We start from the raw sequence: 115,343 nt of genomic DNA, 5'->3' as shown, positions 1-115,343 counted from the left end.
CGCGGCCCGAAAATTGATATTGCCGTCGATCCGCTGGAAGGGACCGAGACGGTGGCAAACGGACTTAACAACGCGATTTCTGTAATCGCCGCCGCTCCGGAAGGAAATTTGCTCCATGCGCCGGATATGTACATGGCGAAGCTGGCAGTTGGGCCGGAGCTGGCCGGTAGACTCTCGCTGAACGATCACATCAGCGTTATACTGGCCAAAGCGTCAGAAATTTTACAGAAGCCGCTATCCGAAATGACCGTATCGATCCTGGATCGGCTGCGCCACCGGGAGATGATCTCCGCTTTGCGCGACGCGGGAGTACGGATCAAACTGCTCGGGCACGGCGACGTGATGGGAGCCATAGAAGCTGCGGTGGAGAGCGAAGTCGATATGTACGTTGGCTCCGGGGGCGCTCCGGAAGGCGTACTGGCCGCGGCAGCGCTGAAATGCCTTGGCGGAGAAATGCAAGGGCGATTGATTCCGGATACGACCGAGGAGTATGAACGGTGCATAGCGATGGGCATGAAGGATCCGCTGAAGCTGCTCACGATGGACGATATGGTGGGACACGGGAACGTGCTGTTCGTTGCAACCGGTGTAACGCAGGGCGATTTGCTGAACGGCGTGCGCTATTTGTCGAACCGAAGGGCCGAAACCCATTCGGTCATTATGCACTCCTTGAACGGAACAGTGAGCTATTTGCGTACGATTCATCATTTGAGCGGGGCGAAGATCGGGACCATAGCTGAGGCGGCGATGTGATCGAAATAACAGTCGTAGAGAAAACTCCCTTATTGCAGGCGGTTTGCTAATGCAGACCTTCTCCAGCGAGGGAGTTTTTTTATTTATAGCGAGCCCGATCACCATATATAATTTTTGCCTTATCCGGAGTATGCTTCAACCGCTATGAGACACATGAGGTAATACCGGTCATTTATTTGCTTGATGGCTCCTGTTAAATCTTATAACTTATATAAGTTGAACTATAAAACCACGTAGAAAGGGCATGAGTGTGAAGTGTGCTGAAGAAGCGTAAGCGTTCGCCTTTATGAGTGGATTTCTACTGTATAATAACTTAGTTCAATTAGAGAAATCCGCGAATAACAGCGATCGTAAGCACACTTCACACGTTGCCCCCAGAACGTAAAATTAAGTAAGTAGTTTATCTCATATAATATATATGTGATTTCAAGGGATGAGGACAGGAGATGAGGGCGATCATTAAAGCGAACGGGGAACTAAAGTATATGGCGTTATACGAAGCGCTGGCTAGTGAAGTCAGGTGGAGCATCATGGATCTCCTTGCCGGTACCGAGTTGAATGTAAAGGATATTGCAGACCGCTTAGGACTTAGCCCCTCCATCGTTACTATGCACGTTCGCAAGCTCGAACAAGCCGGGCTTATTGGAAGCCGCAGGGTTCGGCTCGATGGGGGGACACACAAAATGTGTTTTCTCAAAGAAACATCGATCGAGATCGAGCTTCCTTCTGTAAAAAGAGCTGCGAAGATCAGAGAGCAGTCTATTTCAGTGGGCCATTACACTGCGTTTGAAGTCCATCCTACCTGCGGGCTCGGCACGCTCGAGAAAGAGATCGGAGTGTGGGATGATCCCCGGTATTTTCTTGATCCCGAGCGGGTCCATGCGGCTATTCTATGGTTTGGCTGGGGGTATGTTGAATACAAAATACCGAACTATCTGCTTGCTGATCAAACGGCAGACGCCATTGAAATTTCCATGGAGATCGCCTCGGAAGCCCCTGGCTTAAGAGACTATTGGCCTTCGGATATCGAGTTCATATTTAACGGCATCTCCCTGGGGACATGGACCAGTCCTGCTGATTTCGGAAGAGCCGCGCGGGGCAGGCTTACGCCGGAGTGGTGGCATCGAAACGTGAATCAATACGGATTATTGAAGACGATCCGCATTGACGCATCAGGTACATTTATGGATGGCGAAGCGATGTCGGGGGTGACCCTTGGGGAGCTCAAGCTGCGGGAGCCGTTCTGGACGCTTCGATTCGCGGTGGATGAGCATGCGGTTAATGCCGGGGGATTGACGCTCTATGGGGCGGGATTCGGTAATCATGATCAAGATATTGTAGTTCGCGTGCATCTTAACGATTAGGATTAGCTCCGGGCTGTTAAAACAAAGCGATCTGTCTGCAATGAGACGGATCGCTTTGTTTGTTCTCTACTTAAAAGAATCGATAGAGGCGTACTCCGTGAGGCGGAATACGGGCCTGCAGCACACCAGATGCAAGCTCGGCAGGTGTGCTGCTCCACAGCTCGGTGCCTGTAATGGCACCGGTCAATCCAGCTCCAAGCTGATCCATGGGCAGATCCAGCTGCAACGGGCTCTCGCCGGTGTTGAATGTGGCAACGTAGCGGGAGCCATCGGCGTGCTCGGCCGTCCATACGATAAGATCCCCTTGGCGGAGCGCTTCCTTGGCGGAGCGACTCTCGCGGTGCATGCGAAGCACCTCGCGGTTGGTAAGCAGCGATAGTGTCCAGTCATCGCAGTCTCTTAGTTCGCCGCCAAAGATCAGCGGCGAGCGGAAGATGCTCCAGAGCGACATCATCGTCAACTGCTCATCGCGCGTGAACCGGGTCCAGCGATCGGCACCACCGCCATCCACAGAGCGGATGCCGATGTGACCGAGCGGCAGCATGTCGCAGTCCGGCCAGCAGCCTGGCTCAGGTATGCCCTGCCAGGCCCGGCAACGGTCGAACATATCGAGCAAGAGCGGCCATTGATCCCAGAAGTCGTCCGTAACCCGCCACATGTTGGCATGCTTGGCGAAGAACGTCGCGTATTCCACAGGGGCAGGTCCGGGGGAGAGGCTTAACACCATAGGGCGTCCGCAGTGCTTGATTGCTTGAGAGATCAGGGCGATCTCTGGCTGATGGGTGTCGTACAGCCTGGAAGCTGCGATATCGTCTACTTTTATCAGATCAACGCCCCACTCGGCATAAAGCTCAAACAGAGAATCGTAATAGGCCCCTGCCCCTTCCTTCGAGGCATCCACGCCATACATATCCGTATTCCATGGACAGATTGAATTCGTATGGGCGATATCGCGGGCTGTCGCGGTTGACCCCAGAATTGCTGTGCCGGCATGGGCGGCCTGCCGGGGGATGCCGCGCATGATATGAATGCCGAATTGTAGACCCAGGCTGTGCACATAATCGGCTAACGGCTTGAAGCCCTGACCTCCTGCTGCGGAGGGGAACCTGTTCTCAGCCGGCATGAGCCGGGAGTACTCATCCATGATAAGCGGAACAAACGGACGATATTGGGAGGAGCTGGCATCGGGCTCATACCACTGAATATCAACAGTAATGCAGCTCCAACCGAATGCCTTGAGATGCTCGGCCATGTATTCCGCGTTGCCCCGAATTTCGTCTTCCGTGACCGCAGCGCCGTAGCAGTCCCAGCTGTTCCACCCCAGCGGCGGAGTAGGCGCTGTAAGCTTATGATCCATAGTTAGTCTCCTTTATTCATTAATTATTGCTCTTGATACGTCCATCATAATAAAGGAGTTTATTACTATCTACAGTAATCTTGAAAGAGGAATAGCAAAATATTGCGGTCAATCGAAGAACAGCTTGCGATATACAAGGCTCTCATCTCCGCTGCGGAATTCTCCAGGCGTAAGCCCGGTCAAGCCGCGAAATGCTTTGATAAAATAACTTCCGCTGGAGTAACCGACCTGCTCGGCGATGGTCTCGATGCTAAGCCCGGTTCCCCGTAGCAGCTCCATGGCCTTCTCCGTACGGATCCGGGTCAAATAAGCACCGGGTGTCAGGCCCGTGCTGGCAGAAAACCGGCGGATCAGGTGGTACTTCGACAGGGAGACATGCTCGGCAAGCTGATCGATACTGACCATTCTGGAATAGTTAAGCTCAATAAATTCAGCGGCATGCCGTACATTTTCCGGCCAATTGGCTCTGTTCCGCAGCGTTGTGACCTGCATTCTGGCCAGCTCTGTCATGAACTGATAGACGCAGGACGACGCGATCAGGGGATCGCTGATTCTGCCTGCTCCGGCATCGACCACAATCATTCTTGACAGCCGAACCGGTGCGCTGTCCAACGGCAGATAAGGTACTTCCCCCGCTTCGCGCAGGAATTTGCGCCAATGGGGCAGAATCAGATTGGGCCGGAACAGCAGAAATAGGAACTCCCAAGGCGCTTGGGATTCCGGATGATAATAATAGCGGTGGGGTCCTGGAATTTCGGCGAGAATAGCTTGCCCGGCGCTGACGCGGTGAGTCCGGTTCCCCGACTCATATATTCCCTCACCGGAGATCGTGTACTGGAACAGCAAGAGGGGACCATCGGTCCGCTCCAGCCCGTCCCACCGGTAAGATGGGCTCGTGATCACATCATAGCCGGCCGCAAATAGAACGCACAGCTGGAGCTCCTTATCCTCTGCGAACCGAAACCCGTACGTGCCTTTAGGGATGTCCATCGATGCCCTCCTTGATTTTTATAACGAGTCCAGCCAATCCCCAATCGTCCCGACTATAATATCCTGCTGCTCTACCGCACTGATTGTAGCTTCCTGATCCCCCTTTTGCGGGCCGTACATGCCGAATTGGGCGTGGTTGCCTCCTGCAATCTCGTGCAGAACGGCATTCGGCGCGAGGAGGCGCTGGGTAGAGTCGATTTTCTCAACGGTGGTTAGTCCGTCTAGCTCGCCATAGATGCTGAGGATCGGCAGCTTCGTATTCGAAAAATTATTCGAATCCGCAGGATAGGCTCCCAAGAAGAACAAACCGCCTAATTGCTCCTCATGCTTATATGCATAGCTGGCAGCGGCTACACCTCCAAGCGAATGGCCTCCGATAACCCAGGATTTTACCTCGGGGTATGCTTCGCGGATCTCATCCGCCTTGTTCACGTCAAAAAAGGCAAAGTTCAGCAGTACGTTCGGGATGACGACAGTATACCCCCGCTGAGCTAGTCCCTGGCCGATATAGCTGTAAGCTTCCGGTTCTACTTTTGCACCCGGATATAGGATCAGGCCAGTCTTGGTCACCTCTTGATCCGGTGTAAAAATAACCCAATCCTCCTCCAGATGGATGTTCTCTTCTCCAACCAGTGCAACCATTTCTGCCGAGGCCGAATAGGTCTGCTGGGACCAGATATAGAAGCCTGCTCCCCCGATAATAAGCAGCCCGGCCAGGCTGAGCAGCAGGATTTTGACCAGCTTGGACTTGTTGCCTTTCATATACAGGTCATCCTCTCAACATGATCGATAAGTTCAATGTAAGTTTTCACATCATTTGTAGGGCGAAAATGACATCTGAGGTGCCTTATTGGCCGCTTTGCGGTTCCAGTACAGATTAAGCGCCACTCTGGCGCAAAGCACGGCAATCGCAAAGAACAGGAGCGCCCATACTATGGCCGGAACTCCGGTTAATGCCGCGAGATTGGCGGCGTCTCCGGCTGATCCGGGACGACTGACGGCAAGCAGAAGCAGCGTAAGCGGGGCCATTACCGATTCCTCAAGACATAGGAAGGCCAGCAGCAGGTAATAAAAGCTGCGAATCCGGCCACCGATCACGAGAAACAGCAGATTCAACGCGATAAAGATCAGGAGCCAAATCAAGCCGTACCCGTTTCGCACAAATAGCAGTCCAGAGACGAGCGCGAGCGCGGTAATAATCATCAGACCCTGCCCCTGCTTCTGTCTGGAATAGCTGTAGAACAGCGCAACGGCAAACAATGAAGCGGTGAAATAGCCCGCCAGTGATACGATAAGCTGACTCCACCCGGAGGTGATGACGGAATAAGTTACCCCGCTGTGATCCGGATAGAGCTCGATGCGAAGCACTCTGCCCGACACCAGCAAGGTTGCGATCGCATGACCGAATTCATGAATCATTGTGTCCAGCATCCGAAACCAGCTCGAGAATGGAATCAGTCTGGTCAGAAAAGCAGCGCCGAGAAGATAGAGTAACGCTTTAAGCCATTTATTCATCGAAAAAATCCCTCCCTGCAAGCATGCCTGCCAGCTTTCATTATAAGTGAGTTCAACGTCGTTGAAAAATGCTCGTAAAAAGCGAACAAACTTTCGATTTTTTACTTTAATCAATGCTATAATGGATGGGTAATGGAGGTTTACGGGATATGAAGGATAACCACGATAACCATGATGGGCAATCAATTCGCCAACTGAATAATATACGCAGCAATGGCTCTGAAGATTCAACGGTGCGAAGGGTTCGGGAGCAATCGCTGGTATTTGCCGAGTTTGCCGAGCAGGTGGTTACTTCAACCTCTAGCCCGGCCAGTCATGTCGTGGCACCTGCGGCAGAGACACGCGAGCTTGATTGGGAACGCAGCTTCCGTTACTTGTCCCGGGAGCAGCAATTTGTGGAGACCGCGCGCGAGCTGGTCTGGGAGACGGCGGAGACCGCGGTATTGGTGCCTTTTCAGAACTACTGGCCGACCTATGAGCAAATGAATCCGCAGCAAAAGCGGTGGTACCTGTATTGGCGCGGCGAGGTGAGAGCGGAGCGTTATCCCGATACGGATTTGTCTTATCTGTTCGTCTACCTGTATGAGCTGATTCACGGCTTTGGCTGGAGCGTGCCAACGCAGGGAGCCGAGCTGATGAGAAGGGTATGGCTGGGTTATCGTGAACGGTATCCGAAGCTGGACGGTTATATTCGGGAATGGATGTATGATTTTGCCGTAGTATTCAGGCTGGAGCAGCCCGATCTGGGCAGGATGAAGAAGATTGCGCGCACATTATCTCCCGAGGTGCAGGAGCTGGAGTGGAAGCGGAGACTGCTGGCGGATCCGATCGATCTGAACTGGGAGCTGCTGCGTCCCTTGATTGATTATGAGGTGGAGAAGAGCAAGTTTTACACCAAGGAAGGCCGCAAGGAGATCAGTCATTTTGCCCCGAAGGTTGTAGCGCTTGCGGATGGATTGGTACGGAAACGCACTGGAAAAAGGCTGCTTGAGCTCTATCTTCCTCCCGAGAAAAAGGTGCAGCGATTTCTGTTCCGCAGTGCGGTCTACGATCATGAGATGTATGGACGCACGACAGTGGTTGTTACGCAATCGATTAGCGGTCATATTCCGCTGCGCCGCTTCCTGACCCAATTGGTGCGGCTGACGGAGAACAAGCTGAGGGAACTGACCGGTGTTAAAGGGAAGCTGCGGGGCGTCGAGGTGGACGCGGACATCGAACTGCTGGTCACAAGATACCTGGAGCAGGAGTTTGAACACAGAAGGGCCGAGAAGCTGAGGGAGCAAGCGCCAAAGGTCAGGCTGAATACCGCCAAGCTGCGGAAGCTTCAGCAGGAATCGGACGAGGTGCGGGAACTGCTGCTCAGTGATGATCCGGTTCGGGCTCCGGCTCCGGCAGTTATGGGTGAGGCAGCCCGCCCGAGTACGGCAATTACAGCGGAGCGAACGCTGGATTCTTCTATTAAAGGTAACAGCAGAAAGCCGGGAGCAGGGAAGGTGGGTCTTGACGATTGGCTGCAGCCGGAATTCGACTTTGAGCAAGGCTGGGCCATGGAGGAAGAAGTAAGGAAAGAGAAGGAACTGCCTGCTGGGGAGCAGGGGGCTTTCTCTTCCGGTTTAGAACAAAGTGAGTCGGCTGCGGTGATTGGTGCTGGTGCTGTTGCACATTGTGTGCAAGGTGATCTGTTTGAGGAGACAAGCCGGGCGTCCAATGAGGTTGGGAGCAATCGTGAGGAGTTCGCGTCTTCTTCGGCACAAGGGCAGGAGCAGCCTTTCACGGAAGGAAGCGGCAACGGGTTGGATGAGACCGGAGCCTGGACAGCTGCAGATTTAGAAGAGCCGGAAGCTGCGTTGCAACCGCAGGAGCTCGAAAGCTTGATGGGAAGTCCGATTCCTGAGGAATGGAGCAGCTTATTGTCACAGCTCACACCGGCTCACCGGCAGATGCTGGCGGTGATGGTAGAGGGCGCGGATGCTGCGGCGCAGTTTGCGATTGCCGAGCAGGCAGGCTCGATGCCGGAGCTGCTGCATGATGAGATCAACGAGCTGGCGATGGAAGCGATCGGCGACCTGCTCATCGACGGAGGCAGCGTGCCGGAGGAATATGCCGGGGATTTGGGCGAATGGCTAAAGAGATAATCAGGTTGAGGTGATACGATGAAACAGATGTCAATTCCAAAGCGGCTGACAACCGCGCTGGTCAATTCCTTGACAGCAGGTGTTGTGCCGCGGGTCGGTCTGGAGCATATTGCGGTGGGCCGCAAGCCGGAGGTCGCTTCCATGCTTCAGGATCTGGAGAATATTGCCGAGGGCGGGGCCGCATTTCGGATTATTAGCGGAAGATACGGCAGCGGAAAAAGCTTCCTGCTCCAAATGCTCCGCAATTACGCGATGGATCGTGAATTCATCGTCTGCGATGCCGACCTCTCCCCGGAGCGGCGTCTTGTCGGCACGAAGGGTCAGGGACTGGCGACCTACCGGGAGCTGATCGGTCATTTGTCGACCCGGACGCGCCCGGACGGGGGAGCGCTTGAGCCGATGCTGCAGCGGTGGATTGCCGGGCTTCAGCAGGAACTGATGCAAGCCGGAGGTCTTCGCCCCGGCGACCCGCAGCTGCTGGAGTCTGTTGAGCTGCGCATTTATGAAGTGGCAGGGGAAATGCAGAGCCTGGTGCATGGGTTTGATTTTGCCAAGGTGCTGTCGGCTTACTGGACGGGCTACAAGCTCGGCGAGGAGGAGCGGAAAGCATCGGCCCTTCGCTGGCTGCGCGGGGAAATTCCGACCAAGACAGAGGCGCGCAAGGAATTGGGGGTCGGCGTCATCATTGATGATGACAACTGGTACGATTATATGAAGCTGTGGGCCGAGTTTGCGGTGCGGATCGGTTATAAGGGATTGCTATTGTTCATCGATGAGGGCGTCAATTTGTATAAAATTACGAACAGCGTCTCCCGTCAAAGCAATTACGAGAAGCTGCTGACCATGTTCAATGACACGATGCAGGGGAAGGCCGAGCATCTGGGCATCTATCTCGGCGGAACCCCGCAGTTCGTGGAGGACAGCCGACGCGGCTTGTTCAGCTATGATGCGCTGCGGACGCGGCTGATGGACGGAAGATACAGCAGCGGCGCCTATCGGACATATACATCCCCGATTCTTCGGCTTGATATGCTGTCGCACGAAGAGATTATGGTGCTCCTGCAGCGGCTGCGCGGCATCCATGCCATGCATTTCGGCTATGAGCCGCAGCTTCGGGATGAACAGCTTATTGCATTCATGCAGGCAGCTGTCAACCGGCTCGGAGCGGACGAGTTGTTGACGACCCGGGAGGTTGTGCGGGACTTTATGGATGTGCTGCATATGCTGCATCAGCACCAGGAGCTGACCTTCGAGGCATTGATGGGCGAGCGGGAGCTGGCGCAGGCTGCTGGAGGCGGACGAAAGAGCGCGGCTGGCGGCTCGCGGTTGAGTAGTGCGGGTGGAGTAGGAGATGAAGATGAATTAGGCAGCACAGGCGGAATGGGTAATGAAGGTGGATTAAGCAGTACAGGTGGCTTGAGCAGTGAGGAACGATTAAGCCATGCAGGCGGGCAGAGCCATGAAGCAAGGCGCCTGGCACGATCCGGAGAAGCCGGAAGAAGCGGAGAAGATCGGGCGGACCGGGTTCGAGACGACCTGGACGATCTGCTCGCGGAGTTCGAGCTATGAACGGGCGGGAGGCATTCGCAAGGCTGGCGCCGTTCATTCAGGAATATATGTACCGCAAGCAATGGTCCGAGCTGCGGGAAGCGCAGGTAGAGGCTTGCCGGGTGCTGCTGGATACGCCGCATCATCTGCTGATCGCCTCGGGCACGGCCTCCGGCAAGACGGAGGCAGCGTTCTTCCCGGCACTGACGGAGCTGTTCGAGCGCCCTTCGTCCTCGGTCGGTATTCTGTACATCGGTCCGTTGAAGGCCTTGATTAATGATCAGTTCGAGCGGATCAAGGAGCTGCTGCGGGAAGGCGAGGTGCCTGTCTGGCATTGGCACGGGGATGTGGCCCAGGCCGAGAAAACCAAGCTGATGCAGCGTCCATGCGGCGTGCTGCAGATTACGCCCGAATCGCTGGAGGGCCTGCTGATGAATCGGCCGAATGCGATTCCGGCGTTGTTCCATGATCTGCGCTACATTATGATCGACGAGGTTCATGCGTTCATGGGCGCAGATCGGGGTATTCAGGTACAAAGCCAGCTCAGCAGACTGGAGCGGATGGCTTCCTGTACGCCGCGGCGGATCGGCTTGTCCGCGACCCTCAGCGATTATGATACGGCTGCCCATTGGCTGAGCGGCGGAAGCCCTCAGGCAGTTGAGGTCGTATCCCCGCAGGGGGGGCGGAGGCTGAAGCTGTCGGTGGAGCATTTTTCGTTCCCCGATCCGCGCGATGAGCGGGAAGCCGAGCATCTGGAGCTAGCGAAGCAGAATTATTACAATTTCATCTATGACCATACAAATACGAAAAAAGCGCTCGTCTTCACCAACAGCCGTTCCGACGCGGAGCTGACGACGCTGGAGCTGCGGCGCATCGCGGCCAAACGGCAGGAGCGCGATGTATTTCATGTGCATCACGGGAGTATCTCCGCGATGCTGCGGGAGGAGACCGAGGCCGCGCTGCGCACGGGCCCCGGTCCGGCAGTGGCCGCTGCGACGGTGACGCTGGAGCTCGGCATCGATCTCGGCGAGCTGGAGCGCGTAGTGCAGCTCGGCGCGCCGTACAGCTGCTCGAGCTTCGTGCAGCGGCTGGGCCGTTCCGGACGCCGGGGCGATGCGGCGTCCGAAATGATGTTCCTCTGCGCGGAGGATGAGGACGAGACCGCGCAATTGCCAGCCCGCATGCCATGGATGCTGCTGCGGGCAATTGCCGTCATCGAGCTCTATATCCGCGAGAGATGGGTAGAGCCGCCTTCGCTGCGCAAGAAGCCGGTGGGCGTGCTCTATCACCAGACGATGAGCACACTCAAAAGCATCGGCGAAGCCGAGCCCGCCGAGCTGGCGCGGGCGGTGTTGACCCTGCCGGCTTTCCGCGGCGTCGAGCCGGAGGAATACCGGAAGCTGCTGCAATATTTGCTGGCGACCGATCATATCCAGCAGACGGAGGAAGGCACGCTGATCATCGGGCTCGGCGGTGAGAAGATCGTGAACAATTTCCGCTTCTATGCGGTGTTCAAGGATGATGAAGAGCATGTGGTGTACGACGGCTCCGAGGAGATCGGCAGTATCACGACAGTGCCGCCGCCGGGCTATTGCTTCACCTTGGCCGGTAAGCTGTGGAAGGTCGAGGAGGTCGACAACAAGCACAAGGCAGTGTACGTGAAATCCTCACGAGGCAAGGTCGACACGCTATGGGTTGGCGGCGGCGGGGATATTCATACCCGGGTGCTGCAGAAGATGCGGCAGGTGCTGGAGGAGCACACGCTGTATCCTTATCTGGCGCCAGGCGCAGTGAACCGGCTGGAGCGTGCACGGCGGCTGGCCCGGGAGAGCGGTCTGCTCACCAGCCCGGTTATTCCAGCGGGCGGGGATTCGCTGTTCATTTTGCCATGGGCGGGAAGCAAGCAATTCCGTACCCTGGAGCGGCTGCTGAAAAATAATCTCCACAGCTCCATGGGGCTGCGGCAGGTTGTGCCGATGGAGCCTTACTATATGGTGGTCTCCGGCAGAGCGGAAGCAGAGGAACTGTTGTTGGCGATTCATACGGAACTGGCTGAAATGGAGGATACCGAATCGATCCTCGCCGCTGGAGAGGCGCCTTATCTGGGCAAGTACGATGAATTCGTACCGCCGGAGCTGGTGCGGCGTGCTTTTGCCACGGACGGGCTGGATGCGGAGGGCTTGGCCAAGGCGTTGATGGAGCAGGGGCAGGAGAGAAGCTTGTAAAGGAAGTTGTAGAGAAGCTGGTTGGGGCAGGCCTCCGATGCTGCGCTGCTTAAACCTAGGATCGGAAGGGAAAGGCAGATCCCGTACCTTGTGGATTATAGATAGATGGGGAGGATAATCAATGGCTGGAAAAGTAAAGCTGCTCGCGCCGCAATTGCCTGCAGAGGAGGATCTGGCTGTCCGTGATTGGGAGGATTTGCTGGACGATCCGGATTATGAGCTGATAGAAGCTAAAATTAGCGGAGCAAAATATGAGCGCGAGAGCCTGGAACGCTGTATTTTGGCAAAAACAATGCTTGCAGGGTGCTCATTTGCCGGGACTGTATTTGAACGTCTGGATTTGACGGATGTAGTGCTGGAGCATTGTGACTTATCGAATGCCAAATTCAGCAGAGGTGTTATTCACCGGGCGCATTTCAAGGACTGCAAGCTGACAGGCATCGATCTGACCAAGGTCAATCTGGGGCATGTGACCTTCGAGAACTGTGTGATGAATCTGACGGATCTGGCGGAATCGTCGCTGAAGCAGGTGAGATTTACCGGATGTGTATTGGAAAATGCCAGCTTCTATGGCTGTAAGCTGAAGGATGTGGAGCTTGAGCATTGCGACTTGAATGATGCCGATTTCAATCAGACGATCTTGAAGGGAATTGACATAAGCACCTGTACATATGACCGGATCGACATGCCGATCCAGGCCTTGGCCGGATGCACGGTGTCCCCTGCCCAAGCGATCGGGTTCGCCAAGCTGTTGGGGTTGAAGGTGAAGGAGTAGCAAGTAGAATTAAGTGGATGATGAATATGGTTTGTTGAACAATAGCGAGACACATCGTGCTGGTAGCTGCGCGTGGTGCGAAGTTTTGAGTCCGAAAGCATCGGAAGACAGAACTCCAATGGGAATTGGGGTGCTGTCTTTTTTTGTTTTTTTAAATAGAAGGCTGATTGGTGAAAGGGGAGAGGATTGAAGATGAAGCTATTGCTAGATGCTATGGATAGTGGAAGAATATGGGTGAAAGTGGATTGGTTTAGCCATGAAGGATTGACGCCGATTCGCATAATTTTTGGCGGGAAATGGAACGAGTCGGCGAAGCATTGGGAATTATTGATATTACAAATAAGATCGGTGGGGCGGAAGAGAGGGGAGAGCATAATGAGCTTGAAGAGAGACTATTTTGAAATTTGCAAGTCAACTCTGGCAGAGCATGGAGCAAATATTGATACCACGATTGAAGGCCAAGGGCTACAGTACAAAGACCATCAAAGCCTATCGCGGACATACGCGGCGGTTTGTGGAGTATTTTTGCAAGAGATATATTGAAGAATTATGTGCTGGAGGTCCACTAGTTACGAAGAAGATATTTGTAGAAAAATTAAATCGTGAACAAGTGCAAAGATATGCTATCCAATTACTCGAAGAAGGGCATTCGCATGCTTATGTGAACCAGGCGATCAGCGCATTGCGGTATCTGGCTGCTGATATGTTGAAGATGCCCACTGAACAGGCCAAGTACATCCGACCAAAGAAGGAAAAGGAGCTTCCTTACGTGCTCTCGGAGCAAGAGGTCTTGAAGATTCTGCGTTCGCCGGACAACCTTAAACATCGGACAATGCTTTATTTGACCTATGCATCCGGCCTGCGGGTTAGTGAGGTCGTGAGACTGCGCCCAGAGGATCTGGATTGTTCACGCGGAATCATCACTGTTCGTCAGGGAAAAGGAAAAAAAGATCGACATACACTCTTATCACAAGCTGCTTGGAGTCTGGTACAGACCTATATCCGAAAGGAACGACCCGAGAAATGGCTGTTCCCGGGACAATATCCGGGCACTCACATGCACGAGCGTTCCCTGCAGAAGGTGTTCACGGACGCCCTTCATCGTTCCAGGGTCAACAAAAAAGCCGGTATCCATGTGCTGAGACACTCCTTTGCTACACACCTACTGGAGAACGGCACCGATCTGCGCTTCATTCAGGAACTGCTCGGTCACTCCAACCCAGCCACTACCGAACGCTACACCCATGTCAGCACTAAAAACATCAGACGTATTCAGGGCCCGCTGGATCGTATTATGGGGGAGGAGGAGAGAGGGATAGAATAACGAAGAGAGGATAGGTAGAGCGGAATAAAGAGATAGATAGAGGTGGATATGATGTAGCGAACTCATATTCCATAATCATGCAATTGAGGTATAATCAAGGTGTGTCGTGAAATGCGCAAATTCCTGCTTCATGGGGGGATTTACGGGGTGCAGAGATAAGGGAGTTATACGACAGAACGGAGAGGAATAAATGCAAGTAACAATAAATCTAACTGATGAAAGCACAAAATTTATAATAAACAATTTATACCCATTATACTTGCATGATCTATCCGAGATATGGGGATGGAAACCCAATAAATATGGGTGTTTGAAGATGATGAGACGTTGACATTGAATGAGCAAAACAAGGTTTTTGATATATGGTGGTCTAAACAATCAATCCTATTTCCATACCTTATTAGAGTAGATGAGATTCCAGTAGGATTCGCATTGGTGGCTTCACCACCATATACACCTCATGGTAGTGATTTTTACATAAATGAGTTTTTCATATTGCGGTCATACCGTGGCAGGGGCAAAGTAGAAACAGCAGCAGTAAAAGTGATTAATAATCATCATGGTGCTTGGGAATTGCAGACAAACCCGATGCACAAACATTTTGGAGAAGGATAATTAATGATTATACTGATGGAAATTACCAGGAGGAGATTGCTGAAACAAAAAATGATGGAAACAAGTTAATCTTTAGATTTAATAATTAACAAACAATGTGAGTATTTCAAAGTTCCGTCGTATAATACCACATCCCTACTGCGGGCATACGCCCTTGATCGCCAAGGGGGATTTCAGAGAAGTTGATTCAGGCGATACATTCAACCAGCTAAGTCTGACTACCCGTTCCCTTCGGTCGCTTAAGCTGCTTGAACGTCAGGAATGCCAAACGTTAGATGAAATAAATTTGAAAGGGACGGATAAAATGAGCAATAATGGCTTTAGCTTTCCGATAATAATGGGAATTGCGCTTGAACAAATAGAGTTTCAACTGCCCAAAGATATTTATATTCGATATATTAATGTCCATATGAGTGATAATGATAAGAATGTCTTGATAAAGTGGCAAGAAAGGGAAAGTATAACTGATCAAGAGTATGTTAGCTTAATCACAGGTTCTTTTTATACTCCAAATCCTGAAAATATGAACAATGATAGTGTAGTTTCAGAAGGATTAGAAGGTTTACTACAAACATTTGGAGGAGATATAATTCAAACCGAAGAAGGGAATAAACTGGCTCTAATCGAAGATAAGATTCCGAAAATAAAGGCAACCGTATATGAAAATATTCTATTGAATATCTTAAAATCAGAGTATTCCATAATTTTAGATGAATTATTTCCAGAATATAATGTGGATCTTAGTGAGTGGAAAAGTACGTATGAAGATGATCTACAATCTCTAAATACAGCATTACGTACAGCATACCTATTCACATTAATTGGATATATTTATGGGGGAGTAGCTGATATATATGAATCATTTATAGATTATTTTCATTGTGAATATAGAAAACGTTCGAAATTAGTGTCGAACATATGGAATACAAGAAAAGATAATAGATCTATTTCGTATTTACCAATATTCGATAACTTCAGAAATTATAATATTTCGGATTCTCATTTTATTATTCAAGTTATCAATAGTATTTTTACTTCCGAGGATATTGTTTTAAATGATAAGGAAGAAATAGAGAACAATCTGATTAAGCAAGCTGAAGAAGTGATAACTTATAATGATAACGATTCACAAGACTTGAGTAAAGATATCTTACAGCCTGTGATTACTAAAATTGTTAATCTACATAAGGCTGAGGCATTTTTAAATACAGCTAAAGTAAACTGTGAAAATGGACAATATGATTCTTCAATTAATAGATGTTATTATTCTATGATGAGAGCTCTTAGAAGTCTTTTAGCACAGTATGGATTATTAAGCGATTGGAAAATAAATAGTATGAAGCCAGATGAAACTCATCAAAAATTAGAACAAACACTTAAACATGAAATCATAAGGAAAAGAAAGCTACTGAAGAATCAATTTTATATTGATTTTAGAGACGTAAAGGAAAAAAGGTTATTAGCTGATTACAGTGACAAATATTTAGATAAAATTATATGTATTGAATGCATATCAAAAGCTGAAAAGTTTTTTTATGAAATAAAGAAATTAATTAAGTAGTCGCAAGAAGAATTTACTTCATCTAACATAATATTCACGCTGTGTCTCCTCTTGGAGCCTTGGTCTGCAGATGGATTTCGGTGAGGAATTTCAGCAGACAACCCCGTTAGGGTTCATGAATACAGGAACGTTAGGCGAAATTGCTGTAATAACTAAATAAAAAAGGATTGACACAAATGCTTAATGCAATCTCCAGTGATGAGATACGATCCATTTGCAGACAACAGTTAGAAATGTTTGAATTTTGGTCTAAAAGACTTATTCATGATAAGTTCAGTACTACATACGGTAGCGAATACATTACACATCGTTTCTCAGATGACAATTATTTATTTAACAAATCAATTCGTGAAGGCGTAATTAGAAGATTTGAAAGTAAGCCTGGAAGATATTCAAGATTCGTAGATGCACTCTTAATCGATGATATAGTAGCAATTTTGAGTAATCCCAAGTTCTATAAAGATTTATTTTATGAGCCTTTAAATGAAGCATATCCTGATGGAAATGTAGTAGTTCGAACATTCTTGGGTAGATTAATTCCAATTCGTAATAATCTTTCTCACGCCAATTCAATATCGATCAGAAGCGCTGAACAAGTAATTTGCTATACCAATGACTTTATTGATTCCTTGAAGAACTACTATGTAAGGGAGAATATTGCCATGCAATATAATGTGCCATTAATCACAAAAGTAGTTGATTCTAATGGGAATGAATTGTATAGAGACAATCATAATGATCCTAGAAGCGGTATGCAATGGGATCTTACCAAAGACACTAGAAACTATTTAAGACCGGGTGATTCTTTTCGAGTAGAAGTTGAGGTAGATCCATCATTTGATGTTAATGAATACTCTATTATATGGAGAATTAATCACATTGAAATGAAGAGATTTAAAAACAAAAATATTTTTAATCTAAGGATACTTGATGAGCATGTTAGTATTAATCTTCCAATCGAATGCGAAATAGTTTCAAATAAAAAATGGCATAAATATAACCATTATGATGATTGTTTAAACATTTATTTGAGGGTTTTACCACCTTTATAGGCTATTTAACATCCAAAGAACTTTTGATGGATTATCAGTGATGTCAGCAACATCGCCTAATACTGTATTCACACATCGGGCATACGCCCTCAGTCCGCCAGGAGATTATAGCAGGGAAGTTGTTGCAGCCGGACACATCCGATATTCGTCGGACGTCGTGAACACGAGAACGTTAGGCGAAATACACGTAAAGGACGAATGCAATTATGACCAAAGAAGTAAATGAACATTTTGTTGTTGATTATGGATATTATCAAAGAAATATTGAAAACTACTATAAGGAAATCGGTTTTTCTGCAAAAACCATGATTCATTTCCTTATCCGTTTACCTTTATACATACCAGTTGAGGAAAGAGCAATAATTACGATAAAAATCGATGATAACAATGCTTGCACTTTTTTATTTAGCTCTATCAAGGTAAAGGATCTTTTATTTTCAAGCAATAAAGTTGATAAAACCCTAACCTATCTTAAAACTTATTCGGTAGTAGAAATGATGTTTAGTACTAGCCAAGAAATTAATGTTGATGAATCATTCTTAAATGAGACATTTGACAAACTATTTTTTAAGCTAAATGAGTTATTAGTTTCGTTCCTTATGGAAACTAAAGATTACAAATTATTTAGACTGAATCTAAGCATGCTTGAATTTGCTTTAATTTATAAGGTTATGTCACTCTCAAATGGAGAAGAGCTGGATAGTGGTTTATTTATGATCAATTTTAAGGTTCCTGATGATGCAGAATTAATACCTTTTGATAAAGTTCAAAGAATTGTTTGGTTCACTGAGAATGTTGTTGCAAAACAATTAAATCCATTCCTAGTTTCTGAGGAGTTAATGTTATCGGCATTCAGACAAGAGTCAAATGGCGCATATAAAGAAGCAATCATGCTAGCACAATCAAGTGTTGAGAGTTTATTGAGGTCATTATTTAGATCGTTCTTGGTTACTGAAGGCAAGACTGATCAAGAGGCTGATGAGATTATCGAGAATACATCTTTTATGACAATGCTTAAGAGAGAGTTTGGTGTACGTATAGGAGGGAATTGGAATCCTGAATCCACAGGTGAGGTTAGTGAGTGGTATAGAGAAACATATAAACTAAGAAACCGTGTAGCTCATGGAGGCTTAGAGCCAGATGGTCAGCAGGTTTCTATAGCAATACAAAAAGCTAACAAATTAAGAAGATTTACAATTTCTCAGTTAAAGATTAATTCAAAGAAATATCCGGACATTGTAAAGTATTTTCAAAGATGACCTGTACTTCGCCTAACATTATATTCACGCATCGGGCATTCGCCCTCGGCCCGGCACGAAGTTAGATGTGGATTCGGTGATGCATTTCAGTTTCGGGGAAGGAGAATCAACCGGACACATCCCACCACCTAACCGCATCGCGGCCGCCCTTCGGGCTTAAGGTGGTGGGACGTCGTGAATACAAGAACGTTATCAGAAATCAATTGCAAATCATAAAACCACTAGGAGCTAAGAAGATGGAGAAATTTAAAGGCTATATTTTCAATTCAATTAGAACTGATTTTTCTAAATATCTTGATTTTAAGGATCGTGCTAATACCACCGATACAAAGAAGAGATACATTGATGATCTTGAAGTTTACATAGAAGAACACCTTGATTTAAGAACTCTAGTCGAGGATTATACCGATATTTTTAATAAATCAGATGTAAAAGCATTTTTAACTTCGAGAAAAAGTGCAACTGCTAAATTTGCTCTTTCAAATCTATTATCTTTTTATCACTATAATAGGAGAATTAGCGATAGTTTTTATCTTGAAATTAAAAACGAATTAAAAAAATATAAAGCTAAGAAATCAAAAGATATGGATTTTTTATCGGATAAGGATTTTATATTTCTGTTCAGTTCTGGATTAGAATCTAAAGAATATGACACAGAGAAAAATGAAACAGAATTATTGAAATTAGTTCTTCTTATCTCGTATAATTATATGTTTGAACAAACTCATTTATTTAATCTAACGTGGGGGGATATAGATCTAGAAAATAGAACTATAAGAAATCTTCGCTATAATAAAGCTGGTCTTAACCAAGATAAGTTTAATATGAGTCAAGAAATATATGAACTATTGGTATCTTTATTTGGATTATCGAAAAGGGAAGAACATGAATATGTATTTGAAAATTTGAAAGATAACAAGAACTCAATAAATAACTTATTAGGAATATTAAATGGCAGACAAAAGAATTATCTAAAACTATCTTCAAAAGTGAACTTACAAAAGATAATTCGCTCTAGAATATTATTAGACCTTATTGAATCTGATGGGAAGGCATTAATTAATTTTTATAAGATATTTGGATTAACTAAGAATACTCAATTAACAACTGCCATAAAAGAATATTTGGTTCTTGAAAAATCAAAGATGGCAAATGACTTCGGATAACACTGTATTCACGCAACGGGGTAATCGCCCCTCGGTTTTCTAGATGGATAATCATGGAGGTAGCTCAGACAACAAACGCCCCAGCCTAAGATAAGCTATCTAGGGCTGGGGCGTTTCGTGAATACAAGAACGTTATCAGAAATCACTAAACTGTAAAGGAGAGTATGCCTATGATATTTGTTGATATAGATCCATTTGAAAGAAAAAGTAATATTATTAAGGCTCATCCAGAATTTAATAATATAATAACGTTATTTGATTATTATATTAAACTTATAGATAGGATTACCGATCTTATCAATAATACTATAGTAATGTTTATACTTAAGGGAAAATCTTATCTCTATCAGCATGATCATTTAGAGTCAGCTATGTATACATTGAAAAGTATAAAAGAGTGTGTTAACATAGGTAATTTTTCTGATGCCAATATATTGATTAGAAAACTGAATGATGATTTGTTTTTTTATTTATTTGTGTTAGAGCTAGATAATAATCACCAAATAATATTGAGTGATCAAGCAGACAAAAAAGAACTCGAATTATTCACGAAGAATCTTAATTTTTTTATCAAATGGAATAATAACAATTTAAAAGATTTTTATATTAGTAGACATGCATTATCATACATCAAGAAGAATAAGATAGTTAATGATTTAATCAACAACTATAAACTTGAAGAAGAATGGAGAATAATAAATAAAAAGCTTAATAATTTTGTGCATAATAATGGTAGAAAATATTGTAGGCAAAATTATAAAATTCTTAGTTCAAATGAAATAGATCAAGTATTTATAGAGTTACGAAACAAGGTTAGTTTCATATTAAATATAGTAGTTGTTTTACTTGTACTAATCAAACCGCATTACATTATGTCTATTGATCATATTATGTTTTTAGATTCAAATATGACACCACCCGAAGGTAGTCAGTATTGGATAGCTAGTTTTATTCAAGATTTTTTTGATGAACATCTAAACCAATATAACCCTGAATTAAAGATATTTTTGAAAGAAAATACATACATGGAAATATTATAATATATGAAGTAGAATAGTGACTTCTGATAACAAGATATTCCTGCTTTGTCGCTATCACTCCTCGGTTGCCAAGAGGGGGTTCGGAGAAGTGAAATCAGGCAACAATCCAACCGGCTAAGTCTAAGGTCCCGTTCCCTTTGGTAACTTAAGCCGCTTGAACGTCAGGAATACAGAAACGTTATGTGAAATTATTGCAGTGATAAAACTCAAGGAGGAAAGAACTTGTGAGCAGAAGAGAGCTGCTAGCTGAAATTGCTGAAAGACTAGCCTCAAGACCATTGATAGGTAACGAAGATAAGTATGGTCCGGATTTGGAACCAATACTTAACTGTTTTCCAAGAGAGAACTCTAGCATAGGTTTCGATTGGTGTGCTGCGTTTGTATATCATTGCTGTGTTGAAGCTGGCGTCAAGTTGCCTATTCGATTTCCAGAGCCAGTAACAAGAAATTTTGCGTGGGTAGAAGCATGGTTAGAATGGGGGCAGTTATATAGCTTTTATCATCCGATTAGTGAACTTTTGTTTTTCCCAGAGAAAGGTGATCTTATCGTATTTGACAACATTTTGGGAAATGGACCGAATGATCATATCGGAATCGTATTAAGAACTGAACAAGATAAGATTATTACGGCAGAAGGAAATTTTCATAATAAATCAGGAATATTTGAAAGGACTGCAGATCAAATAAATGGATATATAAGAATCGATGACTCTTTTTAGTGAATGTTGAAAGCGCATTCTCAGAAGGCAATAACTTTACATAACACCGTATTTACGCTGCGGCCTACGGCCCTGGTCCGGACCGAAGAATTTGAAGCGGATTCGGTTGAAGTAATTTCAGTAGCAGTAAAGCATATTCAGCCGGAGAACCCTGCACTGCCTAACCAAGTCGCGGTCGTTCCCATTGGTCACTTAAGGCAGTGAGGGGTTGTGAATAAAGGACAATAAGATCATATATTTCACTACTCTTCCTCCCTTGAATAAGTAAGTCAATTAACTGTACTGAAATACAATCGTATTCATCTTTCGAAGCCCCGCTGTCAATTAAACTATTAGGATCCCACTGATTAACCAATAATTCGACTTTAGGATATAAGTCTTTATATTTCTTTTTTAGTTTTTAACCTTTGTATTTGAAGGATGCCCCCACATAAATACTCACCTGTATTTGGATAATTTCAGCTAACGTCCTTACAAGAACGATGAAGAATGAGAGTAACTCGGTGAAGGGATAGCTTCAGCTAACAAAGTGTTCACGCATCGGGCATCTGCCTTCGGTCTGCAGGGGGTGGTTCGGAGAAGGTGAGCAGCAGACACATTCACTAAGATAAAAGATATCTAAGGGAAATGAACGTCGTGAATACAAGAACGTTAGCTGAAATAACTGTAATAAAAGGAGCGAAATAGATGAACGAACAAGGATTATTAAATGAAGTTATTCAAAGTGGATCTTCAATAAATCCTTATTTTGGAGAGATTATAGAGAATGGAATTGATTATGTCCCCTATCTTGGTAGGGTTCTACAAACAATAAAAATAAATAGATTAATCCGAAGATTTAAAGAGCATGACAAGAAAATTAACAGGATAGCAAGTTTAGCTGCGGATTCAATCTTATCGGCTGATTATATTAATCAAAGGATTTTTCCTATTATTTTCTCTGATCTATATGAAGAGCATGAAGATGCTAAAGTAAATCTAATACTTACTGGCTTTGAGAATGTATTTATAGAGCAGAATGGTAATGAGTCAGTAATAATTAATTTCTATGATGTGCTTAGAAATTTACGCTACATAGACCTGAAGAGATTTTTTTACCTGACAGCCATAACAGATGAAAAAATGTTATTTTCCTTAGAAAGTGACGAGCATGCATTGATAAGAAATATAGATAGGAAATTGGAGAACAATGGACTAATCAGTATTAAAAAGACATGGAATGATCTTGGAGGTATAGAATCAGATAAAGATCGTGAAGATATCGAACTACCTTTGTACGGTAGGAAGTTTTTGAAGTTTATACTTGAGGGAGAAAGGATGCAGTAATATCACGAACAGTTACATCAGCTAACAATGCATTCACGCGGCGGATCGGCAAGCCGATCCTTGATCGCGAGAGGAATTTCGAGGAGCGGAGTCAGGCGACAACCATGTGAACCTAACCGCGTCGCGGCCGCCCCGGCTGGGCTTAAGGTTCTTGAGTTCGTAAATGCTGGAACGTTATATGAAATCAGCGGAAAAAAGATGATATAAAATACAATGAGAATGCTGAACTATAAGTATGATAAAATCAAGATAGGAAAAGAACTGGAAAGAATTTGTGGGAGGTAGAACGAATGAAATGGCAAGAAGTAAGAGAATTGTTTCCTGACCAATTTGTTCTGGTGTCCATACTTAATTATCATGAGGAAGGCAACAAAAAAATAGTAGATGAAGTTGCACCGATTCGCACTATATCAGAGCAAGAGGCTAATAAAGAGTTTTTTCAAGCAGAGCCTGGGAATTTGGTATACCATACTTCAAATCAAGAATTTGTGATCCATCTTCGCCGGGACCCATTAATAAGAGTGAGACGTAGTAGTAATGAAAATTAACTATGATGGACAGTTAATTACGACGTCGCTTACCGTTACATTTAGAGAAAGAACATTAAGAATAGATGATGTGATTATAGATACTGGATCCTCACATACTATATTTAGTCCTGATATCTTGGAGGAAATAGGTGTGACCTACGAAACGGGGGATTCTATTTATGAGGCATACGGGATTGGGGGAAGCGTTTCTTTCTACACAAAAATTATGGACAGGGTTGAAATAGGTACAAGAAGCATTGAAAATATAGAAATAGATGTTGGTATACTGCCAAAGGATCATAAGGGGTTACTCGGATTGGATATTCTTAAACAACACAGCTTTATTATTGACTTGAAAACACTAGAATTGCGTACTTAACAATATAGAATGAATGACATTAATAAGAGGAATCGGAGAAGTCGCCAACATCATAACAATACATCTACGCTGCGGGGCATTCGCTCCTTGTGAAAGCATAGAAGAATATTTTGACAACAAACGCCCCAGCCTAAGATAAGAGCTATCTATGGCTGGGGCGTTTCGTGAATACAAGAACGTTATGAGAAATTGGCGCAAGATCTTAAGAGCAGGAGTGAGTTTTATTAAGTTCATATTATTATTTGGACCCCAGGCCGTCGGTAAGATGACGGTTGGTCATGAATTAACGAAAATAACCGAATTGAAATTGTTTCATAATCACATGTCGATTGAGTTGTTCCACCCCTTCTTTGGTTTCAGTAGCGAAACATGGAGATTATCTAGTATCGTAAGAAGAGAGCTTTTTGAATCGTTCTCAAATAGCAACCAATATGGGCTTATTTTTACTTACGTATGGGGACTTGATCTAGAAGCAGACTGGGAATTTGTTAAACAAACATGTGATATTTTTGAATCGAAGGGTGCTGAAATCTATTTTGTTGAATTAGAGGCAAATATAGAAGTAAGAGTATTACGAAATACAACGGCTTTTAGACTTGATCAAAAACCAACAAAAAGAAATGTTGAACAATCTGAAAGGGACTTGATCAATACGGTGGAAAAACATAGACTCAACTCCTATAAAGGAGAAATTACAAGAGAAAACTATTTGAGAATTGATAATACAAATTTAAGTGCAGATGAAGTCGCAAGAATTATTAAGGATACATTTCATTTATAAAGTGCGTGTGTAAGTAATTCAAGAAGGCGCCAACATCTTATAACACTATATTATGCGAACCATTTTTCGACCCTTTAAAAATCCCGTGATCCCTTGTACAGCAAGGGATCATCTCATGTCCTCACTTCGTTTTTGGTGCTTTGCCTTCGCATAACTTTGATTTTTTCAGCCCAGATATACGAATCAGGCGTTCGTGGGTTATGCGCAGAATAGGAAATACGCACCTGATTTTTACGAGATATACGAAGCTGATGATCAGAGTGTAACTTGTTGTAATTCATCAGTCAAATGTATAGAGAAAATGTTGAGTAGTTATTGTAGAACAGCCTCGGACCATTACCGTCTAAATTAAGACAATTTAGGATGTCATCCATTAGACAATATACATTGGTAGTAACACTTGAAAAAGGTGGTTATTCAATGGCGAGTATTAACGAACTCATTAATGCCATAGTTCAGGTGCTACTTTCGAATATTTACGGAATTCTATGGAGAAGGCTTTCTTGGGTGGAAAGATCTAGTAGATAAAATTGTCGTCTCATAGTAAAATTGACCTAATACATGACGCAATGAAGGTCAATAATTTGTGGAGAGAGGAATAGTAATGTTAAGTAGCCAAACACCATCTCCTAGAGAACAACAAAGTATAATTCAATCATTATGCGAGATGAATCTTCAAAGTTATGATTGGCGCAGTTTAGCGCGTTCAATAAATCAAAATCCAGAGGACATTTTTGGGGAAGGACATAATAATCCGCAAAGGGCTGATGCCCTCGTTACATGCGCGGTGCGGTATGGGGTGAGTCTGGAGTTAGGTTTTGAAATAGAGAAGATGAGAAGCAAAAATGCTCAATTTGGTACTACGAATATAAGTAAACTGGATGCACATATTGCCATCCAACTTTCCAAATTATATTCAGTACTACTTGAAAAACTAGATGAAATAAATGCAATAGAAGAGCCAGCCGCGCCTAATTTATCGAAGGGAACGGTTGAAGATTTTACAGAATTTCATGATAAGTTGAAGAATAGAGCTAAATTTTCTCCAACAAATCAAGCTCTGGCAATCAGATCGAAGAATGATAATGGCGTTTTAAAAAGAAAGGCAAAGAAACTCGGTTTCGAAGATCATTTTGTTCTGTTAAGCGAAAAGGTTCAAAAATTCTATTCGAAACGTATTCTTGGAAGATTTCCTCCAGACGAATATAATGCAGACTACAGACTAAATGAATTAGTAAATGAGTTGTTTAATATTTTGCCTCAAGAATTTCAACAAAGGGAAGATATTGAAGATCAAATTTATGGTGTGATATTCGACACTACTTTTCAGTGCCTAATATTTAATGAGTGAGGGAAATTATGAGTGAACGTGATATTACGGCAGAAGGAGATTTACAAAACATCGAAGAAAACAGTGCCTTAAATGGAGTTTATTTATTGTCATTAATGAATTATTTGGGGAAATCAACTTTGGATCAGGTCGCAACAGCGATGTACTTGTTTAGATTCGTAAACGTTACAAGCGAATTGCTCACTTTTGAGGATAAGAAAGAGTTCCTGTCTTTAGTGCCCGAATGGGAGACCAACAATTTGGATACAATGCTTTCTGGTATTATATTTGAGAAGTATAATAGTCGATTCTTGAGTGGGCTTAAAGAATTATTATCGCGGGAATTGATTGTCTCAAATGAACATTACATAGCTCTTAAGGATGAAGTGAAGGAAGACGTTAAGAAACTGTTAATTGGTGAGCAATATAAAACGATTCTTCATAAATCGTACTTTATATCGAAGCTAATTAAAGAAGTGCCTTTGGATAGCTTAAATCGAAAAATTCATCAAATTATTGGGGGGGCATGAAATGATTAAATCATTATTTATTAATAGACTGCTTGTGCACCCTTCGGAAAAAGAAATAGATATAACTTTTAGAAAAGGTCTCAATATAATACTAGCTAAAGATATAGAAGATGTAAATATACAAACTAGGAATAGCGTGGGTAAAACTACATTTGTGGACTTAATTGATTATGGGTTGGGTAGAGAGTCTTTTCTTCCAGATGATAAGCAGAACGCCAAAATTCGTATGGAAAAGATGATGCTTTACCTAGAGTTTTCCATTGGTTCTCAAGAGTATACTGTTTTGAGAAGCGTAGTGAATAAGGAGAACATCACCTTATATAAAGACTGGATTACAGACGCCTTACTGGAAGGGGAAGAATTCCAGCATAAAGATTATGGCGTAAGAGAGTATTGTTCATTCCTTGAAGATGAGCTGTATCAGGGAAGAAATAAATATAATAAAAAGAAAATTATTTCATGGCGACAAATTGTACCTTTATTAATTAGAGATCAGGTTGGTGGGTTTCAGGAATTAACCAAGCCAGCAAACTATTATGAAAAAGCTCCAGTAAGGCGAAAAAGAATTGAGTTCTTAATAAATTTACTTACTCCAGAAAAAACAGACTTAGAGATTCGTCAAGTAGATGCATCAGAAACAGTAACTGAAAAGCAGAAAGCTTACAACGTAATTGCGAAATACGCTAAACATAAGCAAAAGCAATCTGATATCGAACTACACAGTCGAAAAATATCAATTGAAAATGAGATTTCTAAGAATAACAATGTTTTGATTCATTTTAAAGACCAATTAGTGAATATAAATAAAATAAAAGATGTGGAAAACGAGCGACGTGTAGGGTTGTTCAATGAACTTACACAAATCAAAAATAAGGTAATAACTTATCGTCATCGAATCAAAAATTATGAAGCAACGATCAATGAAATTCAAGGGGAGTTAGAGAAAATTGATATTGCTCAGTCTGCAATTCAATTTTTGAACCGCTATGATTATAAACAATGTCCAATGTGTCTACGTCCCTTTTCTAGCGATCAGGATGAGAAGTGTAAGCATTCTATTAATCAGGTGTCAGATAAGTCCGTTAATTTGATTAAAACCGTACTTAATAACGAGAAGAAGGAATTGCTTGAATCAACCTTGTCTCATCAAGAAGAAATAAAGTTACTTAATGAGCAGCGAAGAGAATTACAACAAATGATAGATGTCATTGACGCGAGCTTTAAAAAGGATGTAAACGAAATTCTTGAACAAATAGACGATAAAGAAGGGGTTATTGCTAACTATCGTAAAGAGCTTTTGGAGTTAAATAACTCATTAAATTTGAGTAGTGATGTAGAAATTTACTACGCTGATTGGCAGGAGGCAAAGCAAAAACTTACGGATATCAATAAATCTATTGCTACTATCCTGAAGGAAGTTGATCAAAGGTTATTATCCTTTCAAATAAAGGTAAATGAAGTGATAAAATTTTTGTTTTCTAATACCCGGGTTGGGTTGCTAAAAAGAAGCGAGAAAAAAGGTAATTTATCTTTGGAAATCAAGCATACAACTACAGATGGGATTGATGATGGCGCGGCATCTTTCCCACTTAGAGTAATTGCCTTTGATTTGGCATTACTTATGCTGGCGATTTCAGAGGATACAAATCATCCAAAATTTTTATTACATGATTCACCCAATGTGCATGATATTGACCCTAAAGTATACAGGCGGATATTTAGCTTCATTCTTCAATTAGAAAAGGATATTCTTGAGACAAACGATAGGGTAGATTTCCAATACTTAATAACAACCATTGACATTCCGGATGAGTTGAAAGACTCTGAGTATGTCCGTCTCACACTCGATAACTCAGGAGAGAGAGGGAAATTATTTGGGTTCACATATTAGTATTGAATTTAAAGATGAAAATAGACTAATAGAGTTTTTGAAAATTTCCTACACGGCTATAGAATTAATTAGTATTTGTCGTTCTTTGAATTTGGATAAAGATGATATAATAAATAAATTTTTATCGCATAAAGAAAATTGCAGCTATGTTGTGGATGCTATAAGGCAACATGGGTTATACAGCGATCTATTTACAATATTACAAACCAAGCAATTTCATAGAGATCGATTTTCAGAAGTATTTCCCGAATTTCAATCTATTGTAGTAAGTAACGAGAAAATTGATCAAATTCGATTGTTTACGTTTAAAAGTGGAGTGTCATCTTCAGATTATGCAGAATGGTTGAAAATTTCCAAAGAAAAGACGGTCTTGGTTTTAGGAAAAGACAGTCCAGAGGAATACATGCAACAGTTGAAAAATATATGTGAGATGTTACGACACCATGGGTATACACCTATTTTGATAAAGGAACAGCCCGAGATTCGAACTCTTTCAAATGAAGAAAAAATGTTAGCGTATGCTTCCATATCCAGATTTATTGTAATTGAGAAATCGTACCCTGCCGGTCAAATAGATGAAGCCAAAATATGTGCGTTCAATAGATTGCCATCAATCTGGCTTCAACAGGATGGTATGGGGGACACATGGATGCAAGGGGATTATGAAGTTGATTTTAAATTCATTCATGCTTTTTCATATAATCAAGCGAATCAACGTGAGGTTTTAGCAACTGCAATTAAATGGGTTGAGGATTTTTTAGAGTCTAAAAGTGAGTATCTTGATATGAAATACCCTTGGAGAAATTAACACATCGGAAGCAGTCCATTTAAGTAGCCCAACACATGTGGAGTCGGTCATATTGATGGTTTGAAAATGAGATGTGGCAGGTTCGCTTTAGTGTAATTTGTTCTATAGGAAAGAGGAGGGTGTGTATGACTCAATTAACTCATAAAAATGCGATGGAGCATAAATCCCGAGTTGCGTATGAATGGCTCTGCACTCCTTGGCAAGCAACAACTTTTGATCATGATACTGGTATTGACTTAATAGTTCAACCTTATGATGAAAAGCGAAAGGATAAAGACCAAAATATTCCTCCATTCGAAAGAAGATATTTGGTTCAATTAAAATCAACAGAGACCGAGGAGTTTAATCAAGTCTTAAACCAAGGATCATTAAAGATTGATGTCCAGCACCTAAAAAAATGGCGTGAACAGTTGGATCCAGTAATGATCGCTCGTTACTATATTAAGCATAATTGCTTCTACTTTACATGGATAGAAGAAGTGGAAATATATTATGAGCAAGTAACACAGACGATAACCCTTCCCTACCGCTTGGATGAAACAACTAAGGAACAAGTAAAAGAAAACATCCTTGAGTATCTGATTCCACCTGATATTAGCGAGTTGATTTATTACCCTATCGACAAATCTTCAGGATATTCATTCTTAAATATTGAAAAAGCCAGAAGTGGGCGACAAGTGGCACAGAAATTGAAAGAATTAATGCCGGAGGTTATAAGAAAAACGGAATTACATAGAGAGATCCAAGCAATAAAACACCAAATAGCAGAGGAGCCCAAAAACCTAATATTACGTATAGAACTTGTGAAATGTTATATTCGTTTGAGAAACATCAATGAAGCTTTAAGTGAATTGAATGTACTAGCCTATACTTTCTTATCATTAGAAGCTAGAATTATTTCCTCACTTCTAGATTCAGAAGAATATGGTATCTTGGACAGTTTGCATGAGTATTCTTTTGTTTATTACCTTCTTGCCGACGATGATGCGACCAGCAATAGTGTGAAAATTCAATTAGATAATACAGTTTATGATCTAGGACCATATCACCCTGCCGGAGTTATATTCCCGAAACAGGATTTTAAACATATTGATTTCATACTTTGGGAGCAGCCTGTTACCGATCGTAGACCCCTAGGCAATGGTATTGTAAGAACATATCCCCTTCGGTTGAGTTTTTCGTTTCAAGTTAAGTTGGGACTTGAAAGAAATGGATCTATTATTCCGCATTATAATCAAGTAGTAGCTAGAGATACTTATCGTCTAAACCAAATAACACATCCTAATGTCCATGAAGGGATTGTCCTAAATTTGAAAAAACAGAATGATACGTAATAATAAATTATCGCCGTATGAAATTAGGGAGACTTATCACAACAGGAACTATCAGAAGTAATCCAATTTATTGAACACATGTAGAGTGCGTAGTGGGGATATGTCGGGTCGATACATAGAAGTCTATAGTTTTATCAGTGGGAGAAATGCCTTTGGCATTTCTCCTTTGCACAGATCGAGGGACTAGAAAAATATGGTGTTGCGAGATACGATTAATGTATCGGTAGTTTTGGATTTAAAACGGTAGATATGACGAATGAATTGTAGCCTATATTTTCGATTGTCGAAAATACCTACTATAAAGACCACCCTTGAAATTGATGTGATCTATGTTATGTTATTTTATCAACGCTAGCAAAAGAGGTCTTTTGAAGTTTTGAAAAAAAGTAGTTAGTGGTAGAGATTGCAAGTCATTTGATGATCTGATACATCCATTTCAGAATATATGCTTGGGAATTAATTGAAGATACAAAGTAACCATATCAGATCAACTGAAAATAGGTGATGACAATGAACTTTTTGGTAATGGAGGATGAAGAGTACAGTTTTATTTGGGAGACGCTAAGCGAACTGCAAATGGTTTTTCATCCGAAGTATTCTCCCAAAGGGAATATTGATTATACATCATTATTGACGCTGAAAAATACTAAGAAAATTACTGTTATGCTGGATAGAAACTTACTGAGTAGCTTGTTAAGGCTCTCTCGTGATGGATGTCTCAAAGATGAAGAAGAAATGCGAACAGTTGCATTGTTAATGACTTGGATGATTATGAATAACTTCCCAGCAAGTGCGGGTCTCGCATTAAAAGAATATGCTACAAAAATCAATGACTCTGTAGAACCTAAAAGAGAATTACGTGAATTTAACAACATTTTTGATTATTATCCAAGCATGATATGGTTGCGTTTAGCTGAAGGGACTTTAAGTAGCATACCAGAGTGTTCTTTGCCTGTAGACCCTGTTATTACAAAACTTGAATACAATGAAGATGATGAGCATTTACTAATGCATATTGCAGAGATGCTTCATGTTGTATGGTTGTGTAGGAGACGAGATTTATCTCCAGTTGAAAAGATGTTGGATTTTTTGCACTGGAATTATAAATATCTGCTGATTTGCGAAAGTACTATTGCTTACGTCGCTATGCTTTTTACAAATCAATTGGGAGTTAGAGCACCCAAAAACTCAGGCAGCAATGACATTCAAAAGATTTTAGAAGGATGCAGAAATCAAGCATGGGATCTAAACTACCTCTCGAATTGGAGCAACTTTCATTATTACGAAGATAGCATGGAAGATATCTTTATGTTTGCAACAAATGATACTCAATTGAAAATGATTTTTATAAATACTTACGCTGCTGGTGGTGTTGGGGCATTAATTGAAACTGTATTCTCGAAGAAAGATTCTCAAAGAATTTTTGAGGTAATAAATAATAATCAAGGGAGCAAAAGATTAAGACCGGATTTTGGGACACACCCCAAAAAGTATTTTCACCAGTTAATTGAGCGAGAAAAGCAGCAAGTAACAGAAAAGTTGAAATAAAACTTGAATAATCAATAGGGGGATGATTCGAAGTCATGGACGAGTCTTTATGTATTATTTGTGGGACAGTTAAAAAGGGGACAGAGGAACATATTATTCCTAAGTCTCTTGGGAATGAGTCATTAAAAATTTATTGTGTTTGCAAAGAATGTAACAGTGGTCTGGGAGCAAATGTTGATAGCTATTTAGTTAATCATATGTTCACCCAAATCATTAGGCAGTCTCTTGGCTTAAAAGGGCAAAGTGGCGAAGTACCCAATCCATTTAAAAAGGGGTACGATAGAGAAGGAAACATTGTTCATGTGAACGGTGATTTTGTTCCAAGGACTCTACCAAGATTGGAACAAGTAGGTACAAAAGTAAGGATTACAGCACCATCACGTGAATTAGCGCTTACGATGCTAAGGAAGAAATTAAGTCGGCAGGGCTTTTCTGATGTTCAAATTGAGCAATATATAGAGCGTGAGAACATTATCAGAGAGGAAAATGTACATCATCCCGAGATAAGATACGATATGACAGTTGATTTGAATAAATTTTATTTGTCTGCCTTAAAGATTGCATATGAATATGGCTATCATAAACTTGGTAAATTATTTTACAACGATGAAACAGCACAATACATTAGAATGATTTTATTTAATGCAAGCAACGGTAACTTTGATTACACGTATGAAAAGGTCAGATTATTACCAAGTTTTATGACACATATCATAGAAAAGGCACAAGGAGTCAACTGTCACATGCTTTTTTTACATCAAGATACCGCGAATCAATTGATAGTTGATGTTATATTGTTTATGACACCAGTATTGTCATTCAGCGTTTGCATATCAAATAATGCTTTAAAATACAGAATCGGAAATGAGTTTATAACAGAGATAGTCCCCATACAGTAAAAATAAGCTAGTAAAAAGAATTGTATGATGAATGCCTCTGACTTGAAGAGGCATTTAGTTGGAATCATCTTAAACATTATTGAAATCATTGCAGATTATCAAAAATACCCAAAGGATACAACAAAAAATTCTCTTATTGTAAGCATCATCTTTGAATAAAAGAAATTCCTCAGTAAGGTTATGTGCCGTATGATTTCTGAATTGATATGCTACTACAAAACATGCAGCCTTTTTATTTAATAAATCCTGATCTGTATCTATTATAATGTTCAGCGTTCTTAATCTATCATTGGTATTTAAATTTTTAGTCTGATCTAAAAGGAGATTGTATCTTTGGTTAAATTCTGGATGTTTTTGAGTCAGTTCATTAAGGATACTCCTGAAATTTATAAGCTCTTTCCCTAATTTATATTTGGAATAGGTCTCCAAAGTCCATACCAGATTACCGAGAAACCGATTAACTTTTAAGCCTTTTATAATATTGTAGTTGTAAGAATATACTTTCCAGAAATCTTCCACAGATAGTACAAACTGCAACTTAAGTATGAGAGGCAGATCGTCTAGTAGTAATCTGACTTCTTTTACTTCAAATTTTTTGCCGAACAAAGTTTGATAACTAAAAGGTTTACCGAAGCTATCGTAACCTCCACAATTTAGGCATAGATGGTTACTAAAATTCCAAAACGGAGTTCCTTTTTTATCAATCATTTCGACCAAGAGTTGACCAATCTCCGCTTTATTCCGTTTGCTGTGCTCCTCATCTGCCTTAGCGAAATTATACATGCCTTGTTCAATGTCACCCAACTCATGATATAAAAAAGCAAGGTTGTAGAAGATTTCTGTGTAATCTAATGAGTCATGAAATTCTCTGAATTCGTTGTAATACATGCCTTTTTGATTTGATTCGTGCATGAACTGTTCATATGCTTTGATAGCCTGCAGTTGTTCTCCCTCTGTGCGTTGATAATTAGCATATTCATAAAGCACACACAGAACTTCTTTGTACTTCGTTCTATCTTTATGTAAATATATTTGTTTAATGTCATTTTCGATTGTTCTTAATAGATTGAAATGGATTGATTTTGGAAAACTTGTGGCTCCATTAAATTGCAAGCGTTGCTTTGCAAACTGATTATTAGTTGTATCTAATTCTCTTGTAAGAAAGGTATACATATCGACCCTCCATGAGACCATTTGATAATTTATTGTTTAGTGGCGCTAGCCAGTTGAAGTTCATATGATTATTTTATAATTCAAGTTAATGGATTACAAGGCACCTGTTAACGGTTTCTTTCGACCTCTACTACCGTAAAATTCTTAATAGTTCAGGAAAAAGAAAGGTAAGCGAAGTGAGCATATTTGTATCCACTTTGATTCTATAAGACATAAAGCAATTATATCAGAAGCCTCAATAGCTAAGGCCCATTTGGACAACACATAGTGTTACTTTAGCTTCAGTATTTAAATTGAATAACTTAATCTTATTTACTAAAAGATTGACAAACAACCTGTAGTTTCGATTACCTATGTAACTTTGGAGGGAGCCAATATGCAAGCTCAACATGTCTGTCTTGTTCTGTCTGCCATTTCAAAAAGGTGAAGTAGGGTGAGAAGGATTAAGTTATCCGCAAAAGAGTGACTCCATTTCAGGCGATGACTTGCATAAAGAAGTAGTAGTTTAGAAGTGTTAAACGAATAAGCCGAATAAAGATTATTCAAGAGAATGTCTTAAGTCAATGATCTTTTTTCTTATAGACACTATTCAAAAAGCCAGTTGCACTGAACTTTCAGTGCAACTGGCTTTTTGAATGTATGGACAATGTTGAGCCAGCAAAGTTATGCCTTTATAAATCAAAAAGGCGTTGTGGAAAAAGAAGCCAAAATCCTCGGTTCACAATCTTACAAATTATTTTTATCTATCCTACCCGATTTTACCCGAAAAATGAAACGGCTTATAGAGAGACAAAATCTCTCAAAACGGCTCTTTGAAAATAGAATACAAGTTTGTCCGGCACATTCCCCATGCAGCCTCGAAGGAAAGCCAATATGCTAGCGCGCCATGACCGTTTTGTTTCTGCCCGTTCGCTCAAGAAGCAGGGCAAGACGAGAGCGATTCCGTGATGCATAACGAAATGGTGGTTCCATTTACGGCGATGACCTGCATGGTGCGATTATGATACTTCCGTCCAGCCACAGCTTATCGCAATGGGGGCGGCCTGCAGCGATCCTGGAGGAAGCGCATGACTGCGCTTATGGAGACAGTCAACCGCTGTCCGCTGGATAAATTTTTTTATGTTTACAATTCATCCGACTATATGTGTTTTTGCATAAGTTACAGGTGGATTATTCTTTTATGAAAATTTCAGATCGCTCGCAGGTATGAAGCCTGCATGTGTACAGACGATTGTTGTTATTCTAAGTTTCTGGTGCAACGAAGAAAGCGGGTGCTTGATGGAAATTCAACACGCTATTACTTGTAGATGAAACTGCACTCTTTGAAATCGAATATCCAAGAGCTTATCCATTTCGGGTGCGCTCTTTTTATATAGATAACTATGAAAGGCCGGTGCTCGGATTCCTCGAAGCAACCGACCTTTTCTCTATTGAAAGGAGACTGAGCCACATGGCCAAGGTAATTGCTCTCGCCAATCAGAAAGGCGGCGTGGGCAAAACAACGACAGCGGTCAACCTCGGCATCGGGTTGGCGGCGGAAGGCAATCGGGTGCTGCTGCTGGATGCTGACGCGCAAGGAAATTTAACGGATTCGCTTGGTTTTCAAGAGCCGGACAACCTCCCGGTTTCGCTGGCGACAATGCTGCAAAAATGTATGGCAGAGGAAGCCTTTGACCCACAGGAGGGTATTTTGCAGCATCACGAAGGAATTGACCTGATGCCGGGCAACATCGAACTGTCTGCCGTTGAAGTGGCGCTCGTCAATACGATGAGCCGGGAAACGATACTACGCGGGTATGTTGATTCGGTAAAAGAGAACTATGATTACATCCTGATCGACTGTATGCCAAGCATGGGCATGATGACGATCAATGCTTTGGCAGCGGCAGATAGTGTCATCATTCCTGTTCAGGCGCATTATTTGCCAGCAAAAGGCATGACACAGTTATTGCAGACGGTTGCCCGCGTTCGCCGCCAGATCAATAAGAAGCTGGTAGTAGAGGGTGTGCTGCTTACGATGGTGGACAGCCGCACCAATTTTGCCAAAGATATCTCGTTCATCCTTCGCCGCGATTATGGGGACAAGCTGCGTGTGTTTCAAACAGAAATTCCTCTCTCTATCCGCGCGGCGGAAACCAGCGCACGCGGAAAAAGCATTTATGCGCACGATCCGAACGGACAAGTTGCCAAGGCATACGCTTCATTAACGAGGGAGGTGCAGGATATTGGCAGCGAAAGAAGACCGGCGCGCCAGCATAAAGCTGACCACAGTCGATGATTTGTTTACAACGGAAGAAACCCGGAATGCAGCGCAAAAGGAACAGATCAAGGAAATTCCTCTGGCAGAGATTAGTGATTTCCTCGATCATCCTTTTAAAGTTAGGGCGGACGATGCAATGCTGGAGATGACAGAAAGCGTAAAGCAATACGGGGTGCTGGTTCCTGTGCTGGTACGTCCCAAAACGGATGGCGGTTATGAAATGGTCGCCGGGCATCGGCGTAAAAAGGCAAGTGAAATGGCAGGAATGGAATCCATTCCGTGCCTTGTTCGAGAGTTGGACGACGATCAGGCGACCATTATTATGGTAGACAGTAATTTGCAACGGGAGCATGTGTCTCCGAGTGAAAAGGCGTTTGCTTATAGGATGAAGCTGGAAGCCATGAAAAGGCAAGGTCAACGGAGTGATCTGACTTCCGCCCAAGTTGGGCGGAAGTTAGGCGGCAAGGAGTCAAGAGAACTGCTGGCCGAACAAGTTGGAGAAAGTAAAAATCAAATCTCACGCTATATCCGCCTGACCGAGCTCATTCCTCCCATTCTTGAAATGGTCGATGACAAGGAAATGGCATTTGGCCCCGCAGTTGAAATCTCTTACTTGGCCGAGAAAGAGCAGCAAGCCCTGCTGGAAACGATGCAGGCCGAGGACTGTACGCCCTCACTGGCGCAAGCGCAGCGTATGAAAAAGCTTAATCAGGATGGCAAGCTGAATGTTGATGTTATCTTTGCTATTTTGACCGAGGAAAAGCCCAATCAGAAGGAGAAGCTGACGATCCGTAAGGAGCGTATTGAAAAGTTCTTTCCGCAAGAATTTACCGAGCAGCAAAAGGAAGACCTGCTCGTGCAATTATTGGAAAACTGGTACCGCAGGAAACAGCGGGAACGGGAACACGAGCGTTAATTCACCCTTTCTTCTCTCTCAGATGGAGAGATTTTTTTATGCCCATTTTTGCAGAAAGGAGCAGTCCGATGGATTTTACCGAAGGAAGACGGCGTCAGTATGAGCAACTTATGAAGGAAAAGCCGGGTTTCACGCAGAGTTGTCCGTCAGAGGAGGAGGAACGGCCGATTAGGAAGCAGGTAAAAGGGACGGTAACCAAGCCGAAGCAGACTAATCGCAAAAGGTGTCGGGAGGATTGACGATGGAGCAGGAGAAACGAATGGCTGGCGACTATGAGGTCTATCAGGCGTTGCCCATTGGCAGGGTCGAGGTTATTTTGGGCATCGACACGACGAACAGCGAGAAGCCCTATCTGGTCTGCTATTGTGATCAGAATAATTTGTTTGGCATTGATCAGTATTATGGCGCAGAAGGATTCGCGGACTATCTGGACGCGATGCAGGAGTTTGGCAAGTTATTGCAGTGGGAAATTGAGAAGCTTCAGACCGAGCGTTCTGCCATTCCAGAAACAATGCCCCAGATTCAAACTGACCATTGCCTGCCCATCAAAAGCGAGGATGATCTTAGTGGCAGGATTGTCGTAATTCGACCGGAAAGACTGCGTCCGGAATTTCGCACAGCAGATCATCAATTGGTTTGGGTAACGGGGGGCTTCGGCGCATCGGGAAATTCACGCGGAAGGGCCGTTTTCGCAATGAGGCTCTATTCAGGTGACGAATGCCGCTATAATCGGGAAGACCTGCTGGGCTTTCTAAAACCGGAGCATACACCAGCCTGGGCAGTAGATAAGCTAGCGCTTCATCAGGCGGAGAAGCAACAAAAGCCTAAGTCGCAGGACGCCCGCTAAACAAAACGGGAATCATTTCGATTGAAGGAAGGAGTCGTTCGCGATGTCTTGGAACTATCGCAATCGCAAGGCACTTGTTATCGGTGCCATTGCGGTAAGCCTGGTGTTGCTTGTGGCGGCGGCGGTCTTTTTGCTCATGCAGCATAACGAGCAACAGCAAATACAACAACAGATGCAAGAAAGCTACGAGCGTCAGCTCGCGCAATTGAAGCAAGAGAAAGAATTGAACAGCCGAGAAGTGTGGATAGTAAGCCGAAATGTTGGGGCAGGCAATGAATTGACGGCAAATGATCTACAGGCGATTCCGATGCCCATAACACTTGTTCCGGCGGGTATTCTTACGGATCGGGAAGCGATTATCGGAAAACATGCTAAGGTGGAACTGGAGGCGGGTACGCCGCTACTCGCTTCTTTGTTGTTCGAGGGACAGCCAGTTCCAAAGGATGTACGGCTCAAGGAATTTCAGGTGATTCAGCTTCCTTCCAATCTGAAGACTGATCAGTTTATCGATGTACGGATCGGTTTCCCGACTGGCGAGGATTTTGTTCTGCTGTCCAAAAAGCAGGTGCGGCAGTTGTCGGGCAATGTGATTTGGCTGGAATTAAACGAGATGGATTTGCTGCAAACGTCCAGTGCGATCATCGACGCCTATCTGCAAGGGGCACGGCTTTATGCGCTCCCCTATATCGAGCCTGGCTTGCAGGAGGCAGCCGTTGTAAACTATCCGGCCAATCCGAAGGTGCTGGATTTAATGGAAATCGACCCGAATCTACTTGAAAAGGCAAAAACGGAACTGGCCCGAAGCCTGCGTCAAACGCTGGATACTAATTTAAATGCGGTCAGTGAGTCGGACAAGTTGCGGGCCTCTAGTGGCAATGTTACGATTCAGCAGCAATTGCAAAATGAACGTGCAACTACCCGGCAGGGTAACGCCATGTTTGAAGCGCAGCCGCAGTCGGGCAGTGGGACTTTGGAGACGGAGGTATCCAATAACCGACCTTCAGGAGAGGAGCAACCCACGGTTTCTACGGTGCCTACGCAGGAACCACCGACTCCTTCTGCCACGGCAGAATCAATCGTTCCTCCTTCGATTTCCAACGAAACGGAAGCGGTGACCGAAACGGAAGCACCGTCGGGAGAAGAACGGTGGGAGGACATACTCAATCAGTAAGGGAGACGGCCATGAAAAAAATGATATTTCTCGGTTCAACGGACAAGAGCCATGTGCTACTGGCGCTGGGGCGCTTGTTCTCGGCAATGGGGCAGAAGGTGCTGCTAGTGGACTCCACAATGGGGCAAGCTGTTCAGGGCTATTTGCCGCCCGTATTCAACGGCAGCGCCGTGCAGGAGTTTGAGGACATGGATGTAGCCTACGGTTACATTACAGCCGCGCAACTGGATCACGCACTGGAACAGGCGGGAACACTGGGCGCGTACGATGTGCTGCTACTCGACACCGATCATACCCAAATGGTAATGGGACGCAATTTTCCCGACTTTGACAAGCGGGTATGGTGCTGGGACGGCAAGCGGCTATCGTTGCAAAAAAATGAAGAGCTGCTGCTGCGCTTGTGCTTGCACGAAGCGGAAGCGCCGCTCTCTTTTTATGATTGGCTGTCTCCGGCGTTACCGGGCAGCTTGCCTGCTTGGCGGGCGGAAACACGGTTGCGCCATGTGGAGTGGCTGGAGCCTTCCTTTCATTTTCCGCTGGATGAGCGCGATGCCATAGCGGATGTGCACAATCAGCATCAGCATCGTATTGACCTTCGCCGCGTCAGTGGAGCCTTCCGGCAGGTGCTGCTCACGATGCTGCAACAGCTTGGAGATTGCGATGCGAAGACTGCGCGGCGCGCTTGGGCGACTGCCCAAAAGCGATGGCGAGCCTGGTAGAAAGGAGTGAAACGATGGGAATGATGGTTGTGTTTTGGAGTCCCTTTCCCGGCCAGGCCGGAACGACGGCCAGCCTGCTTGCGGCAGCGACATGTATGGGGCTGGAATATTCATCGCGAATGCTGCTCCTCGGCCTTTTGCGAGAGGAGGATGAGGCGGTGCAGCGCGCCTTTTACACGCCGGAAAAAAATCCATCCCCCTTGCCGGATATCGGCATTGATGCGCTATTGCGGCTGCTGCAAAACCGCAAGCTGGAGGCGAGTATGCTGCGAGATTATGCGCAGCCGCTACTCCGGGAACGGCTGGATGTGCTTCCCGGCTCGGCGAAGCCAAGCGCAGGGTTTGCCGACATGGCAGAACGCTGGCTGGAGCCGCTTTTGGACACCGCCAGGCGCGCCTACGATGTAGTGCTACTAGACGGCGGTAGTGGGACCGCTCCGGGCTGGCGGGAGGAACTGCGGGATTGGGCGGATATCCTCGTCGTTTGCCTGCCGCAAAATCGCTTGCTGCTGGAGCGCTTTTTTCAATCTCCGGAAAGTGAGCTACTCAGCGCTCGGAAAACAATGTTTGTGTTTGGACAGTTCGATCCGGCCTCGTCCCTGACCATCAATAACCTCCAGCGCCGATTTCGTTGGCAGCAATCGGCCTTTCCGGTCATGCACAATACGGGCTGGTTTGATGCAGTGCAGCATGGGGAGGCGATTCCGTACTGGTTTCGCAATCGCAAGACTATGCACCAGCATGAGAATCATCGATTTGTCCGTCAGGTACGGGCGCTGGCGCATGCGCTGATCGAAGGGGTGGGCATGAATAAGCCTGTGTTCGGCGGCAAGGAGGACAAGCTATGATGACACTGCTGAACTCCATGATTGTTATTTCCTTGCTGATCCTGGTCGTTTTCTTTCTCTATTTACGCATGAGCCGCCGTCTTCCGGAGGGAACAACGGAAGAAACGGCATATACGCTGGAGGCGATGACGGCGTTCGTCAAAGACACGTTGCACGAAATGACAACGAGCCATCTCAGCGATTTTGGCTTGTCCGAGGAGGAGTATCGCCGCCGTAAGAACAAGCGGGCAGAGCTGAAGAAGGCGCTTCGCGGCTGTACCTCCGGCGACTTGCGGGACAAGGAATACGTGAAGCAAGTGATCGCCGATTTGCTGATGCAGCAATACGTATTGGACGATGCGCACCTGAATCTGATGCTGCCCTTTCATCAACCCGACGCGCTCACCGCCCAGGATCAGTTTGACATCTTGCTGGATCGTTACAAGCAGCAATTCGGGCTGCGGGCGCTGGAGCAGATGCTTCAGGCATATGAGTTGGATCGGCAGCGCTTCGATGAGGACGGGCAGCTTGAGGCTTACCGGATAACGAGTGCAGAGATCAGGGACATCTACGCTAAGGAATCGCCTACCTTGCAAACCGAAGACAAGCTTCGCATTGTCGTGCAGCGAATCTATCAGCATTACAAGGGCTTTAGCGTCATCGACGAACTGCGCGATATGCGGATGGACGGTGTGTCCGGGGGCGTATCCGGGCTGCCGCCACTGATGTGGGAGGGCGAATGGGCTCTGGAGGACGAGGTGCAGTGGCAGGCGCTTCCTCGTTCGTATGATAGCGTCTGGCTGTTTTACAAGGGCAAGTCCATTCATTTGAGCTTCCTGTCGTTTGGCTCGGAGCAGGAGCTGCGCCGTGTCTGCCAAATCATCTACAAGCACAATTTTCCCGGCCAACTATCCGAAGCAAATGGCTATAAGGTCAATGAAATGGGCGATGGGTCCCGCGTCGTCGTATTGCGCCCCCGGTTTTCAGAATCGTGGGCTTTTTTTGTGCGCAAATTTGATGTGCAAAGCGCCACGCTGGAGCAACTGATTCAGGACGAAAACGCGGAATTGCCGATCAGACTCATCCGCTATCTGGTGGCAGGCGCACGTATTACGGCGATCACCGGCGCACAAGGCAGTGGCAAGACAACCCTGCTGATGGCGATGGTGCGCCATATTCCAGCGGTGCTGCCGATTCGGGTACAAGAAATGAGCTTTGAGCTGCAACTGCGCAAGATTTACCCGAACCGCAACATTGTCAGCCTGCGTGAGACGGAAACGATTACTGGCCAGCAAGGGCTGGACATACAGAAGAAGACGGACGGCTCGGTGAACATTTTGGGTGAGGTAGCGACCGACCCGGTTGCAGCCTGGATGGTGCAGATGGCGCAAGTAGCTTCCCTTTTTACACTGTTCACCCATCACGCCAAAACGTTCCGCGATTTGGTGCTGTCGCTGCGTAATTCGCTGCTTAAAACCGGCGTGTTCAGCAGTGAGCGTGTTGCGGAGCAGCAGGTCGTCAGCGTGGTCAATTTCGATATTCACCTGCGCCGTGACTTGGATGGTAGGCGTTATATCGAAAGGATTACGGAATGTGTGCCGGAGCCACAGGAGGCAGATTATCCGGCTGATTTTTCCGGCAAAATGACCAAGGATGTGCGGCTGGCCGCTTTTATGGAAACGGTACTGGAGTTTTTTCGGCGCTCGACGGATCGCCCGCTGTATACCGCGCGGAATCTGATCGAGTACCGGGACGGACGGTATGTTGCCGTTCATCCGTTGTCCGAGCAAAGCCGTCAGGAAATGGCGACCTACTTGAGCGGGCCGGATCAAGCTGTTTTTGATGCCTTTCTGGACAGCAATTGGGGGGAAGCACCATGATTCGAGAATGGCTTTCTCCACTGCTCGGCATTTTGATGGTTCTTTTCTTGCTGGCAGTTGCGGCGTTCCTATGGCTATCCCGCCGCGATTCAGACATTGCTGCCATTCGGCGTTACGAATCGCTGCGTAAGCCGGGACAAGCATCGCGCAGGCAAGTGATGTACAGTTTTCTGCAACAGTTGTACAGCGTGTGCGAGCAGGTGCCGATCCTGCGCGCCTATTTGCATCACCTGCGCAAACGTCTCCTGATCGTTCGGCTTGGCGACGAGTGGAAGCTGCGGCTGGAGACGATGAAATCAGCCTTGTGGGTATGGAGTCTTCTGCTATTAATCGTCATTCCGCTTGCTGTCATGGTACGCGATCTGTTTACCTGGGGCATGCTACTGCTCGGTCTATGGGTAGGGCATGGCGTGTTGGCGGACATGGGCGTGCAACGACTGGAGCTACGCCTGCTCCGGCAGCTTCGCACTTTCTTCGGCGATATCCGCCATCACTACCATCGGCATGGCATGGTGGAGGAAGCGATTTACGAAGCGGCGGACGGTGCGCCCTATGAAATGGCGCTTCATGGGCAGGAGCTGTACGAGATGCTGACGGACAGCGACGCGGAGGACAAGCTGGCACAATACGTGGAGCTGGCTCCCAACCGCTATTTGCAGGGAATGGCCGGATTGTCTTATCTCATTAAAGAGCATGGCGACCGAAAAACGGAAAGCGGCTCGATTTACCTGAAAGGGCTGGAAAAGCTGTTAGGCGAGCTGAATCTGGAGCTGCTGCGGCGAGAGAAGCTTAGCTATTTGCTGCAAGGGCTGACGGTGATCGCACTTGTGCCGCTTCTCTTTACCCGTCCAATTGAGGCATGGGCAAGCCACTTCTTTCCCTCGATGGACGCCTTCTACGCCGGGGCGCTCGGCTGGTTGGCGAAATTGATCCTGCTCGTCGTCGTATGGCTGTCTTATGTGCTGCTCCGCGCGTTGGCGGAGTTGGATGGTGGCGCTCGGCATACGAGCCGTACTCGTTGGGAAAAGCGCGTGTACGGCTGGCCATGGGTGCGTTGGATCGTCCAGCGGCTTGGGCCGGCTCCCGATTCGCGGGAAGCGGAGCGGGTGACTCGGCTGCTCAAGGATACGGCTTCACCGCTGCGGCTGGAATGGTTTTATGTGCAGCGCCTGGCCGCGGGCGCGTTGGCTTTTGCTGCCGTGCTAGGGCTGTTCGTGTCCATGCATGCAGCGGAGCGGCATCAACTGCTCTATGCGCCAGTCAAGCCGGGGATGCTGTTCGGGCAGTTGTCGGTAGAGGATGAAGCCAAGGCACAGGAAGCTGCGGCACTGGATCGTCAGATTCTGGAACAAGTAAAGGAGGTGAGGCCGCGCAACGAACGCATCATTATGAATCTGCTCCGACAGCAGGTGGCTGGCGGGGAACAGGAGGAGCAACTTCGCCTAACCGCGCGGCGGGTAATGGAGAAGCTTGTGCAACTGGAGCAGCCATGGCTGCTGTGGTGGGAGGTGTTTCTGGCTCTCGCAGCTGGTTGGGGCGGGTATGCGCTGCCCGTCGGTATTAGGTTGTTTGAGCGGCGGATGCGGCGGATGGAAATGAAGCACGAGGTCGATCAACTGCAAGCAGTGATCGCCATGCTGGCTGGGATGGAGCGCATGTCAGTAGAACAACTGCTGATCTGGATGGAACAGTTTGCCCGTGTTTTCAAGGAGCCGTTGCAGGTGTGCTTGCTCCACTTTGAGCAAGGCGAGGAGCAGGCGTTGGCGCAGCTCAAGGAGGATGCGCCGTTTCTGCCGTTTGTACGGACGGTGGAGAAGCTGGAACTGGCGTCGCAGCATTTGACGATTCGCCAGGCGTTTGACGATCTCGAAGCAGAGCAGGCGTTTGCGCGGGAGCAGCGCAAGCAGGAGTATGAGCAGTTGATTGAGCAAAAGGCAGGCTGGGGGCGCTGGATTGGCTTTACCCCCTTGATGACGCTGATCTTCGGGTATTTAGTGATCCCGCTTATCGTCGTCAGTCTGCAGCAAATGACCGCCTACTATGAGCAGCTTCAACGTATTCAGTAAACAGCCAGATGATCCTTCCTTTCTTCACGGGGAAGGCTTTTTGTCGATCCCAATTATAAGGAGCGAATTCAATGTCCAATGCACAAAAAGCACTGGTGATGGCAGCAGGGATCTTCCTCGCCATTGCCCTCATTACCCTGGCTGTGGTCTTGTTTGTTTCAGCCCAGGATTCCACCAAGGCAGCGCAAAGCAATTTCAGCAATATTCAAACCGAGCTGTCGCAAACGGCCTTTACTGTGTATGACAATACAACCCTTTCGGGTAGCCAGGTTGTCAATGCGCTGCGCAAATTCCGCGATGCCGATCAATTCGGCATTCAGATTTACACCGGTAAAAATCCGGCTGGACAATGGTATGGCAAAACGATTAATACAAGCGTGCCGATGGACAACGTGACCTACGGTACGGTCGTGGGTGTAGCTCCGGGCTTGATCGCGCAAACCGTAGATGAGGCGGACATCAACTACGTGAATCCGAGCGGCAAGTTCCGCGCGAATCTGGTGCTGGACAGCAGCAATGTGATTCGGGGCATTGTGTTTCGGCAGCAGTAATATCGAAAGAAGAGGCGGAAGCGTCCGGGGAGCCCGGCGCTTTCGTCTGAAGGGAGGAACCGCGGGTGGATTACGCCCCGAGAACGATGATGGAGATGAGTGTCGCATTTTTGGTGTTTTTGATGGCGGTGGGAACGGGGCTGCTGCTGTTTCAAAACGGGGCTTCGCTGAACGCGTTGGCTTATGTCTCGGGCCATGCTCAGGATCGTAGCCTGCATCAGAGCGCAAGCCTTGTAGCTGGCGAAGGCACAATGAGCGGCACGGAGGTGCTTCATGCACTGGCACGGTTGGAGGAGGGCGATGCGGAAATGATTGTAGACGGTGTGAGGTACGCAGCACCGTTAGAACGGGAGCAGCTTCGCGCAATGAGCATTCCTTTGCAGGCGAAATATGTGCCTGATAATGAACGTGACGCGGATGGGCATTTGCTACGGCTGTTGTTGAGGCGTGTGCCATGAATACGCTGGTCAAGCTGTTCGCGGTGCTGATTGCGCTTCTGCTGCTTTACCTGTATCCCCTCTCCGCCGCCTTTGACCAGCAGGACGATATTTCCGAGCTGATTGCGCTGCGGGCGACGACCTCTTTTGTGGATGCGGTGCGCAACAAAGGCGGCATTACGCCTGTGATGTACAACGACTTTATGGCCGCGCTGGAGGCAACCGGTAACAGCTTTGTCGTTGAAATGGAGCATGGCAGCAAGACCTATGTACCGGTTTACGAAGACCCGACTCGGCCGGAAACATTCCATGGCACTTATGAAATTCATTTTGATGCCTACTACAACGCACAAATTTTGCCGGTGCTGTTCCCCGATAATACGCTGGAAAAGGACGATTCCAGCCGCCGCTACCGCATGCGGGAGGGCGACAGCTTTTCGGTTACGGTGCGCAATACGAACCGGACGGCAGGGACGCTGATCTTTGACATGCTGAACAACACGATTAGCCCGAATGAAAAGATCGTTATTCCTTACGGGAGGATGGTACGCCATGCGATGGATTGAGTGGGCCATAGTCGGCGCGCTGTTGTTCCTCCCGTTTGCGACAATCAACCGCATCGAGACGGATGCGCTGCGCCGGACGCTGCTAACCGAGCTGCGTTACGATGCGGCGCTGGATGCGGCAGTGGACGATGCGGCGAGCCAGTTGATCGGTAATGCCAGCCAGCAACGGGAAGCACAGTATGGCTCGGACAAACGAATTGCGCTTAACAAGGAAGACGCTGTTGTGGCGTTCTACCGAACGCTTGATGCGGGCTTCGGTGTTACAGGTGATCCCGTGGCTCAAGGCACACTGCAACGTTACATTCCGGCAATTGTTATCGTCGGTTATGACGGCTTCTACGTCTACAGCGAGCAGGAATGGACGGGCACGGACGGAAAAGTGATCATGAAGCCGGTTTGGGGAGCGAAGAAGCCGTATGCTTATTCGGACGTGGCGGGAAACAGCCTGTCGTTTACGCTGGATCAGGAGGTGCTGGCCTACGATGCGGCGAGTGGGAGCTGGCAAGAGGGGCTACGGCAGGACATTAGGCAGAAAACGTCGATTCCGCTTCTGCAGGATGCCGAACAATTTGAGCGGACAAGGCGCAGCACGATTGTCGGGGCGATTCAGGACGAGCTGGCTTATCGGATCAACCAATACAACGAAACGGTCTCTCGGGATGGGTTTTCTTACGTGTTCACCTTGCCGTTGATTCCGGAGGAGGACTGGAGCAACAGCATCGACGACGTAGGCGTCCTAGCATTTCTACAAGGCATTCCGATTGGCGCTAGGCAGTACAACAGCTACGCGCTTGGCGGGAGCCGGGTGCTAAAGCAGGAGGCTATTATCGGCGCTCGCAAGGGAGAAATAAAGGTGTACTACCGCAGCTCCTGCGGCTATGGCTACCCGCGTGAAGAAGTGTTTGTCAGCGAACAGGCAGCAGCACGCAAGGGATACATGCCGCTGCCCTGCTCACCCTAGCTCGTGTTCAAGAGAGGAGGCAGTCGGATGTGTATATCCGTGTATTAATCGGAATCATGCTGTGGCTTGCCGTCTATAATCCTGCCATACAGGCAGCCGGGCCAGTCTATGTTCAGGCATGCGGTGGCAGCGAGTTCGCCATGGCGTTGAAATCGGATGGGACGGTGTGGTCATGGGGAAGCAACCAACAAAGACAGTTGGGATACGATTCCAGCGGCGCTGCCGTTTCGTTCCCTACCCGGATTCAATCCCTGCATCAGATCAAGGACATCGCTTGTGGCTTGACTTCGGGCTACGCGCTTCAAGTAGATGGCTCCGTTTGGGCGTGGGGACGAGGCGCGGAGGGGCAGCTTGGCCTTGGTGACTCCCAACAAAGAAATGAGCCAACACTGCTTTCGCTGTCTGATGTGACACAGGTGGAGGCTGGTGTCCATTTTGCGTTCTTTGTACGTGAGGACGGGACTTTATGGGCGGTTGGTGACAATCAGCAGGGACAGCTTGGCGATGGGACAAGCGTGGGCAAAAGCTCCCCGGTGCAAGTATTGGGACTGCCTGCAGTTCGAAGCGTAGCGGCTGGTGGCGCGCATAGTGTGGCTGTTACGACGAACGGACATGTGTATGCTTGGGGAAGCAACAGCTACGGTGGCATTGGCAATGGCGGCGCTGGGCCGCCAGTGACGACACCTTACTGGCACAGCACCTTGGCGAATATCGTCAGCGTATCGGCAGGAAGCGATTCCTCCTTTGCGATGGACGACAACGGTCAGGTCTGGTGCTGGGGTGTAAATACGTATGGGCAGTTGGGCTTTGGCGATACCATCAGGCGATACGAGCCTACGCTGTTCTCTGCGTTGACGAATGTAGCCTCTATTCATGCCAGCGGAGATTACACACATGCGCGGCTGTCGAATGGAGAGTTATGGGGCTGGGGGTCGAATTGGGGCGGCAAGCTGGGAGACGGGACCGGCGCGGATCGCCATTCACCAGTACAAACGCAGATTGAAGGAGTACAGTTTGTTGGCAGTACGAAGTCCAACTTTGTATTGGCGGGAATAACGAACGAATTGCTGTATAGCTGGGGCAATGGAACGGGGGCTGTGCTTGGCTATGGTGGAGGCTCACGTGCTGTGCCCGGCCTGGTGACGGGTACAATGACAGCCGCCAAGGGAACGGCTACGTTTTCGCCGGTAGTTCTGCCATCCACGCTTCACAGCTTGGCAACGTTACCCATCATGGTTTCCGACTTGCGCGGCTATAACGCGGGATGGATGTTGGGCGTATCTGCTTCCCCCTTCTACTGGTCTGGACTTGATCCGACAACGGGAAGCAGCAGTATGATCGCAAGCTTCCCGGCTTCAACCTTGGCGTTGAGCGGCGCATCGCCGATTACCGTGCTACAAGGAATGGAGATTGACGCCGTTCACGGCCCCAAGTACCTGCCGGGACAAATATTGGGGCCCACCTCCGTTCCGATTATCCAGGCCGATGCCGGATACGGCACAGGGAAGTATGAGACGACCTTGTCTTTGGCGCTGACAGTGCCGATAACTGTGCAGGTATTGCAGGCTTCGCCTGCCTCAGCCTATACGCCGGGTGACACCATTGGGTTGTTGGCCGGCACGTATACATGTACGCTCACCTTCACACTCACGAGCGGAATTTGAACCAAAGGAGTGAATAAACGATGTGGATTCGACTGTTGCTGCTGGCAACGGTTTTTTGGGTTGGAACGGGGTTTTCCGCCCCGACAGAGGGACAGCAATTAATCGTGAGCGGCGATCCCAAGCGCATCCATCCGCAACTCGGCGCTTACGTCGAGGAAATTGTCCCCGGCGAGGAACGCGAGTATGCGGTAGAGATCAGCAATCCGACGGAGCAGGACATCACCGCCTTGCTCTACATGGCGGAGGCTACTCCGGCACTTGGCGGCGGCAAGGATTTTACATTGCCGGATGATCCGGATCTCGGGGCGGCTGCCTGGTTTACAACTCCTGATCGCACCATTACGTTGCGTGCGGGGGAAACACAACGCTTTAGCGTAAAGCTACGCTTCCCTGCTGCCGTACAGCCGGGGCAGTATATTGCGGTTATCGGCGTGTATGACAATCAGGATCAGGCCGTTGAGGTGACGGACGACGCGCGGGCGAGGTTTGTGACGCATATCATCCGCAAAACCGGCCTTCAGGTCGTTCTCAACTATAAGCTGGACGAAGCGAAGCCGCCTCAGGCGATTCCGCATTCGATCACGTATGGACAGGAGAATGAAAAAGCGTTCCTCTCCATTTTGCTAATGAATGAGGGCGGCAGCTTGTCCAAGCCGGAGATGAAGGTGCTGGTCAAAAAGCTAGAGGAGGACAAGCCGGTGCTGCAATTGGAAACCCACTTTGACTCCATCTACGCGGGGACAGTGGCGCAGCACCGAGCCGAGCTGAGTCGAGCATTGGTTCCGGGAGCGTACGTTGCGGAGGTTTCCACAACCGTCAACGGGCATTCGGTGCAAAGGGTGCTGACCTTCGAGGTAGAAGGGGAGGAAGAACGGACACGTTGGGGGACGGCGTCTTCGGGTAAGGTGGTGCAGGTGGCGGAGGACGGTTCCTCGTTACCCGCGTCGTGGCTTGGGGAGTATCGCCTCTACCTGTATGCCGGACTGTTGCTGCTACTTGCCATTGTCACATGGCTTCGAAAGCGTAATGACAAGCGACGTAAGAAGGAGCCGCATTAAAGCCCCATGCTGCGCCCAGGCACAGCGTGTTCATATAGATTAAATCATTTGTAAAGGAGAAATAATCCATGTTCAACTTCATTCGCAAGCTACTTCCCCTTGCCCTGGCAACCGCACTTCTGCTTCCTGCCGCCGTCCATGCCGAAACGGTGTCCATCATTGCAGGGACAAATCAATCGTCGCAGACTACCATTTCCTTCAGCGCGGTAACGCTGGACATAACCGCGAATCAGATTTCGACGGCCTCCAATGGAATTACCGTTCGCGACAGCCGCGGCAGCGGTGCAGGCTGGTCGGTATCCGTTTCGTCCACCGATTTTGTGAGCGGCTCCTTGCCTGATCCTACGACCTCGGGCACGTATACCGTCAAAATTCCGGCCAGCGCTGTTTCTGTCATTGTCGGTACACCGGTTATTTCCTTGAGCGGCCAATCCGTCGATCCGACCCATGGGCCGCTGGCCTATAACGGCACGCTGTCTGCCACGCCGCTCAAGCTGATCCAGGCAGCGCCGGGCTACGGCATGGGCGAGTATACGGCAGGCGTTTCTTATTCGCTCGCAGTGCCGAAAACCGTTACGGTGGCTTCGGTAAGCAGCGGCTCCAGCAAGTATGAGGTGAATGATGTGGTCGGCACGGTTGCGACTACCTATACGGCGACGTTGACCTTCACCCTCGGCTCGGGCGTGTAAGCAAGGCGCGGCTCCCATTTCTTCATTAAGAATGGGAGCCGCTTTCCCATTTGTAAGGTAGACAGGCGCCAGCGGTATCCCCTATCATAAAGGGACAAGAAAGTTTTTCCATACGGACCATTCTGATTTAAGGAGTGAAGCGGTTGAAAAAACGAATGTTACTGGTGCTGATCATGACCGTGCTGGTGAATGGGTTTGTTCTTACTGCGAGTGCGGCGTCCAAGCCGCCAACGTTTGTCACGGTCGTGATGGACGGCATGAAGCTGTGGTTTCCCGATGCGCAGGCGTTCATCGACGAGAACCAGCGGACGTTGGTGCCGGTGCGGTTTGTCGCGGAGGCGCTCGGTGCAAAGGTTGGCTGGGAAGCGGAGAGCAGGTCGGTTCCGATTCAGAAGGATAAACAAAGCATCCGCTTAACCATTGGCAGCAATATCGCAACGGTCAATGACGAAGAAGTGGCCTTTGATACCCAAGCAGTAATGCAAGGCGGCCGCACCTTTGTTCCGTTGCGATTTGTCAGCGAAATCCTTGGCGTGGCGGTGGAGTGGGACAGTAAAACGAATACGGTTTTTTTGACCTCAACGGAACAACTGAATGGCAAGACCGATCCGTGGGGGAGGCTAATTCGCACGACCAATCTCCCGAAAAATGCAGCGGACTATCCTTATATTCTGGCGGATGTTTCGAACGCGATGTATGAAATGGTGTATCCTTATCATCATGAGGAAAGATATAAGGTGGCCGCTACTGTTGCAGGCCAAGCAGAATATAGTAAGCAAAACAAGGATATTTGGATGACCCGTATTAAGACGTTTGGGAGTCTCTGGCTGAATGTGGATTATCGGACAATTGACGATTCGTGGGCACAAGCACTTTTCGCGACCAAGATGCAGAACTCGGATGGAGAGCTGCGGCGCATTCGTGAATATGTGAGTTGGGTGAAAGAAAATCATATTCGTATTGAGGGCTACCTTGATCCCGAACCAAGCATGAGCTTCTATGATGGTTTTGGCTCCGATCATATTCGCGCACATTTCAGGGTACGCTTTGTTGATTATGATAAATCGGAACGTCTGCTATATGATCAATGGTTCCCGAACGATCTCCGATTTGAAAAAGGAGCATGGTATGAAGGGTATACTGACATTCAGATGAGTACCAATGTTGGTGGGGATTGGGGTAGCACATTAAAAGTCTCTCCAACAGCCAGTCTTTTCTCCAACTATATGTTTGTGAAGGCGGCTGAAAAAGATGAATAGGACGAGAAAATTCACACGATTGGTATGCACGCTTATGGCGTGCATTTTTTTATTCTCTTTTTTCGAGATTTCGCCATCGCATGCAGCACCCGACATTACGATACGAGATGGGATCGTACAATTTAAGATTACCAGCACGGCAGCCAGCACTTCTATTCGCTATCGGACCGTTGGCTGGGTTGTGAGTAGAGAACAGTTCTGTTCACAAACGGCATCAGGGAAACTGTGCGCTGATCCGAGAACCAAACAGCATGCCATTTTTTCCAACGATGAAATCGTGCAGACAGGACAAAACCCAAACCCGCCAATCCCAGGCCAACCTTTAACGGGGTTTTATGAGGTAACGGAATCGGTAGTCACACAGCGATTATGGGCGGCAGGCATGGACGGTATTCAGGACAATGACAATTTATATTTCTATGCGGTCATGGTTTCCATCAACGGGGACGGTTCGGTTCGCAAGGGCCCGTTCTACACGCTGGCGGGTATCAAGCAAGCCGAGGGCTGGCGGGTTCCTGATGATTTAGATGACTATTTCGGCCTTCACATTCCTTATCGCAGCGCAGACTTTCCGGTGGATGTCGTTGCTAAAACCGTCAATGGCCGGATCATTCAAAAGTCAGACGTTACGTTTTTGAAGGGCAAATACAAAATCGGGGAAACGATTGACCATGAGTTTCCGGCAACCTTGACCGATGGCGGAAAAACATATCGGATTGTCCGCTCCTACTTGTCTCCCAAGCAGGATACAACGCAGAAGAAGTGGTTGCAGGAAGATCCCGAAACTAACGATAAAGTTCGTATTCGCAGCTTCACAGTCGCACTGGGCGGATCGGATGCGATTGCCGAGTATGAGGAAGCCGCGAGTCCAGTGAAGGCCATCTACCAGAAGGAAGATGGTACAGTGCTGCAGGAGGTGGATAAGGGAGAGTTCGCGGCAGGAGCAGAGGCGAAGCATAACTTTGAGGCGACGATCACCAAGGGCGGGCAAACATATGAAATCATCCGCTCCTATATTACGAGCAACAGCAATCCGTCAGAGAAGCTGTTCATTCAGGAAAAAAGCGACAGTAAGCTGCGAGAGAGATCCATTCTGGTCGGTCCGAGCGGCTCCAACTTTGTCGGCATCTACAAGGTGCCTTCGCCCGTTACGGTGACCTCCCGCATCGACGCGCCAGGGCAGGCAGCTTCCACGGAAACGGCAGTGACGGGCGATTTTACGTTTGAAGCCAAGTCGCCAAGCCAACTTGCATCGTACCGGATTACGAGTATCGAAAACGCACAATTGGTCAATGCCAACCACCAAACCGGCACACTGAGCGGCACAACAGCTAGCAAGTCTCTGCCGATTCGCATTCCGCTTGGCAGCAGCGATCAAGTCACCGTTAAAATTACAGTCGTGGTAACGGATAAGGACAACCAGACGGGCGACTCGACCGCCGATCATACTGTACTGATCAATCGCGGCGGCGAGCCTCCGCAAACCGGCTCCGAGCAGCAGCGCGAGGACATGGACGCATCGGCATCGGCGGTGATCAAGGCGGATGCGCGCGGCGCGGAACGCTTTGATGTGAGCAAGGGTATCCCTACCTCGGAAAGCCTGTACGTGAACGCGAGTGCGAAAGCCTATTTGTACCGGAATCAGTTTACGGAGATAAAAGGAACGAAAACGTATCCGATTACGGTCAGTCGCACGTATTCGCTGTCCTGGACGGAGTATGTCCCCGGCCCGCCGGACAGCGAGGGCAACCCGACAACCGTACCGGTATCGCGTTCAGATACGCAAACCGTTACCCAGAACTACACGGTGGAGCGCAAGTATAGCTACTGGCTCATCGACCGGCTGGAGGTATACGGCTTGCAGCGGGCCGAGGTAGCCAACTATGCGTTGCCGGGTGGCAAGGTAACGCTGCAACCAAGCGGCTACACAGCACCCACAGTCTCAGCTAGCCATGAGGCATCCGTCTCGTCGCATGTGACCGATCCGGTGTACCGCAATGTGACCTTACCCGGCCAATCACTGAACGGCGGCTCCAGCCGCCCGTCAGTGCCAACCGAGAACTGGAAATCGGAGGCGGAGCAGGCGGTCGGGAAGATCAAGGTGAGAAACGATTCGCTTGTCTTTAACGGACAGACCATCATGGACAACCGCATAACTGAAGAAGCGGCTCCCGCCCCGAGCATTATTCCCGCTGCGCCGATGATTGGGCAAAACGTGCTGTACGGCAGCGGGTTTGTCATTGATTCGGGCAAAAGTAACAAGGCTGCGCAACCAAGCAGCGGAACGCTCTCCTATGCGCTGATTAAGGGTATTGGCGGCGGCAGCAATCAAGCCTTCCCGATTTCCGGCATCAATCCGGTAACTGTGCATACGCCGGTTGTGAATCGGGCCACCGTCTCCGACGATCATGCGCATAACCAGAAGACGGTGCCGACCTCCGGTCGGTCGGTACTCATTTTGAATCGACCCTTTACAGTAACTATCCCGACCAGCGGACAGCACCGAGAAATAACGGGCTATGGCAACCGGGATTATGCAAAGTACATTCGGGACAAGCAAGTGCGTTTCCCCTTCGATGTGTACAAGGCCGACCGAACCACGCTGATTCCGAAGGATACCTGGACGTCGATCTCGGTCGGCCAGCTACAGACAACGTTATATTTGCCCGTTTGGGTAGACGAGGGAAATTATGATGTGCTGTTCCGCTCCTTTGCCGAAAACAGCCCAGCTTCGTTTACCTCGCAGACGAATGCCAATCTCGATGTCAACCATCATGTGGCGACGCAGGTAGTACCGGTCGAGGTGATCGGCCGTTTATTTGATTTCCGCATCACCGATATTGCGGACTACCAGTGGGAGACCGTGTTCCGCACGACAAAGGGTAGCGCCACGTCAACCGGCAACAGCTATTGGGTGGGCTCGAAGGGGATTGACGGTGCAGCGCGGGGCAACACAGCTCCGTACTTGCTGCCCATTCGTCCGGGCAGCCACCCGGAGATTGGTAAGAAGAACGTCGCGATAAAGACAGGCTATCATTTCAAATATGAGGTCAAGACGCTTGGCAATATGTTTGCTGCAGGAGACGGCATCCTAATTACGCCAACCTTCTATTTCGTGGACAAAAAAGGGCAGAACCGCCAGCCGGTGGACTTGTATTATCACTCAGGCAACAAACGGTTTATTCGCATTGGCTCTGCGGAGGACACGGAGCAGCGGCTGGTGACGCTGGATACCCGGCTACGTAATGTCCCGCAGCAAGAACTAACGAATACCGCCAATTCCCTCTGGAGGCTAAGTGGTGCTACGGGTAATCAGACCACGTATGTGCAGCAGTTTTTAAAAGATGTGGCGCAAAAGAAGATTTACGTTGGCGGTTATGACGGCGTGTTGCTGCCGCAGCAGCTTCGTACCTTCATTGGCAGCATGCAGGTGCCAAACGGCGTTGATACGGCGCGAGCGAATGCGGCCGTTCAGCTTTGGCGCGGGGAATATAGCTTACCTGCTGCACCGTATGCGGTGCCTGCGGGTTTTAATGTGGCCGAATACGGACGTAAGCACAAGTTGGATAACCAGTCTCCAATTTTCCTGCGCGATGGCTATCTGATCGTCAATTTTAACATCGAGACGATTCGAAACCGGAACACCAGCCAGCCTCACTTGCAATACAAAAATGCGCCATTGAACAATCAGTGGCAAATGGAGGGCTTTGGCCGCAGCTTTGTCGATCCGTATGGCGCAAGGTTTTCCTTGCTGGATGGCGACGTAGCGTTTTATCATGCCGATCTGTCAAGCTATGACGATTTCGGAGCGGGCGGCACCCACTGATTTCACCAATCGGGAGGAATGAACATGTTTGAGAAGCTGCAAAGCGCCGCTCCCGAGGAGGCGGATTACTTTTACTCGGGTCCGGCTGAAAATGGGTTGGGGAGCTCCTGTATCGGCCATCTGCGCGGGGATTTCGGGCGCTCTGGCGAGGAGTTTTGGGTGACCTGGTTTCCGCGGAACTCCCCCTTTGAAACGCCAGCATTCAAGGACGAATTAGGCAAGGTTTTTCAGGCAATAGGCGATCAGGACGTGCTGAAAAGCCGTCAGCATATGCTTCGCTTTTGCAGCAAACACCCGGAGGCGCGCATTGCCGGGGCGCGGAGCACGGACGTATACGGCTTTCGCATGGAGACGCAGGAGCATCGCTACTATTTGCGCTGTTTTCCCTTTGCCGGAGATTACAACTTTTACTTGTATTGCTACGCCCGGCCGGAGCGTGTGGCCGAGCAGCAGCGGCAAGCTCCTTCCGCGCCTGCTGCGCAGAAGAAAAAGACGGAGCCGCAGCGATAGGAGGACGCCATGAATGATCTAACTCGTTACCGGCTGCTGGCGGAGGCTACGCTTCCCCCGGCAGCTAAGCTGCTGTACAGTTATCTGCTGGATTTCGCGGGCGGGAGAGGCGGCACGATATGGCTGTCTTCCCGGCGTCTCGCGGCAGAGGTCGGACTTTCGACCTCTGCTGTCCGCCGCAATTTGCATCGACTGGAGCAAAACGGATTGATTCAGCTCACCTCGCGCTATTCCGAGGAAGGTATTCGATTGACCAACAAAATTACGATCCGGTAAGGAGGTGTACCCATGACCGCCAAGCTGCAGCGCATGGTCGAGGTGTCTGCACGTACCTCGCAGGCGTTGGTGAACGATACTGGACAATGGGCCGAGTTTTTGCGCACCGCCGCATGGAACTACAAGTATCCGTTTCAGGATCAATTGCTGATCTACGCGCAGCGTCCCGATGCCACCGCCTGTGCCCCGATTGAGGTCTGGAACCAAAAGCTGAACCGCTGGGTCAGGCGCGGCGCGAAGGGCATTGCGCTGATTGAGGATCGGGGCAGCAGCCTGGGGCTACGCCATGTGTTTGACGTGTCGGACACGCAAAGCCGCCAGTCTCAAGCCGTGCCGCTTTGGCGAATGGATGATTCGGATACGGAGGCTGTCCTTGAAACGCTGGAGAACGCCTTTGGATACGAACAGGAGCCGGGTATGGAGCTTCCTGGCTCCCTGCTCACAGCGGCGCGGAACGCTATGGAGGATCATAGCACTGATTACGTGCGGATGCTCCTGGCCGAACGAGATAACAGCCTGCTCGAAGAACTGTATGTATCACATGTGGAGCTGCTGTTCCGGGAAGCCGCGCAGCATGCCGTGGCTTACATGGCGATGGTTCGCTGCGGACAGGAGCCGTCTTCTTACATCAGTATGGAGGACTTGTCTGGTGTCGGGTATTTTAATACCCTGCCGGTCCTTTCGCATTTGGGCGCGGCGATCAGCGATGTGGCAGAAACGATTCTGCGGGAGATAGAGTCCACCGTTCGGGCACAGCGCCGAGACAACCTGCGTAGTCAGTCTCAGGATACCATCCGCACCGTTGCAAGGTCAGAGCCGTTGCTGCACAATGAAGCTAATTCACGCGAAGGGATGATGGAGCATGGAGCTGACCTACACACAGAATGGGGATTATCTGCTGCCGGATCTGGCACAGCCGGAGTCCATGAGCATCGGGAAATACGGGATGCTACGCAAGAAATTTCTGAAAACCGAGCGCAAGGGCACCTACGCCCACCTGATGCTCTCGGAGAAACTGCACATACATCTGGCGGAGATCGACCGGACGGCGAAGGAGCAGATCAAGCAAACGATGAAAGGTTTGCTGGAACAGCACCCGACACCGGACAAGGCGACCGATCCGCTGGGCTGGACGGGCCACTTGAACAATCTGAAGCAACAGGCGGAGGAACTGATCCTGACGGATCTGGTGTACCGCTAAAATGGCATGACCGAAGAACGGAGGACAATCGTCTTCCGTTTTTTCATGACAGTGATCAGATCAACGATATGCTGCGAACTACGCCGCTCATGGAGAGCATGGCGGAGGTCGCAGCTTTTTTTGAAAGCAGCGATGATGCTCGTGAACATGCACTTTATGTGAGAAGCCTGTTTCCGCAAGGGATAACGGAGCTGGAACTGGAGCCGGATACCTGGCTTGGTGTGGAGCCGTATCAAAATGTACTGCATATCTGGACGGGCAGATCAGACAGCCGGATGGCGCAAGGCTTCTACGATTGGGGCGTCATTGCCGATCATATTCACAGTATGCTGCTGCTGAAGGAATGGGATCAGTCGCTGCAGTTGCCTGCTGCGCAACAGACGATGTGGCTGGAGGACGCGGCGGAGGCTCAAGCGTCCACTTTTATCTGGCCACAGGCGGTCATCGATGCCGTGCTGCAAAACGGTAGCGGCTTTGAAAATGGCAAGCTGCGGATTACCCTTCATTTTCAGCAATCGCTGTCGGCGCAGGACAATGCCGAGTTTCTGAAAAGGGAATATGGGACGGGTGGTCGCGTCCCGGTCTTGATCGGTACGAATATTCATGAACATCACGATAGTAAGGGCATTGCGTTAGAGCGTGGGTTCCGAGTAGCTCAGGAAGACAAACTGGTGCTGCCCTGGATAAAGGTGCAAAAGCGAATCGGTGAGCTGCTGGCGGCTGGTCGCTATTTGAACCGCCGTGAGGCGGAGCAACTGCCTGCCTACGCCGAGCAACAAGAGGAACAGCGAAGGCAGCGCGAGGCCGAGATGCGAGAACAGCGCTCCATGATTATGGGGCCAACCTTGCCTCCACCGCCAGATGCCCCGCCGCGCGACCGGAAGAACCTACGCTTTGCGTATGCCGAAGGCAACTCGGTCTTTATCGGAGCGGATGAATATGAAATCGCTCAGTTGGAACCACAAAAGGTATGGTTGCAGGATAAGCAGTTTCCATTGTTTTCAAAGGAAATGAGCCGCAGCGAGTTGGAGCACATGCTGCGCGACAACCCGCTGAACGATCATTTGATGACTGATGAACCGGTCTCCGAGGCTGAAGCTGTGTTGTGGGAGAGCGAGGATACGGATGAGCAGGCGGAGGAGCCGGAGCTTGCAAGAGAGCTGCCAGCACAAGCTGTACCATCAAAGAGTGAATTGAACGAAAGTCTAATTACGCCTGCTTCCGAGGCCATCTCTCGCCCAAGCCAACCTGCAAGCAATTACCGTATTGTGGATGTTGCGTTGGGACATGGCGGCGCAAAAACAAAGTTCCGCCGCAACGTGGAAGCGATCCGGTTGCTCCTGCAGTTGGAGGAGGAGCAGCGCCAAGCGAATGCGGAGGAGCAAGCGGTGCTGGCGCACTATGTCGGCTGGGGCGGCATTCCGCAGGCCTTCGATGATGCCAACAGCCAATGGGCTGCGGAATATGCCGAGCTGCAAGCATTGCTAACCCCGGAAGAGTTTACGTCTGCCCGCGCTTCAACGTTGAACGCCCACTATACATCTCCTATCGTGATTCAGGCAATGTACGAGTGCCTGGAGCAAATGGGATTTCGGCGTGGCAATATATTGGAGCCTTCCTGCGGGATTGGTCATTTTTTTGGTCTGGTGCCGGAATCGTTTCAGGATTCGCGGCTGTTTGGCGTGGAATTGGACAGCTTGACCGGACGTATCGCAAAGCAGTTGTATCCGCAGGCATCGATTGCGATCAGCGGATATGAGCGGACGAATCTACCGGACAGCTTCTTTGACCTGGCGGTAGGCAATGTGCCGTTTGGCGGCTACGGTGTGGCAGATAAAAAATACGACAAGCACAAGCTGCTGATCCACGATTACTTTTTTGCCAAGACGCTCGACAAGGTGCGGCCGGGTGGGATCATCGCCTTCATTACCTCCAAGGGTACGATGGACAAGCAAAATCCGGCGGTGCGCCGGTATATTGCGGAACGGGCGGCTTTGCTTGGGGCGGTGCGCCTGCCGAGCAACGCTTTTCTGGCGAATGCCGGAACGGAAGTGACTGCAGACATTCTCTTTTTGCAAAAACGAAATCGCATGGTGACGGTTAATGAGCAAAGCGAGCCGTGGCTTGCGCTGGATGAGACGCCGGAGGGTGTGCCGATAAACGCCTACTTTGCCGCCCTGCCAGATATGGTGCTAGGCATAATGGCGTTTGATGACAAAATGTATGGCAATCGCGAGGAAACGACGTGCCGGCCATACCCGGATGCGCCGCTTGATGAGCTACTGCGGGAGGCGCTGGCCAACATTCACGCCGAATGGGTAGAGGGGGAACGCGAGGAGCAGCCGGAGGAAGCGGAGGCCTCCTTGCCTGCCGATCCGAATGTGCGCAATTTCAGCTTTGCACTGGTGGAAGGAAAGGTCTATTTCCGACAAAACAGCCAAATGCATCCGGTCGAAGCCTCTGCTACAGCAACGGGACGCATCAAGGGGCTAATTCAACTGCGCGACACGGTGCGCGACCTGATTGAATATCAGACCGAGGATTACAGTGAGGAAGCCATTCGCGAGCAGCAGCGCAAGCTGACGGTGCAGTATGATCGCTTTGCGGCACAGTATGGGCTGATCAATAGCCGCGCCAACAGTCTCGCCTTTTCAGACGACAGCGCCTACTTCCTGCTCTGCTCGCTGGAAATCCTTGACGATGAAGGGCGCATGCTGCGCAAGGCAGACATGTTTACGAAACGTACCATTCGGCAGCGGTCGCTGGTAGAGCGAGTGGATACCCCCTCCGAAGCATTGGCGGTATCCATCGGTGTCAAGGCTCGGGTAGATTTGGTCTATATGAGCGAGTTGAGCGGAATTCCTGTGAATAAGCTGGTGCAGGACTTGCGCGGTGTCATCTTTCCCAATCCCGAGCAAATGGATGAGTGGGGGGAGCCGATCTATGAGACGGCGGACGCTTATTTATCCGGACATGTCCGTGACAAGCTGCGTGTCGCCATGTCATTCGCAGCCCATGACCCTGAACGATATGCCGAAAACGTAATCGCGCTGGCAGCGGTTCAGCCGCCTGATTTGACCGCATCCGAGATCGATGTCCGGCTGGGGGCGACCTGGCTGCCTTCCGAGGTCATTCGCGATTTTATGTTCGAGCTTCTGGATACGCCTCCGATGTTCCGGCCTACCATTCAGGTGTTCTATTCCGATTATACAGCGGCATGGAACGTACGGGGCAAAAACGACGATCGTAGCAACAACATCAAGGCTAACGTCACCTATGGAACCGAACGAATCAACGGCTACAAAATTCTGGAGGATACGCTCAACCTGCGGGATGTACGCATTTTTGATACGGTAATAGAAAACGGCGTGGAAAAACGGGTGCTGAACCGAAAGGACACAGCGATTGCCCAGCAAAAGCAGGAGCTAATGAAGGAGGCGTTTGGCGAATGGCTGTGGCGAGATCCGCAGCGTCGCGAACGGCTGACACGCCTCTACAATGACCGGTTCAATTCGATTCGTCCGCGAGAGTACGACGGTAGCCATATTCGCTTTACCGGGATGAATCCGGAAATTCGGCTTCGGCAGCATCAGGTGAATGCGGTTGCCCGTGGACTCTATGGCGGCAATACACTATTTGCCCATTGCGTCGGCGCGGGCAAAACGTTCGCGATGACCGCCGCTGCAATGGAGAGTAAGCATTTGGGCTTGTGCAACAAGAGCATGTTCGTTGTCCCGAACCATTTGATTGAGCAGTGGGCGGCGGAGTTTTTGCAGCTTTACCCTTCCGCCAATGTGTTGGTGACAACAAAAAAGGATTTTGAGACGAAAAACCGCAAAACGTTTTGTGCCCGCATTGCCACTGGAGACTACGATGCAATCGTTATCGGTCATTCGCAATTTGAGAAGATTCCAATTTCCATGGAGCGACAACGGCAGCAACTGGAGGAGCAGATCTACGAGATCACCAGCGGCATTCGGGAATTAAAGGAAGCCAAGGGCGAGCGATATGCGATCAAGCAAATGGAGAAGACGAAGAAGACGTTGCAGGTCAAGCTGGAGAAGTTGAACGACACAAGCCGTAAGGACGATGTGGTGACGTTTGAGGAATTAGGCGTGGATCGGCTGTTCGTGGACGAGGCGGATTCGTACAAGAACCTGTTCCTATACACGAAAATGCGCAATGTTGCCGGGCTGTCGCAAACCGAAGCACAGAAGTCATCGGACATGTTCATGAAGTGTCGCTATCTGGACGAGCTGACCGGTGGGCGTGGCATCATCTTTGCAACGGGAACGCCGATCTCTAACTCCAATACGGAATTGTATACGATGCAGCGTTATTTGCAATACGAGAGCCTGAAAAAGCATGGGTTGCAGCATTTTGATTCCTGGGCATCCACGTTTGGCGAAACCGTCACGGCAATTGAACTGGCTCCGGCAGGAACAGGCTATCAGGCGAAAACGCGCTTTGCACGCTTTTATAACTTGCCTGAGCTGATGAGCATGTTCAAGGAAGTGGCCGACATCCAGACTGCAGATATGCTCCAGCTCCCGGTCCCGAAGGCGCATTTTCATAATGTGGCTGTCCCACCGAGTGAGTTTCAGCGCGATATGGTTGCCGATCTTGCCCGCCGTGCGGAGCAGGTACGGGCCAAGGCGGTTGAGCCGCACGAGGACAATATGCTGCTCATTACGAATGACGGGCGCAAGCTGGCGCTCGATCAGCGGCTGGCTAATCCACTACTGCCGGATGACGAGGGCAGTAAGATTAGCGCCTGCGCAAATAACATTTACCGGCATTGGCAGGAGGGGCAGCAGCAGCGGCTCACGCAACTGGTCTTTTGCGATTTGTCCACCCCGAAGACGGATGGAACGTTTAATGTCTATGATGAGATCAAGCGCAAATTGCTGGAGAAAGATGTCCCGGCGACGGAGATCGCCTACATTCACGACGCTAATACGGATACGCAGAAGAAGGAGCTCTTTGGCAAGGTACGGACGGGTCAGGTTCGCGTTTTGCTGGGATCGACGTTCAAAATGGGAGCCGGTACGAATGTGCAAACGAAGCTGGTGGCCATTCATGACCTTGACTGCCCGTGGCGCCCGCGAGATTTGGAGCAGCGTTTGGGTCGGGTGATTCGTCAAGGCAACCAAAATAGTGAAGCCTATATCTACCGATATGTGACGGAAAACACCTTCGATGCATACCTGTATCAGACGCTTGAAAACAAACAGCGCTTTATCTCGCAAATTATGACGAGCAAGTCGCCGGTTCGCTCTGCGGAAGACATCGATGAAGCGGCGCTCTCCTATGCCGAAGTCAAGGCGCTGGCGACAGGTAATCCGTATATCAAAGAGAAGATGGATTTGGACATTCAGGTGTCCAAGCTCAAGCTGCTCAAGGGTAATCATCTGAGTCAGCGTTATGCGTTGGAGGATCGGCTGCTCAAGCTGCTGCCGCAGCAAATCAAGTCCACGGAGGAACGAATTGTGGGGTATATGCAGGATGTGGCTATGTATGAGCATCAGGATGCAGGAAAAATAGACGGCGATGAAGTGCCCTTTGCCGGAATGACGATCAAGGACTTTGCGTATAATGAACGCGCATCGGCAGGTGCTGCGCTGCTGGAAGCCTGCAAGGGAATGACTTCACCCGATCCGCAGGAGGTCGGCCATTACCAAGGCTTTTCGCTGTGGCTTTCATTTGACAGCTTCAACAAGGAATATAAAGCAACTCTGCGCGGCGCATTGGGGCATAGCGTTTCACTTGGAGCCGACGCCAGCGGCAATTTGACTCGTCTGAACAATGTGCTTATTGCGCTGCCGGAGAAGCTTGCTTACTGCCACGATCAAATGGCCACGCTTCTTAAACAGATGGAAACGGCGAAGGCTGAGATTGCAGCGCCCTTTAAGCAGGAGCAGGAGTTGCAGGAGAAGACGGCACGGTTGGCGGAGCTGAATGTACTGCTGAATATGGATAAGCCAGAGAACGAGCCCATAGAGACAATCGTGGCTGACGAGGAACCGGAGCAGAGTGGGAGGAGGAAAATGAACCGACAGGAGCGCTAACAGAGCAGACATAGCAAGATTACACGAGGCGCGAAGCTTTCTTAATGGATTAATCCATTGCCCGCTTAAATGGCACGTTCGCGCGCTCCGCCCGAATCAGGTATGTTGGGTTAGGGGAGGGAGTGCGCATGGAAAAGGAATGCTGGCAGCGGCTGGGGCAGAGCTTTGATGATTTGGAAGATGAAATCACCCGGCGTTTGCGCCATGAAGAAGCTTATATGATGTGGGTTCGGCGGAGAGTGGCGATTCAAGTGCAGCATCCATTTATTAAGGGTGTATTAGATGGAGATGCCGGTGTTTTTCCAAGCGATCAGGACTATCAAGCATGGTTGGAGGTTCAAAAGACGCTGGATGAAACGGTACGTATGGAACGCATGGCGTTATATTGGCAAGGGCATGCGGATTGCTATGCTTACCTGAAAAGAATGGGGGCGCTGTAACCGCAGAAGTAACTATATACAGAGCTGACAAGTCTGGAGCCGACCGGTTGCAGGCTTATTTGCGCTTATATCAGCTTGTGGGTGAATTGTGGATAATATTGGGGGTAATTGTTTTTGAACGGTGTACAGGTTAAAAAGGTGGAAAGGAGCGAATCAATGGGTTATGTAAGCAAAGAACAAATTGAGTACGCCAAGCAATGGGACTTGCTATCGTATTTGCAGCATGTCGAGCCTTACGAACTGGTGAAATGTTCTCGTAATGCATACGCGACCCGTAGCCATGGTAGCTTGAAAATATCTAACGGCAAGTGGTTTTGGTGGTCGCGCGGCTTTGGCGGACGATCGGCGCTGGATTATCTCATTAAGGTGCGAGGAATCTCCTTGCCGGAGGCGGTGATGCATCTCAACGAGCAGTCCGTCATATCGCCCATTCCAGCAACACCTCATGCTATCTCGGAGGAGATCACTGTTCCCTTCACACTTCCTGAAGGCTATGATAATGCAAATAGAGTGGTCGCTTATTTGCGCGGGCGGGGCATTGCACGTGAGGTGCTGGAGATGTGCCTTGAATCAGGTTGTCTGTATGAAAGCCGGAAATATCACAATGCCGTATTTGTTGGCTTTGACGAGCAGGGAGAGCCACGCTATGCGGCAATTCGCGGAACGACAAGTACTCGATACATGGGCGAAGTGCCGGGCAGCGATAAGCGTTATGCCTTTTGTCTTCCAGCAGTAGAGAACAGCTCTGAACTGCATCTGTTTGAAAGCGCCATTGATCTACTGTCATATAGCACATTAATGTTGCTGCGGGGAAGGGACTGGCGGCAAGTCCATCACCTGTCGCTTGCGGGGATACACCGACCCGCAGAAAATAAGGAAGAGTCGGCGCTTCCGGCTGCCCTTCTCTCTTATCTGGATCGTCACTCGGAAGTTAAGCGACTAGTGCTACATTTGGACAATGATAAACCAGGTCGCTTGGCATCTGAGATGATGGAGAAGCAACTGGCTCAAAGCTATAAGTTACTGAATGAACCGCCTGTACAAAAGGATATAAATGAGGACTTGATGGCGTACAAAAAAAAGCGTGAATGGCCATCACGGTAGTGTTGCAGCACAATGGTAAGCTGACTCGTCATACGCAATAATAAGAAGTATCCATTTCAGGGGAGGACTGAGTATGCAGTCGAGAAACGACAAAGAACCAGGCGAAACAAGTTGGGACGTGGAGAAAATTGAAGCGGCACTGGTGGAGGCAGAGGAGCAAGCTGACAGCGACAAGACACGCTATGACCATCATCAGGTCATTCGTGAGGTACGTCGACAGATTAATCGAAAGGAACGGTAAGCCAGTGTTTGGGATGATGTTTTCGGAAGACGCTGTTCGCACGGCGTCTTTTTGTTTGTCCGCAGTTCCCCTCTTTTTCCCGGAGGGTGCTCTGAAGGCAACTTTGGACGTTGTCCTAAGTTGCAGCAAGCACTGAATTTGGTCTCCCAAATTCGCTTGTTAGGGGCTTTGCCCCTAATACCCCCGCCTGTCGGAACGCAATGTTTGCTTGTCGATTAAATGGGTCTATTAGGAACGGGAGTTCTGAGGATGCCTTTTTCTCAGAATTACCTCCATCTCAGAAAGGAGCCGACAAATGCGGAAAAGAAGCCTTCGCATTCAAGTCTGGGTCAATCAGGAAGAAGATCGAAAGCTTCAAAAGCATACGCAGCAGTCGGGACTGTCTCGGGAAGCTTACCTCCGCTCGCTGATTAACGGCTATGTCCCCAAAACGTTGCCGCCTTTGGATTACTACACGATGCTGCGCCAGCTTCACGCAATCGGAAATAATCTAAACCAGCTCGCAGCAAAGGCGCATGTGACCGGTCATCTGGAACACGCTTCCTTCCAACGTGAAGCCGATGCTTTGCGCTGCGCAGTCCAACGGATACAAGAAGCGGTGACTTCGCCGGAACCGCAGACGCCCCCTTCTTAAACCACGTGGAGAGGAAAGAAAATGGCTACGACGGCGATATGGGATGTGACTGACCGTTTGAAGCGTGTATTAAACTACGCTGTCAATCCGGACAAAACGGATCAGGGACGCAGGGAAGCGGATGGTTTGCAGGAGACGCTTGCCTACATGGGCTCGAATGCAAAGACAGAGCGACAGCTTTATGTGAGAGGCATTAATTGTGATCCGGGCAGCGCATATGAGCAAATGCAGCGAACCAAGAAGCAGTTCCAGAAAACGGGTGGCATCGTCGCTTTTCATGGATACCAATCTTTTGCGCCCGGAGAAACCACACCGGATCTGGCGCATGCCATTGGCGTGAAGCTGGCGCAAGCGCTTTGGGGGGAATGCTTTGAAGTGGTCGTCGCTACCCACCTAGACAAAGATCATTTGCATAATCATTTTGTTCTTAATTCTGTTTCCTTTATGGATGGCAAACGCTATTACGATAATAAGGCGTCCTATTCGTTGATGCGGCAAACCTCCGATCAGCTTTGTCGGGAGCATGCCTTATCCGTCATTGAACAGCCGGAGCGCGGGAAGGCCAAGCATTACGGGGAATGGCGAGCCGATCAGGAAAGCAAGCCGACATGGCGTGGCGTCATTCGTGAGGATGTGGATTCCGCTATGGCGGCGGCCAGAACGATGAGCCAATTTTATGCTGCGTTACAGGAAAAGGGCTACGACATCAAGGCGCATGTCAAGCATTTAGCTGTCCGCCCGCCTGGTAAAACGAGATTTGTCCGCCTGCGTAGCTTGGGTGAAGCCTACACAGAGACAGCAATCAAACAACGTATTCTGGATAGGACAACGGCGAAGCGCCTGCTACTTCCGCAACGCAAGCGCGCCGTCCTGGTTCGTAGGAATCGTTCTGATAAGGCTCGTAAGCTTTCCGGCCTTCAAGCGTTGTATGTTCGTTATTTATATGTTTTGGGCATTTTGCCCCACTATCGTTCGTCCCCAAGGCGGACGTTTTTTTTGTTACGGGAAGACCTGCACCACTTGTCTCGTATCATCGAACAAACCAAGCTGCTTTGCCGGCAGCACATTTCAAGCCGGGAGCAATTGACGGTCTATCGGCAGCAGTTGTTAGCTGATGTGCACCAAATCTCCAGCGTCCGCAAGGCCAGCTACAATCGGCTTCGCCGCTGCCGACAACCCGAGCAGATCGCGGCATACCGGGAGCAGATTGCCGCGTATTCCCGGCAACTGAGGCAGCTTCGAAAGGAGGTGGGGCTTTGCGCGGGCATTTTGTCACGTTCCGATTCAATCAAGGACAAGTTGCAACAGCAAGAAGAGTATGAAGAAAAATCCAGACGCAAGGAGGTAGGAGACCATGAGCGGAAACGAGGCGGCCGATCAGGTCGTCAGCATGAGTCTGCGCGGGATTGAAGTGATGGCGAAAATATCCGGTGAAGGCGCTAAGCATCTCGCGGTCTATTTGTTCGCGGTGCTGCAAGGGCAAAAACAGACGCGGGGCCGCACGCGGCTTGAAAATCTGCTCCGCAGCGGGAAAGAGCTAAAGGTATTCGCCGTGCGGAATGAGGACTTGCCCACCTTTTGCAAGGAAGCAAAGCGCTATGGTGTCCTGTACTGTGCATTGCGGGACAAAAAGAGTGTGGATGGCATGTGCGATGTGATGGTGCGTGCCGAGGACGCCTCCAAGATTAACAGGATCGTTGAGCGCTTCCAGTTGGCTACCGTGGATACGGCCAGCATCAAGAATGAAATTGAACAAGCTCGTCAGGAGAAGCAGGCAGGCAGCATGGAATCGGAACGAGCGATGGAGGCTGTGGAGCATAAAGAGCCTCAATCTGAGGAGCCTGAGGTTCCTGCAACGGCAATCAGCGAGGAATTTTTGGACGAACTGCTGGGAAAGCAGGAACCGCCAGAGGGGGTGGAGCCGGGAAACGAAGTGCTGGAAGGAGAGCTGCCGGTACACGAGGAGCCACTGGACGAAGTGGAGGAGCTGGAGTATCTCCCCCTGCCCAGCCAATCCGAGAGCCAGAACCAACCGGAACCCCTCTCTCCGTCCGCGCCTACCTCCGCGCACAGCGTGGCATCCGAAACAATCCTTGAACAGCCGAAGCAGAAGGTGTCTGTGCGGCAATTGCTACGGGAGATCCGGGAAGAAAACCGCGCCGCTGAGAAGCAGCGTCAGCAACAGCAGCAAGAACGGGAACCGGGCTTGCCGAAGCGAAAAGGGAGGGGCAAGGCGCCTGTTGCCGTGAACGCTCCGGTCGAGACACCAAACCGCAGCAATCGGAAGAGGGGGAAAGCCAAATGAGCGAATGGGATGACTTGTTCCGTCAGGAAGCACCACCGATGACGGCAGCTTCACAACCCTTCGACAAGGAGGCGTGGGTGCAGAAGAAACAGGAGCTGCGCCAATGGACATATGACACCATTGATTCTACTACGGTTGAGGTTATGCAAACCGGCGAACGGCTTCAACAATATTTGGATGTGCAAAGCCGTTTTGGCAGGTACAGCGTTTCCAATGCGCTGCTCATTATGGCACAACGACCGGAGGCAACGCGGATTGCCGATTTCGAGGGCTGGAAGGTAATGGGCTTCCACATTCGTCGGAAAGAAACGGGCTTCTATATTTTGGAGCCGGGCGAAACATACAAACGAGAGGACGGCAGCACAGCGGTGAGCTACAATCCGAAAAAAATGTTTGACGTTTCCCAAGTTATCGGAGAGAAACCGGAGCTGCCGCCTCCACCGGATGAACGCACCCGGATCAAGGCGCTTATGCATCGCTCTCCCGTTCCGATTCAGATGGGCGACGCCTTGCCAGAGGGCATGCATGCTCTTTATCAGCCGGATGTCCGCCAGATTGTGATTCGGCGCGGGCTGTCGGCCAGTGATATTTTTCGTGTGCTTGCGCAGGAACTGGCACATGCGGAAATGGATCAGGGCAAGGCCGACTACAGCCGCTCGGATCACCAGGCCCAAGCGTACAGCGTTGCCTATATGCTGAGCAAGCAGTTTGGCGTGGAGACATCGGGCTTTCGCTTTAACCGTGCTGTAGAAAGGCTGAAAGGGCTGGAGCCTCAACAGATTCGTACGGAGCTTTCTGTCATTCGGGACACAGCCCACACGATGAATAGCCGGATGTACCACCTGTTAGGCCAATTGCGGCAGCAGCAGCCGAGTCGCAGTGACACGGCTCGTTAACGATGACCATTTCGATGACATGGGAGGTAGGACGATGAAAGAGGACGAGCGTATTCTTAGCTTGGATCATTACGAGCATGGTATTGTCATCAACGCCCTGAACACCCTGCGCAATGGATTGATCGGGGAGCAGCGGCCGACAGATGCCGTGGATGACCTGCTGTTAAAAACGATTGATGCCCCCTATCGAAAAGCGAAGCATCGGAGCCAGCATGCGGCGCGCTAATTCCGCAACGAGTCAGCTTATACTCGTTGCGGTTTTTTTATTGCCGGTCATCTGGCTGGCGCTGCATGCTGCCCCTGCCCTATCGGAAGGCTTGCCTGCCTTGCTGTTGCAGCTCAACGCAGCAATGGAGCATCCCTTGCGTATCCGCTGGGTAGCTGATACACATCGCAGCCTGCTGCTCTTTACGTTGGCTTATGCCGTCTGTATAGGTGTGTATATGTCCTCGCTGCGCAATTATCGCAGGCGCGAGGAGCATGGCAGTGCCCGCTGGGGAAAGGCGAAGCAACTCAATGCCACATATCGAAATAAGCAGCCTATGCAGAACAAAATCCTGACACAGCGCGTTCGGATCGGTCTTGACGGACGCAAGCATCGGCGGAATTTGAATGTGCTGGTGGTCGGTGGATCGGGAGCCGGGAAAACTCGCTTCTATGCGAAGCCGAATGTGATGCAGGCTACGACGTCGTTTGTGGTGCTCGATCCCAAGGGCGAAATATTACGGGATACCGGCGGCTTGCTCCGCGCAGAAGGCTACGACATCAAGGTACTGGATCTCATTAATCCGCATTTGTCGCATGGATACAATTCCTTTGCTTACCTGCAGGACGACAAGGACGTACTCAAGCTGGTAACGAACCTTATTCGCAATACGACACCGAAGGGTAGCAATACGAATGATCCGTTCTGGGAGCGGTCCGAAACTGCGCTGCTGGAGGCACTTGTGCTGTACCTGCTCTACGAAGCACCGCCGGAGGAGCAAAATTTCCCCATGGTGATGGAGATGATCGCCGCAGCGGAGGTTCGTGAAGAGGATGAAACGTATCAAAGCCCGCTAGATGAACTTTTCGAGCGGCTGGCCATGCGGGAGCCAGAGCATTTGGCGGTTAAGCAATACAACATTTTTAAGCTGGCAGCAGGCAAGACGGCCAAGTCCATCCTTATCGGTCTCGGAGTACGGCTGGAAAAGTTCAATTTGCCCACCATTGCAGGCATGAGCGTGGTGGATGAACTGGACTTGTCTGCTATGGGCACGAAAAAGACGGCGCTTTTCGCAGTCATTCCCGACAATGACAGTAGCTTCAACTTTATCGTTGGCATGCTGTACACGCAGTTGTTCCAGAGCTTAATGTATGAAGCCGATTACCGGCATGGGGGGCGCTTGCCCGTTCATGTCCATTTTGTGATGGACGAGTTTGCAAACGTCGCGTTGCCAACAGAGTTCGACAAGCTGCTCTCGACCATGCGCAGCCGGGAAATTTCGGTGTCCATCATCCTGCAAAATTTGGCCCAGCTCAAGGCATTGTACAAAGATGAATGGGAATCAATTGTCGGCAACTGCGACCTGTTCCTGTATCTCGGCGGCAATGAGCAATCCACGCATAAGTATGTGTCGGAGCTTCTGGGCAAGGAGACGCTCGACACGAATACGTATGGACTCAGCAGAGGACGCAATGGCAGTTATTCGATCAATTATCAGCAAACAGGTAGGGAGCTGCTGACACCGGACGAGGTTCGGCTGTTGGACAACCGTTATGCCATTTTGTTTATCCGTGGCGAACGGCCGGTGCTGGATGAAAAGTTTAACGTGCTTCGGCATCCCAACGTTTCATTGACGCTGGACGGCAATGGAGAAGCCTATCGGCACGGAGACGCGGAGCACGCTGTGGACTGGACGAAGGTGGTGCTGCATGAGCACGGTGACTATGAATTGCTGTCAGAGAGCGAGCTGGAAGAGTTACTTTTACAAGGAGATGATCGGCATTGAAGCGTAAAACGCAAGGGTTGCTGTCGTTCGGCATGATGCTTGCACTCGGAATGGTTTGGGCTTCGACGGCTTATGCTGCAGGCGATCCGATGGAGACAGTTAATAACTTCTCTGATTTCATTTTTGGCCTGATCCGGGCGGTGGGGATGATTATTTTGGGCTTCGGCATCGTTCAGATCGGCTTGTCTCTCAAGTCGCATGACCCGTCCCAACGAGCCAACGGATTTTTAACCTTGGCGGGCGGTGTCATTATTACGTTTACGAAGGAAATTCTAGCTTTAATCGCGGGATAACCGATCACGCTGGGGGGGAGCGCTAGCTACTCCCTTCTGGACTAAAGGGTGAGAGCATGTCGAAAAACAGTTGGATCGAAGAAAATCTAGAGAACGCGCTGAACACCTGGAACGACAAGATGAACGAGATTTGGCAGCTTGTCACACAGTCGCCAGCCGAGTTTAAGGGTGGTGCGATCTGGCAGGTTGTCAAGGATATTCATGGTGCGCTGCAGGCGACCGGGCTTGCGCTGCTGGTGTTGTTTTTCGTGGTCGGTGTGATGAAAACGGCGGGGAACTTTGCGGAAATCAAGCGGCCCGAACTGGCCGTCAAGCTGTTTATTCGCTTTATTCTTGCCAAGGCGGTTGTGACCTATGGGCTGGAGCTGATGATGGGGCTTTTCACCATCGTACAAGGCGTCATTACGACGATTATGGGACATTCAGGCTTCGGATCTATGGAAGGGATCAGCCTGCCAGGAACCATATCACAGGCAATTGAGGATGTCGGGTTCTGGGAGAGCATCCCTTTATGGATTGTCTCCTTGCTTGGCAGCCTATTTATTACCGTACTGTCGTTCATTATGATTCTGTCCGTTTATGGCCGGTTTTTTCGCATCTATTTGTATACTGCGATTGCGCCGGTTCCATTATCGGCTTACGCGGGGGAGCCGAGCCAAAGCATCGGAACCTCCTTCCTCAAGGGATATGCGGCGGCGTGCCTGGAGGGAGCAATCATTGTACTGGCCTGTATCATTTATGCAGCCTTTGCCGAAGCGCCCCCTGCCGTTGCGGATGGTACTGGAGCCGTGACAATGATTTGGACCTACATTGGCGAGTTGATCTTTAACATGCTCGTACTGGTTGGCGTTGTCAAAATGGCAGATCGAGTTGTGCGAGAGATGATGGGGTTATAGAAGCGTTTTGCCGGAATGATCAAGAGGTGCGCTTCCCTCTCTACCCAAGTGATTATATGCTAAATGTATAATTGTGAAATTATATTTGTATGTTTGACAGATATGCGGTTCATAAGTACCATTTTATGTATCTGATAAGGCGGTAATGGTGCTGGATTGGATCGGCTCTCAGACAGGAGGTAATCGCGATGAAGGACTTGGAGCGGGAGCTGGAAGCAGAGCGTCAGCGAATGAATGAACTAGGAAAGCGCCTGATGGAGCAGTCCCATTCGTTAGCCGAGCATCGGGAAATGCAGGAACTCAGTCAGAAGGTCGATCAGCTCGTGATTCGTTACCAGCGGATAAAGCATATACAGAAGCAGCAGGAGAGGTAGTGGAGCAAGGTGAGGGGGAGCGCAAATATGGAGTTTCCGGCATGGTTTAGGCAAATCATTCAAAAGAGATTGGACAAGGTATCATCGAAGGTAACCTATCATCCCGATTTGGAGCAAATACGGAAGGAGGAAGAGCAAGCCTTTCAGGCGTTGTTTGCTGGGGTTGATCTGAAGCAATCACCGGGTTTTTCGGAATGGGAGGATCGGCATAACTTGATGCTTGCCATGATGAATGAGAAGCTGTATTTGAGAGGCATGCAGGATGGCATTCAACTCGCTGTTGCGCTGCTGTCCCCCTCGATCTGGCAGGATGAGGAGGAACCTTTGGATAGGTAACTCTGTTCTATAGTAGCAGAAGATTTGGAGGGTACAAATGGAGATTAAAATTAACCGGGAGATCCGGGCCTATACGGAAAGCTTGTTCTTTGGACTGTCCTTGCGGCAGTTCTTTTTTTCTGTTCTTGCAATAGGCGTGGCGATTGGCCTATACTTTGGCTTGCGCAGTCACGTGGGCATCGAAACGGTGAGTTGGATGTGCATCCTGGGGGCTGCTCCCTGCGCTGCGCTGGGCTTCATTCAGTATCACGGCATGACCGCAGAGCAGTTGTTATGGGCGTTTATCAAATCGGAGTTTCTGATGCCGAAGCGGCTCGTCTTCCATTCAACCAACCATTATGTTGAAGCGTTGCGGGTGAAGCTGCGACAGCGTGGTCTGGAGGAGACGCGATGATTAAAACGCTCAAGCGAATCCTAAGCCAAGACAAGGAGCGGTTTGTCGTTCCCAGGGGTGTTCAGCAAGCGATCCCGATTCGAGCCATATGGCCGGACGGGATTTTTTTGGTTGGCAATAAGTTTTCCAAGTCGTTTCGCTTTGAGGATATTAATTATGCCGTGGCCTCACGAGAGGACAAGGAAGCCATGTTCCTCGCTTATGGAGAACTACTTAATTCGTTGGATAGCGGAGCAACGACGAAAATTACGATCAACAATCGGCGACTGAACCGGACGGACTTGGCCGATTCAATTTTGATTCCGTTGCGGGATGATGGTTTAGACACGTATCGGGAGGAATATAACCGCATGCTGCTTGACAAAGCGACCGGTGCCAATGAAACGTATCAGGAGAAGTATATCACCGTCTCCGTTGTAAAAAAGAATATAGAGGAAGCAAGGCAATATTTTGCGCGAATCGGCGCCGAGTTGTCCGGGCATTTTACACGGCTCGGCTCCAAATGCACGGAGCTGCAAGCGACGGATCGCTTGCGCAGGTTACATGATTTTTACCGAATAGGCGAAGAGGCCGGCTTTCGGTTCGATTTATCGGAAACGATGCGCAAGGGGCATGATTTCAAGGATTACATCTGTCCGGATACGTTGGAGTTTGAGCGGGATCATTTTCGGATGGGACGCTTCTACGGCCGCGTGATCTTCCTGCGGGAATATGCCAGCTATATCAAGGACAGCATGGTTGCCGAGTTGTGCGACCTGAATCGAAACTTGCTACTGTCGCTCGATGTTATCCCGATCCCGACCGATGAGGCTGTGCGAGAGGTGGAAAACCGGCTGCTTGGCGTGGAAACCAACATTACAAACTGGCAGCGGCGGCAAAATAAGAACAACAATTTTTCGGCAGTCATCCCTTATAACATGGAGCAGCAACGCAAGGAGAGCAAAGAATTTTTGGACGACCTGACAACTCGGGATCAGCGAATGATGTTCGGATTGCTCACAATGGTGCATATCGCGGAGAGCAAGGAACAGCTTGACCAGGATACCGAAGCCTTGCTAACGACAGCCCGCAAGCATCTGTGCCAGTTATCCCCGCTGACCTTTCAGCAGATGGATGGCCTGAATACGGTGTTGCCGTATGGGCTGCGCAAGGTTCAGGCGTTGCGGACGCTCACGACCGAAAGCACGGCAGTCTTCATTCCGTTTCGGGCCCAAGAGGTCATGCATCCTGGCGGCATTTACCAAGGGCAGAACGTCATCAGCAAAAACATGATCTTTGCCAGCCGCAAGCAACTATTGAACGGAAACAGCTTTATTTTGGGCGTACCCGGCTCAGGCAAAAGCTTCACAGCGAAGCGGGAAATCGTGAATCAGGTGCTGGCAAGCGACGATGATGTGATCCTGATTGACCCGGAAAGGGAATATTCCGCCTTGGTGAAGGCGCTAGGTGGGGAGACGATTCATATATCGGCCACATCGCCGAACCACATTAATGCCATGGATTTGAACCGGCAGTATGGCGACGGAGCCAATCCAATCATTCTGAAGTCCGAGTTTGTGTTGTCGCTGTGCGAGCAATTAATGGGCGGGTATCCGTTGGGGGCGAAGGAAAAATCGCTGATCGACCGTTGCACCGCCAGCGTCTATCGAAACTTCTTGCAGAACCAGTATAAGGGGGAGCCGCCGACACTGCGAGACTTCCACGCGGAGCTGCTCAGGCAAGTAGAGCCGGAGGCACAGGACATCGCGCTGGCGATTGAATTGTTCACGTCAGGCAGCCTGAACACCTTCGCCCAACCGACCAACGTGAATGTTCATAATCGGCTGATCAGCTACGACATTTTGGATTTGGGCAAGCAATTGTTGCCAATAGGGATGCTAGTCGTACTGGATAGCATTCTCAACCGCATTACACAAAATCGGGTAAAGGGCAAAAATACGTATATCTTCATTGATGAAATCTATTTGCTTTTTCAGCACGAATACAGCGCCAACTTTCTGTACGCCTTGTGGAAGCGCGTCCGAAAGTATGGCGCTTTTTGTACGGGTATTACGCAAAACGTGGACGATTTGCTGCAAAGCCATACCGCCCGAACGATGTTGGCTAATAGTGAATTTATCGTGATGCTTAACCAGTCCAGCACAGATCGGAAGGAGCTCGCAGAACTGCTGAACATTTCGGACTTGCAACTTTCCTACATCACCAATGTGGAAGCTGGAAACGGGCTGATGAAGATCGGTAACTCGCTGGTTCCCTTCGCTGATCTGTTCCCGCGGGACACAATGCTGTATAAACTGATGACGACAAAGCCAGGGGAATAGACAAGCCAAAGGAGCGGCAGATTCCGCCGCTCCTTTGTGCTTAATGGCTGTCCTCCTCTGTCAGCAACGCCTTCAAAATACGGTGGGCCTGCCGCTGACGGGCTTCGTCCTGCTGCAAAAGCAGCAGGACGCTCTCCCATATCAAGGGATTTTCTTGCAGGCTACCTGCTTGATCACCAAACAGGTCATGGACAGACATATGTAAACCGGAAGCAATTTTTTCAATCGTAAGCAATTTGACATTAATTTCGCCGCGTTCTACTTGAGCCAGATAGCTGCCTGCCATGCCAATGCGTTCGCCAAGCTGCTCCTGTGTCAAATGGTGAGCCATCCGGTGCAGGCGAATTTTGGCTCCTACGATTTGCGTAAATGTAGCCATATTCAACCACAACCTCTCTCACTTAAGAGTTTAGACTACAGATCGAGAGGGCGGGAGAGTCTTATAACTATAGATGATACAAACAATTATAGTTTAAATGGATAGAGGTTAGTGGCTGGTGACAGTCTGTTCGAAGCATGGTGAAATCTCAAAGGGGAGGAACGGTGGGGCTGGATCCAAGCTCCTCCCCTTTTATATTAGAATCAAGTATTCAAGCGCTTAACCAAAGAGAGCTTGGCGAGCCGCTTGCTTGATTTTCTTTCGCAAGCGATAGATGCGTGTCGTAACAGCCGTTTTCGAAAGGTTGTATTTTTTACTGAGCACTTGTATGGAAAGTCGATTTTTAAAGTAATCGACATAAAATGCCGTTTCTGAGTGGCTGAGTTGATTCAAGACATGACGAACCATTTTGTCCATGTCCAATGTGGCGATCAAAACCTCGTACAATTCATAACTGTTAGCCGTCAATTGATTGGCTATGCTGTCGCAGATCGCAATTTCGTGCTTTCGTCGTCGATAGAATTTCCGGTAAAAGGCGTTCACTTGATTCCGCGCGGTCGTAAACAACCATCCTGCAAGATTGGGGTGAGCCTTCAAGGCCGTGATATTCTCTTGCACCTGTACAAAGGTGTTCTGTGCACATTCCTCGGCCATCTCGACAGCCGGTCCCCTCATTAGCCTCTTGCAGTAGTTCAAAACACGGGTGAAATACCTGCGAAACACATCCACGAAAAACATTTCATTACTCCTTAGTTTCATCAAACGCGTCCTCCTTTTAAATTCAGGTACACAGACAACGATGAATGGACCGGAGCGACTGGCAACGTCAACGAATTCTTCCTTTTATCAAATCCCCCCTTTTATAAACAGCTATTTATACAAACAGCAAGCAGACCCATGAAGTCTTCCCGCCGCTGTTCTTTTAGTAATCCCCTCCGTTTTTCGAACAGGTTCCAAAGGCTTTGTTCATCCCGAGAAGATAGACCTCTGCTAGTGAAAACTTCTGGAAAAACGGTGTCGAATTTCTGATTCCTTCGTCATGAATCAACATTTTTTTGGCGTTTTATGTGATTTTGCGCCTACAGAGCAATATCGTATATAAGGGAATTTTAACCTAATTTTGATGCTTAGCCCAATGGTTCTTTAGGACTAAAACGTTTACCTGGGGCAACAGGCTTGAGGTTTCGATCATTCATCATTTGCATCTCGGTTAGCGCCATGACAACTCGAGACAAGCAATCACGGCGGTGCTGCCTTGCGGGCAGGAGCTGATAGATATGCGAAGTCCTCGAACGCATGATTTTATAATTTCTTGTCAATATCTAGCTGCTGGTAGTGGGCAGTCTGCTTTCTTGAGACAGTCGGCCATGCGCTGGCTGAAATATGTTGTAGCCGGAACCTCTCAAGCTGGAGGTTCTTTTTGTTTGCTTGGATGTCGAAGGAAGCGATGGGCAGGCAGCAGGGGCTGCCGTTCCCCGCCGCCGGTTTGGTTTTTCAAAAAAACCAAACTGGAGGCGAACATAATGAAGATCAAAATCAATCTGCGCGAAATCTATCCCTACTACCAAACTGATATTTGGGTGGAGGTAGAAGAAGAGATGGCTCGTGAGCTAAGACAGTTTGAATTAAATGAAAACGCATACATTTTAAAGCGATATCGAAACCGCGCCTATTTCTCCCTGAATCGGGAGGACGGCATTGAGCAAGAAGCTTTGCACAATGCGGCTTCTCCAGAGGAACTACTGCTGCATAAGGCTTCCCGTGACGAATTGTACAAAGCCTTGTGTCAATTGCCGGACAAGTGGGTGCAACGCATTTATGCACACTATATGTTGGGGATGAGCAAGGTTGCGATAGCGCGGTCGGAACAAATTGATGAGAGTACCGTTCGTAAGTCGATTGAACGGGGACTTAATCGGCTAGCACGGTTGTTAAAATCGGAGTAGATGATATAGATAGAATGATTCAAAATCTAAACATGAAATACGAGCGTAGCGTGCCCGATTTGGCCTCCAAAATGAAACGGATAGTAGAAGCTCTTTTTGGTCTCATGCTTCTATCCATTATGTTGAGAGGAGAATGCACATGAAGCCCATTCTATTCCGAGACTCCGAACACGAAGCTTTCTACTATCGGATGCTGGATGAATGTCGGAACGCTGACGGCTACCATCGCGCATTGTTTTACACTTTGGGTATATCCAAGGATACCCGCGGGCACATTCACGACATATTCGACTTTTCTAACGGGGGGATTAAGCCGGAGGGCTTGTCCGCCCCGTGGCAAACGGGTAGTTCTGTCCGTACTTGCCGTTTGGCATTTAATCTCTGGAATGGCTGGAGCCAGGCTGGAGCGGAACGTTATTCCACTCCACACGAGCTTTTCGATTGTGGTTTTGCTCCATACTTTGTAGAAGCAATCCGTCTTCGGTATCCCGAATACTGCAAGGTTCAACTCCCTCCCGTTAAGTTCAAAGCAGAACGTAGCCGGTAGGTAGGGGAGGGCATCAGTAGTGAATAGGCTAAAAACCAAACGTATCGTCAAGTCGATCAAGCAGTTCAACAAGCAGGCTCGCGTACTCCAGAGAGGAGTACTACGAAGAGATAATACTGCCCGTTACAAGGAGCAGGAGCGCCCGCCTTCTTCCTCAGAGCAGATACAGGAGCGCAATGAAGCGAATTTGCAGCGAGCAATAGGAAGCAGCATGCGCGTAACGATGGTAGCTGCAACCACCGTCCGAAAGCGATGGCTCCATTCCGATCAGGTATATCATTCTTATCGAGAAGCCGACCGAGATTCGCGGGCGAGCATGCCTATCAGATTGATGCGGGGGCCAGTTAACGGGGAGCAACCAAGAATCGCCAGACGTAAATCGCCGTTCTTTTCGGGAATAGCGGTGGTTCAACACCTGCCCGAAAGGCAACCAGCCGAAAAAAAGAAGGTTGGATATACACCAGCTAGTATCAAAGCTGACCACAACATAAAAGGGAGAGGATGTGCTCCGCGGCGGAAGATGGCCGCGGCAGCGGCTTCTCCGTTTGCGGGGAAGATGAAGCAGAAAGGTACGATTCGCCAAAGGAAAGCACTGAACATGGTGGCTCGCACGATCAAGTCCGCTCATCACACCGCAGTAGAGGCAGGTCATGCTCGTAAAGAAGATAAGCAAGTAGCTCAGCAGAAGCGAATGCTCCAGACCGCAATCCAGGCACGGTATTCCATAAAAGCGGCACGAGCGGTCACCCAAATGAATATTCGAATGATGAAAATACTCGTCCGAGCCACTGTGCTGCTGGTGAAGGGGGTGGCTGCATTACTTGGTGTCAGTAGCAGCGTTATTATTCTGCTGTGCATCATCATGATCATCGCAGCGCTTCTCTCCTCACCGTTTGCCATCTTCGTGGCAGATGAAAATACAGAGCCCGGTACACAGAAGCTAACGTTAATCGTGGAGGAGCTGGATGAACATTTTAAGGCTCGATTGTTACAGGAACGTCAGGCGGCTGGAGATGTAGATCGCGTAGAAATACATTACGCGGGCAGCGCGGACAACAGTCGCATCGACAACTGGCCGGAGGTATTGGCCGTTTTTGCGGTCAAAACGTCCATGTCCACGGCGGGCTTTGATGTGGCAACGATGGATAGCAGGCGGGTCGAAATGCTGCAAACGGTCTATTGGGATATGAATCAGCTCGATTCGTATGTGGAGACGCTGGAGCATACGGAAATGGTCGGCATTGAGCAGGAGGATGGAAGTATAGATGAACAACAGGTAACCGAATTTGAACGCGTCTTATATCTGTCTATTACAGCCCGAACGGCAGAGCAGCAAGCGGCTCTCTATGATTTCAATACTGAACAGACCGATATCATGAACGAATTGTTGTCAGCCGCATTTCGCCCCATGATGCTTGCGCTACTCGGCATAGACAAGCATACAGGTGTGTCATCGGGGGAACTTGAAGCGATCCGAACAGACTTACCAGCCGGGGTGATTGGAAGCCAGGCCGTTGAACTGGCGTTGACCCGGCTGGGCGATCCCTATAGCCAACTAAAGGCGGGACAGGGCAACTACACAGATTGCAGCTATCTCATTCAGTGGGTGTATAAGCAGTTAGAGGTCGGCTTGCCAAGAACGGCGGCAGAGCAGGCGCGCTTTATCGTAGACAACGGATTGACACTAACTGCTGATGAATTAAGGGCCGGCGACTTGATCTTCTGGAGCTACGAGCAAAACGGACGCTTTATGGATATTACACATGTCGGCATTTATGCCGGTAACGGCAAGGTCGTTGACGCTTCCTCCAGTCGCTTGCAGGTTGTTTACCGGAATTTATTTGACGTTGAGCTTCAAGTGATGTATGGCAGGCCATATTTTCAGGGGTGAAGAACCTGGCTTTATTATGCAAGATTATTGTGAAGGGAGATTTACAGCGAAGTACTGTGGAGTTTTCGTTTAACAAATCTGGTACCCGATTTGAGTCTCGAAATGAAAGGATTAATAGGAGGACATTTTGGGGCAGAGGAAGCTATATACAGATTATACCCAAGCTTTCTGTTTGGTGAGACAAGTCCGTGTGAGTAAAAGACGCATTGTTGCAATGGGATTACGGACTAATTATTTTAACTGGATCGGAGGCATAAAGACATGAAAGGCAATGTGGTTAATTTGTTCGAGAAAACAGATAGTACGTTTAAACGGAGAAGTAATGAACTCTACGATACAGCATCCTTTTCGCATTCAGGATATCGTTTAACTTGGGAAGAGGCGATAAATCTGTTCCTGCAAGCCCGTCGCGCGGAAACTTCAAGCGAGCACACGGTGAAATTTGAACGGAGCAGCTTGACCTGCTACCGGCGCATTTTGCAAGAGCAGGAGATAGAAGCCGAGGTATATGAGGTTTCAACGGATTTCTTGCGAAATCAATTTATTATGGTGATGGTCGAAAAAAAGGGATACAAACTCAATACGATCAATAACCGAATCAAAGCCATAAAACGATTTTTTCAGTTCTTATCAGATGAAGGTTGGATTGCGCATAATCCCGCTGAGCATTTGAAGTTGCGCAAAGGACATCGGCCAACGATCGCTTCATTTTCAGAGGAGCAGGTTATTGGACTACTGCAACAACCTGACCAGCAGACCTTCACCGGTTTCCGTGATTTTGTCATGCTGTCCCTGATTTTAGATTGTGGACTGCGGGTGGGAGAACTGACCAAGCTTAAAATGAACCAGGTCGATGTGAAGGAGAGTCAATTGCTTGGAGTCATCGGGAAGAGTAGGAAGCTGCGGGATATTCCATTTTGTGACGATGTCCGTAAGCTGCTAATTCGTTATATCAAAGCAAGGGGAGAAGTTCCGTCATCGCACTTTTTCATCACCTTGGATGGTCGTTCGCTCGGGGTACGATCTGTACAAGCCGCTATTCGCAAGTATGGGGAAGCGGCTGGAATCAAGGACGTGCGCTCCAGTCCACATACCCTACGGCATACCTTTGCCAAGCTGTATATTATGAATGATGGCGATCCATACAGCTTGCAGGATATTTTGGGCCATTCCTCACAGGACATGGTCAAGAAATACGTGAATTTATGGCGGCCGGAGATGCGATCCAAGCATACGAAATCGTCGCCTATGAGGCGATTATATAAGGAAAAATTATTGGATTGAAAAGGGATGTTGACTCAGGGAGGTGAAGCTGTATTCTCCCTTTGGAAAAGCAAGCGGACCTATAGAACATATGGCCTGCTTGCTTTTCCTGCTAGTTACAGTTGTTACGATCCATCTTCTTTTGTGTGAGCGTTATTTTCTGTAATCACGTTTCCGAAAAATCCTTCTTCCCGGATGATCGTTTGGTCATACCAGTCTGATTTGGCTTTTTTCCATTCAATCAATTCCATTGTCTTTTTCCAGATGTGTCGTAACGTCCAAAATCGGTTTGGGCCTACGATGGTTCTCCATATAGATAAGGTACAGAATAGTGATGTACAAATTAAGGCGAAGAGGCATTTGAAAGATGAAAGTAATTTTGCTTAAAAGTTTGCTTAGTACACAGTGAGTACAAAATTAGATTTTATAATTTATTTCAGCGGTGATAAGCGGTGTTTGGAAAAGAGGGATGGGTTTGTCATTGTTTTATTCTGGACGACGGTATATGGATTAAGTTTAAAAAAGATTGAAAGCAGGAGGAAGATTTAATGGCAACAAAATTACAACTGGACTATTTAACAATAAAGGGACAGGAGGATAACACATGACGATGTCACAATCTCTGCGTAAGCTTGTACTCACTCTACACGTGATTACGGCCATGATCTGGCTTGGCTCGGCAGCTGCTTATATCCCCATAGCTGCCTATGTCCTTAACAATCAAGATACCGATATGATCAGATCTGCGATCCAGATTATGTCATTAGTTGCTAATTATATCGTTGTCCCCGTAGCATTTGCAACACTACTCACAGGAGCTGCATTATCGCTAGGAACGAAGTGGGGGTTGATCCGGCATTATTGGATACTGATTAAGCTCTTGCTAACTTTATTTGCAGTATTTATGTTGATAGCCTATACACAGGAACTAAGCCATGCGGCATCCATAGCGTCCCAAGGAATATTGTCAAGTGCAGACATTGCTGTTTTGAAGGCTCCAATTCACCTTACGCACCCAAGCGGAAGTGTGTTTATTGTTATCATGGCTACGGTCTTGTCAGTGTACAAACCGAAAGGTATGACTAAATACGGTTGGCGCAAGCAGATGGAAGGGAAAAGAAACATGGATTCCACGCCTTATTCAACACCGCGTTGGATCAAAATCATTGGGTTAACACTCGCTGCTATGTTACTGTTACTCGTCGCTATAATGGCATTCATCTAAGACAGGGAATAAAAAGAAGTTGATTGAGGAGAGATCTTATGAGTATGAACTCCATCACCGACATGGTCATCATTGGCGGCGGACCAGCGGGTATGTTCGCTAGCTTCTATGCGGGTATGCGCAAGGCTTCGGTTAAATTAATCGAGAGCTTACCCCAACTTGGCGGGCAGCTGGCTGCCCTTTATCCGGACAAACACATTTATGATATTGCAGGTTTTTCTAAAATAACCGCGCAAGAGCTTGTTAACAATCTGAAGGTTCAAATGGAACAATTTCCGATTGACGTCCATCTAGGCATCCAAGTTCTGAATATAGTCAAACATGAAGAGCGGTGTTTTGAGGTCATTACCAACAATGGCACTCACTTTGCCCGAACGGTTATCATTGCCGGCGGAATAGGAGCGTTCCAGCCGAGGCGGATTGATCTGCCTGATGCTCGCAAATACGAGGAAACCAATCTGCACTACTCGATTCATGATCTTAATTTTTTTAAAAACAAAAGGGTATTAATCAACGGTGGCGGAGATTCAGCGGTGGATTGGGCACTTATGTTGGAGGAGATTGCCGCAACGGTAACGGTCGTGCATCGCCGGGACAAGTTCCGGGCACACGAGCACAGTGTAGACCAGCTCATGCAAGCTTGGGTTGAGGTGAAAACGCCATGGGAAATCACGGGCTTAACTGGTTCTACTTCCATTAAGAAGGTCGTACTTACCCACTGCAAGACAAAAGCGACTGAAGAAATTGAAGTGGATGAAGTTATTGTAAGCTTCGGTTACCTTTCCGCACTGGGGCCAATCACAGAGTGGGGTATAGAACTTGACAATGGTTCAATCATCGTGAATTCTCGCATGCAAACAAATGTTCCTGGTATATATGCGGTAGGAGACATTACGACTTACCCAGGCAAGCTGAAGCTAATAACGGTTGGTTTCGGAGAAGCGCCAACCGCTGTGAACAATGCTATGGTCTATATTAATCCTGATGCCAAGCTGTCTCCCGGCCACAGCAGCCATATGAAGATCGGGGCGAATTGAAATTTAATCCTAATGAGGTGGGAATATGAAATTATATACTTGGGTTAACAAAGACACTTGCATCGCCTGTGGGGCCTGTGGATCAACGGCGCCAGAGCTGTACGACTATGATGATGAAGGACTTGCGGAAGTTATCTTTGAAGATGATGGCAATCAAGGACTAACTCCAATCCCTAAAGATCTACATGAAGATATGTATGATGCTCGGGACGGCTGTCCAACAGATTCGATTTGTGTACAAGAATCTCCGTTCGCATGAGGACACCGCCCTTAAAAACCAGATCTACTATTAGTAAAATGCCGATCGGTGTCCGCCTCTGTCGCATGACGATGGCCATTGCTAGCCCAGACACGCGATGGTGATTTTCCTGTGCTACACTGGATTGAATTTACCGAAATAAAGGAGCGACTTATGCTATTGCTTGTTGGTATCGGATTTTTGATTGTCTACGCACTGCTCGTGTTTTACATCGGCTGGTCCGGCTGGAGTTGGATGAAACCAGCCGTTTCGGCACGCTTCCGCCTTGCTTACATCACTATAGTCATTGTATTGGCCGTATCGTTTATCATCGGCCAACTATTCGGTGGCATTTCCGTCATGAGCATTATCGGCTCTTATTGGATTGCCGTCTTTTCACTGCTCTTGCTGATGCTGCCGATTGTTCACCTTTCGCTGTGGCTGCTGCGCCTAACCCGTCTGCCTAGACACCGAACGCAGAAGTGGGCCGGCTCGCTCACGCTGGTGGCGCTTATGCTGCTTATGGCGTTCGGTTCCTTCAATGCCTACAGCCCGACAGTCAGGCACTACGACATTCATATCGACAAGCACGTACCTGGTCTCGATAGGCTTCATGTTGTCATGGCGGCGGACATGCACTTCGGCCATCTGTCTGGCGCGGCCCACGCCAAACGTCTGGTCGAACAGATCAATGCACTTGAGCCCGATATCGTGCTGTATCCTGGCGATATTATCGACAACCACCTCGATGTTTATACGAACAAAGGGATCGGTTCCATTATTCGCGGCGTCAACGCTACCTACGGGGTGTATGCTTCGCTCGGCAATCATGACAAATACAAAGGCGGCGCCCCCGCCTTAATTAAAACGCTCGAAGAAAGCGGCATGAGGGTGCTGTATGACGAAGTGTTGTCGGTGAACGGCGTTACGATTATCGGCCGAATGGATCATACTGATCACGATCGCGCCGAGTTTGCGGTGCTAATGAACGGAGTGGATCATTCCTCGCCTGTTTTTTTGCTGGAGCATCAACCATACGATCTTGATGTTGCCGCTGAGGCCGGCGTCGACCTGATGGTCTCCGGTCACACGCACCGCGGTCAAATAGCCCCGGCCAATCTGATTACAAGCGCCATCTATGAAAACGATTGGGGACATTTGCAGAAGGGAACGTTCCATTCCATCGTAACGTCCGGCTTTGGCTTTTGGGGACCGCCGATTCGCATCGGAAGCCGTTCGGAGGTTGTGTCCATTACCATCACCTTTGCACCTTCCCCTCCCGGGGTGTAAATTGCACCCGGCTCTTGCCTTAGTGGGACGGAAATGTTCATCCATACATTTTCCGTCCCTTCTTAAATGACGCTTCAGTACTTGATACGCGCCTCGAAACATTAATTTGGAAACATGTCCCCTTCCCTGAACGATTCCACAGTCTCCCCGTTTTTCAAAAGCTCTTTAGGAGTTCTGGTTCTTACCTTAAATATTAGTATACAAAGCAATTTTTAAAATATATAATTAATTTAGTGAACTAACATTTCGAGAAAGGTGAGATAATTAAAGTGGAATTACCCACATTACTTCAGATGCTTATTAAGCAAATGGTTCAGTTAAAGCATGAAGAAATGAAAAAACATGATTTTTCAGATGTAAACTATGCGCTTCTCCAATATATAATTAATATTGGAGAATTTGATAATTTAACATACGGAGATTTGGCGGAAAAGATGAATATATCTAAGCCTGCCGTTACAGCATCTGCAAATAAACTGATTGAGAAAGGGTTAGTGATAAAGAAACAATCCATTGATGATAGGCGCCTGTATTATTTAAGCTTAACGGAAAAGGGGCAAGAGGTATTTAAGATATCTAAAATTGCAAATCAAAAATTAGAAGAAAGGATTAAGAAAAAACTTTCAGAAGATGAGGTGGAACAGCTGATACGTCTCCTCACTGAAATTTTAAAATAAGGTCATGGGTCTTAACAGCTTGTTTTATTAAGTACAAAAATATTGTTAATTCAATGAATTAATTTAATTTTATTCACACGGGGATTAGGAAAAGAGGGAGTTCATGAGTAGAGTAAGCATCATTATTGGCATAAGCATTATGTTATCCTTTTATGGGGGATCGAGTTTCTATGTGGGGAGGAAATTGTTCCATTTTCTCAAGTTCTTGTTTCCACACATAAACGGCGCGCTCTATGCAGTTATTTACGGTTTTTTCGCCTTGTCGCTGATATTGGCTTTTGTGCCGCTCCCGACTATGGTGAGGGAAATAATGAGTTGGGTAGGCGCTTATTGGATGGGGATTCTAATTTATCTATTACTATTCTATCTTTTGGCCGATCTGGCTGTCTTTCTCGGAAATATTTTGAAGATCATTCCGACGCCTACTTTACCTAACATCCGCTTTTATGCTAGCTTAGCCGCGATTTTGTTAACAGTCGGTTTTGTTAGTTATGGAATATATAACGCCAATCAAATTAAACATGTTTCCTACGACATTCCGACAAAAGAATCAACTTTGCCGGTTAGTATGAAAATCGTCTTAATTAGCGATTTGCATTTAGGAGCCGTGAATTCCGAAAAGCGTCTTGAACAAATAGTGAACGACATCAATAATCTTGAACCTGATCTGGTTTGTATAGCTGGAGATCTTTTTAATGACGATTACCAGGCTATTCGAAAGCCAGAGGAAGCCATCGATTTGTTTAAAAGCATTAAAGCGACATACGGTGTTTATGGCAGTCTTGGAAATCACGATGGTGGGAAAACGTTCGACCAAATGATTGATTTCATGGAGCGAAGCCAAATCAAGCTTCTTAATGATGATTATGTCATTATTGATGAGAGACTAGTTCTATTCGGACGCTTAGACCCTTCACCAATTGGCGGTTATGGTGAATTGAAACGAAATGATGTTACAGAAACTATAGCATCGTTAGATACGAATATGCCCATTGTCGTAATGGATCATACGCCTAGCAATCTCAATCAATATGGCGAAGAAGTTGATTTGGTGCTTGCCGGACATACACATAGGGGACAAATATTCCCGGGAAATTTAATAACAAACGCTGTGTTTGAGGTAGACTACGGACATTATCAAAAGAATGTGGCCAGTCCACATGTTATCGTTACATCTGGTGCAGGGACTTGGGGAATGCCAATGCGGGTTGGATCCAATAATGAAATTGTAAGTATTAACATTCGATAAATTGAATTTGGGTTTCGTTGGTTAGCTTCTACGAGGGGGACAAGAAATTGACGACAGTTATGGTGGTTGATGACGATGCTCACATTCGAGAGCTAATTCGCATGTATTTGGAGGATGAAGGGCTTGAGGTCGTGGAGAAGACAAACGGGGACGAAGCCTGGAGATACTATCAAAGTCATCCAGTTGACCTCATCGTCTTGGATATCATGATGCCGAGGATGGATGGATGGGAGCTCTGCCGACGCCTACGTAATGCAGGAGACAAGCCTTTGCTCATGATTACGGCTAAGGGTGAGCCGGTAGACCGGATTAAAGGATTTCAGCTCGGTAGCGACGACTATCTAGTGAAACCATTTGAACCATTGGAGCTTGTGATGAGGGTAAAGGCTCTGCTTAAGCGATATCGAATCTCGATATCGCAGGCCATCAGGCTCGGCAGTGTAACACTGGATAAGACAAGTTATCAGGTACGATACCGTGACTCAGGATTCAGCGAATCGATCCCGCTTAAGGAATTCGAGCTGCTCTTTACGTTGGCAAGCCATCCTGGCAAACTCTATACACGCGATACGTTAATTCAACATATATGGGGGTTCGATTACGAAGGTGATGAACGAAACGTCGATACCCATATCAAGCGACTGAGGGAACGCTTCACCGATTACGAACAGGATTTTCGAATCGTGACGTTGCGCGGACTCGGATACCGGCTGGAGGTCTACCGTGATTAAATCGCTTTATGTCCGATTAGTTCTAACCTTTTTTGCCGCGGTTCTGGTCAGTTTGATCGTAGGGTTCCTCATTACAATCCAACTGTACAACGACCAAGTGACAAAAATTTTTGAGGAGACTCTGATTTCAAGCGGCAAGACAATCATCGATTCCTACAGAAAATCCTCCCCTGACAATCGGGACGTTCTCATTCAAGGGATGCGCGCTCTTCCAAACTATTCTATTCGCTTGTTCGACCCAGAAGGCAAGCCGTTGCACGAGACAGTGCACACATTATACGATAAACTCCATGTTAGCTCAGAGCAACTTAAAACGGTGCTGGGTGGCGGTGTCTATCGCAGTGAGCAGGAAGAAGAATTTAAAAATGCAAAGGTTGGGCTACCCTTTATGATTGAAGGGAAGCCATATGCCTTATTTCTCACTCCGAATGCGGATGAATTTATTTACGTGATAGCCATTTTATTACGAACAGAGGTGCTTATTGTTTTGTGCCTCGGCAGCCTACTTATCATGGTTTCTGCGATCTTCATCGTCAAGCCAATAAAGCGATTGACCCATGCGACTAGGCGGATGGGGAGAGGTGACTTCAGCATCCGGCTGCAAACCAAAAGCGTTGACGAGATAGGCCAATTGACACAAAGCTTTAATCGGATGGCACAGGAATTGGGTGCACTCGATCAGCTGCGTCGGCAATTCGTGTCCGACGTTTCCCACGAAATGCAGACACCGCTCCAATCAATCATAGGCTTTACACACGCTCTCAAACAGAAGAAGCTGGACGATGCCGGCAGATTACGATTGCTTACGATAATTGAAGAGGAGAGCAACCGGCTGTCACGCCTAACTGCTGATCTTCTCCAGCTTTCTTCGCTGGAGAGCGAGCATTCTAAGCTGGAAATCTCCGCTTACCGCCTCGATGAACAGCTTCGCAATGTCTTGATTGTCTTGGAACCGCAATGGTCCGCAAAGAAAATTGAAATCGAGCTGCTCTCGGATGAATTGTTCATATCGGCGGATGAAGATAAGCTGAATCAGCTGTGGACAAATTTGATTGGCAATGCCATTAAATTCACGGGTGAAAGGGGAAGTGTACAGGTATACACGGCTGTCCGTCAACATCATATCGAGATTTCAATCGCGGACAGCGGGCAAGGCATTCCTAGTGAGGAAATCAGTTATATTTTCAAACCCTTCTACAAAGTGGATAAGTCCAGAAACCGTTCGATACCAGGCAACGGAATAGGATTATCTGTGGTGAAACGGATTGTCGACTTGCATAGTGGCGATATCCAAGTGACGAGCGAAGAGGGCGTCGGGACGACAGTGAAAATTATTTTGCCCCAAGATCGTTCGAGTACACAGTGAGTACAAAATTCAGTTCTATACTACATCTCAGACGGTGAGAGGAGAGATGTAGTGTGAACGGATTGATAAAATTAAGTTTGAAAAACGGGGTTGCAGTCGTCGTCCTTTGCCTTCTGGTGCTGGGTTACGGCTTTTACTCCGCAACTCAAATTAAGCAAGAAAATTTCCCAGATGTGGATTTCCCGGCCGTGTTTGTTCAAGTAGTACAACCAGGCGCTTCGACGGAAGAAATCGAGAGCGACATTGTGAATCCGGTAGAAGATGTCCTAATGAGTATCAAGGGTTATGACTCGCTTACTAGTACGTCCGCGGATAATGCCGGCAATATCTTTATGCTGTTCCCGTTCGGAACGGATATGGATCAAATGTTTAGCGATGTCGAAGCGGTTATTTCCAAAACGGATCTGCCCGACAGTGCGAATGTAACCGTACAACGATTGTCGGCGAACAGCGGGCCGATCTACCAAGCTGCAGTCGTATCGGACAAGCACGATTCGCTAGCGCTCGCAGCCAAGCTGCAAGAGGAGATCGTTCCGGCCTTGACGAAGCTGGACGGCATCCATTCAGTCGAGATCAAAGGGATGAGTACAGAGAAGCTGAATATCGTGGTGGATAAGGAAAAAGCAACTCAGAGAGGTATATCCTTAAACACGATACGAACTGCATTGCAATCGCTCCATTATGCCCTGCCTCTCGGCAATGTTGCGCAGGATGAGACGACAATTCCAATTACCTTAAGCGGCAAGGTTGACTCCCTGCAGCAAATCGAAGAACTGAGACTAGGTACGGCAGTAGGAGCAGTTAATACTGACGTTACCCTGCTGAAGGAAATCGCCGAGATCAAGATGGTGTCAGAGCAGAATGAGATCTCACGCTATAACGGCGAGCCAAGCTACATCTTGCATGTGGTCAAGACCCAGGAGGCAAACACGGCGGAGGTCGCGAATGAAATCAAGGCAGCGCTTGCTCCATATGAGGAACAAGGTGAAATTAACCTACATGTCGTTATGGATCAAGGGCAAGAGGTCGAAGAGTCGGTATCCAAGCTTATTCAAGAAGGTTTGTATGGGATCCTATTTTGCGTCATCGTCATCTTCTTATTCCTAAGGAATATTAGGGCGACGCTCATCTCGATCATTTCCTTGCCGATCTCGATCTTTGCAACCATCGCCTTACTTGATCAAATGGGTTATACACTCAATATGATGACGCTCGGCGGGATTGCAGTATCGATCGGACGCATTGTTGATGACAGTATCGTAGTAATTGAGAATATCTACCGTTGGCGACAAGAGAAAAGCAATGAGGCTAAGGGAAAGGAATTGGCCTATAAAGCCACAAAAGAAGTAATCGGGGCGGTCACCTCGTCCACAATCGCAACGGTGGTTGTATTTGCGCCGATCGCTTTCGTCAGTGGAATCCTCGGCGAGTTTTTCCGGCCGTTTTCGGTTGCTGTCGTCGTATCGATCCTCGCTTCGCTGCTTGTGTCGATGATGCTCATTCCGGTGCTCGGAAGCAGGTTCTTTAAGAACGTCAAGCCGCACAAGGAAGGCGGTAAGATGGCAGACAGATTTGAGAAGATCATTCGAGGAGCGCTGAAACGAAAAGGTCTGGTCATCGGGACAGCGGTTCTGTTACTGGTCGGGTCGTTAAGCCTCATTCCATTGCTTGGTTTTACATTCCTCCCGCCGGGTTCTACGCCGTCGGCTACCATCGAAATTTCATTGCCATCGAAAAGCAGTATTGGCCAGACTAATGAAGTCGGCGGCAAGGTGGAACAATATTTAAAGAGCATGCCTGGCGTGAATAACTACGAGATAACGGTAGGAGGATCCGGCAATAACCCGTTCAACTCTTCAGGAGGCCATAACAAAGCGACTCTAACGGTTCAGTTCAGTGACACTGCGGATCTCAACCAGACGCTTGATAAATTAAACGCCGAATTGCCGGCTATCGTAACCGCTGAGGTCGCTGGGACGACGGTTAACGTGAAAGAGGGGCAGCAGGAAGGGCCACCATCCGGCGATAGCATTGACGTGAGCATCTATGCCGAAGATGCAGACAAGCTGGCCGAAGCGGCCAAGCAAGTCGAGGATTTGATGAAGCAAAACGGCGATCTAAAGAATGTGACCAACAATATGAGCAATGTTACGCCGAAGTGGGTGCTTACGCTTAATCAAAGAGGTATTGAAGCCAACGTAAGCCCGTTTCTCATCATGCAACTTGTTGGCGAACAATTGCGACCAGTGAATACTGGCAACTATTCAATCGATAATAAGGATCAAGAGATTACGTTGTCTTACTTGCAACCGATCACTTCAAGAGAGGAATTGGAGAATCTTCAGATTCCGACCGCGGCAGGCTTAATGAAGCTGGGGGATATTGCGGATCTCGCCGAGCGAGAAGCTTGGGTCAATATCAACCACGAGGACGGGAACATGTATGCCATGGTAAGCGGCACCGCTAAAAACGCTGAATCAATATCTTCTTTGACCCAACAGGTCAAAAAGGATATCGAGAGCTTGTCACTGCCGGGTGGTGTAGAATTGTCCGTCGGCGGCGGGCAGGATATGTTAAATGAAGGCTTCGCGAGCATCGGCATCGCGATGGCATCTGCTATCGCGCTCGTCTTCCTTGTCATGAATATGACGTTCAGCGGGCTCCGAACGCCGCTTATCATCTTGAGTTCCCTAATCTTCATTCCTGTCGGCTCGCTAAGCGCTTTGCTCATCATGGGAGAGGCGCTATCCATGAGCGGAATGATTGGCATGCTGATGCTCGTCGGCATTGTTGTCACGAATGCGATCGTGCTGCTCGATAGGGTCGAGAAGAACCGCAAGTCGGGAATGTCGGTTACCGAAGCGATCGTCGAAGCGTCCAAAACACGTCTTCGTCCGATTCTCATGACTGCATTCGCGACGATGCTTGCGCTCTTGCCGCTGGCGTTGTCCGGCTCATCGACAAGCCTGATCTCTTCCGGTCTCGCGATCACGGTCATCGGTGGATTATTCTCCTCGACGATACTGACTCTAATCGTCGTACCGGTCATCTATGAGATGGCTTGGAAGAAGCGAACAGTCAAGGCAGAAGAGTTCATAGCAGCTTAGGGATAAATAAGGCGGTACACTTTGAGTAGTGAAGTGTACCGCCGCCTATGATCCATGGACAATCATTGAATTACAAATTATTTTATGGTTAAGAATGCACAACACTACATATAGTATCTGGGCAGGGTAAGTGGACTCATGACCATATCACAACGATTCGTAAGCTATTATTCACTTTGTACGTGATAACGACCTGGGGGGGCCATTGACAACTCCATCTTACACGACTATACTATTAACTATACAGTTAGTTAATTAATCTTTCTTCGTTAAGGAGGTGAACCAATGCCGAAACCCAAAGCTCAAGAGCGGGACGCTCAAGCCAGCCAGCAGAAAATTCTCGACGCCGCGGAGGCCGTATTCGCCGAAAAAGGTTTCGACGGAGCAAGAGTCGACGAAATCGCCAAGAGGGCGGGTCTCAATAAAGGTATGCTGTATTATTACTTCCAGAGTAAAGAACAGCTACTTCGGGCTTTAACGGATAAGCATTTCGAAGAAATGGCCCAGGAGAAGCAGGCATTTATGGAATCATTGTCACAAGGTGAGCCCGTTCTTGCTGAAAGGATCGGAGAACATATGATGGGGATGTTCGAGAGACGAAAGTCGTTCCTGCGAATTATTGCCATCGAAGCGTTCAAAAACGATGAGTTTACCCGCGAATTCTTCCGTATTATCGACTCGACCATTCCCCATTTGAACATGCTGGCGGAGAAGGCAGGCATGGATTCGGAGACGCTGAACCGATTAAAGATGAATATCTTTTTCTTCGGATTTGCGCCCGTCCTGTTGTATCATACTGTTGGAGAGAAATGGACAGAATATTCAGGAATGGACGATCAGACCTTCCGACAATCCTTTATGGAGGATTTTCGCAATAATTATGTCAGCACGATAAAGAAACAGTTCAAAGTGGAGCATCCAGGCCGGCTTTAAATCAGTCTGGAGCAAATGCTCCTCTTTACCGTCAATTAACTAACCAGTTAGTTATAAAACAAGAAAGGAACCATCCAAATGAGCAATAAGAAATCAACTTCCGCTTCTGCCGGAGTGGAACAAGGCGTATCAATTAAATCACTCATCGGCCCGCTGATGGCAGTCGTGCTGGGAATGTTTATGGTTATCCTCGATACAACGGCGGTCAATGTCGCTTTACCAGGGCTGGTAGAATATTTCAACACGGATGTCTCCACCATGCAGTGGGCAATTACCGGATATACCCTTGCTTTGTCGGCTGTCATACCTTTAGCGGGCTGGATGACGGACAGGTTTGGGGCCAAACGTATTTTCCTGATCACCATCGCCTTTTTTACTCTAGGCTCTGCACTTTGTTCAATGGCTGCTTCCCCGGAGCAATTGGTTATTTTCCGAGTCATTCAAGGTCTTGGCGGCGGTATGGTCGCTCCAATCGGATTTGCTACTATATTCAGACTTGCACCGGAGGGAAATAGGGGCGCAGTAATGGGAATGCTCGGCGTTCCAATGCTGCTGGCTCCCGCCATCGGCCCGATCTTGTCCGGTTGGCTTGTGGAATATGCGACCTGGCAATGGATATTTCTAATTAATTTGCCTATAGGGATCATAGCTATACTTGTAGGCATCCGTTATTTGCCGAACACTGAACGCAAAGCCGTTCCAAAGCTGGATTTCCTGGGAATAATTCTTGCGCCTGTCGCATTTGCCATGCTGGCATTTGGTGTCGGCGAAGGATCGCACGATTGGAGCTCTATGCAAACGATAACTGGATTGTCTATCGGTGGTGTTGCGCTGCTATTGTTCATCATCGTTGAGCTGAGGCAGAAGGAACCACTTCTGGAGCTTCGGGTATTCCGCTCTTCCGATTTCACCCGAGGGATTCTGATCGCATGGTTGTCACAAATCGCATTATTCGGCGTCATGGTGCTCATTCCGTTGTTCTATCAGACTGTCCAAGGCTTCGGACCGTTGAAAACGGGCTTGGTCATGCTGCCGCAGGCTCTTGCCACGGCCATCATGATGCCGATCGGCGGCAGGTTGTACGACAAAGTCGGGGCACGGCCGCTAGCTGTGACGGGGCTAGGACTTATAACAATAGCCCTTGTGATGCTATCGCAAATTACTCCGGATACCGGCTTGGTATACATCATGACTTGCTTGGGCATGGTCGGAGCAGGTATGGGCTTATCGATGATGTCCGTCAACACCCATGTCCTTCAATCCGCACCTAAAAAACTTGTCAGCCGCGTGACTCCGTTGACAACAGCAGCTCAGCAAGTCATGGTCTCCTTCGCTGTAGCAGGCTTGACTGGCTATCTGACTTCACAGGTGAGAGATCATATGAAGGAGTCCGGGGGAACCGATCCGATTGGTTCCGCTGTGGCCGCATATGGTGACACCTTCCTGCTCGCCGCGGGTATTGCTTGCGCAGGTGCTTTGCTCGGACTTATTCTCCGTAAGCCAAAGCCGCAACTAGATGATCAAGACAGTGGTGAAGGTTCCGAATCGGATAATGCAAATGCTAATGCGATGATGGGCCACTAATTTGGTGGAGAACATTCTAAGGACAACTCCTTACACAGGAGTTGTTCTTAGGAGTAAGGTTTGTTAACAAAAACATTATCGGAATTAGGTGATAAAGTTGAAGCTACTCATTATTGGTGCGACCGGACCTTCCGGTCAGCATGTCGTGGACCGCGCTCTAAAGTCAGGTGACACGATTACAATTCTCGCCCGTCGGCCAGAAGCATTAAGAGACTTGCAAGGGAAGGTTACAATTATTACTGGTGATGCAACTTCGCATGGTGTCTTGGTGAGGGCCATGAAGGGGCAGGATGCAGTTATTGTAACGCTTGGCAGAGGGAAATCCATTCGAGCCAAGGACTTATTTACACGCGCAGCCAAGGGCGTAATCGGTGCAGCTAAGCTAACTGGCGTAACTCGTTTAGTGTGGTTATCATCGTTTGGGGTTGGTGACACATTCCTCGACGCAACGATTGTTCAAAAATTTATGTATAGAACTCTATTGCGTGATCTCTACATTAACAAAGAAGCATCGGAAAAAATAATTCGTGAAAGTGGTTTGAAATGGACAATCGTCTATCCTACTGCGTTAATGAACGGACCAGCTAAGGGTATTTACCGTGTAAGTGATCGGATCAAGATGAAGGGGGCTCCCAGGATAAACCGTGCTGATGTTGCGGACTTCATCCATAAAGCAGCGCATGATGACAAGTGGATTCGCCGTAATGCCGTTATTACCGACTGAGAAAAAAGAACAGGAGGGATTGAAATGGAAAAAAGAACTGTAATCATAACTGGTGGTAATTCTGGTCTTGGATATCAGTGCGCAAAGAATGTTGCTTTGAATAACCAAAACTACACTGTAGTGATTGCAAGCAGAAATCCAAATAAAGCAAATCATGCCGTTGTTAATCTACGAATTGAAACTGGAAATCCTAATATTTATACGCTTAAGTTGGATTTAGCCTCGATAGAATCCATACGCAATTTTACTAATATTTTTCTCGAAGGAAAATTTCCCCCTCTTTTTGGTCTCGTATGTAATGCAGGAATACATCATGATCCTGAAAAGCCTACAAAAGACGGTTTCGAATCCGCATTCGGCGTTAATCATCTAGGTCATTATTTACTGGCGAACTTAATGCTGAAGCAAATGGTTGATAACGGGCGCGTTGTATTTGTTAGCAGTGATACTCATGATCCCGAAAGATTTTTTCCGTACGATACTCCTACCTTCACAGATGCAAGCTCCTTGGCGTATCCTAATAATAGTAAGAATGGATCAATGGAACAATATGCTACCTCCAAACTTTGTAACATATTGTGTACTTATGAGATGGCAAAACGACTTGCAGTTGAAACAGATAAGCAGATTACGGTGAACGCTTTTAATCCTGGTTTGATGACGGATACGAACTTTTTTTCTCCCAACGTAAATCCAATTATAAAAATAGTGATGGGCAGCTTGATGACCACAATAGCATGGATATTAAGAAGAGGCAGCAACTCGATAAAATCCGGAAAAGCATTAGCTGATATGATTACAGAAAGTAAATATGAGCAGACTACTGGGAAGTATTATGACCGCGGTAAAGAAACCAAATCATCTATACCTTCATATGATAGGCTGGCAGCGAGTAAACTTTGGAGTGAAAGTGCAGAACTTGTGCACTTAAGCCCAAGTGAGACGATTTTATCCATTGAAAGCTAATAGTTTTTTTCAAGCAATAAGGGAAGGTTGAATTTTAGAAGAATGGGAGATTCAGTATGGAATCCTGGAGGGTCACTTTTAGACGGAGAAGTCTGAGGGCAAAGATGATTTTCGTCATCGTTTTAAGTATGTTAATTTGTTTACCTATTTCAGCAGTGATAAGTTATTTAATTGGTGAATTCAGTATTGGTATCATTATAAACACATCAGTAAACCTGTTGGTTTCAACAGTGGTGATATTTTTAGTTACAGAATTCGTTATCATCAATCGACTTAAAAAAGTGTTAAATGCAACTAATATTGCAGCTAGCGGAGATTTAACTGTCGTAACTGAGGTTGGTGCCAAAGACGAAATTGGAAATTTATCCAGTTCCTTTAATATCATGATTAACAATTTTAATGATGTTGTTACGAAGACCAATAACGTAGCAATAGATGTTTCGACATATGCAGAAGAATTTAAAATAAGTGCTGAACAAAGTAGTTCTTCAGTTACAAAAATCTCAACAGCGATGCAAGAAATTGTAGCGGGATCAGAATTACAATCTCTAAAATCAATAGAATTATTAGATTTCTCAAAACTAGTAGAGGCTGAAATGGATAATGTAGATGGATCTATTCAAGCTGTTACAAAATTATCAAATGAAACAAGTGTTAAAGCGGATACGGGGTTACAGCTTATTGATGAAACAATACGGAAAATGAATCTAATTCAAGAATCTGTTGAGGATTCATCCAGGCTTGTAAATTCACTTGGCAATAAATCAAACGAAATTAGCAATATTGTCACATTAATAACCAGTATAGCCGAGCAAACAAATTTACTTGCATTAAATGCAACAATTGAAGCGGCTAGAGCAGGAGAACATGGAAGAGGTTTTGCTGTAGTTGCTGAAGAAGTAAGAAAACTTGCTGAGGAATCTGCTAGGGCAGGTGGGGAAATAAGAAAATTAGTTGATGAAATTTTAAGTCAAACCTATAAAACAGTTCAATCTATTAACATAGGAACAGAAATAGTTGAAGTGGGAAGAAAAACGGTTAATAAAACAGGAGAGGCATTTAATGACATAGTTAATTACGTGCATAACATTACCCATCAATCAGAAGATGTTAAAAAAGCAATGCTAGTTGTCAGCAGGAAGACAAATCAAACCATAGGTATCATTGAGGAGATTGCTACAATAGCCGAACAAACGTCATCTACTATACAGATAGTGTCTGCATCAATGGAAAAACAGTCTTCCTCAAATGAGGAAGTTGCATCATCCGCCATAATTCTTAGTAAAACGGCAAGTAATTTAAGGAATGAGATTAGTAGATTTAAGTTTTCTCATCAGTAGAAAATAAGTCCCATCGAGTTTGCAGATCAAGAAAAGTTCTATCCGGTAATTACTTTCAATGTATTAGACTAAATTAATGCGGTGTCGCAATAAATACATAAAAAAATGCTGTCGCGACATTTCAGGAGAGCTTGAAAGGGGCACATTCGGTGCCCCTTTTAATATTCATAGAATTCGTTTCATATTCTCAACAGGGCTAAACTTCTTATGTTGCTGCTTGATATCGCTACTAAATAACTCCACATAATAATCCACCATTTTAAGTGAAGCGTGCCCCAAGATTCGTCTAAGCGTAAAAGGATCTCCACCGTTCAAGATATAAAATTTCGCCATCGTATGTCGGAACGTATGCGGGGAGACTCTGACGCCTGAAATGTCCGCCGCGGAACCATAAGCTTGCATTTTGTCCTGCAAGGCTCTTGTACTGATTTGTTCGTTATCCATGTTGACGAACAAGGCATCGCACTCTAGGTCGCCTCGTACGTCCAAGTATTTGCGAATTATTTTCCCGCAGGTTTGTTGGAACGGCACTCTGCGTGCTCGTCCGCCTTTTCCCTTTATAATTCGAATCTCCAACTCTTTGAAGAAGATGTCACCTGTCTTCAAATTACATAGCTCACTGATTCGCATCCCCGTTTCAAGTAGCACCATCATCATGGTAAAATCCCGATATCCAGTAAATGTTTTTTTATCCGGTTGCTCGAAGATGGAGACCACTTGTTCTTTCGTAAACGTTTGAATCATCAGCTTCTTGGCCTTGACCACATGGAGATCATTTGCGATGTTCTCTGTCAGCCAACCTTCTTCAAATAAGTACTTGAAGAACTGCTTTATGGCCTTGATTCGTCCGTTAACCGTATTGTCCGACCTACCTTGGTCAAATAGATAGGCAATAAAATGATTCTTGATTTCGCGGATCGATACCGTATAGATATCAAACGTTACCTGCTGCGCCAGAAAGGCTGCTTTCATCTGCTTGGCGCTATCTTGATAGAAACGAAGTGTTAGCGGTGAAAGGTTTTTGGCCTTGCAATCGAGAATAAAAGAATGAAGCAGATCCTCAAAACTGAGTTGTTGTTTGGTTTGGCTTGGATTTTCTGTGTGTTCTAGTTTGTTTTGTCGGCGACGAACATTCATTTGCCATTCACCTCACTTTCTGACAGCAGGTTAAGAGCTTCGGCTAAATGTTCGATAGGACTGAACTTCTCATGTTGGGCTTGCAAGTCGCTGGCAAACAATTCGACATACATTTCGGTTGTCTCGATATGCGCGTGCCCCATTATGCTCTTAAGCGTGAAAACGTCGCCGCCATTTAATAAGTATTTCTTGGCAAACGTATGTCGAAAGGTATGGCAGGAGCATTGAATGCCCTTAATTTTGGCAGATTGGCAGTAGCGGGCAATCATCGTGCGAATACCGCCAGGCAAAAAGGGCTTATTATCCAAGGTGACCCAAAGAAAATTATGATTTAGTGTGCCGCGTTCCAGCAAATAACGTTTTAATTCATCCGCAGCAATTCGTTCAATCGGAACTAAACGTGACTTCCTTCCTTTTCCATGGTTAACCCGCAGGGAACCCTCATCCAGTAAAACATCTGTGACTTGCAGATTGGCCAATTCTTTCAATCGAATGCCGGTATCGAGAAGTGTTAGCATCATCACGTAGTTGCGCAATCCAGTAAACGTTGTACGATCAGGCAGTGTAAGCAACGAGTATAAATGCTCGTTGGTAAACGTATGAGCAACTGATGGTTGTAGTTTAAACAGCCTGACTTCTGCTGCGAAAGGCTCGGTCATCCGACCTTCCTCATACAAAAGTTGAGCAAAGGACTTGTAGATGTGCAGGTTACAATTAATAGTACGTAAGGCGAGACCCTCGTCTAGCAGGCTGGGCAGCACTTGTTTTTTGAAGACCGTGGGAGAGAGATCACATAATTGCAGTTGTAATGTGATGAGATGCTGGCTGAGTTTTTCTAAGCCTTTCCGATAGCGGGTGATGCTTTCCTTGCTGAAGTTTCTAACTTTGCAATCTTGAAGAAACAACTGTATTGTAGCGTTCCAATCTGAGTTTAATTTGAAGCTTTCATTGTTCGGCACTTCGCATTTCCTCCTTATGGAGTTATGCGAACCAAAGCGGATATGCGAAGGAGGGGAGCGGGATTCGTATAACAATCAGTTATACACTTTCGTATAACTTGCACGAAAAAACGAGTTATTTGAAGGATATTCATGTTCCTCCAAAATCGCCGGAATCCCTTGATACATAAGGGTTTTTGCGAATTTTAAGGGTCTGATGTTTCGCTGAATGGCTCGTATAACAACATATTCACGCACGGGGTTAACTCCCCTGGCACGCAGGAGTATTTGCAAAGAAGTGAAGAATTCAGCAGATACCCTGCACCGGCTAAGTCTGACGACCCGCGCTACGCGCTTAAACCGGTGAGAGTTCGTGGATACAAGAACGTTAGGTGAAATCATCTGTAAGAATAGATAAGGAGCTTATATATCTATGCCAAAGCATGAATTTGTTCTTGAAGATAGATCAGTTGCCGATAGCTCATCTTTTTTATGGGATTCCATTGGAGGAATTAATAGAGAAGGATTGACGGAAGATGATTATGTATCTTTTGACGATGAATTCATCACCTATATTAATGATTCATTGAATTGGATACCTACATGGAATCCAAGTACAAAAGAAGTAGGGCATGGATTGAACAATTATGGAGTGACAATTATTGACGACTGTAATCTATCTAGTTTTAAGAGAATCATTCAAGCGTGGACTGATATGTTTGGATTTGCTTCAGAGAGAATCGTACTAACCGGAAGCTATTACACAACCGGGGAATCAGAACAATACGGAAAGTATGAAAGATTAGAATATAACAAATCAGACTTGCTTAAGAAATTGATAAAACTGATTGAATTGACTGATAGAGCTACAGATGAAGATAAATGCATCCTACATTTAGGGATATAGAATTGAATGGAAAGTAGCCCAATGATGCAGGTTAATTCATATAACAATGTGTTCACGCATCAGCGGACAAGCCGCCTCGGTCGCAAGATGGATTTTGTGGCAGTTGATTCAGGAGACACATTACTACACAGCCTTAGTCACACGGAAACTTTATACGCAATTGCTGCAATCCAATATTAATGAAGATAACATCATAAGTATTTGGAGGTAAAAGAAAATGGATATCTCTTTATTTAGGTCTGGACTTAATGAAGCCTCAAAAATTCACGAAATGCAAATCAAAGCTTTTTTACCATTGTTAAATAAATAGCGAGATTATGAAACCAATCCTGCTAATGAACCTTTGGAACGAGTAATTGATCGATTAAATCAAGCTTTTACGGACTATTATATAATATATAATTCTAACATTTCAGTTGGCGCAATTAGAATTCAAAGAAAAGAAAATAATATTTACCGGGTAGGGCCTGTATTCATTTTCCCGAATTGTTATCTCTATGAAAAACTGGGCTATCGAAGGACTGGGAAAGTAAAGAGGGCTCGTGAATACAAAGACGTTATTATTCGAAGGAGAGTTGCTGTCGTGATTATTTTAATATCAGGTAACAGTTGCACTGGTAAAACATTAATGGCTCAAACATTGCTCGAGAAATATAAAATCCCATACTTTTCTATTGATCTTTTAAAGATGGGGCTTTATAGGGGGATTAGTGATTGTGGCTTTACACCATTGGATAATAATGAGGTTATTGGAGATAAATTATGGCCTATTATTAAAGGAATTATTATGACTAGTATAGAGAACAAGCAGAGTCTTATAGTAGAAGGGTGCTATTTGTTTCCACATTATTTGAAAGAAATAGAAATAATGTACCCGGGAGAGATTATTTCAGTTTTCTTGGGATTTACCAATAAATATATTAATGAGAAATTTACTAGCATAATTAATAACAGAAACGCTATAGAAACAAGGGGCTATCAAGAGGAACGGACAATTAATGACTTTGTTAATGAGCACAATGAATTTAGAATAATATGCCAAGAAGCTAAAGTTAAATATTTTGAAATCGATCAAGATTATGAAGAAGATATAAAAATGATATATGACTATATAGAAGATAAGATCAAGATTGATGTGTAAGACCGAGACAGTCCTGCACCGACTAGCCCCGTTGCAGCTGCCCTTACATATCTTAAGTCGGTGAGAGTTGTGGATTAGCAGAATATTTCATTTGGGATCAAGCCATAAGAAATAACCCAAGTTGAATTATGCCAAAAGGTAGTTAATGTATAATGTAGATATCCCTTATGAACAAAGGAGAACTGAAAATGAGAAAACTCGTTCTATTTTTGCACGCATCACTTGACGGTTTTGTAGAAGGGCCGAATGGTGAAATGGACATTGGGTGGGTTTCCTACGATGCTGATTTAGAGAAACACGCGAAAGAAATTCTGAGTACTGCCGATACTGTCATTTGGGGACGCGGTACTTATCAGATGATGTACAGTTACTGGCCATCTGTTCCTTCGGACCCGTCAGCTTCGGAGCATGAACGGAATCATGCCGAGTGGATCGAAAAGACAGCCAAAATCATTTTTTCCACGACGCTGGAGGAAGTCGAATGGAACAATTCCAGACTGGTGAAAGAAGATGTCGAGAAAGAGATCAAGAACCTCAAACAGCTGCCAGGCAAGGATATGGTTATCCTCGGCAGTCCTAGGCTCGCACACTACCTTATGCAGCTTGATTTAATAGATGAGTATAAAATTACGGTTTCTCCCGTCCTGATCGGCAACGGGCTGCCGTTATTTCAAGGTCTAAAGGAGAAGGTCAATCTTAAACTTATCGAAAACAAAACCTTTGATTCCGGGGCCATAGGTCTCGTTTATCAGACGATCAGATAACCGTGTTACCTAAAGTAGATTACGCTAACTTGGGCTTAACGAGTAACGATAGTTCAAAAAGAAATCTAATAAAGACATTTCAAAGAAGACACTGACATCCTAAAAAACAATCAATGTCTTCTTCGCATCGTAGCTTTCGCCCCTCGGTGTCAGATGTATAATCAAGAAAGTAGCTAAGACAACACACGACCCAGCCCAAGGTAGGAGCTATCTAAGGCTGGGTCGCGTCGTGAACACGGAGCGTTATAGGGAATTCTTCGTAATAGCCTTCATAAGGCTGAAAGAAAGTGAGTTAATTAAATATAAATTAAAAAAACGTAAAGGGAAATGGAGAGAGTGCAGATGTCTCAGAAGAATAACTTTGTAATAATAATGATATGGATTACAGTCTTAACTGTATGGGCTGTAACTACAATTGCAGGTCCTCTTAATAATAAAGTAGTGACGGTTAATGGTATACCTCACCATCCTATCCCTCAAGCAATTTCTACAGTTCAAATTGATAAAGATACGGTATGGATTTTTGATGCGAACAGCAACTATATAAGGGTTATAACACATGATGAAGATGGGTATCATATAACGGATTCTGAGATGACATTCGAGTCAATAGAGTCGCGATGATTTTAAGTGACAAGATAGCTCAATAATGTAGCCCTAATACCGGGCAAGCTCCTTTGGTTGTAATTCAACATTCAAAGCCAAAAAAATTAGTCGCAAGTTAGTAAGAGGTATGATTTACTTCGAAGTTGCGACATTTCTTTGAGTATATGTTCAAAGATTTAAATGTAATTTTTGATGAGAACTTCGTCTCATACCATATTCACGCATCGGGCGTTTAGAAGACTTACACTAGGGAGAACCACAATTGAAAAAAATACTAAGTAAAACAGGCACATCAACAGTATGTGTTATCCTACTTATCGCAATTATTACTACTATAGCGTGTTGGGATGAACTTGGGAGTTGGGTAAGGACAGGGAATTATGATAATACGGATCATATGGTGGCAACCATAATGGCTAAATCAGCGACTCCAGGGGTGGCTATAGTAGTATCAGAGCAGGGCAAGACAAAATATATGAATTACGGATATGCAGATGTTAATAACAAGAAGAGGGTAACTGAAGAGTCATTATTTGAGTTGGGATCGACTACAAAGGCATTTACGGCTTTGGGCGTTATTTTATTAAAAAATGAGGGCTACTTATCTCTTTCAGATTCTATTACAGACTATATTCCATCGTTTGAGCCAACCATTAAGGGTGAGAAGGCTAATATTACGATTCATCAGTTGTTAGCTCATACAAGTGGAATTCCACCGTGGAGTATTCGGTTAATTCCTGAAGGTACCACGGACGATATGCTTGAAAAAACGATACATAATGTGTCAGACATTGCATTAGATACATACCCTGGGGCGGCATATAATTATGCTACAGTAAACTATGATATTTTGGCGATGATTATTGAAAAAGTTACAGGCAAACGTTATCAGGATTACGTGACTGAAAACATACTGGTTCCCTTAGGAATGACGGATAGTTATTTTTCAACAGGTCAGGAAAAGGAAGCTGATAAGCTTACCAAAGGATATCGTGTAATTTTTGGAAGAAGCTTGGAATATGATGCTCCTAGATATTATGGGAATATCGCTGCAGGATATTTGGTAACGAATTCAAAAGATTTAGAACGCTGGATTAATGCCCAAATGGGGATAGGCGATATACCAGATAATTTATTGAAGGCGATCGAGCAATCTCATCAAGCCGACATCAAAATGGCGGGATACGAAGATGAAAATCAATACTATTCATTCGGATGGAGTATGGATACGAAAAATAGAGTTATTAGTCATAATGGATCTAATCCTAATTACTCCTCACAGGTTCTTATTGATCTGGAAAATCAACAGGCCATATTTGTTATGGCTAATTTGAATTCAACTGCCCCATCGCTAATTGCTAATAATATTTATGAGAATCCGAATGGAAACCGTATGAATAAATTTATTTTTGATGACGTGTATTTATTAATTGATTTGGTATTTTCATTCTTAGTAATATTAGCCGTCATTATCTTATGTGTCCAAGCAATTAAGCTCGTTAGAGGAATAAAACTTAATATTAAAGATGAAAAGTCAAGATTCAGGAAAATGACAGGAAGTAGTATCGTACTAATCTTAAGCATTATACTTTTGGTATTGGTAATAATCTGGCCTTATCTATTAGATAATAATTATTTAATGATAAAGGTGTGGATGTCGTATTCAGTGTTAATTTGGATGGGGCTTACTTCTATCAATTGTATTTTATCGATCATAATTAATATTAAAAAAATCGGAATTATTAGAAGCAGCTTATAAAAAATTGTAAGCCGGACAACCTTGCGCTTCTTAACCGTATCGCGGCCTGCTTTTTCAAAACCTTATGGGGAGTTAAGACGTCGCGTCGTGAAACTAAAAACCCAATTACATTTTTATACTTCGACTTCTAGATTTTGTAGTGAACTTGTAGATGAGGAGATACGACTATGGGAAAAAATAAATTACTAAGAATGGACAATGTCGGTATCGTTGTGGAGTCCCTTGATGACGCGATTTCCTTCTTTGAGGAAATTGGCTTGAGTCTAGAAGGGAGAGCCACTGTTGAAGGTGAATGGGCTGGTCGTGTAACTGGTCTAGGTTCTCAGTGCGTAGAAATTGCTATGATGGTTACCCCAGATGGTCACAGTCGAATCGAGCTTTCAAGATTTCTCACTCCACCTACGGCGTCAGATCACCGAACTGCTCCTGTAAACTCCCTCGGTTATTTACGCGTCATGTTTGCCGTTCAAGACATTGACGAAATGGTATCCAGACTTACTAAGTATGGTGCACAGCTCGTTGGTGAAGTGGTTCAATACGAGGATTCGTATCGACTCTGCTACATTCGTGGGATCGAAGGACTTTTAATCGGTTTGGCGGAAAAACTCGATAAAAAATAAAAAAGTGTTGGTTTATAAAGGAAGTAGAAACGGAAAGGCAATGTTAAAGAATGTGAAAGTAACTCGAAGAAGCCGAGTACGTCTATAATATTGCATTTATGCTAAGGAACGACTGATTTGCCCCTTGATGCACCAGAGGAGTTTCACTCACTGAGATCAAAAAATTATAAAGGCGAGATACCCAAATGAGTAGAAAAATTACTATTTTCTTAGTTGTGATTATAATTATCACAATATCCTTAGTTATTCCTAGATTAAGCAATAATTTAGGTCAAGTTGTAACCCCGAACAATTCTATTACTTTTATCCTAACGGAACAGAATGAACCAGTTATTTGGGAGAATCTCAAGATTACTATAGGTCAACAGGATGGTCCAGGTAATTATGTGAGTATACCAAATCATTCTGAGATTACAGACGAGGAATCGATTAACTTACCTATTGGTGAAGCAAAGTTGATTAGGTTTTTACACGGGGGTTCTGCTGTTAACCCTGTACCGGATAAAGTTATTTATTGGATTTATATTCAAAAATCTATTCAAGGAAAACCTGAAATGATGAGAACTTACTATGTTGAAGGAGAAGTAATCGGAAACAATGAACAACAAGCAAGACAAAACTTAATAGAATTAGCTCAGGCTTGGAAGGTTGAGTAAAAAAACTATAGAAAGAAGGAAACCATTTTGCAAATTTGAAGTCGAAAGATAGTTTCTAGTTAAGCAAAGTCAAGAAGCTTTATTGGAGGGTTAATGAACAAAAAAGTAGATGAAAGGGATTAAAATAATTTCATGATTAGGGAGGAAGGCGCTTATGCAAAAAGCAATCGTAGTTTGGTTCTTTTCAGAGAAGAGAAATAATTTGGATGAGCTCAATAATCTATTATCAGATGGTTGGAAAGTAATAAGTCAAAAACCAATGGGAGCTGGTGAAACTAATGTTTCCGTCTCACTAGTCATTGTTGAAAAATAGTATTCACGCAATGGGCTATCGCCTCTTCATTTTCAGATGTATAATCATGGAAGGAGCGAAGACAACAAACGACCCACCTTAAGATAGAGTTATCTAGGGCTGGGTCGTTTTGTGATTACAAGGACGTTAACTGAAGATACGCAAATCTTATAGCAAGGGTGATTCGTATGAAGCAAGGAACCATTGTGTTGTTGAACGGAACTTCAAGTTCAGGAAAGACAAAAGTTAAGTAAAAGAAATATTAGTAGTTGAGGAGATGCTATTATGATGGGACATTTGGGCTTCTCATATGTAGGTTTGATTTATTTATTAATGCTATTTATTCCAAATATCATTTGGAGTAAGAGTCAACCCATTGATAATGAAAAAATCCATGAAAATAAAGCGTTCATATTGTTGGAACGGGTTGGACAAGTAGGCTGCACGGGTACATTGCTAATTTTTAGTGATTTTAACATTACAGCGTTTTCGCTCTGGAGTTTGTGGCTAATCTCATCATTCTTACTGATGATTCTTTATGAAATCTGTTGGATTAGATATTTTACTGGTGAACAGACAAAGGAAGAAATTTATCGTAGTTTCTTTGGAATTCCCCTACCTCTTGCGAGTCTGCCTGTCATGGCTTTTCTGTTATTGGGCATTTACGGAAAAGTTATTTGGTTGATTGCATTTGTTATTATCTTTGGCATAGGACATATCGGTATACATATTCAGCATTTAAAAGCGATAAAAAGAATAAGTTGAATTATTCGGCGCATGTCTAATACTGCCGATATATAAACTTCACTTTTTTAGGAGCTGATCTATATGAAGATCCGTAAAGCAGAATTAATTGACGCTGGAGGAATAGCCAAAGTACATGTAGACAGCTGGAGAACAACCTATGGAAACATTTTGAGTGAATGGTATCTATCACAGTTGTCTGTGGAAGGAAGAAAGAATAATTGGGAATGGACATTTAAGAATTTGAATAAAGATGAGGTCATTTATGTAGGGCTCAACGATGAAGAGAGTATAGTTGGATTTGCATGCGGAGGACAAAGTAGGGATAAAGATTTCGAATATGACGGTGAATTATACGCAATTTACTTGTTAAGGGATTACCAAGGCAAAGGATATGGTAAGAGGCTATTCAAAGCAGTAGTCGATTCTTTACAGAAAAATGGGTACGAATCCATGATGGTGTGGGTGCTGCAAGGAAATCCGGCGATAAGTTTTTATACTGCAATGGGTGGGGAATTGATTGGGCAAAAGGAAATAACAATTGGAGCAGATAAACATATTGAACTAGTGTACGGCTGGAGAAATATTAATGTATTCATGCGGCGGGCCGAATGACGCCTTTCCCCGAATCAAAAAAAATGAAGGAAGTGGGCATTACCGCTTGGCTCCTTCATTTTTTTGTCTGCGGCATTCTTTTAATTGGATTGTCGATAAAGGAGCAAAATCCCTTCTTTGTTTACAGTGATTTTGTGAACAGTTCTCACAGTTAAATGATTTGTTAAGTATTTACCCACACACCAACGCACTATTTAGTAACCCCATTTTGGTTTTTAATGGAATTTATCTTCCCGATAATACGAAAAATGCGTCAAATCCGAAATGGAAAAAATCCCGACTTGCTAGGCAAGTCTGATTAATAGGTTCCAAATGGTCATTCATCAAACCGGAAATCCAGATGATGAGGGACTACAAATGATAGATGTTGTTGACTTACGCCCTTTGGTTGTCAGTTGTATAATCATGGTAGAAGCTTCAGTGAACAAACGATCCAGCCTAAGCTAAAAGCTATCTAAAGCTGGGTCGTTACGTGAATACAAGGACGCTATCAGAAAGAATCCTAAAGACAAGGAGTTGAGCAATCTGAAGGCAAAAGCAGTATTGTTCGATTTATTTGAAACATTGGTGACTGAATTTTCTGACGGTAAACGAATTTCAAATCGGAACTATGATTATCTAGAACTTCTTGGACTCCCAAATGAAGATTTTAAAAAAGAATGGAGAATACGTAGTAAAGCTCGGATGACGGGAATCTTTCCAGATTATCCTTCTACAATTAGAGATATATTAATAAAGCGCGAGCTTAATTGTAAGGAAGAATCAATTAAATTCTTGTATGAGGAGAGGATGAGAGAGAAAGAAATTCCATTTCGGGAGATTCAGCCTGAGATTATTGATCTATTGTCTTTCCTTAAGAGCAAGAAGGTTAGCCTTGGATTAGTAAGTAATTGTACAGAAGAGGAAGTAAGGCTTTGGAAGGATAGTGGTATTTCAAAGTATTTTGATGTTGCAATTTTTTCTTATGAGGTTGGATATGCGAAACCGGATGAAAGGATTTACAAGTTGGCATGTCATCAGCTGAAGGTTGAACCCCGGGAATCGATTTTTGTGGGTGATGGTGGTTCAGATGAATTAACAGGAGCTTATAATATCGGGTTAACGCCTATTCAAGCAACGTGGTTTAATTCTTATATAGAAAGCAACTTCACTAAGGCTGCTGATCCCTTGACGTTAAAGGAAATGTTAAAGGATATTTGAAATTGATCTCGAAAAAGGCAGAAAAGCGGCAGCGTCCTTTCGAGGATTTCCTAATGCGCGAGAGGTTATACGACATAACTTTAAAATAATCAAGAGAGTGATTCATGGAAGAAGAATAACACTCTAAAACTTATAAGGAGACATTTCAATGTCAGAACCCAAACTATTTGTTCGTATAGCGGTTCAGGAGGATATACCGTCTTTGATTGAGCTGAATTACTTATTTAATGGCGTTCAGCGAAGTATAGAAGAGGTGGAAAAAGATTTTATTAACTCCAGAGAGACAATTGTAGTAGCTTTAATGGAAGAGCAAGTCGTGGGATTTGCATGTGGCCAAATATATAAGTCGTTTTGCTATACAGATTATCAGGCTGAGATAACAGAAATGTACATACAAGAATATGCGCGAAGGAAAGGCCTGGCCGTGAGAATGATAGCACTATTAGAAGAAAAACTTAAGAACTCTGGAGTAAATAACATAAAGATTTTGACAGGATTAAAAAATATAAAGGCAATAAAAACATATGAAAAAGCAGGATATAACTCAGAAAAAGACCTAGTATTTGCTAAGGATTTAAGATGCTAAGGCTGGAGCGTTTCATGAATTAATAATGTTATGCTTCGATGTATCAGGTTCAGGTGCCCCACGAGCTAGGTCCGTTGAGTTTGCAGAAGGGGGATAGTAAATCAGCAGAAGAAAACTTTTTTCAGGAGGAATCAGATGAATAGCATCTTTGAACAATATCATATGAATGAAATTATCGACCGTATCAAGCAACTACGTCCAGATTCTCAACCGGATTGGGGGAAAATGAATGTCGCGCAGATGTTGGCGCACTGCTCAGCTTTTCAGGAAATAGCGATGGGAAACTCCTCTTCTTCAAGAAGCTGGCTTGGGTTGGTTATAGGAAGGTTTGTTAAACCCACGGTTTATAACGATAAGCCACTTCCAAAGAATATGTCCACAATTGCTAGTATCATGATTGTTGATGAAAGAGACTTTGATGTTGAAAAAGAGACATTGATTCAAAAAATAATTACGTTTCAAAATAATGGACCCGAGAAATGCACTGCCCGGCCGCATCCTTTTTTCGGTAAGCTTTCTCCTGAAGAATGGGGCAAATGCATATATAAACATCTAGATCATCATTTAAAACAGTTTGGCGTATAGCTTATTCATCGAATTATCTACATCTCACTTAAACTTAAGTACTCAAAGCCTATACGAATCTTTAGGATATAAGAAAGATGATGAATATTTTCAATATAATTTAACTATCTGAGGAGGATTTAATGGAGCTTTATCATTTCAGCAGCGAATCAAACATTGATCTATTCAAACCAAGGGTAAAACATAATCGAAGTGATATGCCGCCGGTTGTATGGGCGATTGATAAAGCACATGAATTCACCTTTTTCTTTCCTAGAGACTGCCCAAGAATTGTATATACAAGATCCCAGGGTATGGCAGAAGAGGATGAGCGAAGGTTTTTCGGAGGAAGCAACTCGAATATTATTATTACAGTTGAATCTCATTGGTTTAAGGCAATTAAAGAAGCAACCATTTATCGATATACGTTGCCAAGCAAAGAATTTGAATTATTCGATGAGACGGCGGGGTATTACATATCTGAACAAGCAGTCAAGCCTATAGAAATGCAGCCGATGCAAAATCTAATGGAAAGAATTCTGGATTTAAATATTGATCTCAGATTTACCCCCAACCTATACCCGCTTAGAGAGGCTATACTAAATTCAAGTATTACAGACTTTGGGATACATAGATTTGAGAATGTAAGGGCGACCTAGCCTAAGATAAACGGCATCTAGGGCTGGTTTGTTTCGTGATTAAGTGAATGCTGAATGAATTTGCGAAGAGTGTGCATGCTCCTAAAAAACTAATTCAAGGAGAAAAAATGAGTACTCCAAAACATATCGTTTCTGCAGCGGCGATTGTAATCAATGAAAAAAACGAATTGTTGCTTATTAAGGGGGCTAGAAGAGGCTGGAGATGCCTGGCGGGCAAGTTGAAATTGGGGAATCCCTCTCACAGGCCGCAATTAGGGAAACTAAAGAAGAGTATTTTTAGCAAAGCCAATCGTGTTAGTTTTATCACTTACACATCAGGAACATTTGTTCTATAATTGATCCAATTCTATCAAGTAAAGGAGAGTATTTGAATGATTACAAGAATTTCGACCCCTTATAGCTATTCTTCCGCGGTTGTTGCAGGGGACTATGTGTATCTTGGTTTGCATCGGGGATTTGGAGAGAACTTCACTGAACAAATACATAATACGCTCTTAAATCTCAAAAGAACTCTATCGGAGTGCGGCATGTCGTTAGAATCTCTAGTTAAGGTGAATGTGTACCTGAAAAATATAAAAGATTTACCGGAAATGGAGAAGGTATTTCTTGAGTATTTTGAAATGAATAAATTCCCTGCTCGAATGACATCTACTACTGAATTTTTTGATAATGATTGCCTCATGATGATTGATGGTGTTGCGTATAAAGCAACAGAATAAAGGGACTGAAACAACTAGAAGTGTATAAGGAGTAGAAAAGAATAATGTTTGAACCTACCCTATATAAGGTTAATTCGCTGTTTCAACATCATCAAATTAATGATGAAATTGTAAAGATAGAAAGGTTATCTGGCACGACAGCGGGCTTCGTTTTGAAACTGGAATCAAAACAAGATCATACCTATATTCTGAAATTTGATAACCCTAACGAAATTCATTTAGTTGAGCATTTACTTAATACATATGAGGATTCAGTATTATTACCCAAGGTCTTATTAACGGCCCAAGACAGATCCTATTTTGTGTATACCTTCATTGAGGGTACTACTCATTATAACCGTGGTTTAAAGAAAAATTGGCTCAAGATTCTAGTTAAAGATCTACTTAATAAATACGTGGAATATAAAGAAGAGAGTATTTGGGGTAGAATTGAATATCCAAGACAGACATGGAAGGAATTTAATGAAATAAGTATTGAAGAAGCCAGAATCAATTTAGGCAACATATTATCGATAGAGGATTATAATTACGTAAAATGGAAAGCTGCTCAATTGTTTAATAATGATGCAGAGCAAGGAAAGAGGTTCTTATTGCATGGCGATACTGGGGTTCATAACTTTGTTTATAATAATTCAACATTAATTGGAGTTATAGATCCATCTCCTATGGTGGGACCCATTATTTATGATTTTCTTTATGCGTTTTGCTCTTCGCCTGATGATATTACTGTTGAAACCTTGTTTACCGCATCTGATATTCTCGAACAAGTAAGAATAGAAAAATCGAGGCTGATTGAAGAAGTAATTGTTCAGCTCTATTGCCGAATTGGCCTTAGTGTAAAGCATCATCCAGGTGATTTGTCGGATTATATGAAGGCATGGGAATATTGGATACAATTGTGTAAGAATCTCGATGAGGGCATTGCTATCATTTAGCAGGTGTTTGCTCATCGGCCACAGCCATCCGGTCCCAGAAGAGCAGTCGAGGGAAGGCTTATAGAACATAATAGCATCGCTAACTGAATTGTTGCCAGGATAATTAATGGATAAAGCTGATGCATGCGTCAGAAAGAATTGCAAAAGAAAACAATGTCATTTTATAAAAGCTGACACAGACATACGCACTACTACTTGAAGAAAGACTTATAGACGCACCTGGATAGTAAATTGAAGAGTATTTTATTAAAGCTACTCCGGAGGGACAATGAAAAGAGTGTTAGTCATTGGTTGCCCAGGATCAGGTAAGTCGACTTTTTCTTCAAAATTTAGCAAAGAATCGAATATACCTGTAATTCATTTGGATTCATTTTACTGGAAACCAGGCTGGGTCAGTTGTACTGATCAGGAGTTTGATGAAATACTAAGAGACTTATTACTTCAAGAAACTTATATCATGGATGGAAATTATTCAAGAACATTAGAATTCAGAACATTTTTTGCGGATACGGTTTTCTTTTTTGATTATTCACGATATCTATGTCTTTACAGGGTAATAAAAAGGAGAATTTTGAATCATGGTAAAACCAGAGAGTACATGGGGAAGGACTGCGTGGAAACTATTGATTATAAATTTATTAAATCTGTATGGAATTTCAAGAAAAATCAACGAATGCAAATCATGAATGCATTAGATAAGTACAAGGAAAATAAGGATATTGTTATTTTCAGAAAGCAGAAGGAAGTAAATAACTTTTTAAAAAACTTTTCCAAGTAAAATACTGAGAGCTACTTGATGAGGAAATAAACGCCCTAGCCATGGAAAGGCTGGGGCGTTTCGCAAATTTACTTGTTACTTTTTTGTTGAGCCTTTCTAAAGACTTGAAGGCTCGCTTAGATAATTTAATTAAGTAATTGATCTAGAGCATCCTTGAACATTGAAATCTTTCCCCTGTTATTTAGCCTTCTACTCGTCTTTTTTAGTGATGGATTCTTTCTCATGGGCTTGTTGCAACTCCTGGCTGCCTCGGTCTTTGATATGCTGAAATGCCTTGTCGATGGTTTGTTTATTCTCAAGAATAGAGGTGGTCTCTTGGGACACAATTTCAGCAAAGGCGTCCTCGAAGCCAGGCGGCAAGTGTTCATAACGTTTGTTGAAATTTCGCGGTTTGGTCAATTCGTAAAATGCGGCAAGTGATCTGCCGTCCATCTCGCTTACGAACGAAGATCTGACGGAAAGCGAACCATCGGTTGTCCGTGACAACGTTTTGGCAACCTCAGGGCCATTGATGTATTTGATGAATTCCCATGCCAATTTTTTGTTTGGAGAATTGGCATTGATTCCGAATATTTCAGTAAGTCCCATGGCAATCGTAGCATCAGGTTCGGCAGGATCCACGGGAATCGTGGCAAGGTCCCAGTTCATCGTTGAACCGCTCTGATCTTTAGCCTGCGTGATCTGATTCAAGTAATAGGATCCCTCAAGGACCATTGCTGCTTGCCCCTTCAAAAACAAATCCTCTGAAAAAAAATCGTTCGACGGGTCAAAAATCGCATCTGACTTGTATGCATTAACAATGTTCTCGTAAATCGTACGCCATGCTTCCGAATCCATCGTGAGGCTTGTTCCGTCTGCACTAGCATAAAAAAGCCCTTGAGTACGGGCAACATTACTTAATAGATCAAATATGGCGTTGTTGGATGTTGTGCTGGAAGTTAGTCCATAGATTCGTTCCTCGCCAGCCCCATTCGTCGGAAATCGTTCAGCTAGTGCGAATAGCTCCTGCCAGGACATGCGATCTCTAGGCAATTCGATATTATACTTCTGAAATAAATCGATGTTGTAGTAGAGTGCACTTCCGGAGAAAGTAGGCGCCAAACCGTAGAGCACGCCAGCGCCTTGTTTCTTCAGCGATTCCGTAACGAAAGGAAGAATGCTATCGAGGTCGAATTGATCCTGTTGGATCACGGAATCCAAGGGAAACAGCATGCCGTTATCCACTGCATATGAAAAGTTACTCTCATTCAGAAGAATGACATCCGGTTGCCGTTCCTCCACGTATCGTTGCAATGCCTTATTGATATCTTCGCCGGCATAATT

The 115,343-nt window shown here is 46.5% G+C and carries 108 protein-coding genes and 2 pseudogenes (2 of these 110 cut by a window edge); 99 read left to right on the top strand and 11 right to left on the bottom strand.

The genetic code is table 11. The features are described from left to right. Positions 1–753, top strand: partial view of a class II fructose-bisphosphatase gene (glpX, locus tag KQJ23_RS10375; RefSeq protein ID WP_216478748.1) — the 3' portion only. 225 nt of this gene lie to the left of the window's left edge; 753 of the gene's 978 nt are visible here — the last part of the coding sequence; its start codon lies off the left edge, out of view; it ends in the stop codon at positions 751–753. Between the two features lie 455 nt (positions 754–1,208). After that, positions 1,209–2,117 carry an ArsR/SmtB family transcription factor gene (locus KQJ23_RS10370; protein WP_216478825.1) on the top strand — a complete coding sequence of 303 codons (909 nt, stop codon included), beginning with the start codon at positions 1,209–1,211 and terminating at the stop codon, positions 2,115–2,117. 70 nt (positions 2,118–2,187) lie between these two features. Here KQJ23_RS10370 and KQJ23_RS10365 read toward each other — a convergent pair whose 3' ends face one another. The 4 genes from KQJ23_RS10365 to KQJ23_RS10350 all read right to left on the bottom strand — a co-directional run bounded on the left by KQJ23_RS10365 (position 2,188) and on the right by KQJ23_RS10350 (position 5,979). Next, positions 2,188–3,474, bottom strand: a complete 1,287-nt coding sequence (locus tag KQJ23_RS10365) for a glycoside hydrolase family 27 protein (RefSeq protein ID WP_216478747.1) — start codon at positions 3,472–3,474, stop codon at positions 2,188–2,190. Between the two features lie 108 nt (positions 3,475–3,582). After that, positions 3,583–4,464 (bottom strand): helix-turn-helix domain-containing protein, encoded by an 882-nt coding sequence (locus KQJ23_RS10360; RefSeq protein WP_216478746.1) that lies wholly within the window; start codon positions 4,462–4,464, stop codon positions 3,583–3,585. An 18-nt stretch (positions 4,465–4,482) separates the two neighbouring features. Further along, positions 4,483–5,226, bottom strand: a complete 744-nt coding sequence (locus KQJ23_RS10355) for an alpha/beta hydrolase (protein WP_216478745.1) — start codon at positions 5,224–5,226, stop codon at positions 4,483–4,485. Positions 5,227–5,277: 51 nt separating this feature from the next. Next, positions 5,278–5,979: a M50 family metallopeptidase gene (locus tag KQJ23_RS10350; protein WP_216478744.1), complete on the bottom strand. Its 702-nt coding sequence runs from the start codon at positions 5,977–5,979 to the stop codon at positions 5,278–5,280. Positions 5,980–6,128: 149 nt separating this feature from the next. Between KQJ23_RS10350 and KQJ23_RS10345 the strand changes: the two genes are divergently transcribed. From KQJ23_RS10345 to KQJ23_RS10225, 25 genes and pseudogenes are all read left to right on the top strand, one after another. Continuing rightward, a complete protein-coding gene (locus tag KQJ23_RS10345) occupies positions 6,129–8,117 on the top strand; it encodes a TerB N-terminal domain-containing protein (RefSeq protein ID WP_216478743.1) in 1,989 nt (662 codons plus the stop codon). 18 nt (positions 8,118–8,135) lie between these two features. After that, a pseudogene (locus tag KQJ23_RS10340) lies at positions 8,136–9,431 on the top strand (ATP-binding protein); the annotation flags it as partial. Between the two features lie 251 nt (positions 9,432–9,682). Beyond that, positions 9,683–11,890 (top strand): DEAD/DEAH box helicase, encoded by a 2,208-nt coding sequence (locus tag KQJ23_RS10335; RefSeq protein WP_216478742.1) that lies wholly within the window; start codon positions 9,683–9,685, stop codon positions 11,888–11,890. A gap of 121 nt (positions 11,891–12,011) precedes the next feature. Then, the gene (locus KQJ23_RS10330; RefSeq protein ID WP_216478741.1) at positions 12,012–12,665 is read left to right on the top strand and encodes a pentapeptide repeat-containing protein; all 654 of its coding nucleotides are present in this window, start codon (positions 12,012–12,014) and stop codon (positions 12,663–12,665) included. A gap of 192 nt (positions 12,666–12,857) precedes the next feature. Beyond that, positions 12,858–13,208, top strand: a complete 351-nt coding sequence (locus tag KQJ23_RS10325; RefSeq protein WP_216478826.1) for a hypothetical protein — start codon at positions 12,858–12,860, stop codon at positions 13,206–13,208. After that, positions 13,093–13,989, top strand: a complete 897-nt coding sequence (locus KQJ23_RS10320; protein ID WP_216478740.1) for a tyrosine-type recombinase/integrase — start codon at positions 13,093–13,095, stop codon at positions 13,987–13,989. The genes KQJ23_RS10325 and KQJ23_RS10320 overlap by 116 nt, the downstream gene beginning before the upstream one ends. A gap of 306 nt (positions 13,990–14,295) precedes the next feature. After that, positions 14,296–14,604, top strand: a complete 309-nt coding sequence (locus KQJ23_RS24115) for a hypothetical protein (protein ID WP_346779378.1) — start codon at positions 14,296–14,298, stop codon at positions 14,602–14,604. A 97-nt stretch (positions 14,605–14,701) separates the two neighbouring features. Next, entirely contained in the window at positions 14,702–16,165 is a 1,464-nt protein-coding gene (locus KQJ23_RS10310) for a HEPN domain-containing protein (protein ID WP_216478739.1), read from the top strand. A 176-nt stretch (positions 16,166–16,341) separates the two neighbouring features. Continuing rightward, the gene (locus KQJ23_RS10305; RefSeq protein ID WP_216478738.1) at positions 16,342–17,217 is read left to right on the top strand and encodes a hypothetical protein; all 876 of its coding nucleotides are present in this window, start codon (positions 16,342–16,344) and stop codon (positions 17,215–17,217) included. Between the two features lie 206 nt (positions 17,218–17,423). Further along, positions 17,424–18,476, top strand: a complete 1,053-nt coding sequence (locus KQJ23_RS10300; protein WP_216478737.1) for a hypothetical protein — start codon at positions 17,424–17,426, stop codon at positions 18,474–18,476. Positions 18,477–18,712: 236 nt separating this feature from the next. Next, on the top strand, positions 18,713–19,642 hold the full coding sequence (locus tag KQJ23_RS10295) for a site-specific integrase (protein ID WP_216478736.1): 930 nt from the start codon (positions 18,713–18,715) through the stop codon (positions 19,640–19,642). 170 nt (positions 19,643–19,812) lie between these two features. Beyond that, on the top strand, positions 19,813–20,682 hold the full coding sequence (locus KQJ23_RS10290; protein ID WP_216478735.1) for a hypothetical protein: 870 nt from the start codon (positions 19,813–19,815) through the stop codon (positions 20,680–20,682). Positions 20,683–20,906: 224 nt separating this feature from the next. After that, positions 20,907–21,401, top strand: a complete 495-nt coding sequence (locus KQJ23_RS23740) for a CHAP domain-containing protein (RefSeq protein ID WP_216478734.1) — start codon at positions 20,907–20,909, stop codon at positions 21,399–21,401. Positions 21,402–21,404: 3 nt separating this feature from the next. Then, the gene (locus KQJ23_RS10280; RefSeq protein WP_216478733.1) at positions 21,405–21,605 is read left to right on the top strand and encodes a hypothetical protein; all 201 of its coding nucleotides are present in this window, start codon (positions 21,405–21,407) and stop codon (positions 21,603–21,605) included. 483 nt (positions 21,606–22,088) lie between these two features. Further along, entirely contained in the window at positions 22,089–22,727 is a 639-nt protein-coding gene (locus tag KQJ23_RS10275; RefSeq protein ID WP_216478732.1) for a hypothetical protein, read from the top strand. A gap of 290 nt (positions 22,728–23,017) precedes the next feature. After that, on the top strand, positions 23,018–23,275 hold the full coding sequence (locus KQJ23_RS10270; protein WP_216478731.1) for a hypothetical protein: 258 nt from the start codon (positions 23,018–23,020) through the stop codon (positions 23,273–23,275). Beyond that, positions 23,265–23,636 carry a retropepsin-like aspartic protease gene (locus tag KQJ23_RS10265; protein WP_216478730.1) on the top strand — a complete coding sequence of 124 codons (372 nt, stop codon included), beginning with the start codon at positions 23,265–23,267 and terminating at the stop codon, positions 23,634–23,636. Before KQJ23_RS10270 ends, KQJ23_RS10265 begins: the two co-directional genes overlap by 11 nt. Positions 23,637–23,859: 223 nt before the next feature. Continuing rightward, positions 23,860–24,417, top strand: a complete 558-nt coding sequence (locus KQJ23_RS10260) for a DEAD/DEAH box helicase family protein (RefSeq protein ID WP_216478824.1) — start codon at positions 23,860–23,862, stop codon at positions 24,415–24,417. Between the two features lie 604 nt (positions 24,418–25,021). Beyond that, positions 25,022–25,768, top strand: a complete 747-nt coding sequence (locus KQJ23_RS10255; RefSeq protein ID WP_216478729.1) for a hypothetical protein — start codon at positions 25,022–25,024, stop codon at positions 25,766–25,768. 8 nt (positions 25,769–25,776) lie between these two features. Then, positions 25,777–26,277, top strand: a complete 501-nt coding sequence (locus tag KQJ23_RS10250) for a hypothetical protein (protein ID WP_216478728.1) — start codon at positions 25,777–25,779, stop codon at positions 26,275–26,277. 1 nt (position 26,278) lies between these two features. Further along, a complete protein-coding gene (locus KQJ23_RS10245; protein ID WP_216478727.1) occupies positions 26,279–28,168 on the top strand; it encodes a DUF2326 domain-containing protein in 1,890 nt (629 codons plus the stop codon). After that, positions 28,152–28,976 carry a hypothetical protein gene (locus KQJ23_RS10240; protein ID WP_216478726.1) on the top strand — a complete coding sequence of 275 codons (825 nt, stop codon included), beginning with the start codon at positions 28,152–28,154 and terminating at the stop codon, positions 28,974–28,976. The genes KQJ23_RS10245 and KQJ23_RS10240 overlap by 17 nt, the downstream gene beginning before the upstream one ends. 125 nt (positions 28,977–29,101) lie before the next feature. Further along, on the top strand, positions 29,102–30,310 hold the full coding sequence (locus KQJ23_RS10235) for a DUF4365 domain-containing protein (RefSeq protein WP_216478725.1): 1,209 nt from the start codon (positions 29,102–29,104) through the stop codon (positions 30,308–30,310). Positions 30,311–30,835: 525 nt separating this feature from the next. Then, entirely contained in the window at positions 30,836–31,858 is a 1,023-nt protein-coding gene (locus KQJ23_RS10230) for a hypothetical protein (RefSeq protein ID WP_216478724.1), read from the top strand. A 35-nt stretch (positions 31,859–31,893) separates the two neighbouring features. Continuing rightward, entirely contained in the window at positions 31,894–32,757 is an 864-nt protein-coding gene (locus KQJ23_RS10225; protein WP_216478723.1) for an HNH endonuclease, read from the top strand. A gap of 69 nt (positions 32,758–32,826) precedes the next feature. Here the strand turns inward: KQJ23_RS10225 and KQJ23_RS10220 are convergent, their stop codons facing one another. Next, positions 32,827–33,930, bottom strand: a complete 1,104-nt coding sequence (locus KQJ23_RS10220; RefSeq protein WP_216478722.1) for a hypothetical protein — start codon at positions 33,928–33,930, stop codon at positions 32,827–32,829. A gap of 1,450 nt (positions 33,931–35,380) precedes the next feature. Here KQJ23_RS10220 and KQJ23_RS10215 point away from each other — a divergent pair. From KQJ23_RS10215 to KQJ23_RS10040, 36 genes are all read left to right on the top strand, one after another. Continuing rightward, positions 35,381–36,208 (top strand): ParA family protein, encoded by an 828-nt coding sequence (locus KQJ23_RS10215; RefSeq protein ID WP_216478721.1) that lies wholly within the window; start codon positions 35,381–35,383, stop codon positions 36,206–36,208. Beyond that, the gene (locus tag KQJ23_RS10210) at positions 36,156–37,106 is read left to right on the top strand and encodes a ParB/RepB/Spo0J family partition protein (protein ID WP_216478720.1); all 951 of its coding nucleotides are present in this window, start codon (positions 36,156–36,158) and stop codon (positions 37,104–37,106) included. Before KQJ23_RS10215 ends, KQJ23_RS10210 begins: the two co-directional genes overlap by 53 nt. Positions 37,107–37,174: 68 nt before the next feature. Continuing rightward, the gene (locus tag KQJ23_RS10205) at positions 37,175–37,345 is read left to right on the top strand and encodes a hypothetical protein (RefSeq protein WP_216478719.1); all 171 of its coding nucleotides are present in this window, start codon (positions 37,175–37,177) and stop codon (positions 37,343–37,345) included. Further along, positions 37,342–37,953, top strand: a complete 612-nt coding sequence (locus tag KQJ23_RS10200) for a hypothetical protein (protein WP_216478718.1) — start codon at positions 37,342–37,344, stop codon at positions 37,951–37,953. The genes KQJ23_RS10205 and KQJ23_RS10200 overlap by 4 nt, the downstream gene beginning before the upstream one ends. A gap of 43 nt (positions 37,954–37,996) precedes the next feature. Continuing rightward, complete coding sequence (locus KQJ23_RS10195; protein ID WP_216478717.1) at positions 37,997–39,124, top strand: SAF domain-containing protein; 1,128 nt, start codon at positions 37,997–37,999, stop codon at positions 39,122–39,124. Positions 39,125–39,135: 11 nt separating this feature from the next. Continuing rightward, on the top strand, positions 39,136–39,843 hold the full coding sequence (locus tag KQJ23_RS10190) for a hypothetical protein (protein ID WP_216478716.1): 708 nt from the start codon (positions 39,136–39,138) through the stop codon (positions 39,841–39,843). Positions 39,844–39,857: 14 nt separating this feature from the next. Further along, positions 39,858–40,691, top strand: a complete 834-nt coding sequence (locus KQJ23_RS10185) for a P-loop NTPase family protein (RefSeq protein WP_216478715.1) — start codon at positions 39,858–39,860, stop codon at positions 40,689–40,691. After that, complete coding sequence (locus KQJ23_RS10180; protein WP_216478714.1) at positions 40,688–42,550, top strand: ATPase, T2SS/T4P/T4SS family; 1,863 nt, start codon at positions 40,688–40,690, stop codon at positions 42,548–42,550. Before KQJ23_RS10185 ends, KQJ23_RS10180 begins: the two co-directional genes overlap by 4 nt. Beyond that, positions 42,547–44,616, top strand: coding sequence for a hypothetical protein (locus tag KQJ23_RS10175; RefSeq protein WP_216478713.1), 2,070 nt, complete (start codon positions 42,547–42,549; stop codon positions 44,614–44,616). Before KQJ23_RS10180 ends, KQJ23_RS10175 begins: the two co-directional genes overlap by 4 nt. A 71-nt stretch (positions 44,617–44,687) precedes the next feature. Continuing rightward, entirely contained in the window at positions 44,688–45,167 is a 480-nt protein-coding gene (locus tag KQJ23_RS10170; RefSeq protein ID WP_216478712.1) for an ABC transporter permease, read from the top strand. A gap of 65 nt (positions 45,168–45,232) precedes the next feature. After that, positions 45,233–45,625 carry a hypothetical protein gene (locus KQJ23_RS10165; protein ID WP_216478711.1) on the top strand — a complete coding sequence of 131 codons (393 nt, stop codon included), beginning with the start codon at positions 45,233–45,235 and terminating at the stop codon, positions 45,623–45,625. Continuing rightward, a complete protein-coding gene (locus KQJ23_RS10160) occupies positions 45,622–46,170 on the top strand; it encodes a hypothetical protein (protein ID WP_216478710.1) in 549 nt (182 codons plus the stop codon). Before KQJ23_RS10165 ends, KQJ23_RS10160 begins: the two co-directional genes overlap by 4 nt. Further along, positions 46,157–47,131 carry a hypothetical protein gene (locus KQJ23_RS10155; RefSeq protein WP_216478709.1) on the top strand — a complete coding sequence of 325 codons (975 nt, stop codon included), beginning with the start codon at positions 46,157–46,159 and terminating at the stop codon, positions 47,129–47,131. Before KQJ23_RS10160 ends, KQJ23_RS10155 begins: the two co-directional genes overlap by 14 nt. Before the next feature lie 29 nt (positions 47,132–47,160). Beyond that, positions 47,161–48,795 carry an RCC1 domain-containing protein gene (locus KQJ23_RS10150; RefSeq protein ID WP_216478708.1) on the top strand — a complete coding sequence of 545 codons (1,635 nt, stop codon included), beginning with the start codon at positions 47,161–47,163 and terminating at the stop codon, positions 48,793–48,795. Between the two features lie 20 nt (positions 48,796–48,815). Beyond that, positions 48,816–49,853, top strand: a complete 1,038-nt coding sequence (locus KQJ23_RS10145) for a DUF916 domain-containing protein (protein ID WP_216478707.1) — start codon at positions 48,816–48,818, stop codon at positions 49,851–49,853. 68 nt (positions 49,854–49,921) lie between these two features. Further along, positions 49,922–50,542, top strand: coding sequence for a WxL domain-containing protein (locus KQJ23_RS10140; protein WP_216478706.1), 621 nt, complete (start codon positions 49,922–49,924; stop codon positions 50,540–50,542). A gap of 143 nt (positions 50,543–50,685) precedes the next feature. Beyond that, a complete protein-coding gene (locus tag KQJ23_RS10135) occupies positions 50,686–51,801 on the top strand; it encodes a copper amine oxidase N-terminal domain-containing protein (protein ID WP_249529649.1) in 1,116 nt (371 codons plus the stop codon). Beyond that, on the top strand, positions 51,794–55,627 hold the full coding sequence (locus KQJ23_RS10130) for a DUF5704 domain-containing protein (RefSeq protein WP_249529648.1): 3,834 nt from the start codon (positions 51,794–51,796) through the stop codon (positions 55,625–55,627). The genes KQJ23_RS10135 and KQJ23_RS10130 overlap by 8 nt, the downstream gene beginning before the upstream one ends. 24 nt (positions 55,628–55,651) lie before the next feature. Then, entirely contained in the window at positions 55,652–56,137 is a 486-nt protein-coding gene (locus tag KQJ23_RS10125; protein ID WP_216478705.1) for a hypothetical protein, read from the top strand. Positions 56,138–56,146: 9 nt separating this feature from the next. Beyond that, positions 56,147–56,413, top strand: coding sequence for a helix-turn-helix domain-containing protein (locus KQJ23_RS10120; protein ID WP_216478704.1), 267 nt, complete (start codon positions 56,147–56,149; stop codon positions 56,411–56,413). Between the two features lie 12 nt (positions 56,414–56,425). Next, positions 56,426–63,682 carry a helicase-related protein gene (locus KQJ23_RS10115; protein WP_216478703.1) on the top strand — a complete coding sequence of 2,419 codons (7,257 nt, stop codon included), beginning with the start codon at positions 56,426–56,428 and terminating at the stop codon, positions 63,680–63,682. 128 nt (positions 63,683–63,810) lie between these two features. Next, on the top strand, positions 63,811–64,122 hold the full coding sequence (locus KQJ23_RS10110) for a DUF6664 family protein (protein WP_216478702.1): 312 nt from the start codon (positions 63,811–63,813) through the stop codon (positions 64,120–64,122). A 156-nt stretch (positions 64,123–64,278) separates the two neighbouring features. Next, a complete protein-coding gene (locus tag KQJ23_RS10105; RefSeq protein WP_216478701.1) occupies positions 64,279–65,226 on the top strand; it encodes a DUF3991 and TOPRIM domain-containing protein in 948 nt (315 codons plus the stop codon). Between the two features lie 73 nt (positions 65,227–65,299). After that, positions 65,300–65,467: a hypothetical protein gene (locus KQJ23_RS10100; protein ID WP_216478700.1), complete on the top strand. Its 168-nt coding sequence runs from the start codon at positions 65,300–65,302 to the stop codon at positions 65,465–65,467. 295 nt (positions 65,468–65,762) lie between these two features. Beyond that, on the top strand, positions 65,763–66,101 hold the full coding sequence (locus tag KQJ23_RS10095; RefSeq protein ID WP_216478699.1) for a plasmid mobilization protein: 339 nt from the start codon (positions 65,763–65,765) through the stop codon (positions 66,099–66,101). A 21-nt stretch (positions 66,102–66,122) separates the two neighbouring features. Next, positions 66,123–67,511: a relaxase/mobilization nuclease domain-containing protein gene (locus tag KQJ23_RS10090; RefSeq protein WP_216478698.1), complete on the top strand. Its 1,389-nt coding sequence runs from the start codon at positions 66,123–66,125 to the stop codon at positions 67,509–67,511. Further along, positions 67,456–68,406 carry a PcfB family protein gene (locus tag KQJ23_RS10085; protein WP_249529646.1) on the top strand — a complete coding sequence of 317 codons (951 nt, stop codon included), beginning with the start codon at positions 67,456–67,458 and terminating at the stop codon, positions 68,404–68,406. Before KQJ23_RS10090 ends, KQJ23_RS10085 begins: the two co-directional genes overlap by 56 nt. Then, positions 68,403–69,302, top strand: coding sequence for a hypothetical protein (locus KQJ23_RS10080; RefSeq protein WP_216478697.1), 900 nt, complete (start codon positions 68,403–68,405; stop codon positions 69,300–69,302). Before KQJ23_RS10085 ends, KQJ23_RS10080 begins: the two co-directional genes overlap by 4 nt. A gap of 34 nt (positions 69,303–69,336) precedes the next feature. Then, complete coding sequence (locus KQJ23_RS10075) at positions 69,337–69,528, top strand: hypothetical protein (protein ID WP_216478696.1); 192 nt, start codon at positions 69,337–69,339, stop codon at positions 69,526–69,528. Continuing rightward, complete coding sequence (locus tag KQJ23_RS10070; protein ID WP_249529645.1) at positions 69,479–71,293, top strand: VirD4-like conjugal transfer protein, CD1115 family; 1,815 nt, start codon at positions 69,479–69,481, stop codon at positions 71,291–71,293. The genes KQJ23_RS10075 and KQJ23_RS10070 overlap by 50 nt, the downstream gene beginning before the upstream one ends. After that, the gene (locus KQJ23_RS10065) at positions 71,290–71,586 is read left to right on the top strand and encodes a glutamyl-tRNA amidotransferase (RefSeq protein WP_430522292.1); all 297 of its coding nucleotides are present in this window, start codon (positions 71,290–71,292) and stop codon (positions 71,584–71,586) included. The genes KQJ23_RS10070 and KQJ23_RS10065 overlap by 4 nt, the downstream gene beginning before the upstream one ends. 56 nt (positions 71,587–71,642) lie before the next feature. Beyond that, on the top strand, positions 71,643–72,482 hold the full coding sequence (locus KQJ23_RS10060; protein ID WP_216478695.1) for a VirB6/TrbL-like conjugal transfer protein, CD1112 family: 840 nt from the start codon (positions 71,643–71,645) through the stop codon (positions 72,480–72,482). Between the two features lie 188 nt (positions 72,483–72,670). Next, positions 72,671–72,856 carry a Spo0E family sporulation regulatory protein-aspartic acid phosphatase gene (locus KQJ23_RS10055; protein ID WP_216478694.1) on the top strand — a complete coding sequence of 62 codons (186 nt, stop codon included), beginning with the start codon at positions 72,671–72,673 and terminating at the stop codon, positions 72,854–72,856. Between the two features lie 27 nt (positions 72,857–72,883). Continuing rightward, a complete protein-coding gene (locus tag KQJ23_RS10050) occupies positions 72,884–73,192 on the top strand; it encodes a hypothetical protein (protein ID WP_216478693.1) in 309 nt (102 codons plus the stop codon). A 37-nt stretch (positions 73,193–73,229) separates the two neighbouring features. After that, positions 73,230–73,586 carry a PrgI family protein gene (locus tag KQJ23_RS10045; RefSeq protein WP_216478692.1) on the top strand — a complete coding sequence of 119 codons (357 nt, stop codon included), beginning with the start codon at positions 73,230–73,232 and terminating at the stop codon, positions 73,584–73,586. After that, positions 73,583–75,907, top strand: coding sequence for a VirB4-like conjugal transfer ATPase, CD1110 family (locus KQJ23_RS10040; RefSeq protein ID WP_216478691.1), 2,325 nt, complete (start codon positions 73,583–73,585; stop codon positions 75,905–75,907). Before KQJ23_RS10045 ends, KQJ23_RS10040 begins: the two co-directional genes overlap by 4 nt. Positions 75,908–75,947: 40 nt before the next feature. Here KQJ23_RS10040 and KQJ23_RS10035 read toward each other — a convergent pair whose 3' ends face one another. Together KQJ23_RS10035 and KQJ23_RS10030 are read right to left on the bottom strand one after the other, a co-directional pair. Continuing rightward, the gene (locus KQJ23_RS10035; RefSeq protein WP_216478690.1) at positions 75,948–76,286 is read right to left on the bottom strand and encodes a helix-turn-helix domain-containing protein; all 339 of its coding nucleotides are present in this window, start codon (positions 76,284–76,286) and stop codon (positions 75,948–75,950) included. 219 nt (positions 76,287–76,505) lie between these two features. Further along, positions 76,506–77,045, bottom strand: coding sequence for an RNA polymerase sigma factor (locus tag KQJ23_RS10030; protein WP_216478689.1), 540 nt, complete (start codon positions 77,043–77,045; stop codon positions 76,506–76,508). 764 nt (positions 77,046–77,809) lie between these two features. On the opposite strand from KQJ23_RS10030, the gene KQJ23_RS10025 reads away from it, so the two are divergent. The 4 genes from KQJ23_RS10025 (at position 77,810) to KQJ23_RS10010 (ending at position 81,954) form a co-directional block, all read left to right on the top strand. Further along, on the top strand, positions 77,810–78,232 hold the full coding sequence (locus KQJ23_RS10025) for an RNA polymerase sigma factor (RefSeq protein WP_216478688.1): 423 nt from the start codon (positions 77,810–77,812) through the stop codon (positions 78,230–78,232). A 139-nt stretch (positions 78,233–78,371) separates the two neighbouring features. Continuing rightward, positions 78,372–78,779, top strand: a complete 408-nt coding sequence (locus KQJ23_RS10020) for a DUF6075 family protein (protein ID WP_216478687.1) — start codon at positions 78,372–78,374, stop codon at positions 78,777–78,779. Positions 78,780–78,798: 19 nt separating this feature from the next. Then, a complete protein-coding gene (locus KQJ23_RS24110; protein WP_216478686.1) occupies positions 78,799–80,670 on the top strand; it encodes a C40 family peptidase in 1,872 nt (623 codons plus the stop codon). 261 nt (positions 80,671–80,931) lie between these two features. After that, positions 80,932–81,954: a tyrosine-type recombinase/integrase gene (locus KQJ23_RS10010; protein ID WP_216478685.1), complete on the top strand. Its 1,023-nt coding sequence runs from the start codon at positions 80,932–80,934 to the stop codon at positions 81,952–81,954. 104 nt (positions 81,955–82,058) lie between these two features. Here the strand turns inward: KQJ23_RS10010 and KQJ23_RS23940 are convergent, their stop codons facing one another. Beyond that, the gene (locus tag KQJ23_RS23940) at positions 82,059–82,184 is read right to left on the bottom strand and encodes a hypothetical protein (RefSeq protein ID WP_283571172.1); all 126 of its coding nucleotides are present in this window, start codon (positions 82,182–82,184) and stop codon (positions 82,059–82,061) included. Positions 82,185–82,537: 353 nt separating this feature from the next. Here KQJ23_RS23940 and KQJ23_RS10005 point away from each other — a divergent pair, with 353 nt between their 5' ends. The 14 genes from KQJ23_RS10005 to KQJ23_RS09940 all read left to right on the top strand — a co-directional run bounded on the left by KQJ23_RS10005 (position 82,538) and on the right by KQJ23_RS09940 (position 98,400). Then, complete coding sequence (locus tag KQJ23_RS10005) at positions 82,538–83,158, top strand: hypothetical protein (protein ID WP_216478684.1); 621 nt, start codon at positions 82,538–82,540, stop codon at positions 83,156–83,158. A gap of 38 nt (positions 83,159–83,196) precedes the next feature. Next, entirely contained in the window at positions 83,197–84,195 is a 999-nt protein-coding gene (locus KQJ23_RS10000; protein WP_216478683.1) for an NAD(P)/FAD-dependent oxidoreductase, read from the top strand. Between the two features lie 25 nt (positions 84,196–84,220). After that, positions 84,221–84,454, top strand: a complete 234-nt coding sequence (locus KQJ23_RS09995) for a ferredoxin (protein ID WP_216478682.1) — start codon at positions 84,221–84,223, stop codon at positions 84,452–84,454. Between the two features lie 153 nt (positions 84,455–84,607). Next, positions 84,608–85,723 (top strand): metallophosphoesterase, encoded by a 1,116-nt coding sequence (locus KQJ23_RS09990; RefSeq protein WP_216478816.1) that lies wholly within the window; start codon positions 84,608–84,610, stop codon positions 85,721–85,723. A 269-nt stretch (positions 85,724–85,992) separates the two neighbouring features. Next, positions 85,993–86,400 carry a MarR family winged helix-turn-helix transcriptional regulator gene (locus KQJ23_RS23720; RefSeq protein ID WP_216478681.1) on the top strand — a complete coding sequence of 136 codons (408 nt, stop codon included), beginning with the start codon at positions 85,993–85,995 and terminating at the stop codon, positions 86,398–86,400. Positions 86,401–86,503: 103 nt separating this feature from the next. Further along, positions 86,504–87,649, top strand: a complete 1,146-nt coding sequence (locus tag KQJ23_RS09980; protein ID WP_216478680.1) for a metallophosphoesterase — start codon at positions 86,504–86,506, stop codon at positions 87,647–87,649. Positions 87,650–87,696: 47 nt separating this feature from the next. Next, positions 87,697–88,380: a response regulator transcription factor gene (locus KQJ23_RS09975; RefSeq protein WP_283571171.1), complete on the top strand. Its 684-nt coding sequence runs from the start codon at positions 87,697–87,699 to the stop codon at positions 88,378–88,380. Further along, positions 88,373–89,746 carry a sensor histidine kinase gene (locus tag KQJ23_RS24105; RefSeq protein WP_216478679.1) on the top strand — a complete coding sequence of 458 codons (1,374 nt, stop codon included), beginning with the start codon at positions 88,373–88,375 and terminating at the stop codon, positions 89,744–89,746. Before KQJ23_RS09975 ends, KQJ23_RS24105 begins: the two co-directional genes overlap by 8 nt. Positions 89,747–89,799: 53 nt before the next feature. Continuing rightward, positions 89,800–92,853, top strand: coding sequence for an efflux RND transporter permease subunit (locus KQJ23_RS09965; protein WP_216478678.1), 3,054 nt, complete (start codon positions 89,800–89,802; stop codon positions 92,851–92,853). Positions 92,854–93,138: 285 nt separating this feature from the next. Next, on the top strand, positions 93,139–93,786 hold the full coding sequence (locus tag KQJ23_RS09960) for a TetR/AcrR family transcriptional regulator (protein ID WP_216478677.1): 648 nt from the start codon (positions 93,139–93,141) through the stop codon (positions 93,784–93,786). A gap of 78 nt (positions 93,787–93,864) precedes the next feature. After that, positions 93,865–95,370: an MDR family MFS transporter gene (locus tag KQJ23_RS09955; protein WP_216478676.1), complete on the top strand. Its 1,506-nt coding sequence runs from the start codon at positions 93,865–93,867 to the stop codon at positions 95,368–95,370. A gap of 88 nt (positions 95,371–95,458) precedes the next feature. Further along, positions 95,459–96,094: an NAD(P)-dependent oxidoreductase gene (locus KQJ23_RS09950; protein ID WP_216478675.1), complete on the top strand. Its 636-nt coding sequence runs from the start codon at positions 95,459–95,461 to the stop codon at positions 96,092–96,094. 24 nt (positions 96,095–96,118) lie between these two features. Further along, on the top strand, positions 96,119–97,060 hold the full coding sequence (locus KQJ23_RS09945; RefSeq protein WP_216478674.1) for an SDR family NAD(P)-dependent oxidoreductase: 942 nt from the start codon (positions 96,119–96,121) through the stop codon (positions 97,058–97,060). A gap of 104 nt (positions 97,061–97,164) precedes the next feature. Next, positions 97,165–98,400: a methyl-accepting chemotaxis protein gene (locus KQJ23_RS09940; RefSeq protein WP_249529644.1), complete on the top strand. Its 1,236-nt coding sequence runs from the start codon at positions 97,165–97,167 to the stop codon at positions 98,398–98,400. 165 nt (positions 98,401–98,565) lie between these two features. Here the strand turns inward: KQJ23_RS09940 and KQJ23_RS09935 are convergent, their stop codons facing one another. Together KQJ23_RS09935 and KQJ23_RS09930 are read right to left on the bottom strand one after the other, a co-directional pair. Continuing rightward, complete coding sequence (locus KQJ23_RS09935) at positions 98,566–99,537, bottom strand: tyrosine-type recombinase/integrase (RefSeq protein ID WP_216478672.1); 972 nt, start codon at positions 99,535–99,537, stop codon at positions 98,566–98,568. Further along, the gene (locus KQJ23_RS09930; RefSeq protein ID WP_346779376.1) at positions 99,534–100,496 is read right to left on the bottom strand and encodes a tyrosine-type recombinase/integrase; all 963 of its coding nucleotides are present in this window, start codon (positions 100,494–100,496) and stop codon (positions 99,534–99,536) included. Before KQJ23_RS09930 ends, KQJ23_RS09935 begins: the two co-directional genes overlap by 4 nt. A gap of 412 nt (positions 100,497–100,908) precedes the next feature. Here KQJ23_RS09930 and KQJ23_RS09925 point away from each other — a divergent pair, with 412 nt between their 5' ends. From KQJ23_RS09925 to KQJ23_RS09835, 18 genes and pseudogenes are all read left to right on the top strand, one after another. Next, a complete protein-coding gene (locus KQJ23_RS09925; RefSeq protein ID WP_216478671.1) occupies positions 100,909–101,382 on the top strand; it encodes a hypothetical protein in 474 nt (157 codons plus the stop codon). A gap of 343 nt (positions 101,383–101,725) precedes the next feature. Next, the gene (locus KQJ23_RS24100) at positions 101,726–102,523 is read left to right on the top strand and encodes a P-loop nucleotide/nucleoside kinase family protein (RefSeq protein WP_346779375.1); all 798 of its coding nucleotides are present in this window, start codon (positions 101,726–101,728) and stop codon (positions 102,521–102,523) included. Positions 102,524–102,711: 188 nt separating this feature from the next. Next, complete coding sequence (locus tag KQJ23_RS09910; protein WP_216478670.1) at positions 102,712–103,287, top strand: dihydrofolate reductase family protein; 576 nt, start codon at positions 102,712–102,714, stop codon at positions 103,285–103,287. Between the two features lie 342 nt (positions 103,288–103,629). Continuing rightward, positions 103,630–103,911: a hypothetical protein gene (locus KQJ23_RS09905; RefSeq protein WP_216478669.1), complete on the top strand. Its 282-nt coding sequence runs from the start codon at positions 103,630–103,632 to the stop codon at positions 103,909–103,911. Positions 103,912–104,155: 244 nt separating this feature from the next. Next, positions 104,156–105,652 (top strand): serine hydrolase domain-containing protein, encoded by a 1,497-nt coding sequence (locus KQJ23_RS09900; protein ID WP_216478668.1) that lies wholly within the window; start codon positions 104,156–104,158, stop codon positions 105,650–105,652. Positions 105,653–105,819: 167 nt separating this feature from the next. Further along, positions 105,820–106,272: a VOC family protein gene (locus KQJ23_RS09895; protein WP_216478667.1), complete on the top strand. Its 453-nt coding sequence runs from the start codon at positions 105,820–105,822 to the stop codon at positions 106,270–106,272. 185 nt (positions 106,273–106,457) lie between these two features. Further along, complete coding sequence (locus KQJ23_RS09890) at positions 106,458–106,928, top strand: hypothetical protein (protein ID WP_216478666.1); 471 nt, start codon at positions 106,458–106,460, stop codon at positions 106,926–106,928. Between the two features lie 154 nt (positions 106,929–107,082). Further along, complete coding sequence (locus tag KQJ23_RS09885; RefSeq protein ID WP_216478665.1) at positions 107,083–107,241, top strand: hypothetical protein; 159 nt, start codon at positions 107,083–107,085, stop codon at positions 107,239–107,241. A 264-nt stretch (positions 107,242–107,505) separates the two neighbouring features. Next, positions 107,506–107,985, top strand: a complete 480-nt coding sequence (locus KQJ23_RS09880) for a hypothetical protein (RefSeq protein ID WP_249529643.1) — start codon at positions 107,506–107,508, stop codon at positions 107,983–107,985. Positions 107,986–108,048: 63 nt separating this feature from the next. Further along, complete coding sequence (locus KQJ23_RS09875) at positions 108,049–108,579, top strand: GNAT family N-acetyltransferase (RefSeq protein WP_216478664.1); 531 nt, start codon at positions 108,049–108,051, stop codon at positions 108,577–108,579. A 516-nt stretch (positions 108,580–109,095) separates the two neighbouring features. Further along, the gene (locus KQJ23_RS09870) at positions 109,096–109,779 is read left to right on the top strand and encodes an HAD family hydrolase (protein ID WP_249529642.1); all 684 of its coding nucleotides are present in this window, start codon (positions 109,096–109,098) and stop codon (positions 109,777–109,779) included. Positions 109,780–109,927: 148 nt separating this feature from the next. Next, positions 109,928–110,365, top strand: a complete 438-nt coding sequence (locus KQJ23_RS09865) for a GNAT family N-acetyltransferase (RefSeq protein WP_216478663.1) — start codon at positions 109,928–109,930, stop codon at positions 110,363–110,365. Between the two features lie 135 nt (positions 110,366–110,500). After that, on the top strand, positions 110,501–110,950 hold the full coding sequence (locus tag KQJ23_RS09860) for a DUF1569 domain-containing protein (protein WP_216478662.1): 450 nt from the start codon (positions 110,501–110,503) through the stop codon (positions 110,948–110,950). Between the two features lie 122 nt (positions 110,951–111,072). Continuing rightward, positions 111,073–111,588, top strand: coding sequence for a DUF6886 family protein (locus KQJ23_RS09855; protein ID WP_216478661.1), 516 nt, complete (start codon positions 111,073–111,075; stop codon positions 111,586–111,588). Between the two features lie 107 nt (positions 111,589–111,695). Then, a pseudogene (locus tag KQJ23_RS09850) lies at positions 111,696–111,859 on the top strand (NUDIX domain-containing protein); the annotation flags it as partial. A gap of 100 nt (positions 111,860–111,959) precedes the next feature. Beyond that, the gene (locus tag KQJ23_RS09845) at positions 111,960–112,307 is read left to right on the top strand and encodes a RidA family protein (protein WP_216478660.1); all 348 of its coding nucleotides are present in this window, start codon (positions 111,960–111,962) and stop codon (positions 112,305–112,307) included. Positions 112,308–112,351: 44 nt separating this feature from the next. Beyond that, on the top strand, positions 112,352–113,242 hold the full coding sequence (locus tag KQJ23_RS09840; RefSeq protein ID WP_216478659.1) for a phosphotransferase: 891 nt from the start codon (positions 112,352–112,354) through the stop codon (positions 113,240–113,242). Positions 113,243–113,510: 268 nt separating this feature from the next. Further along, positions 113,511–114,020, top strand: coding sequence for a P-loop NTPase family protein (locus KQJ23_RS09835; RefSeq protein ID WP_216478658.1), 510 nt, complete (start codon positions 113,511–113,513; stop codon positions 114,018–114,020). Positions 114,021–114,209: 189 nt separating this feature from the next. On the opposite strand, the gene KQJ23_RS09830 is transcribed toward KQJ23_RS09835, so the two are convergent. After that, positions 114,210–115,343: the 3' portion of an ABC transporter substrate-binding protein gene (locus KQJ23_RS09830; protein WP_216478657.1), read on the bottom strand. Its footprint extends 135 nt past the window's final position; the window shows 1,134 of its 1,269 coding nt (coding positions 136–1,269); its start codon lies off the right edge, out of view; it ends in the stop codon at positions 114,210–114,212.

It is taken from the genome of Paenibacillus brevis, assembly GCF_018919145.1.
In the GTDB taxonomy this organism is placed as follows: domain Bacteria; phylum Bacillota; class Bacilli; order Paenibacillales; family Paenibacillaceae; genus Fontibacillus; species Fontibacillus brevis.
The sequence above is the reverse complement of the archived record's forward strand: the minus strand, read 5'-3'. Positions and strand labels throughout refer to the sequence as shown.

Coding starts and splice junctions, on each gene's coding strand:
- KQJ23_RS10365 (WP_216478747.1), bottom strand. CDS start 3,474: ATGGATCATAAGCTTACAGCGCCTACTCCGCCGCTGGGGTGGAACAGC.
- KQJ23_RS10360 (WP_216478746.1), bottom strand. CDS start 4,464: ATGGACATCCCTAAAGGCACGTACGGGTTTCGGTTCGCAGAGGATAAG.
- KQJ23_RS10355 (WP_216478745.1), bottom strand. CDS start 5,226: ATGAAAGGCAACAAGTCCAAGCTGGTCAAAATCCTGCTGCTCAGCCTG.
- KQJ23_RS10350 (WP_216478744.1), bottom strand. CDS start 5,979: ATGAATAAATGGCTTAAAGCGTTACTCTATCTTCTCGGCGCTGCTTTT.
- KQJ23_RS10345 (WP_216478743.1), top strand. CDS start 6,129: ATGAAGGATAACCACGATAACCATGATGGGCAATCAATTCGCCAACTG.
- KQJ23_RS10335 (WP_216478742.1), top strand. CDS start 9,683: ATGAACGGGCGGGAGGCATTCGCAAGGCTGGCGCCGTTCATTCAGGAA.
- KQJ23_RS10330 (WP_216478741.1), top strand. CDS start 12,012: ATGGCTGGAAAAGTAAAGCTGCTCGCGCCGCAATTGCCTGCAGAGGAG.
- KQJ23_RS10325 (WP_216478826.1), top strand. CDS start 12,858: ATGAAGCTATTGCTAGATGCTATGGATAGTGGAAGAATATGGGTGAAA.
- KQJ23_RS10320 (WP_216478740.1), top strand. CDS start 13,093: ATGGAGCAAATATTGATACCACGATTGAAGGCCAAGGGCTACAGTACA.
- KQJ23_RS10305 (WP_216478738.1), top strand. CDS start 16,342: ATGCTTAATGCAATCTCCAGTGATGAGATACGATCCATTTGCAGACAA.
- KQJ23_RS10300 (WP_216478737.1), top strand. CDS start 17,424: ATGACCAAAGAAGTAAATGAACATTTTGTTGTTGATTATGGATATTAT.
- KQJ23_RS10295 (WP_216478736.1), top strand. CDS start 18,713: ATGGAGAAATTTAAAGGCTATATTTTCAATTCAATTAGAACTGATTTT.
- KQJ23_RS10290 (WP_216478735.1), top strand. CDS start 19,813: ATGATATTTGTTGATATAGATCCATTTGAAAGAAAAAGTAATATTATT.
- KQJ23_RS10280 (WP_216478733.1), top strand. CDS start 21,405: ATGTTGAAAGCGCATTCTCAGAAGGCAATAACTTTACATAACACCGTA.
- KQJ23_RS10275 (WP_216478732.1), top strand. CDS start 22,089: ATGAACGAACAAGGATTATTAAATGAAGTTATTCAAAGTGGATCTTCA.
- KQJ23_RS10270 (WP_216478731.1), top strand. CDS start 23,018: ATGAAATGGCAAGAAGTAAGAGAATTGTTTCCTGACCAATTTGTTCTG.
- KQJ23_RS10265 (WP_216478730.1), top strand. CDS start 23,265: ATGAAAATTAACTATGATGGACAGTTAATTACGACGTCGCTTACCGTT.
- KQJ23_RS10255 (WP_216478729.1), top strand. CDS start 25,022: ATGTTAAGTAGCCAAACACCATCTCCTAGAGAACAACAAAGTATAATT.
- KQJ23_RS10250 (WP_216478728.1), top strand. CDS start 25,777: ATGAGTGAACGTGATATTACGGCAGAAGGAGATTTACAAAACATCGAA.
- KQJ23_RS10245 (WP_216478727.1), top strand. CDS start 26,279: ATGATTAAATCATTATTTATTAATAGACTGCTTGTGCACCCTTCGGAA.
- KQJ23_RS10235 (WP_216478725.1), top strand. CDS start 29,102: ATGACTCAATTAACTCATAAAAATGCGATGGAGCATAAATCCCGAGTT.
- KQJ23_RS10230 (WP_216478724.1), top strand. CDS start 30,836: ATGGAGGATGAAGAGTACAGTTTTATTTGGGAGACGCTAAGCGAACTG.
- KQJ23_RS10225 (WP_216478723.1), top strand. CDS start 31,894: ATGGACGAGTCTTTATGTATTATTTGTGGGACAGTTAAAAAGGGGACA.
- KQJ23_RS10220 (WP_216478722.1), bottom strand. CDS start 33,930: ATGTATACCTTTCTTACAAGAGAATTAGATACAACTAATAATCAGTTT.
- KQJ23_RS10215 (WP_216478721.1), top strand. CDS start 35,381: ATGGCCAAGGTAATTGCTCTCGCCAATCAGAAAGGCGGCGTGGGCAAA.
- KQJ23_RS10205 (WP_216478719.1), top strand. CDS start 37,175: ATGGATTTTACCGAAGGAAGACGGCGTCAGTATGAGCAACTTATGAAG.
- KQJ23_RS10195 (WP_216478717.1), top strand. CDS start 37,997: ATGTCTTGGAACTATCGCAATCGCAAGGCACTTGTTATCGGTGCCATT.
- KQJ23_RS10190 (WP_216478716.1), top strand. CDS start 39,136: ATGAAAAAAATGATATTTCTCGGTTCAACGGACAAGAGCCATGTGCTA.
- KQJ23_RS10185 (WP_216478715.1), top strand. CDS start 39,858: ATGGGAATGATGGTTGTGTTTTGGAGTCCCTTTCCCGGCCAGGCCGGA.
- KQJ23_RS10180 (WP_216478714.1), top strand. CDS start 40,688: ATGATGACACTGCTGAACTCCATGATTGTTATTTCCTTGCTGATCCTG.
- KQJ23_RS10175 (WP_216478713.1), top strand. CDS start 42,547: ATGATTCGAGAATGGCTTTCTCCACTGCTCGGCATTTTGATGGTTCTT.
- KQJ23_RS10170 (WP_216478712.1), top strand. CDS start 44,688: ATGTCCAATGCACAAAAAGCACTGGTGATGGCAGCAGGGATCTTCCTC.
- KQJ23_RS10160 (WP_216478710.1), top strand. CDS start 45,622: ATGAATACGCTGGTCAAGCTGTTCGCGGTGCTGATTGCGCTTCTGCTG.
- KQJ23_RS10155 (WP_216478709.1), top strand. CDS start 46,157: ATGCGATGGATTGAGTGGGCCATAGTCGGCGCGCTGTTGTTCCTCCCG.
- KQJ23_RS10145 (WP_216478707.1), top strand. CDS start 48,816: ATGTGGATTCGACTGTTGCTGCTGGCAACGGTTTTTTGGGTTGGAACG.
- KQJ23_RS10140 (WP_216478706.1), top strand. CDS start 49,922: ATGTTCAACTTCATTCGCAAGCTACTTCCCCTTGCCCTGGCAACCGCA.
- KQJ23_RS10130 (WP_249529648.1), top strand. CDS start 51,794: ATGAATAGGACGAGAAAATTCACACGATTGGTATGCACGCTTATGGCG.
- KQJ23_RS10125 (WP_216478705.1), top strand. CDS start 55,652: ATGTTTGAGAAGCTGCAAAGCGCCGCTCCCGAGGAGGCGGATTACTTT.
- KQJ23_RS10120 (WP_216478704.1), top strand. CDS start 56,147: ATGAATGATCTAACTCGTTACCGGCTGCTGGCGGAGGCTACGCTTCCC.
- KQJ23_RS10115 (WP_216478703.1), top strand. CDS start 56,426: ATGACCGCCAAGCTGCAGCGCATGGTCGAGGTGTCTGCACGTACCTCG.
- KQJ23_RS10110 (WP_216478702.1), top strand. CDS start 63,811: ATGGAAAAGGAATGCTGGCAGCGGCTGGGGCAGAGCTTTGATGATTTG.
- KQJ23_RS10105 (WP_216478701.1), top strand. CDS start 64,279: ATGGGTTATGTAAGCAAAGAACAAATTGAGTACGCCAAGCAATGGGAC.
- KQJ23_RS10100 (WP_216478700.1), top strand. CDS start 65,300: ATGCAGTCGAGAAACGACAAAGAACCAGGCGAAACAAGTTGGGACGTG.
- KQJ23_RS10095 (WP_216478699.1), top strand. CDS start 65,763: ATGCGGAAAAGAAGCCTTCGCATTCAAGTCTGGGTCAATCAGGAAGAA.
- KQJ23_RS10090 (WP_216478698.1), top strand. CDS start 66,123: ATGGCTACGACGGCGATATGGGATGTGACTGACCGTTTGAAGCGTGTA.
- KQJ23_RS10085 (WP_249529646.1), top strand. CDS start 67,456: ATGAGCGGAAACGAGGCGGCCGATCAGGTCGTCAGCATGAGTCTGCGC.
- KQJ23_RS10080 (WP_216478697.1), top strand. CDS start 68,403: ATGAGCGAATGGGATGACTTGTTCCGTCAGGAAGCACCACCGATGACG.
- KQJ23_RS10075 (WP_216478696.1), top strand. CDS start 69,337: ATGAAAGAGGACGAGCGTATTCTTAGCTTGGATCATTACGAGCATGGT.
- KQJ23_RS10070 (WP_249529645.1), top strand. CDS start 69,479: ATGCCCCCTATCGAAAAGCGAAGCATCGGAGCCAGCATGCGGCGCGCT.
- KQJ23_RS10060 (WP_216478695.1), top strand. CDS start 71,643: ATGTCGAAAAACAGTTGGATCGAAGAAAATCTAGAGAACGCGCTGAAC.
- KQJ23_RS10055 (WP_216478694.1), top strand. CDS start 72,671: ATGAAGGACTTGGAGCGGGAGCTGGAAGCAGAGCGTCAGCGAATGAAT.
- KQJ23_RS10050 (WP_216478693.1), top strand. CDS start 72,884: ATGGAGTTTCCGGCATGGTTTAGGCAAATCATTCAAAAGAGATTGGAC.
- KQJ23_RS10045 (WP_216478692.1), top strand. CDS start 73,230: ATGGAGATTAAAATTAACCGGGAGATCCGGGCCTATACGGAAAGCTTG.
- KQJ23_RS10040 (WP_216478691.1), top strand. CDS start 73,583: ATGATTAAAACGCTCAAGCGAATCCTAAGCCAAGACAAGGAGCGGTTT.
- KQJ23_RS10035 (WP_216478690.1), bottom strand. CDS start 76,286: ATGGCTACATTTACGCAAATCGTAGGAGCCAAAATTCGCCTGCACCGG.
- KQJ23_RS10030 (WP_216478689.1), bottom strand. CDS start 77,045: ATGAAACTAAGGAGTAATGAAATGTTTTTCGTGGATGTGTTTCGCAGG.
- KQJ23_RS10025 (WP_216478688.1), top strand. CDS start 77,810: ATGAAGATCAAAATCAATCTGCGCGAAATCTATCCCTACTACCAAACT.
- KQJ23_RS10020 (WP_216478687.1), top strand. CDS start 78,372: ATGAAGCCCATTCTATTCCGAGACTCCGAACACGAAGCTTTCTACTAT.
- KQJ23_RS10010 (WP_216478685.1), top strand. CDS start 80,932: ATGAAAGGCAATGTGGTTAATTTGTTCGAGAAAACAGATAGTACGTTT.
- KQJ23_RS23940 (WP_283571172.1), bottom strand. CDS start 82,184: ATGGAATTGATTGAATGGAAAAAAGCCAAATCAGACTGGTATGACCAA.
- KQJ23_RS10005 (WP_216478684.1), top strand. CDS start 82,538: ATGACGATGTCACAATCTCTGCGTAAGCTTGTACTCACTCTACACGTG.
- KQJ23_RS10000 (WP_216478683.1), top strand. CDS start 83,197: ATGAGTATGAACTCCATCACCGACATGGTCATCATTGGCGGCGGACCA.
- KQJ23_RS09995 (WP_216478682.1), top strand. CDS start 84,221: ATGAAATTATATACTTGGGTTAACAAAGACACTTGCATCGCCTGTGGG.
- KQJ23_RS09990 (WP_216478816.1), top strand. CDS start 84,608: ATGCTATTGCTTGTTGGTATCGGATTTTTGATTGTCTACGCACTGCTC.
- KQJ23_RS09980 (WP_216478680.1), top strand. CDS start 86,504: ATGAGTAGAGTAAGCATCATTATTGGCATAAGCATTATGTTATCCTTT.
- KQJ23_RS09960 (WP_216478677.1), top strand. CDS start 93,139: ATGCCGAAACCCAAAGCTCAAGAGCGGGACGCTCAAGCCAGCCAGCAG.
- KQJ23_RS09955 (WP_216478676.1), top strand. CDS start 93,865: ATGAGCAATAAGAAATCAACTTCCGCTTCTGCCGGAGTGGAACAAGGC.
- KQJ23_RS09945 (WP_216478674.1), top strand. CDS start 96,119: ATGGAAAAAAGAACTGTAATCATAACTGGTGGTAATTCTGGTCTTGGA.
- KQJ23_RS09940 (WP_249529644.1), top strand. CDS start 97,165: ATGATTTTCGTCATCGTTTTAAGTATGTTAATTTGTTTACCTATTTCA.
- KQJ23_RS09935 (WP_216478672.1), bottom strand. CDS start 99,537: ATGAATGTTCGTCGCCGACAAAACAAACTAGAACACACAGAAAATCCA.
- KQJ23_RS09925 (WP_216478671.1), top strand. CDS start 100,909: ATGCCAAAGCATGAATTTGTTCTTGAAGATAGATCAGTTGCCGATAGC.
- KQJ23_RS09910 (WP_216478670.1), top strand. CDS start 102,712: ATGAGAAAACTCGTTCTATTTTTGCACGCATCACTTGACGGTTTTGTA.
- KQJ23_RS09905 (WP_216478669.1), top strand. CDS start 103,630: ATGTCTCAGAAGAATAACTTTGTAATAATAATGATATGGATTACAGTC.
- KQJ23_RS09895 (WP_216478667.1), top strand. CDS start 105,820: ATGGGAAAAAATAAATTACTAAGAATGGACAATGTCGGTATCGTTGTG.
- KQJ23_RS09890 (WP_216478666.1), top strand. CDS start 106,458: ATGAGTAGAAAAATTACTATTTTCTTAGTTGTGATTATAATTATCACA.
- KQJ23_RS09885 (WP_216478665.1), top strand. CDS start 107,083: ATGCAAAAAGCAATCGTAGTTTGGTTCTTTTCAGAGAAGAGAAATAAT.
- KQJ23_RS09880 (WP_249529643.1), top strand. CDS start 107,506: ATGATGGGACATTTGGGCTTCTCATATGTAGGTTTGATTTATTTATTA.
- KQJ23_RS09875 (WP_216478664.1), top strand. CDS start 108,049: ATGAAGATCCGTAAAGCAGAATTAATTGACGCTGGAGGAATAGCCAAA.
- KQJ23_RS09865 (WP_216478663.1), top strand. CDS start 109,928: ATGTCAGAACCCAAACTATTTGTTCGTATAGCGGTTCAGGAGGATATA.
- KQJ23_RS09860 (WP_216478662.1), top strand. CDS start 110,501: ATGAATAGCATCTTTGAACAATATCATATGAATGAAATTATCGACCGT.
- KQJ23_RS09855 (WP_216478661.1), top strand. CDS start 111,073: ATGGAGCTTTATCATTTCAGCAGCGAATCAAACATTGATCTATTCAAA.
- KQJ23_RS09845 (WP_216478660.1), top strand. CDS start 111,960: ATGATTACAAGAATTTCGACCCCTTATAGCTATTCTTCCGCGGTTGTT.
- KQJ23_RS09840 (WP_216478659.1), top strand. CDS start 112,352: ATGTTTGAACCTACCCTATATAAGGTTAATTCGCTGTTTCAACATCAT.
- KQJ23_RS09835 (WP_216478658.1), top strand. CDS start 113,511: ATGAAAAGAGTGTTAGTCATTGGTTGCCCAGGATCAGGTAAGTCGACT.